Origin of the sequence: Pseudomonas multiresinivorans (genome assembly GCF_012971725.1) — a bacterium.
GTDB lineage: Bacteria > Pseudomonadota > Gammaproteobacteria > Pseudomonadales > Pseudomonadaceae > Pseudomonas > Pseudomonas multiresinivorans.
Window position 1 is genome coordinate 1,303,069 of record NZ_CP048833.1, and the last position, 113,185, is coordinate 1,416,253.

The following is a 113,185-nucleotide window of genomic DNA, read 5'->3' on the forward strand; positions in this document are numbered from 1 at the left end:
GATCACCGAGCGCGCCATGCGCGGCGAGCTGGATTTCCGCGCCAGCTTCAAGGAGCGCCTGGCGCTGCTGCAGGGGCTGTCCGAAGACGTGCTGGAAGAGATCGGCGCTTCGCTGCGCCTGACCGAAGGTGCCGAAACCCTGTTCGCCGAGCTCAAGCGCCTGGGCTACAAGACGGCGATCCTCTCCGGCGGCTTCAGCTATTTTGCCAAGCAGCTGCAGGCCAAGCTTGGCATCGACTATGTGTTCGCCAACGAACTGCAGATCGTCGACGGCAAGCTGACCGGCGTGGCCATCGAGCCCATCGTCGATGCCCAGCGCAAGGCCGACCTGCTGCGCGAGCTGGCGGCGAAGGAAGGTCTGCAGCTGGAGCAGACGATTGCCGTGGGCGACGGCGCCAACGACCTGCCGATGCTCGGCCTGGCCGGCCTGGGCGTGGCCTTCCGCGCCAAGCCGCTGGTCAAGCAGTCAGCCAAGCAGGCGATCTCCACCCTGGGGCTGGATGGCATCCTCTACCTGCTCGGCTTCCGCGACCGCGAGGGTGTGGACGGTCTCTGATCCGCAGCAGAATGAAAAAGCCGCCCCGAAGGGCGGCTTTTTTGTTTTCGCATGTTCTGGATTGATTTGCGTAAAGCTAATCCGATCGCGGACAGAGTCCGCTCCTACGCCCAAGCCGGGGGTAGGAGCGGACTCTGTCCGCGATGGATTACCCCTGATGCCGGAGAACCGCCGTGACTTCCGCCTACTCGTCCGAGGCGAAGTCGTAGTCCATCGCCTGGCTCGGGCCCTGCAGGTAGCGGCCCTGGATGTAGTTGGCGCCGGCCTGCCACAGGGTGGCCAGCGCGGTGGCGCTTTCCACCATGGGCACGATGGTCAGTTTGGCCTGGGCGTGCAGGCTGGCCATCAGGGTCTTGAGGTTTTCCTGGTTCTCCGCCGTGTTCAGGTCCTGCACGTAGGAGCCGTCGACCTTCACGAAGTCGACGTTCATGTGCTTGAGCGTGTTGAACGGGTTGAGCGCGCAACCGAACTGGCACAGGGCGATCTGGCAATGCAGTTCCGCCAGTCCCTGGCTGAGCATCTTGGCCTGGCGCAGATAGGCGATGGCGTCCGGCTCGTTGATCTGAACGATCAGCGCATCGGCCGGCAGGCGCGAGGCCTTCAGCGCCACGCTCAGCCACGGCAGCAGTTCCGGGTCCTGCAGGCTGGGGCCGGAGAGGTGCACGAAGAGCTTGGTCTCGTGACCCTTGGCGCGGTGCTCGGAAAGCAGCTTGATGGAGTTGAGCAGCACCCAGCGGTCGATCTTCTCGGCCAGGCCGCTGGCCTTGGCGGCGTTGAGGAAATCTGCCGGCGGTACTTCCTCGCCCTGCGGGTTGAGCAGGCGCAGCAGTACTTCGTAGTGCTCGTGGGTGTCGCCACGCAGGCTGATGATCGGCTGGAACAGCAGGCGGAAGCTGTTCTGCTCCAGCGCCTGGCGGATGATCGCGACGATGTCGCCACGGTAGGCGGCAGCGGCGAGTTCATCGGCCGGGTTGTAGATCTTCAGGCCGTTGCCGTCCTTCTGTGCGACGTCGTCGGCGCCGCGGTGGGCGCGCTCGATGACTTCCTGGGCGCGGGTGGTCTTCTCGTCCAGCCCGGCGGTGCCGATGGACAGGGTGACCTGTGCAGTGCGGCCATGGATGTCGAACAGGTGGCCTTCGACCTTCTTCAGCAGCGCGTTGAAGCGCGGCGCCGATTGCTCCGGGGTTTCGCCCTGCAGCAGCACGGCGAACACGTCGTCGCCCAGGCGGGCCAGTTGTGCCTGTTCCGGGAACTGGCCACGCAGCAGGTTGCCCAGGTCCGCCAGCAGCAGGTCGATGCTGGCGACGCCGAGGTCGAGCTGCAGGGCCTGGGCGCGATCGAGCAGCATGTAGGCGAAGGTCGCCGGCTGGCCGGCGGTCACCGCGCGTTCCACGGCGCTGTCCATCAGGTCGAGGAAGTGCGCGCGGTTGAACAGGCCGGTGACCAGGTCCTGGCTGCTGACTTCGCGCAGTTTTTCCTCGAGTTGGGCGTTGTCCGACTCGGCGCGGATCACCACCTGGATGCACGGTTCGCCGTCATAGGTGGCCGGCGAGAAGGTCATGCGCGCGGCGAAGGCCTGGCCATCGCTGCGGATGCCGCTGCAGGCGAGGTCGACGTTGTCCTCGGTGGTCTGATAACCCTTGAGGAAGTCCTTGAAGTTGGCCTGGTCGCAACCGGCGATCAGGTCGATCATCGGCATGCCTTCCAGCTCTTCGGCATCCTCGTAGCCGAACAGGCCGACGTAGGCCCGGTTGGCGTAGATGTGCATGCCGTCGTGGACGTAGGTGATGGCGTCCACCGAGCTGTCCAGCAGCAGTTGGCAACGCTTCTCCGCTTCACGCAGCGCGACTTCGGCGGCGCGGCGGGCACGACGTTCCTCGAGGTTGGCCAGCTCGCGGTTGGCCACCAGGATCAGCCGCTCGTCCTCGCCTTGCGGCAGGGCGTCCTGCGCGCCGAGGGCCAGGGCCTCGGTGACGGCGTCGGAGTCGTTGCCGCTGACCAGTTGGATGAAGGGAATGTCCTTGGCCTGGCGACGGATGGCGCCCAGCGCTTCGCTCGGGTCCAGTGCCTCGGCTTCGGGGGCGGCGATCAGCAGGTCCCAGCCCTGGGGCAGGATGTCCGTCAGATCTTCGCTGGAGGTGATGCGGTGGACGCGGGTCGCACGACCGGCGTTGCGGAACAGGCTGACCAGGCGCTCGGCTTCGTTCTGCGAGTCTTCCAGGATCAGCAGGCGGATGGTTTTCTTTTCATTGGCCATGAGGAAGGCTGCTTATACCGCGCTGGACGGCAGCAAATTGGCGACGAATGGGAATTCTCCGGAATCTACAGAGACTTCCATAGTGAGTCAAAGTCTTCCTCCCCGCCAGCACCACGAGCATTCGGCGCTGTGATGGGTTTATCGCTCGGCGTGCCGGCCGCATCCTGGGCCTGGTATTCGAACTGGGTGAAGCTGGCGGTGGCGGTGACCTTGCGGGTCAGCGTGGCGCGGCGCTCGTCGCCCTGCAGGTTGAGCTGCACGCGATTGCCTTCCTGGAACGGTAGACGCGGGGTGATAACGGTGGCCGGGCGGGAGATGGCGGCGATTTCCGGCAGCAGCAGCGCCCGCAGGTACTGGCTGCCCTGCTCGGTCTTGCGCAGCAGTTGCAGGCCGCAGGGCTGGGCGAGTGGGGCGATCAGCTCGATGCCCATCTGCGTGCCGCCGCCGCGGACCTGGCGGATCCAGCGCACCACGGCGACGCTCCAGCTGTGTTCCGGAGTGTCCTGGATGCCGAGCAACTCGCCGGCCTGCAACTGGCTGGGGATTTCCTTCGGCCAGGTCAGGCAGTAGCCGCCGGGGCTGTGGTTGACGATGTTCAGGGTGAAGATCGGGTAGTCGTCGCGCGGGATGTCCCCCGCCGCCCCCGGGGTGGTGTCGTCCGCGGCGCGCGGCGCGCTGTATTCGATTTCCTCCAGGGCCATGCCGGGTTGCCAGTCGTTGACCTTCTGCGCATCGAAGGCGCCGGACCAGGCGTCCTTCAGCTCGGCCTTGAAGGTCGGTACCTGCTCCTGCACCTGGATCTTCAGAACGTCGTTGAAGCTTCTGCGGCCGGCAAGGAAGTAGTGCAGGGCGCTCATGCCGATGCACAGGGTCAGCTGCCCCTGGCCAGGGGTGCGGTGGAAGGTGCGTTCGGCGATGTCGCCCCAGGCCGCGGCGAGGTGCTGCAGCAGGTCGACGCTGACCCCTTCGGGGACCTTCAGACGTGCCTGGGCGCGGTTCTCCGGCGGCAGCAGCAGGTATTCGCGGATCAGGTCCACCAGCGGCTGCGGGTCGATGCCGAGGGAGCCGGCGAGGTCGTTCTCCTTGAACAGGGTGCGGTAGCGCGGCGGACCATCCACCTGCGGCACCACCACGAACAGGGTGGAGGGCGCATCGGCGGCCTGCACTTTTACCTGCGCGGCCCAGCCCTCGAGGGCCTCGGCGACACGGGCGATATTGTTCTGGCGCATCTGGTTGCAACGCGCGGAGCCGAGCATCAGCGCCGTCACGTAGGCGTGCTCGATGGACAGCCCCTGGGACTGGCGGGCCAGCGCATCGCGCACGGGAGTGTGCTGCAGGCCGTGCTGGCGAGCGAGCTGGTAGAGCTGGTGGAGTTCCAGCCAGAGGTTTTCCGGCACCGGGCAATACAGCTGGGAGGCGCGTACCAGCGGGCCACAGAGGCTGCGGATGGCGCGCTGGGTGGCGGCAGTCATCACCTGGGCGCGCTCGCGGGTGAAGCGCGAGGCTTCGCGCACGACGATCAGCTTGTAGCCGATGGCCAGGTGGTTCTGCAGCGCCTGGCAGAGGTTGGCGACCTTGCGCGGGCGCTCGTCCAGGACGATGGATTGGTTGAGGAAGTGCCGCTCCAGGTTATGGCAGACGAAGTGGACTTCCGGGCGGAACAGTTCCAGCAATTGCAGGCGCGTCTCGACCGGCAGCTTGAGCTGATTGAGTTCGATCAGCCCCTGGTAGAGCTGACGAGCCGTCTCCCCGAGGTTCGCCTTGGGCAGGTGATCCAGCCAGTTTTTCAGCTCGCGCGCGTTGGCGTTGCAGAAGCTCAGGCTCTCGTGCGTTGGTGTGGGGACACGTAGAAACTGCTGGGGACTGTTGTCCATGGTGAGAGTCGATTCTCCACAATCCGGCTCGTTGTACGAACCAGTTGTTCATAACTGTCGGCTTTTTCCGAACTCTAGCAGCATCCGTCGCCCGCCGCAGCCCATCGCCCGGATGGTGCGCGGACAGGTCACGGCCGAGGGCTTTTCCCCTTGATCTGACGTTGCAGGGCGTCCTTCGCCGAGTCCTGCGCGGTGCTGCGCACCCAGCCGTCGCCCTGGGCCGTCACCGGGTGGGCGGCCCAGTCGAGCAGGTCCTGGCGGCGGCAGACGCCGGTATTGCCCTTGCCGGCGCCGGCGACCACCTTGTAGACCAACTGCTCCTGGCGGCCGCGCTTGTCCGGATGGTCGTCGATCACCTGGCGCACGGCCCAGGCGTCGCCGATCAGGGCATTGCTGTAGCTGGCCCCCAGCAGGATATCGTCGGGCGTCAGGCGCTGCGCGTGGGCGTGTTCCTGGGCCAGTTGGAGGATCTTCAGCAGGTCGTCGAACTGTACGTCGATGTACGAATCCATCTTGCGCAGCGCGTGGTAGAGGTCCTCGGGCGCCGGGCCTGCAGGCAGCTTCGGCGTGGCCGGCAGGCGTGCCAGCGGTGCGGGATAGCGGCGCCAGGCGAACAGGCCGTTGAAGGCCACCGCGACGGCCAGGATCAGCACTACGTTGAGCAGCACCGGGCTGAGCACGTAGTGGAAGCCCAGGGCCGTGATGGCCGGGCCGCCGGATACCGCCGCCAGCGCCGTAGCGCCGCCTGGAGGATGGATGCAGCGGGCGTAGTGCATGACCAGGATCGCCGCGCCCACTGCGAGCGCAGGGGTGAAGGCCTGGCCGGGGAAGAGTTTCTGGCAGATCACCCCAACGCAGGCCGAGAGGACCTGGCCGCCGAGAACTGCCCAGGGCTGCGACAGCACGCCATGGGGCACGGCGAACAGCAGCACGGCACTGGCGCCCATGGAGGCGACGACCCAGATGGCCGCTTCGCTGGGCAGGACCCAGTGGGTGACGGCGTAGATGGCGGCGATGCCGCACAGCGCTCCGATTGCGGAGAGCCACTTTTCAAGATGGCTGGTGGCGTTGGCACGCCAACCCATCAGGTGCAGAAAGCGTTTCATGGCAGGGAACTGGCACGATGAGGCGAAAAGCAGTGGCGGACGGCTCGTTGGCCGCCCGCCTTATGGACAGCGGGCCTTAGCCCTGGCGGGCGCCACCCAGGCGCTCGCCCATGCGCACGGCGCTGGTGGCGGCGAGGTTTTCCGCCCAACTGACCTGCTCGGGCCCGAACAGCACGATGGCGGTCGAACCCAGCTTGAAGCGGCCCAGTTCGGCGCCTTTCTCCAGGTGGATCGGCGCACGGGAAGCTTCGTCGTAGGAGAACGATTTCAGCTCGCGCTTCGGCGGCGTGACCAGGCCGGCCCAGACGGTCTCGATGGAGGCGACGATCATCGCCCCGACCAGAACCACGGCCATCGGCCCGCGCTCGGTGTCGAAGATGCACACCACGCGCTCGTTGCGGGCGAACAGCTCCGGCACCTGCTCGGCAGTCAGCTGGTTCACCGAGAACAGCCGGCCCGGCACGTAGACCATCTCGCGCAGGGTGCCGGCCAGCGGCATGTGCACGCGGTGGTAGTCCTTGGGCGACAGGTAGACGGTGGCGAACTCGCCGCCCATGAAGGGCGCGGCGCGCTCGGCGTCGCCGCCCAGCAGTTCCATCAGGCTGTAGCTGTGGCCCTTGGCCTGGAACACACGGCCGTGCTCGATCGGGCCGAGCTGGCTGATGGCGCCGTCGGCGGGGCAGAGCACCGCGCCGTCGGTTTCATCCAGCGGCCGCGCGCCGTCTTTCAGGGCGCGGGTGAAGAAGGCGTTGAAGTGCTCGTAGGCGCGCAGGTCCTCGACCTGGGCTTCGCGCATGTCCACCTGGTAGCGACGGGCGAACCAGGGAATCAGGCGGTCCTTGAACCAGGGCGCGCGGCATTCGGCGGCGCAGCCGATCAGGCGCGACAGCAGGTGATGCGGCAGGAGGTACTGGCTGAGGATGAACAGACGATCTTTGAACGACATTCCTTAAACCTCTACGGGGGTGTCGGGATGGTTGCCCCATTCCGACCAGGAACCGGCATAGCCCTTGACCCGCGGATAGCCGAGGGCCTTGGCCACCAGGTAGGTGAAGCCGGAGCGGTGGTGAGTCTGGCAGTGGGTGATCACTTCCTTGTCCTTGGTGATGCCCAGGTCCTCGAGGATCTGCGGCATATCGGTACGGATGCGCAGGGCGCGGGCCGGGTCCATGCCGGCGGTCCATTCGAAATTGACGGCGCCGGGCACGTGACCGGCCTTGGCGGCGAGGACCTTCTGGCCGCTGTACTCGCTGGGGTTGCGGGCGTCCCAGACGGCCAGGTCGGCGGCGCCCAGACGGCTCTGCAGGTACTCGCGGGTGGCGGTGGGTTCGTCGTGCAGGGTCAGCGGCAGCGGGCCGCCAGCAGGCGCGGGGACGTCCTGGCTCAGCGGCAGGTCGTCGGCGAGCCAGGCGTGCAGGCCGCCGTCGACGTAGTGGTAGTTGCCGTGGCCGATCACATCCAGCAGCCAGATGAAGCGACCGGCCCAGCCGCCCCCTTCGTCGTCATAGACCACATAGATGGCATCGGGGTTGTGGCCCAGTTCGCCGAACAGCGCCTCCAGGTCGGCCTTGGCCGGCAGCAGGCCCGGTGCCGGGCCGCCCAGCTGGGTGCGCGCAGGGGCGACGAAGCGGGCGCCGGGGATGTGGCCCTGGGCGTAGCGCGCGGCGCTGGTCAGGTCGACCAGGATCAGTTCCGGAGCATCGAGGCGGCTGGCGAGGTCAGCCGGTTCGATCACCAGGGGCAGGGCGGAGAAGGCGGACATGGCGGAGACTCCCGGCGGAAAAGGTGGGGGAGGCAACGTGAGCGCGTGCCCTGGGCTACCCCGTGAGGGCGGTTAGTTTAAAGGGCAGAAGGCGGGGAGCAAACCTTTCCCGGATCACGAGCCCCGCGCCATCTGCTTCACCGCGTGCTCGATGCACTGCACGGTGCGGCCGAAGGCCTGGGCGTGAAGGTCCGCGAGCGGTTGCCCGAGGCGGTCGCAGACCACCAGCATGACCACCCGCACGCCGTTGCCCAGCGAGCGCAGCAGCAGATGCTCGCTGGGGAGCAGCGCCTTCAGCGAGCCGGGAATCAGCGCCGAGAACTCGGCCATGTTGGTCGGGCTCAGGCGCAGTTGTCCGGGTTGTTGCAGGAGTTTGCGCAGCACCGGGCTGGCGGCGACTTCCAGCTTGAAGTCGCCGATCTCGCCGTCCAGGCCGAAGTGCCGGCGCGCCTGCAGCCAACTGCCGCCCTTGTCGGCCAGCAGGATCATTCCGCGTTGCAGCCCGCAGGCCTGCAAGGCAGCCGTGGCGCAGTCGAGCAGTTGTACGGCGTTGCCGAACGGGCTGGGCGTCTGCATCAGGCGGGTGCAGTGCTGGCGCCATTCGGCGAGGGTATCCGGCGCCTTGGCCGGCTCCTCGGCCTTCGGCCCGTTGAGCCAGCGGCGCGCATCCCAGGGCCAGAGCAACGCCTGCGCCGGGTGCCAGAGCAGCGGGCGGGCGTGGCGGCGGGCGCTCTGCGCGGCAAGGCCGTGGACGGTCTGCTGCAATTCTTCCAGCGGCATCTGCAGATAGAGGCTGGTCAGGCGCTGCCAGCGCAGCATGTGCACGCCGCCCCAGGACTGGTGCGCGGCCATGGCGATGCTGTTGGCCAGGAGGATGGTGTTGGCCGGGCGGGTCAGCCAGCGTTGCAGTTCCGGATCGGCGTCCAGGCGCTGCTGCTGGCCCAGCGGCTCGTGTTCGGTGTGGGCGACGTGCAGGGCGCGCACCAGCAGGCGCTTGTCGTCGCTGAGCAGGGCGTAGCCCTGGCCGACCCAGTCCGGCAGCCGCCAGTTGTCGGCCAGTGCGCGACACAAGGGCAACAGGGGAGTGCCGAGCAGCTCCTCTTCGACTTCGCTGCTGCAGCGGCCCAGGCCGTAGACCTGGCGCTGCCAGTTCTCCATCAGCTCCGGCTTCGCGGTGGCCAGTGCCCACAGCGGCGCGAGGGTGAACAGGCTGCCCCAGTGGATTTCCTGCCAGAGCCGCGCCAGGCGGTTGGCGAACAGGCCGCTGGCCTGCTGCATGGCATGGCGGCTGATCAGCAGCAATTGGCTCAGGGCGCGCGGCATCTGCGCCTCGGGCATCGCGGGCAGGCTGTCGAGCAATTGGGTGACGCGAGACAGGCCCAGGCGATTGAGGGCAACCTCCAGGCTTTCCGCCGGATTGTCCCGGGCGCTCTGCGCGCGGTTGGCTTCGCGCAGGATGGCAAAGGCCAGGGTCGGCGCGTCCTGCAGCAGTTCGGCGATATCGCGGATCGAGCGGCGGCTGTCGTTCAGCGCCCGGCGAATGTCATCGCGCTGTTCCAGCGGAACGGGCAAAGGCAGATCTTCCAGCTGGGTTAGCCAGGCCTTGAGACGCTCTGGATGAAGCATTTGCTTTGACATGCGTGAGGCGCCGAACTGGTTTTTAGTGTTTTCGGCCTATAGTCTTGCCCGAAATCTCCGATAACAACAGGGAGGCGGGAATCATGCCTCCTTTCTGTTCACAGTTTCAGTCCGGTCCCCATGGCAAAAATCATCGGCATCATCGTCATTCTGGGTAGCGTGCTCGGCGGCTACATGCTCTCCGGCGGCAAGATCGCGGCCATCATCCAGCCGTTCGAGGTGCTGATCATCGGTGGCGCCGCGCTGGGCGCCTTCCTCCAGGCCAACCCTGGCAGCACCTTCATGACCGTGCTGAAGAAGGCGCCGAAGATGTTCGGCAACCGCTTCACCCATACCTTCTACCTGGAGGTACTGGGCATGCTCTACGAGGTGCTCAACAAGAGCCGCCGCGAAGGCATGATGGCCATCGAAGCCGACGTCGAGGACCCGGCCGCCAGCCCGATCTTCAGCAAGTACCCGGCGGTGCTCAAGGACGAACGCATGACCGCGTACGTCTGCGATTACCTGCGCATCATGTCCTCGGGCAACATGGCGCCCCACGAGCTGGAAGGCCTGTTCGACATGGAACTGGGCAGCCTCAAGGAAGACCTCGAGCACCCCGCCCATGCAGTGACCCGCGTCGCCGACGCCCTGCCGGGCTTCGGTATCGTCGCCGCGGTGCTGGGGATCGTGATCACCATGGCCCTGCTCGGCCAGGGCAGCCAGGCCGAAATCGGCCACCACGTCGCCGCGGCGCTGGTGGGTACCTTCCTCGGTATTCTCGCCGCCTACGGTTTCGTCGGCCCGCTGGCCAACGCCCTGGAACACGACGCCAAGGAAGAGTTGAACCTGTACGAGTCGATCAAGGCTTGCCTGGTGGCATCGGCCTCCGGCATGCCGCCGTCGCTGGCCGTGGAGTTCGGCCGCAAGGTGCTGCTGCCGGCGCACCGTCCGAGCTTCAGCGAGCTGGAGCAGGCCGTTCGCGGTCGCTGATGGGTCGCCTGACGCATGGATAACAATCAGCCGATCATCGTCAAACGCGTCAAGCGCTATGCCGCCGGCCACCATGGCGGTGGCTGGAAGATTGCCTTCGCCGACTTCGCCACCGCCATGATGGCGTTCTTCCTCGTGCTCTGGCTGCTGTCTTCGGCCACGCCGGAGCAGAAGAAGGCCATCTCCGGCTACTTCCAGGACCCCATCGGCTTCACCGAGAGCGCCAGCCCCTACGTCATCGACCTGGGCGGCACGCCGACGCCGGCGCCGGACAAGACGCTGAACCCGCAGATCCAGGCCCAGCCGGACGCCGACGAGACGCGCATCAACCCGGACGAGAACGCCAAGATCAACGAGCAGCAGGCCGAGGATGTCGCCGAGAAGGTCGAGAAGGAGCGCCTGGAGTTGCTGCTGCAGGAACTGCAGAACAAGGTCGACGAGAATCCGACCCTGAAGCGCTTCAAGGACCAGATTCTCTTCGAGATCACCCAGGACGGCCTGCGCATCCAGATCGTCGATTCGGACAACCGGCCGATGTTCGACCTGGGCAGTGCGCGTTTGCAGCCGTACTTCGAGGACATCCTGCTGGCGCTGGCCGAGACCATCAAGCAGGTGCCGAACAAGATCAGCATCAGCGGCCACACCGACGCCAAGCCCTACGCCGGCAATGGCGACTTCGGCAACTGGGAGCTCTCGGCCAACCGCGCCAACGCAGCGCGCCGCGCGCTGGAGGCCGGTGGCTACCCGGAAGACCAGATCGCCCGCGTGGTCGGTTACGCGTCTTCTGCACTGTTCGACCGCGACCAGCCGCTCAACCCGGTGAACCGTCGCATCGACATCATCGTCCTGACCAAGAAGGCCCAGCGCGCCATCGAGGGGCAGGACGGCGGCAGCGACAAGCCTGCCGATGGCGCAGCCCCGGCTGCCCCCGGTGCCGCCACACCGGCAGTGCCCAATGGCGCCCCGGCCACACCAGCGAGCGGGCAGGGCGACCCTGTACCACCGGACCAGCTCAAGCAGAAGCTCAATCTGTTCGACGACGGCGGCACGCTGAAGCTCGATGAGCTGAACAAGCAGCAGTGAGAAACGAAAAAGGCCAGCGGATCAGCTGGCCTTTTTCATTGCTCCGTGCGTACAGGGTTCTTGTAGGAGCGAGCTTGCTCGCGAACCAACGCCGCTGCGGAAGCTGTTCGCGAGCAAGCTCGCTCCTACTGGCTCGTGCAACATCGGTGCGGCGGATAACGCTTGAGGCGTTATCCGCCAATCAATATTCGTCTTCCGGCAGGCTCGCGAGGATGTGCCGGTAGCTGGCCATCCGTTGCGGCGAAATACGCCCGTCTTCCAGCGCCTTGAGCAGCGCGCAGCCCGGCTCACGGTCGTGCTTGCAGTCACGGAAGCGGCAATGGCCAAGCAGGTCGTGGAACTCGATGAAGCCGGCTTCGACATCGTCACGGCTGACATGGCCCAGGCCGAATTCGCGGATGCCGGGAGAGTCGATCAGGTCACCGCCGGCGGGGAAGTGGAACAGCCGCGCGGTGGTGGTGGTGTGGGTGCCCTTGCCGGTGACTTCCGAGAGATCGCCGACGCGAGTGTCGACGCCGGGCAGCAGCGCGTTGACCAGCGACGACTTGCCCACGCCCGACTGGCCGACGAACACGCTGACATGCTCGTTCAGCGCCGCGCGCAGGGCGTCCAGTGCCAGGCCGTTGGCGGCCGAGACTTCCAGCAGCGGGTAGCCCAGTTCGCGGTAGGTGCCCAGCAGCGAATCGAGGAAGGGGGCGTTCTCGTCGTCGATCAGGTCGGCCTTGTTCAGCAGCAGCAGCGGCTTGATGCCGGCGTGCTCGGCGGCCACCAGGTAGCGGTCGATCAGGTTGGCGTGGGGTTCCGGGCGTGGCGCGAAGACGATCACGATGCGGTCGACGTTGGCCGCCACCGGCTTCAGCACGCCGCGCATGTCGGGGCGGCGCAGCTCGGACGTTCGCGGCAATTGCGCGACGATCACCCCGATTCCCTGGTTGCCGGGACGCCAGACCACCTGGTCGCCGGTCACCAGCGGGGGCAGGTTGGCGCGCAGGTGGCAGCGGAATACCTGGCCGGCGGCGTCGCCGTCCTGGGCCTCGACTTCCACCTGCACCCCGAAGTGGGCAATCACCTGGCCGGTCTGCTCCGGGCCGAGGTCGCCGCCTTCCAGTTCTTCCAGGGCACGCGACTCGCGCTTCGCCGCGCGCGAAGCGCGTTCTTCCTGGACTTTTTCGATCCGCCAGCTCTGCCGGCGGGTGAGATGACGCTTGGCCATAGGGTATCCACAGGGAAAATCGCGCCGCAGTTTAGCATGCGCAGGCCCGCTTCCCGCTAAACTAGAGGGCTGAGCTGAGGAGCCCCATCATGCAGAACCCGCAGAACCTGATCTGGATCGACCTGGAAATGACCGGGCTGGACCCGGACAAGGACGTCATCATCGAGATGGCGACCATCGTCACCGACAGCGACCTGAACATCCTCGAGGAAGGCCCGGTGGTCGCCGTGCACCAGAGCGAAGAGCTGCTCGCCGGCATGGACGAGTGGAACACCCGCCAGCACGGTCAGTCCGGCCTGACCCAGCGCGTGCGTGAAAGCACCATCTCGGCGGCCGAAGCCGAGGCGATGACCATCGCCTTCCTGGAAAAGTGGGTGCCCAAGCGCAGCTCGCCGATCTGCGGCAACAGCATCTGCCAGGATCGCCGCTTCCTCTACCGCCACATGCCGAAGCTGGAAGGCTACTTCCACTACCGCAACCTGGACGTCTCCACCCTCAAGGAACTGGCCGCGCGCTGGGCCCCGTCGGTGCGCGACGGCTTCAAGAAGGGCAACACCCACCTGGCCCTGGACGACATCCGCGAGTCGATCGCCGAGCTGCGCTACTACCGCGAGCACTTCATCAAAGTCTGAGCCGCTGGCTCTTTGTAGGAGCGAGCTTGCTCGCGAACCCAGCCCCGCGACAAAAGGTGTTCGCGAGCAAGAGCTAGGCGTCCCCCTCGCTCCTACAGGAAAGCTTCAGGCGCCGTGCCGGCCCAGCGCCCACTCCACATGCTCGCGCACCAGTTCCGACGGGAACTCCCTCCGCGCGCGCAGCGCCTCGATCACCGGGATGGTCGATGGCGCGTTGCCCAGGCCCACGGCCAGGTTGCGCAGCCAGCGTTCGTAACCGGCGCGCCTAAGCGGCGAGCCCTCGGTACGGCTGAGAAATTCTTCCTCCGTCCACAGGAACAGCTCCGCCAGCGCGGCGTTGTCCAGGCTGTGGCGCGGCTGGAAGTCGCCCTGGTCGGTGGCGCGGGCGAAGCGGTTCCACGGACAGACCATCTGGCAGTCGTCGCAGCCGAACACGCGGTTGCCGATGAGCGGGCGCAGGTCCACGGGAATCGGGCCTTTCAGCTCGATGGTCAGGTAGGAGATGCAGCGCCGCGCATCCAGTACATAGGGCGCGACGAAGGCTGCGGTGGGGCAGATGTCCATGCAGGCCGTGCAGCGCCCGCAGTGCTCCGTGCCGTGCGGCTCGTCCACCGGCAGCGGCAGGTCGGTGAACAGCTCGCCGAGGAAAAAGTAGCTGCCGGCCTTGCGGTTGAGCACCAGGGTGTTCTTGCCGATCCAGCCCAGCCCGGATTGCTCGGCGATGGCCTTCTCCAGCACCGGCGCGCTGTCGACGAAGGCGCGGAAGCCGAACGGCCCGACCTGTTGCTGGATGCGCTCGGCCAGTTGCTGCAGGCGCTTGCGGATCAGCTTGTGGTAGTCGCGGCCCAGGGCGTAGCGCGAGACATAGGCCTTCTCCGGATCGGCCAGCACCTGCGCCATACGGGTGTCGCCGGGCAGATAGTCCATGCGTAGCGAAACCACCCGCAGTGTGCCGGGCACCAGTTCGTCCGGCCGCCAGCGCTTGCTGCCGTGGGCGCCCATGTAGTCCATCTCGCCGTGATAGCCCGCTTCCAGCCAGCGCTGCAGGTGTTCACCGTGGACCTCCAGGTCCAGCCCGCTGATGCCGACCTGCTGGAAGCCGAGTTCGCGCCCCCAATCCTTGATGGAGCGGGCGAGGTCGGCGTAATCGAGCGTTGAATCGTGCATGGAAGGCGGGAAACCGAAGTCCGGGTGCGTATAATTCTGCCAGACCTTGCCGGCGTCGGCCCGTCCGTACGCCAAGGCGACACATTCTGCCGCCCGGAACAGCGATGACTGCCCACGACGATCTGCCCCTGAATCTCTACAGCGCCCAGCAGGTGCGCGACCTCGACGCGCGCCTGATCGCCGCCGGCACGCCCGGCTTCGAGCTGATGCGCCGCGCCGCCCACGCTGCCTGGCGCGCGCTGCGCCGCCAATGGCCGGATGCCGGCGAGATCACCGTGCTGGCCGGCCACGGAAACAACGCTGGCGACGGCTACCTGATCGCAGCCCTGGCCCTGCGCGCCGGTTGGCGCGTGCGCGTGCTGGCGGTGGGAGATGCCTCCCGTCTCTCTGGCGATGCCGCCTCGGCCCATGGCGAGGCGCGCGCGGTCGGCGTGGATATCGAAGCCTGGAGCGACCGCGCCGAGTTGCGTGGCGTGCTGGTGGATGCGTTGCTGGGTACCGGCCTTGGCGGCGAGGTGCGCGAACCTTATGCCTCGGCCATCGCGGCGATCAACGCCAGCAGCCTGCCGGTCCTGGCCGTGGACATCCCTTCCGGCCTCAGCACGGATACCGGGCAAGTGTTGGGCTGTGCGGTAGACGCCGACCTGACCGTGACATTCATTGGCCTCAAGCTCGGCCTGTTCACCGCCCAGGGGCCCGACCAGTGCGGCGAACTGGTTTTCGACGGGCTCGATGCCGATCCTGCGCTGCTTCCCGAAAGTAGCCTGGCGCGCCGGCTCGCTCCGGCTTCCCTGTCTCTTCTCGCCACGCGCCCGAAGGCCGCGCACAAAGGCCTGTTCGGCCATGTGCTGGTGGTTGGCGGCGATACCGGCATGGGCGGCGCCGTGCTGCTGGCAGCAGAGAGTGCGCTGCGCTGTGGCGCCGGGCTGGTTTCCCTGGCGACCCGCGTGGCTCACGTGCCCGCTGCGCTGGCTCGTCGCCCCGAACTGATGGCGCGCGGCGTCTCGTCTTCCGCAGAGTTGCTGCGCCTCGCCGAGCGCGCCGATGTGCTGGTGATCGGCCCCGGTGTCGGCCGTGATGCCTGGGGGCGCTTACTGGTCAGCGCCGCAGCGAGCCTGGAGCGCCGACAGGTGTGGGACGCCGATGCGCTCAACCTCTTGGCCGAAGGACGGGTGGCTCGCCCGTCCGGCGACTGGGTGATCACTCCCCATCCCGCCGAAGCGGCGCGCCTGCTGGGTATCTCCACCGCGGAGGTTCAGGCTGACCGCCCCAGGGCTGCTCTTGCACTGGCGCAGCGCTATCAGGCTGTGGTCGTGCTCAAGGGTGTCGGCAGCCTGATCGCGTCCCCGGATGGCCGGCTCGCGCTGTGCGATCACGGTCATCCAGCCATGGCGGGTGCCGGGCTGGGTGACGTGCTTTCCGGCATCCTCGGTGGGCTGCTGGCGCAGGGGCTGCCTGCATTCGATGCCGCTTGCCTGGCGGTCTGGCTGCACGCGCGCGCCGGCGAGTCGCTCGGCGCGCAAGGTCGCGGCCTGGCTGCCGCCGATCTGATTCCTGCCGTTCGTCAGTTGCTCGAGGAGTTGTGCCCATGCCTGAACTGAATCTGTTCGCCGACGGCGAAGAGGCCATGGTCGACCTTGGTCGGCGGATTGCCGAAGCGACCGGTGGGCACGGGGTCATCTACCTGCACGGCGACCTGGGGGCAGGCAAGACCACGCTGTCGCGCGGCATTCTGCGGGGATTGGGCCATGGCGGATCGGTAAAAAGTCCGACCTTTACCCTGGTCGAACCCTACGAAATCGGCGATCTGCGCGCTTTCCACTTCGACCTCTACCGCCTCGCCGATCCGGAGGAACTGGAGTTCCTCGGCATCCGCGACTACTTCGAGGGCGACGCTTTGTGCCTGATCGAGTGGGCGGAGCGTGGCAAAGGCATTTTGCCAAAGGCCGACATGGACATTACCATTGATCCGCATGCGGGCGGACGCATGCTGCGCTTCGACCCGCACGGAACACGGGGCGAAGCCTGGTGTGCCGCCCTGGCCACGGGAGCATAGAAAAAAGATGGGTTGGGGGTTGCGCCTTCGGGCGTTGTTTATCGGGGTGTCCGTTCTGCTGGCATTCGTTGCCGGCGAGGTTTCTGCCGCCACGCAAATCAAGAGCGTGCGCATCTGGCGCGCGCCGGACAACACACGCCTGGTGTTCGATCTGTCCGGCCCCGTGCAGCACAGTCTGTTCACCCTGAGTGCGCCCAACCGCATCGTCGTCGACATCAACGGCGCACAGATGTCCGCCGCCCTCGACAAGCTCAAGCTGAACAACACGCCGATCACCGCGATGCGCTCTGCCCAGCGCTCGCCCACCGACCTGCGCCTGGTGCTGGACCTGAAAAATCAGGTCACGCCCAAGAGCTTCGTGCTGCCGCCGAACCAGCAGTACGGCAACCGCTTGGTCGTCGACCTCTATGACCAGGGCGCCGATATCGCCCCGGACGTGCCCGCGACGCCGACGCCCAGCGTGCCCGCCACGCCGGTCAGCCCCGCCCAGTCGGTGGCCAAGATTCCCGCGCCCAGCAGCGGCGGCAAGCGCGACGTGGTGATCGCCATCGACGCCGGTCACGGCGGTGAAGATCCTGGTGCCCTCGGCCCGAATGGTCTGCACGAGAAGAACATCACCCTGTCGATCGCCCGCGAACTGCAGCGGCAGATCAACCAGATGAAAGGCTTCCGCGCGGAACTGACGCGCACCGGCGACTACTTCATCCCGCTGCGCAACCGCACCGTGATCGCCCGCAAGAAGGGCGCGGACCTGTTTGTTTCGATCCACGCCGACGCCGCGCCCAGCCGCAGCGCCTTCGGTGCCTCGGTGTTCGCCCTGTCCGACCGCGGCGCCACCTCCGAGACCGCGCGCTGGCTGGCCGACACGGAAAACCGCTCCGACCTCATCGGCGGTGACGGTGGCGTGAACCTCGACGACAAGGACAAGATGCTCGCTGGCGTGCTGCTCGACCTGTCGATGACCGCCACCATGTCTTCCAGCCTGGACGTCGGCCACAAGGTGCTGACCAGCGTCGGCCGCGTCACCCCGCTGCACAAGCGCCGCGTGGAACAGGCCGGCTTCATGGTGCTGAAGTCCCCGGACATTCCGTCGATCCTGGTGGAAACCGGGTTCATCTCCAACCCGAACGAATCGGCCAAGCTGGCCAGCGGCTCGCACCAGCAGGCCCTGGCGCGCTCCATCGCTGCCGGTGTGCGTCAGTACTTCGTGCAGACCCCGCCGCCGGGCACCTATATCGCTTCGTTGCGCGACGGTGGCCAGTTGGCTTCCGGTCCGCGTGAGTACGTCGTGCGCAGCGGCGACAGCCTGGCGATGGTTGCCAGCCGCTTCGATGTCAGCACGTCCTCGATCCGCAGCGCCAACTCGCTCAAGAGCGACGAGCTGAAGATTGGCCAGGTGCTGAAGATTCCGGGCACCTCTCTGGCGTCGCAGCAATGAGTGACGTTCGCCGAATCCAGCTGCTGACTCCGCGGCTGGCGAACCAGATCGCTGCCGGCGAAGTGGTCGAACGACCGGCCTCGGTCATCAAGGAACTGTTGGAAAACTGCCTGGACGCCGGTGCCAAGCGCATCGACGTCGAAGTCGAGCAGGGCGGCGTCAAGCTGCTGCGTGTGCGCGACGATGGCAGCGGCATTCCCGCCGACGACCTGCCGCTGGCACTGGCGCGCCACGCCACCAGCAAGATCCGCGAGCTGGAAGACCTGGAGCGGGTAATGAGCCTGGGCTTCCGCGGCGAAGCGCTGGCCTCGATCAGCTCTGTCTCGCGCCTGACTCTGACGTCCCGCACCGCCGATGCCGAGCAGGCCTGGCAGGTGGAGGTCGAAGGCCGCGACATGGAGTCTACCGTGAAGCCGGCGGCCCACCCGGTGGGCACCAGCATCGAAGTGCGCGACCTGTTCTTCAACACCCCGGCGCGACGCAAGTTCCTGCGCGCCGAGAAGACTGAATTCGATCACCTGCAGGAAGTCATCAAGCGTCTGGCGCTGGCGCGATTCGACGTGGCATTCCACCTGCGCCACAACGGCAAGACCATCCTCTCGCTGCATGAAGCGAAGGACGAAGCCTCCCGCGCCCGCCGCGTCGGCGCCGTGTGCAGCGCTGGTTTCCTTGAGCAGGCCCTGCCCATCGAAGTGGAGCGCAACGGCCTGCACCTATGGGGCTGGGTCGGTCTGCCGACCTTCTCGCGCAGCCAGCCGGACCTGCAGTACTTCTACGTGAACGGCCGCATGGTGCGCGACAAGCTGGTCGCCCACGCTGTGCGCCAGGCCTATCGCGATGTGCTGTACAACGGCCGGCATCCGACCTTCGTGCTGTTCTTCGAGGTCGATCCCGCGGTGGTGGACGTCAACGTCCACCCGACCAAGCACGAAGTGCGCTTCCGCGACAGCCGCATGGTCCATGACTTCCTCTACGGCACCCTGCACAGGGCGCTGGCGGAAGTGCGCCCGGACGACCAGTTGGCTCCGCCAGGCGCCACCACCCTGACTGCGCCACGTCCCACGGGTGCGGAAGCCGGCGAGTTCGGCCCGCAAGGCGAGATGCGCCTGTCCGAGACAGTGCTGGAGGCTCCGGCCGCCGCGCGTGCCTGGCAGCCGAGCCCGTCTTCCGGCGGATCCGGTGGCGGTGGCTACAGCTACCAGCCGACGCGCCCGGAAATGCCGCCGATCCAGGAGGCCCAGGGCGCCTACAAGGCTTACTTTGCGCCGCTGCCTGACCAGGTGCCGCAAGCGCTGCCGGAAAGCAGCCAGGATGTGCCGCCGCTGGGCTATGCCCTGGCACAGCTCAAGGGCATCTATATCCTCTCGGAGAATGCCCACGGCCTGGTGCTGGTGGATATGCACGCCGCCCACGAACGCATCATGTACGAGCGCCTGAAGACCGCCATGGCCAGTGAAGGCCTGCGTGGTCAGCCGCTGCTGGTGCCGGAGTCCATCGCCGTCAGCGAACGCGAGGCGGACTGCGCCGAAGAGCATGGCAGCTGGTTCTCCAAACTGGGCTTCGAATTGCAGCGGCTCGGCCCGGAAACCCTGGCGATCCGCCAGATTCCCGCGCTGCTCAAGCAGGCCGAGGCGACGCAGTTGGTGCGCGACGTACTTGCCGACCTGCTGGAGTACGGCACCAGCGACCGTATCCAGGCACACCTCAACGAGCTGCTTGGCACCATGGCCTGCCACGGCGCCGTGCGCGCCAATCGCCGCCTGACGCTGCCGGAGATGAACGGCCTGCTGCGCGACATGGAAGTGACCGAGCGCAGCGGCCAGTGCAACCACGGTCGGCCGACCTGGACACAACTGGGGCTCGACGAGCTGGATAAGCTGTTCCTGCGCGGACGTTGATTTCCGTAAGGTTGCGTTCAGGAAAGTGCAGTAAACTGCGCGCCAATCGATTCAGCAGTGCGCAATAACGAGCTCCCGATGTCCTTGCCTCCCGCCATTTTCCTCATGGGCCCCACCGCTGCCGGCAAGACCGACCTGGCGCTGGAACTGGCGCGTCTGCTGCCGGTGGAGCTGGTCAGCGTGGATTCTGCGCTGATCTACCGTGGCATGGACATTGGCACCGCCAAGCCTTCTCGTGACGTGTTGGCCGAGTTCCCGCATCGCCTGATCGACATCCGTGACCCCAGCGAGGCCTATTCGGCTGCGGAGTTCCGCACTGACGCCCTGGCAGCGATGGCCGAAATCACCGCGGCCGGAAAGATCCCGCTGCTGGTCGGCGGCACCATGTTGTATTTCAAGGCGTTGCTGGAAGGCCTGGCCGATATGCCCAGTGCCGACCCCGTCGTCCGTGCCGAGCTGGAAGCCTGGGCCGCCGCCGAAGGCTGGGGCGCCCTGCACGCGGAGCTTGCTCGCGTCGACCCGGAGTCGGCCGCGCGCATCCACCCCAACGACCCCCAGCGACTCGTCCGTGCCCTCGAAGTCTTTCGCGTCAGCGGTATGTCAATGACTGCACACCGCCTGCGCCAGGCGAGTGAAAATGCGGGTCTTGGCGCGCAAGGCGGTGGACAATTACCGTATACTGTGGCTCACCTGGCGATCGCGCCTCTGCAGCGCCAGGTGTTGCACGAGCGTATCGCGCAACGTTTTGACCAGATGCTGGAACAGGGCTTCATCGCCGAGGTCGAACGCCTTCGCGCAAGGAGTGACTTGCACGTGGGGCTACCGTCCATAAGAGCGGTGGGTTACCGACAGGTATGGGATTACCTCGAGGGCAAACTGTCCTACGCTGAGATGGTGGAGCGCGGCGTCATCGCCACGCGGCAGCTGGCCAAGCGCCAGTTCACCTGGCTCCGCAGCTGGAGCGATCTACACTGGTTGGACAGTCAGGCAAGCGACAATTTGCCGCGTGCCTTGAAATGCTTTGAGGCGGTCTCCATATAGGTTCGAGACCTTAATTCCGGCCGTCTATCCTTGGGGTTCAGGACGGCGTTAAGCCAAATTCGACTACTACTAAATCAGTTATTTACCCTTACAAGGAGTGCGGCATATGTCAAAAGGGCATTCGCTACAAGACCCTTACCTCAATACCCTGCGCAAAGAACGCGTTCCGGTTTCCATCTACCTGGTCAACGGCATCAAGCTGCAGGGTCAGATCGAATCCTTCGACCAGTTCGTCATCCTGCTGAAGAACACTGTCAGCCAGATGGTCTACAAACACGCCATTTCCACCGTGGTCCCCAGTCGCCCTGTGCGCCTGCCCACAGCGGACCAACCGGCCGAGCCGGGCAACGTTTGACGGGAGTCCGCCTTGTTCTTTGAGCGCCCGGGTGGTGGGGAACGGGCCATTCTGGTCCATCTGGAAGGTCAGGACCCCGAGGCGCGTGAAGACCCGCAGGAATTTCAGGAGCTGGCCCGTTCGGCAGGCGCGGAATCGGTTGCTTTCGTCAGCATTTCGCGCCATCAGCCCTCAGCCAAGTACCTGATCGGCAGCGGCAAGGTCGAAGAGTTGCACGACCTCGTCCACGCCGAGAAGGTCGAGCTGATCATCTTCAATCACACCCTTACGCCGAGCCAGGAGCGCAACCTCGAGCGAGCGCTCGAATGTCGCGTGCTCGACCGTACGGGGCTGATCCTCGACATCTTCGCCCAGCGCGCTCGTACCCACGAGGGCAAGCTGCAGGTGGAGCTCGCCCAGCTCGAGCACATGAGCACTCGCCTGGTCCGTGGCTGGACTCACCTTGAGCGCCAGAAGGGCGGTATCGGTCTGCGTGGTCCGGGTGAAACCCAGCTGGAAACCGACCGTCGCCTGCTGCGTGGACGGATCCGCCAGATCAAGTCTCGTCTCGAAAAGGTCCGCAGCCAGCGCGAGCAGGCTCGTCGTGGCCGTCGCCGCGCGGAGATTCCGGCGGTGTCCCTGGTGGGCTACACCAACGCCGGCAAATCCACACTGTTCAACGCGTTGACCACTTCCGAGGTCTATGCCGCCGACCAGTTGTTCGCCACGCTCGATCCGACCCTGCGCCGTCTGGAGCTCAATGACGTCGGGCCGATCGTGCTCGCCGACACCGTGGGCTTCATTCGTCACCTGCCGCACAAGCTGGTAGAGGCGTTTCGAGCTACCTTGGAAGAGTCCAGCAACTCCGATCTGCTGCTGCATGTGATCGACTCCCACGAGCCGGATCGCGATGCGCAGATCGAACAGGTGCTGGCGGTGCTGAAAGAGATCGGTGCGAACGAGTTGCCGATGCTCGAGGTGTACAACAAGATTGACCTGCTGCCGGACTTGCAGCCGATGATCCAGCGCGACGAGCTGGGCAAGCCGGTCCGTGTCTGGCTGTCTGCTCGGGAATCGCGCGGGCTGGAGTTGCTGGAGCAGGCGGTCGCCGAGTTGCTGGGGGAGGACATGTTCGTTGGAACGCTCTGCCTGCCACAGCGCCTGGGACGACTCCGGGCTCAGTTCTTCGAGCTGGGTGCTGTACAGTCGGAGAATCACGACGAACAAGGACGCGCCGTTTTGCAGGTTCGCCTGCCGCGTGTCGAGTTGAACCGCATGGTGAGCCGCGAAGGCTGGCAGCCGTCGGAGTTCATTGCGCAACACACTTTGCAATAAAGCCCGGCACACTGCTTTTGGCAGCGCAAGGGGCATTCGGTAGCATAGGTGGGCGCGCCGTAGGCGCGTTTTCGCGTTATCAGATGGAGAGCGCTATGGCTTGGAATGAGCCGGGTGACAACTCGAACAAGAACGACCAGGACCCCTGGGGTGGACGCCGTGGTGGTGGTCGCCAGGGTCCTCCTGATCTGGATGAGGCCTTCCGCAAGCTGCAAGACAGCCTGAACGGAATTTTTGGCAAACCCAAGCGCGGCAGTGGTTCGGGCGGTGGCGGCGGTGGTCGGGGCGGTAGCCTCGGTCTGTTCGGTATCGGCCTGGCAATCCTCGCCGTGCTGTGGCTGTACAACGCCATTTACGTGGTGGACGAACAGGAGCAGGCGGTGATCCTGCGCTTCGGTGAATACCACGAGACCGTGGGCCCCGGCCTGAACATCTACTTCCCACCGATCGACAAGAAGTTCCAGGAGAACGTCACCCGCGAGCGTGCCTACAGCAAGCAGGGTCAGATGCTCACCGAGGACGAGAACATCGTCGAGGTTCCGCTGACCGTGCAGTACAAGGTCAGCAACCTGAAGGACTTCGTGCTCAACGTCGACCAGCCGGAAGTGAGCCTGCAGCACGCCACCGAAAGTGCTCTGCGCCATGTGGCCGGCTCCACCACCATGGACAAGATCCTCACCGAGGGCCGTGAACAGATGGCCACCGAGGTGCGTGATCGCCTGCAGCGTTTCCTCGATACCTACAAGACCGGTATCACGGTGACTCAGGTGAACATCCAGAGCGCCGCCGCGCCTCGTGAAGTACAGGAAGCGTTCGACGACGTGATCCGTGCCCGCGAGGACGAGCAGCGTGAGAAGAACCAGGCCGAAGCCTACGCCAACGGCGTGGTGCCCGAAGCCCGTGGCCAGGCCCAGCGCATCATCGAGGAAGCCAACGGTTACCGCGATGAAGTGGTGTCCCGCGCCCAGGGTGAGGCAGACCGCTTCACCAAGTTGGCCGGCGAATACCACAAGGCGCCGGACGTCACCCGTCAGCGTCTGTATCTGGACACCATGCAGGACGTCCTGAGCCAGAGCAGCAAGGTGCTGGTCACCGGGAAGCAAGGGCAGAACAACCTGATCTACCTGCCGCTGGACAAGATGATGGACGGCCGTGGTTCGGCAGCTCCGAGCGCCGCGCCCAGCGCGAGCAGCAGCACGCCGGATATCGGTTCGCGGGTCGCCAGCGACCTGCAGCAGCGTGACACGCGCACCCGGGAGAGCCGCTGATGAGTAACAAGTCCCTGATTGCCCTCATCGCGGGTGTGGTGGTTGCTGTTGCCGTCTGGAGCAGCGTCTACGTGGTGCAACAGACCGAGCGCGCCGTCATGCTGCGCTTCGGTCGCGTGGTCGAGCCGGACGTGAAGCCCGGCCTGCACTTCAAGATTCCGTACGTCAACACGGTGCGCAAGTTCGACGGCCGCCTGCTGACCCTGGACTCGCCGACCCAGCGCTTCCTGACGCTGGAGAAGAAAGCGGTGATGGTCGACGCCTACGCCAAGTGGCGCGTCTCCGATGCCGAGCGCTTCTACACCGCGACTTCCGGCATGAAGCAGATCGCCGACGAGCGTCTGTCCCGCCGTCTGGAAGCCGGCCTGCGTGACCAGTTCGGCAAGCGCACCCTGCACGAAGTAGTGTCGGGTGAGCGTGATGCGCTGATGGGCGATATCACCGCTTCGCTGAACCGCATGGCACAGAAGGAGCTGGGTATCGAAGTGGTCGACGTTCGCGTCAAGGCCATCGACCTGCCCAAGGAAGTGAACCGTAGCGTGTTCGAGCGCATGAGCACCGAGCGTGAGCGGGAAGCCCGCGAGCACCGCGCCAAGGGTCGCGAACTGGCTGAAGGTATCCGCGCAGATGCCGACCGTCAGCGTCGTGTGCTGCTGGCCGAGGCCTATCGCGAATCGGAAGAAACCCGTGGTGACGGTGATGCCAAGGCGTCGGCGATCTACGCCAAGGCCTACTCTGCCGATCCGGAGTTCTATGCCTTCACTCGCAGCCTCAAGGCTTACCGCGAGAGCTTTGCCGACAAGAAGGACGTGCTGGTGCTCGATCCGAGCAACGAGTTCTTCCGCTATCTGGAAAAAGCTAAACCGTAAGTCAAAGTCTCCGGCGGGCGGCAGCGCCCGTCGGAGAAATCGTGTTATCATGGGGCAGCCGGGAAATCCCGGCTTTTTTGCGTCCGCGAGAATGATGTACGAGAGCCATGTGGCAGGAATGGGGCAAGGCGTTCTGTCTGTTGCTGGTGCTGGAAGGCATCCTTCCATTCCTGACTCCGCGTGGTTGGCGCGACGCCGTGAGCGGGCTCGGTCGCATTGGCGACCGCAGTCTGAGACTCATCGGGCTGGGCAGCATGCTGCTCGGCACCGTCCTTCTTTACTGCATTCATTGAAGTGCCGCCCGGCCTAAAAAAGGAGAGAGGCGACATGGCAACGGTAGACCGCTGGCTGCTGCCAGATGGAATCGAAGAAGTGCTGCCGCCGGAGGCGGCTCGCGTTGAAGCAGCCCGCCGTCAGGTGCTGGATCTGTTCCAGCGCTGGGGTTACGAGTTCGTCGTCACTCCGCATATCGAATACCTGGAATCCCTGCTGACCGGTGCCGGCCAGGATCTGGATCTGCGTACCTTCAAGGTTACCGATCCGGCGTCCGGCCGTCTGATGGGCTTCCGTGCGGATATCACGCCGCAAGTGGCACGCATGGACGCCCACAGCCTGCGTCGCGAAGGCCCGAACCGCCTGTGCTACGCCGGTAGCGTGCTGCATGCCCGCCCGCGGGCGCTGGCCACTTCGCGCAGCCCGATCCAGCTGGGTGCCGAGCTCTACGGCAATACCGGTTCGTCTGGCGACGTCGAAGTCATCAGCCTGCTGCTCGACATGCTGGAAATGGCCCAGGTGCCGGACGTGCACATGGATCTCGGTCATGTCGGTATCTACCGTGGCCTGGCCCAGGCTGCCGGCCTGTCCGGGGAAGTCGAGCAACTGCTGTTCGACGCCCTGCAGCGCAAGGCGGTGGACGAGGTCGCGGCGCTGACCGAAGGCCTTCCGACCGAGCTTGCCGGCATGCTCCGTGCGTTGGCGGAGCTGTGCGGTAGCCGTGAGGTGCTGGAGCAGGCACGTGAAGTGCTCGCTGGCGCTCCGGCCAACGTCCAGGCGGCGCTGGCTGATATCACGGCCATCGCTGACTCGCTGGCCGCGCGCTTCCCGCAACTGCCGCTGTACTTCGATCTCGGCGAGTTGCGTGGTTATCACTATCACACGGGCGTGGTATTTGCCGCGTTCGTGCCTGGGGTTGGCGAGTCCATCGCCCAGGGCGGCCGTTACGACGACATCGGTGCCGATTTCGGCCGTGCCCGTCCGGCGACCGGTTTTTCTACTGACCTCAAGACCCTGGTCACTCTCGGCCGCGCCCAGCTCGACGAGCCGCGCACCGGAGTCTGGGCGCCGGCCGATGGAGCTGGCTTGTGGCAGGCGGTGCAGCAGCTGCGCCGTCAGGGCGTGCGTGTGGTTCAGGCGCTGCCCGGGCAGGATGCGGCTTCGGCTACCGAAGCGGGCTGCGACCGGCAACTGTTGGTTCGCGATGGCAATTGGCAGGTGGCCGCGCTCTGAGGCGCGTCACTCGAGTTTCTGCCGGCCGCGGCCGGCACCGAACATCCACGATGGGGATAAGAGTTATGGGTAAGAATGTCGTAGTCCTGGGCACCCAGTGGGGTGATGAGGGCAAAGGCAAGATCGTCGACCTGCTGACCGACCAGGCTGCTGCCGTGGTGCGTTACCAGGGCGGCCACAACGCCGGTCATACCCTGGTGGTCGCTGGCGAGAAGACCGTACTGCACCTGATCCCGTCGGGCATCCTGCGCGAAGGCGTGCAGTGCCTGATCGGCAACGGCGTGGTGCTGGCGCCCGATGCGCTGATGCGCGAGATCGCCAAGCTGGAAGAGAAGGGCGTACCGGTGCGCGAGCGCCTGCGCATCAGCCCGTCCTGCCCGCTGATCCTGTCCTTCCACGTGGCCCTGGACCAGGCCCGTGAGAAGGCCCGTGGCGATGCGAAGATCGGCACCACCGGTCGCGGCATCGGCCCGGCCTACGAAGACAAGGTGGCCCGTCGCGGCCTGCGCGTGGGCGACCTGTTCCATCGCGAGCGTTTCGCCGCCAAGCTGGGCGAGCTGCTGGACTACCACAACTTCGTCCTGCAGAACTATTACAAGGAGCCGGCCGTCGACTTCCAGAAGACCCTGGACGAGTGCATGGCCTACGCCGAAGAGCTGCGTCCGCTGATGGCTGACGTGACCTCGACTCTGCACGACCTGCGTCGCGCCAACGAGAACATCATGTTCGAGGGCGCCCAGGGTTCGCTGCTGGATATCGACCACGGTACCTACCCGTTCGTCACCAGCTCCAACACCACCGCTGGCGGCACCGCCACCGGTTCGGGCTTCGGCCCGCTGTTCCTGGATTACATCCTGGGCATCACCAAGGCCTACACCACCCGGGTGGGTTCCGGCCCGTTCCCGACCGAACTGTTCGATGACGTCGGTGCACGTCTGGCCAAGGTTGGTCACGAGTTCGGCGCCACCACCGGCCGTGCCCGCCGTTGCGGCTGGTTCGATGCCGTTATCCTGCGTCGCGCCATCGAGATCAACAGCCTGTCGGGCCTGTGCCTGACCAAGCTGGACGTCCTCGACGGCCTGGAAACCGTGCGCATCTGCACCGGCTACCAGAACGCCGACGGCGAACTGCTGACCGACGCCCCGACTGATGCCGACAGCTACATCGGCCTGCAGCCGATCTACGAAGACCTGCCGGGCTGGAGCGAATCCACCGTGGGTGTTCAGACCCTGGAAGGCCTGCCGGCCAATGCGCGTGCTTACATCAAGCGCATCGAGGAGCTGGTCGGTGCGCCCATCGACATCATCTCCACCGGCCCGGATCGCGCCGAGACCATCGTCCTGCGCCATCCGTTCGCCTGATCCACGCGTTGTACTGCAACGGGCCGCATAAGCGGCCCGTTGTCGTTTCTGGGGATCCATTTTGTGTGACGGCACGCGCTTTGCTGGTGAAACGGATCGGCGCCTTTCGCGCCAGACATCCGTTACATCCGGAGGAAGCCCGCCGTGTCCGCCGTCCTGTCGCTCCTGCGCAGCCGCTTGCTGCGCCCCGCTTTCATCGCCCTGGGCGTCGCTCTGCTGGTGCAGTTGGCGATTGCTCTCTGGCTTACCCGCAGCACCGTTGACGGTCTGGTCAGCGACCTGGGAACGCACCTGGGTAACGAATCGCAACGCCTGGCTGGAGAGCTGGAGCGGGCCGCTCGGGAAATGACTTCCGGGCTGAACGATCTTTCCGTGCGCACTCGCGAGCGGTTGGGCTCGGCGCTCTCCGCACGACTGGAAGAAGAGCAGGGCGAATTGCGCCAGAGCCTGGAGCAGAGCCTGCGCCAGTCCGCCACCGAATTGGCGCAGCTGTTGGCCGCCGTAGCGCCCAAGGCCATGTGGGACAACGACGTTCCGCTGCTCTCCGACTACGCCCGGCGCGCCCAGGCCAATCCCAATGTGCTCTTCGTGGTCTACGACGATCCGCAAGGCCAGCACCTCACCCGCTACCTCAATCGCGAGGATGCGCGGGTCAAGGCGCTGCTGGAAAAGGGCAAGGGTGAGCGAGCGCTGGACAAGGTGCTGGAGGCAGCCAGTCATGATGATTCGGTGTTCCTGGTCGAGGCGCCTATCAGTCCGAATGGCGTGGAGATCGGCAAGGTTCGCCTCGGCGTTTCCACTGATGCCATCGAGAAACAGATCAGTGCGCTGGATCAGCGCTTCTCTGCCCTGGTCGCCAGTGGCGACCAGTTGGTGGGCGACAGCCTGGCCGGCGCCGCGGCCGACAGCACCAAGGCGTTGACGGCGCGCCTGCAGTCGGCGAAACAAGCGGCGGACGGCATGAGCCAGGGCGCGAAGATTTCCATTGAAGAGGCAGCCGGCACCCTGCGCTGGCGCATCGGCATGGGCATGGTGCTGGTTGGTCTTGGGGTGTTGCTGTGTCTGGCGATCGTGCTCGGCCATCGCGTGGTGAATCGTATACGCCTGCTGATCGATGCGTTGAATGACCTGGCGGCGGGAGAGGGCGACCTGACCCGCCGGGTGCGCCTGGATAGTCGTGATGAGCTGGGCGAGATGGCGACAGCGGTGAATCGCTTCGTCGACAAGCTTCAGCCCATCGTGCGAGAGGCCGGGCAGGTTGCTCAGCAGACCGGCAGTGAAATTGCCGCGCTGGCCACTCGCAGTGCCAGCGCCGAAGCGGCGACGGACCGACAGCGCAATGAAGTGGCCGGCAGCCTGGAGGCGCTCTCCGGAATGGCGGCAGAGGCGGAAATAGAAAGTCGCTCCATGGAGGCGGCCTTGGCGCGGGTCGGAGAAATCCGCAAGGCGGCGCAGGACAATGCGGCCATTGCTCGCAAGGTCGGTGGCCTGATCGAAACCCTGGAGTCCCGCGTGCAGAGCGGCGCCGGTGTGATCGAGCGGCTGGCGCGGCAGAGCGAGCAGATCGAAGTGGTGCTCTCGGTGATCCACGGCATCGCTGAACAGACCAACCTGCTGGCACTGAACGCCGCCATCGAAGCGGCCCGAGCGGGTGAAAGTGGGCGCGGTTTCGCCGTGGTGGCGGACGAGGTGCGAGCGCTGGCGAGCAAGACGCAGCAGTCCACGGGCGATATCCAGTCGCATATCGGTGCGTTGCAGCAGGGGGCGCGAGAGGCAGTCTCCGCCATCGGGCAGGCTCGTGAGCAGGCCGTTCAGGGGCTGGCCGCGTTGCAGGATAGCGAGCGGTTGCAGCGTGAAGTGCAGAGTGCGGTGGAGGAAGTGCACGGGGCCATCGAGGCGGCGACCCATTCGGCGCAGCAGCAGGCGGCCGGCGCTGCGGCGGTGCGTGGGAGGGTCGAGGTGATCCATGCCGAGGCGAGTCGCGCAGCGGAGGCGGTGAGTGCGACGGCCAGCAGTGGGCGCGTGCTCGATGGCTTGGCCGGTCAGCTGCGCGCCAGTCTGGGGCAGTTCAAGGCTTGAGGGTGTTTTTGTAGGAGCGGACTCCGTCCGCGATAGGTTCGCATCGCGCCGGAGGCCATCGCGGACGGAGTCCGCTCCTACGCCGGGTTTGGGTTCCGGGTAGCAGACAGCCGAAAACGAAAAAGCCGAGCAGTGCTCGGCTTTTTCGTTTGAAGATGGTGCCCAGGAGAAGACTCGAACTTCCACGGTGTTGCCACCGCTAGGACCTGAACCTAGTGCGTCTACCAATTCCGCCACCTGGGCATGCTTTTCAGCATGGGTGCGATGATCGCTCATCGTCTTGCGGTGATGCAACCCTTGGTTGCATCTGGCGGTCTATCGTTCGGTTTCAGGGTTCCGAACCCGCCTGATAAAGCCTGTCAGTGACTGACCTTATCCTTGAATAAGTGGTGCCCAGGAGAAGACTCGAACTTCCACGGTGTTGCCACCGCTAGGACCTGAACCTAGTGCGTCTACCAATTCCGCCACCTGGGCACTGGAGTCGATGATTACTCATCGTTTCCGTGTTACAACGTCTGTCTGACGCTGTGGGCGCGAACTATACGGAGAGCGTTTTCGCTTGTAAACCCCTGATGCGATAAAAAATTTATTCTTGCCCGAAGCTGACCGACGAGCGGATTTCGCGCTTCAATAAGCACATGGCGATCCATACCCCTATATATAAGGTGACCGCACTTTAATGGCCGATTGGCAAAACCTCGATCCCGAGGCCGCCCGCGAGGCGGAAAAATACGACAACCCCATCCCTAGCCGTGAACTCATCCTGGCGCACCTCGCCGAGCGCGGCGCTCCCGCGACGCGGGCCCAGTTGCTGGATGAACTTGGCCTCTCCGGCGAAGAGCCGGAAGAAGCACTGCGCCGCCGACTGCGCGCCATGGAGCGCGACGGCCAGCTCATCTATACCCGCCGTGGTGCCTACGCGCCGGTGGACAAGCTCGACCTGATCCTCGGCCGCATCGCCGGCCACCGCGACGGCTTCGGCTTCCTCATCCCAGATGACGGTAGCGACGACCTGTTCCTCAGCCCGACGCAGATGCGCCTGGTGTTCGACGGTGACCGCGCCCTGGCGCGCGTGTCCGGCTTCGACCGCCGCGGCCGCCGTGAAGGCGCCGTGGTGGAGGTGGTCGAACGCGCCCACGAGACCATCGTCGGCCGCTATTTCGATGAAAGCGGCATCGGCACGGTGGTGGCCGACAATCCGAAGATCCAGCAGGAAGTGCTGATCCCGCCGGGCAAGGCCGGCAAGGCCAAGCACAACCAATTCGTCCAGGTGCGCATCGACGTCTGGCCGAGCGTGCACCGCCAGGCCCAGGGCGAAGTGGTGGAAGTGCTCGGCGACTACATGGCGCCGGGCATGGAAATCGAAGTCGCGCTGCGCAGCTACGACATTCCCCACACCTGGCCCGAGGCAGTGGAGAAGGAAGCCGCCAAACTCAAGCCCGAAGTGCTGGAGAAGGATAAGGAGAAGCGCGTCGACCTGCGCGCCCTGCCTTTCGTCACCATCGACGGCGAGGATGCCCGTGACTTCGACGACGCGGTCTACGCCGAGAAGCGCAAGGGTGGGGGCTGGAAGCTGTTCGTTGCCATCGCCGACGTCTCTCATTATGTGAAGGTCGGTTCGGCCCTGGATGAAGAAGCGGCCAAGCGCGGAAACTCGGTCTACTTCCCCGAGCGCGTGATTCCGATGCTGCCGGAGATTCTCTCCAACGGCCTGTGCTCCCTGAATCCGCTGGTCGATCGCCTAGCCATGGTCTGCGAGATGAACCTCTCCAAGGCCGGCAAGCTGACCGACTATCAATTCTATGAGGCGGTCATCCATTCCCATGCGCGCCTGACTTACACCAAGGTCAGTCAGTACCTGGAAACCCCCGACAGCCCCGAAGGCCAGCGCCTGAAGGAACAGCTGCCGGCGGTGGTGCCGCACCTGAATACTCTTTATGACCTGTACAAGGTCCTGGTCGGCGCGCGCCACGTGCGCGGGGCGATCGATTTCGAGACCCAGGAAACCCGCATCGTCTTCGGCGCGGATCGGAAGATCTCGGAGATCCGCCCGACCCAGCGCAACGATGCGCACAAGCTGATCGAGGAGTGCATGCTGGCGGCCAACGTGGCTACCGCCAAATTCCTCGAAAAGCATGGTATTCCCGCGCTGTATCGCGTCCACGACGGTCCGCCGCAGGAGAAGTTGAACAACCTGCGCCAGTTCCTCGGCGAACTGGGTCTGACCCTTTACCGCGGCAAGGGCGATCCGACTCCGGCGGACTACCAGAAGCTGCTGGAGTCCATCCAGGGCCGCCCGGACCTGCAACTGATCCAGACCGTGATGCTGCGCTCCCTGAGCCAGGCGGTGTACAGCCCCGAGAATGCCGGCCACTTCGGCCTGAACTACGAGGCCTACACCCACTTCACCTCGCCGATCCGTCGCTACCCGGACCTGCTGACCCACCGCGCGATCCGCGGCCTGATCCGCTCCAAGGCGGCATCGGAGCACGTGCAGCGCGTCGGTGCCGCCAGCATGCCGAAGGCACGCATCTACCCGTACGACGAAGCGCGCCTGGCTCAGCTGGGCGAGCAGTGCTCGATGACCGAGCGCCGCGCCGACGAGGCGACCCGTGATGTCACCAACTGGCTGAAGTGCGAGTTCATGCGCGAGCGCGTGGGCGAGACCTTCCCTGGCGTGATCACCGCAGTGACCGGTTTCGGCATCTTCGTCGAGTTGAGCGACATCTATGTCGAAGGCCTGGTCCACGTCACCGCGCTGCCGGGCGACTACTACCACTTCGATGCCGTGCATCACCGCCTCGCGGGCGAACGCACCGGCCGCAGCTTCCGCCTGGGTGACACCGTGGAAGTCGTCGTGGCGCGCGTCGACCTGGATGAGCGCAAGATCGATTTCGAGCTTTCCGACAATGTGCTCAGCGCGCCGATTGGCCGCAAGAAGCGTGGCGAGAAGGCCGAGCCGGTTGCCAAGGGCAAAGTGGCCAAGGGCAAGGCGCCCAAGGGCGCAGCTGCCAAGGAGAAGCCGGCCAAGGCCCGCGGCCAGGTGGCCGATGATCCGTTCTTCGCTCCCGACGTGGCCGTGGTTCCGTCGCACCAGCCGCGCAAGCGCAAGGTCGGCGTGGTCCAGGCGCTGCCGTCGGTGGCGCCGGAGATGCTCGCCAAGGCCGAGGAGATGCTTGGCAATACCGATGTGCGCAAGAGTCGCGAAGTGAAGAAAGCGCTGCTCGAAGAGGCCAAGGTCGGCGGTAACAAGCCGGCGACCGGCAAGGGCAAGTCCGCGTCCGCCGCTGGCAAGCCGCGCAATCCTTCGAAGCAGAAGGCCCGGTCCGGCAAGTCAACCAAGCACCGCAAGGGGGCGTCGCAGCCTAAGGCGGGTGCATCGACTGGCGCTCCGGCAGGCAAAGGTAAGGCGAAGAAATGAGTCAGTGGGAAAAGGTCTACGGGGTCCATGCCGTAGAAGCGTTGCTGCGCCATCACCCGAAGCGGGTCAAGCAACTGTGGTTGGCCGAAGGTCGGCATGATCCGCGCGTCCAGGCGCTGGTCGAGCTGGCCGGTCAGGTGCGCGTGCCGGTGGGCACGCGCGACCGCAAGGAGCTGGACGAGTGGGCCGAGGGCGTGCACCAGGGCGTGGTCGCCGAGGTCAGCCCGAGCCAGGTGTGGGGCGAGAACATGCTGGAGGAGCTGCTGGAGCGCTCCACCGGTCCCGCGCTGCTGCTGGCGCTGGACGGCGTGACCGATCCGCACAACCTCGGCGCCTGCCTGCGCACCGCCGATGCGGCGGGCGCGCTGGCGGTGATAGTGCCGAAGGACAAGTCCGCCACCCTCAACGCCACTGTGCGTAAAGTCGCCTGCGGCGCCGCCGAGGTGATCCCGCTGGTCGCCGTGACCAATCTCGCGCGCACCCTGGAGAAGCTTCAGCAGCGCGGGCTGTGGATCGTCGGCACTGCTGGCGAAGCGACCCAGATGCTCTACGAACTCGATCTCACCGGGCCGACCGTGCTGGTGATGGGCGCCGAGGGCAAAGGCATGCGCCGCCTGACCCGCGAGCACTGCGATTACCTGGCCAAGCTGCCGATGCAGGGCAGCGTGAGCAGCCTGAACGTCTCGGTGGCTACCGGTGTGTGCCTGTTCGAGATCGTCCGCCAGCGCCAGATCAAGGCTGGCGCCTAGTCTCTTCTGTAGGAGCGAGCTTGCTCGCGAACCGGGCAGGCACGGAGCCAGCTCCGTTCGCGAGCAAGCTCGCTCCTACGAAAAGCCGATTGTACAAATAATCGTCAATTTCCTTGCGCCACCTTTCCCCCTTCTCTAGAATGTCGGCCCTTGCCGTCCTGGCAGGCGCTCGCGCGCCTTCTCTGGTGGCAAGGAAAAAATCATTCACTCCTTGTCTGACCGCTTTGTCGGCAGGCTGCAATCCGTAAGGAGCATTTATGCGTCATTACGAAATCGTGTTCCTGGTTCACCCGGACCAGAGCGAACAAGTCGGTGGCATGGTCGAGCGTTACACCAAGGCCATCGAAGAAGACGGCGGCAAAGTCCACCGTCTGGAAGACTGGGGCCGTCGTCAGCTGGCTTACGCCATCAACAACGTGCACAAGGCGCACTACGTTCTGATGAACGTCGAGTGCACCGCCAAGGCCCTGGCCGAGCTGGAAGACAACTTCCGCTACAACGACGCCGTGATCCGTAACATGGTCATCCGTCGCGACGAAGCCGTTACCGGCCAGTCCGAAATGCTGAAGGCCGAAGAGAGCCGCAACGAGCGCCGCGAGCGCCGTGAGCGTCCCGAATCGAACGAGGGCGAGTCCGCTGACGGCGAAGATAGCCGCGACAGCGCTGACGAGTAATCCCGGACCAGTATTGAGGAGCCACACACATGGCACGTTTCTTCCGTCGTCGTAAGTTCTGCCGTTTCACCGCTGAAGGCGTGAAAGAGATCGATTACAAAGATCTGAACACCCTGAAAGCCTACGTTTCCGAAACCGGCAAGATCGTTCCGAGCCGTATCACCGGCACCAAAGCCAAGTACCAGCGTCAGCTGGCGACCGCTATCAAGCGCGCCCGTTACCTGGCCCTGCTTCCCTACACCGACAGCCACGGCCGTTGATCGGGTGGTCGACAGGAATTGATGGATAGATCGCATGCGCGCATTGGCTGAATTTGTCATGCGAGGCCGCATGCAGGCGACCCTGGTGGTCGTCGCAGCCGCGGTACTGCAGCCTTTGTTCTGGCTCGGTGCCGCAGCGGGCAGTCTGGTGCTGTTGCGCCGTGGCGCCGGCGATGCCTTTGGCATCCTGGTGTGGGCGCTGCTTCCGGCACTGGCCTGGTGGTACCTGGGTGACCCCAGCGTGAGTCTGGTTCTGGTGGGTAGTGCCGTGCTGGCGCAGGTTCTGCGCAGCAAGGTGTCCTGGAACCAGGTGATGCTGGCGAGCGTTGTGCTCGGTGCGGTGTTCGTGCTGCTGCTCAGCACGGTGTCGGCCGGGTTGGTCGAGGGTCTTGCCGATGCATTCGGCAAGGCACTGCCGCAGGTTCTGGCCGAAGCCAAGCTTTCGCCGGAACAGATGGCCGCCCTGCAGGCGGAGATGGTTCCGACCATCACCGGCCTGATGGCAGCCTCGCTGCAGACGATCAGCCTGTTGTGCCTGATGCTGGCGCGTTATTGGCAAGCAGTACTGTTCAACCCGGAAGGGTTTGGCCGCGAGTTCCGCGCACTGCGCCTGTCGCCGGGCACGGCTGTAGCGCTGCTGGTCGGCGTTGTGGCACTGCCCTTCGCAGGGCCCGCGGCCACCATGGTGGCGCCGCTGTGCATGATCCCGTTGCTGTTTGCCGGGATCGCACTGGGGCACGGCCTGGCCGCGCTGAAGAAGCTTCCGGGCTTCTGGCTGGCACCGCTGTACCTGCTGGTATTCGTACTGGGCAATGTGATCTGTCTTGTCGCCGTAGTCGACAGTCTGTTTGATTTTCGCGGTCGCCTGGCCAAACGCCAGAAAGCTGCGAACGGTGAAGGTTAAAAGTTAAGAGGTAAGACTCAAATGGAAGTCATCCTGCTGGAAAAGATCGCCAAACTGGGCAACCTGGGCGACAAGCTGAACGTAAAGGGCGGTTACGCTCGTAACTACCTGCTGCCGCAGGGCAAAGCCACCGCTGCCACCGCTGCCAACGTCGCTGCTTTCGAAGAGCGCCGCGCAGAGCTGGAAAAAGCCGCTGCTGAGAAAAAAGCCGCTGCTGAAGCTCGTGCTGCCCAGCTGGCCGAACTGATCGTGACCATCGGCGCCCACGCTGGCGACGAAGGCAAACTGTTCGGTTCGATCGGCACCCGCGACATCGCCGACGCCGTTTCGGCTGCCGGCTACCCGCTGGAAAAGAGCGAAGTTCGCCTGCCCGACGGCGCCCTGCGCGCTGTAGGCGAATACAACATCGAAGTGCAACTGCACATGGATGTTGATGCAACCCTGCACGTGGTTGTAGTCGCCGAGTAAGCGATCCGTCGCTAGGACGCTTCCCACGGCTTGCCTGTGTGAAGCTGTCCGCTAACAATGGGCACGGTTCCGATCTTCGGTCCGTGCCCTTTGTTTTTTCCGCCGTTTCATTCAACACGAAGAGCCCATGAACGACATCACCGTCCCCGAGCAATACGACCTGCAGACCGCTTCCCTCAAGGTGCCGCCGCACTCGATCGAAGCCGAACAGGCGGTGCTGGGTGGCCTGATGCTCGACAACAACGCCTGGGAGCGCGTCTCCGACGCCGTGTCCGACGGCGACTTCTACCGCCATGACCATCGCCTGATCTTCCGCGCCGTCTACAAGCTCGCCGAAGCCAACCAGCCGATCGACGTGGTGACGCTCTCCGAGCAGCTCGAACGCGAAGGGCAACTGCCCCAGGTGGGCGGCCTTGCCTACCTCGCCGAGTTGGCGAAGAACACGCCCTCAGTGGCGAACATCAAGGCCTACGCGGGCATCATCCGCGAGCGCGCCACCTTGCGGCAGCTGATCGGTATCAGCAGTGATATCGCCGACAGCGCTTTCAACCCCGAGGGGCGCAGCGCCAATGAAGTGCTCGACGAAGCCGAGCGCAAGATCTTCGAGATCGCCGAAGCGCGACCCAAGACCGGCGGCCCGGTGGGCATCGGCGACATTCTGGTCAAGACCATCGACCGTATCGACCACCTGTTCAACACCGCGGATGCGCTGACCGGCATTACCACCGGCTTCACTGACCTCGACGAGAAGACCAGCGGCCTGCAGCCGTCCGACCTGATCATCGTGGCCGGCCGACCGTCCATGGGCAAGACCACCTTCGCCATGAACCTGGTGGAGAACGCCCTGATGCGCAGCGACAAGGCGATCCTGGTGTATTCCCTGGAGATGCCCTCCGACTCCATCGTGATGCGTATGCTCGCCTCGCTCGGGCGCATCGACCAGACCAAGGTGCGTACCGGCAAGCTGGACGACGAGGATTGGCCGCGACTGACCTCGGCGGTGAACCTGCTCAGCGACCGCAAGCTGTTCATCGACGACACCGCCGGTATCTCGCCCTCGGAAATGCGCGCGCGGACCCGTCGCCTGGCGCGCGAGCACGGCGAGATTGGCATGATCATGGTGGACTACCTGCAGCTCATGCAGATTCCCGGTTCTGCCGGCGACAACCGGACCAACGAGATTTCCGAGATTTCCCGCTCGCTCAAGGCGCTGGCGAAGGAATTCAACTGCCCGGTGGTGGCGCTTTCCCAGCTCAACCGCTCGCTGGAACAGCGCCCCAACAAGCGCCCGGTGAACTCCGACTTGCGCGAATCCGGAGCGATCGAGCAGGACGCCGACGTGATCATGTTCGTCTATCGCGACGAGGTGTATCACCCGGAGACCGAGTTCAAGGGCGTCGCCGAGATCATCCTCGGCAAGCAGCGTAACGGCCCTATCGGCACGGTGCGCGTGGCCTTCCTCGGTCGCTACAGCCGTTTCGAGAACCTCGCGCCCGGCATGTACAACTTCGAAGACGAGTAACGATGCCGCATTCCGCGTGGCCGACGGGCGCCTTAAGATAGGCGCCCGTTTTCATTTCAGAGGCCGCCATGCGCCCGCTCGTCGCCCACGTCGATCTTGCCGCCATTCGCCACAACTACGCCGTTGCCAAGCGCTGCGCGCCTGGGCGCGAGGCTTTCGCAGTGGTCAAGGCGAACGCCTACGGCCATGGGGCGCGGGAAGTGGTGAGCTGCCTGCACGACGAGGCTGATGGCTTCGCGGTGGCTTGCCTGGAGGAGGCCGCCGAGGTACGCGCCCTGCATGCCGGCGCCCGCATCCTGCTGCTGGAAGGCTGCTTCGAGCCGGCGGAATACCTGATCGCTGCCCAACTGCGCCTGGACGTGGCGGTGCAGGGCGTCGAGCAGGCCCAGGCGCTGCTCGCCGCGCAACTGCCCAGCGCGCTGAATGTGTGGATGAAGCTGGATACCGGCATGCACCGCCTGGGCTTTTCGCCCGAGGCGCTACGCGACTGGCATTCGCGCCTGCGCCAGGCTCCGCAGGTGGCGGAGCTGAACCTGATGAGCCATTTCGCCAACGCCGACTTGCGCGGCGACGAGCTGACCGAGGATCAGGTGGCCTGTTTCCTCAGTGTGCTGGATCTGGATTTCGACCTGCGCTCGCTGGCCAACTCTGCCGCCGTGCTGACCATTCCCGCCGCACACATGGACTGGGTTCGCCCCGGCATCATGCTCTATGGCGCCACGCCCTTCGCCGACATCGGCGCCGCTGAGCTGGGCCTGCGCCCGGCCATGAGCCTGGAGGCGCGACTGATCGCCGTGCGCGAGGTAGCGGTGGGTGAGAGCGTTGGCTACGGCGCGACCTGGGTGGCCGAGCGGCCGTCGCGTATAGGCACGGTGAGTTGCGGTTACGCCGATGGATACCCGCGCCACGCGCCGAGCGGCACACCGGTACTGGTGGATGGCCAGCGTGCATCGCTGGCCGGGCGGGTGTCCATGGATATGCTTGCCGTGGACCTGACCGACCTGCCCGGCACCGCAGTGGGTGATCGCGTCGAGCTGTGGGGCGCCAGCCTGCCGGTGGACGAGGTGGCCGCCCATGCCGGGACCATCGGCTATGAGCTGCTGACCAAGGTCACCGCCCGCGTGCCGCGTCGTTACCGCAGCTGATCAGGCGCGGTCTTCGCTTTCCAGCCATTCGTTTTCCTGCCAGAGCTCGCTGGTCTCGCCGGCGGCCTCGCTGGCCATGGCGTAGGCCGCCCGGCCATTGCCCTTCACTTCGTAGAGCGCCTGGTCGGCGGCCTTGTAGAGCTTGCTGAACTGCATCGCGTGGCTGGGGTAGATGGCCACGCCGATGCTCGGTGTGACGCGCAGTTCCAGGCTGTCGAACTTCACCGGCCGCGACAGCTCATTGAGGATGCGGCAGGCGATCTCCTTGGCGTGCCCCTCGGCATCGGGGCCGGAAATCAGTGCTGCGAATTCGTCCCCGCCCAGGCGCGCCACACAATCGCTGCCGCGCACGCACTGGCGCAGGCGGTTACCGACGTTCTGCAGCATGAAGTCGCCCGCATCGTGCCCGTGGCTGTCGTTGATGGGCTTGAAGTGGTCGAGGTCGATCAGCATCAGCGCCAGGGTCTCGCCGTTCTGCTGGGCATGGGCCAGGGCGTGCTCGGCATGTTCCACCAGGTAGCGCCGGTTCGGCAGGCCGGTCAGCGGGTCGTAGTGCGCTGCGTGTTGCAGCTGCACTTCGCGGTCGCGCAGCAACTGGTTGCTCTGGGTGAGTTCGGCGGTGCGCTCGGCTACGGCTGTCGCCAGGTCTTGCTGGGCGCTCTGCATGAGGGTCAGGCGTGCGCTCTTCTCCCGGTCAGCCTGCTCCAGTGCCTGGGCGCGCTCGCGTTTGAGGCCCTGGATTCGCGAGGTGAGGGCGAAGGAGAACAGCACCGACTCCATCGCTACGGCGATGGGGAAGATGTACGAGGTCAATGGCGAGGGTTGCACCACGCCGGTGGCGCGCAGCACCGAGATACTCACGCTGGTCAGTACCAGGCCGAAGCCGAGCAGGTAGAGGAAGGCCGGGAACGACCCCTGGCGCCAGCGCACCAAGGCACCGCCCAGTGCCGCCGGCACGCCGATCAGGGTAATCGCCACCAGCATCCAGCCGGCCACGCCGCGCAGCTGCAGCGCGCCGAGGACGATAGTCAGCACGTACAGCGCGCAGTTCAGGTTCAGCAGCCAGTGCGACCAGCGCACGTAGCGGCGGGTCTGCAGCAGGGTGATGGTGAATCGGTGTACGCAAAGGCCCCAGAGCGAGGGCAGGGTGATGCGGTCGAGCCACCAGGGCACCGGGTGATCGGGCCAGAAGTACTCGAAGCCGTGGCCGCTCATGCCCAGGCTGAACAGCAGCGCGCTGGCGGTCGTCAGCACGTACCAAAAGTACGCCGGGTCGCGCAGGGTCAGCAGGATGAACAGGTTGTACAGCAGCAGGGCGGCGATCAGACCGTAGATGAAACCCAGGAACAGGCTGGTATTGGCGCGATGGTCCTGCAGATCATCCAGCGACCAGATGCGCAGCGGAAACGAATTGCCGGCCGGGTCGTAGACGCGGGCATAGATGCGCACCGGGCCGGTGCCTTCGGGCAGGTGGAAGAGTGGTCGGCGGTAGTCGCGGTCACGGCCCTGGGCGAATGGCACGGCCTCGCCGGACAGCGTCTCCCGGTAGATGCCCCGTTCGTCGGGTATGTAGAGGCGCAGGTCCTTCAGGTTGACGGCATCGACTTCCAGCCACCAGCCGCCCAGCGGCGAGGTACGGCGGTCCAGGTCCAGGCGCAGCCACCAGCCGTCAGGACTCTGGCCGACGCTGGTGCGGCCGTTGGCCGGAACGAAGTCGCGGCTGGCCTGCACGGCCGCCAGCGACAGAGGGCCGTCGCGCTCCTGCAGCAATTCGAGGTGATCATTGAGCCAGGCGCCGCTGGCCTTGTCGTCGAGTTCGAAGGCTAGCGCCGTGTGGCAGAGCAGCAGGGTAAGCAACAGCACGATGGCACGACGCACGACAGGCACTCCCTGGCCTGGGCGGGTTGGCCAGGCGTACTGCGGATAGTGGCTGAAGTATAGCCAGATGATGGCATTGGCAATCTACCGTCGGAAGGTTAAATCCCCCGTAAATCTGAGTTCGCTGGTCGGATTTGTACACTTTTTGTGCTATATTCCGCGCCCGCGTTTTTCTGCGATCCCTACTAGAGATGCCCCGGTGCCCGTGATGCAAGCCGCCAAGCCGCTGTTCGACTATCCCAAGTTCTGGGCCGAGTGTTTCGGTCCGGCGCCGTTCCTGCCCATGAGCAAGGAAGAGATGGATCAGCTGGGTTGGGATTCCTGCGACATCATCATCGTCACCGGGGACGCCTACGTCGACCATCCGTCGTTCGGCATGGCCATTATCGGCCGCCTGCTGGAAGCCCAGGGCTTCCGCGTGGGCATCATCGCCCAGCCGGACTGGCGTTCGAAGGACGACTTCATGAAGCTCGGCCAGCCGAACCTGTTCTTCGGCGTGGCGGCGGGCAACATGGACTCGATGATCAACCGCTACACCGCGGACAAGAAGATCCGCAGCGATGACGCCTACACCCCGGGCGGCCTGGCCGGTCGTCGCCCGGATCGCGCCAGCCTGGTCTACAGCCAGCGCTGCAAGGAAGCCTTCAGCGAGACCCCGGTCATCCTCGGCGGCATCGAGGCTTCGCTGCGCCGCATTGCGCACTACGACTACTGGCAGGACAAGGTGCGCCGCTCCATCCTGATGGACGCTACCGCCGATATCCTGCTGTACGGCAACGCCGAGCGCGCCGTGGTGGAGATCGCCCAGCGCATGGCTGCCGGCGAGAAGGTCGAGCAGATCACCGACGTGCGCGGTACCGCCTTCGTGCGCCGCGACACCCCCGAAGGCTGGTTCGAGGTGGACTCCACCCGCATCGACCGTCCGGGCAAGGTCGACAAGATCATCAACCCCTACGTGAACACCCAGGACACCGCCGCCTGCGCCATCGAGCAGGAGAAAGGCGAGCAGGAAGACCCGAACGAAGCCAAGGTCGTGCAACTGCTGGCGCACCCGCGCCTGGAGCGCGAGCGCACGGTGATCCGTCTGCCGTCCTTCGAGAAAGTCCGTAGTGACGCGGTGCTCTATGCCCACGCCAACCGCGTGCTGCACCTCGAAACCAACCCGGGCAACGCCCGCGCACTGGTGCAGAAGCATGGCGAAGTGGACGTGTGGTTCAACCCGCCGCCCATCCCGATGAGCACCGAGGAGATGGACTACGTGTTCGGCATGCCCTATGCGCGCGTGCCGCACCCGCTGTATGGCAAGGAGAAGATCCCGGCCTACGAGATGATCCGATTCTCGGTGAACATCATGCGTGGCTGCTTCGGTGGCTGCACCTTCTGCTCGATCACCGAGCACGAAGGGCGGATCATCCAGAACCGCTCCCACGAGTCGATCCTTGCTGAGATCGAGGCAATGCGGAAGGTGCCGGGCTTCACCGGTGTGGTATCCGACCTCGGCGGGCCGACCGCCAACATGTACCGCATCGCCTGCAAGGACCCGGAAATCGAGCGTCACTGCCGCAAGCCGTCCTGCGTGTGGCCGGGCATCTGCGAGAACCTCAACACCGACCACTCCTCGCTCATCGAGCTGTACCGCAAGGCTCGTGCCCTGCCGGGCGTGAAGAAGATCCTGATCGCCTCCGGCCTGCGCTACGACCTGGCGGTGCAGTCGCCCGAGTACGTCAAGGAACTGGTGACGCACCACGTCGGCGGCTACCTGAAGATCGCCCCGGAGCACACCGAGGAAGGCCCGCTGTCGAAGATGATGAAGCCAGGCATCGGCACCTACGACGCCTTCAAGCGCATGTTCGAGAAGTTCTCCAAGGAGGCGGGCAAGGAGCAGTACCTGATCCCGTACTTCATCGCGGCGCATCCGGGCACCACCGACGAGGACATGATGAACCTCGCCCTGTGGCTCAAGCGCAACGGCTTCCGCGCGGACCAGGTGCAGGCGTTCTATCCCTCGCCCATGGCCAGCGCGACCGCCATGTACCACTCGGGCAAGAACCCGCTGCGCAAGGTGACCTACAAGAGCGACGGCGTGACCATCGTCAAGAGCGACCAGCAGCGCCGCCTGCACAAGGCCTTCCTGCGCTACCACGACCCGAAGGGCTGGCCGATGCTGCGCGAGGCGCTGGAGCGCATGGGCCGCGCCGATCTGATCGGCAACGGCAAGCACCACCTGATCCCGACCTACCAGCCGCAGACCGACGAATACCAGAGCGCGCGCCGCAAGAACTCGACCCCGGCCGGCAGCAAGAAGACCGGCAAGCCGCTGCTGACCCAGCACACCGGCCTGCCGCCGCGCGCCAGCAACGGCTCCAAGCCGTGGAACAAGGCCGAGGAAGGCAAGGCCACCGGCTACGCCAAGGGCAAGAAGCGCACCACCAAGCGCCAGCCCAATATTCCGCGCTGACCCCTGGTTTGCTGCAATCGAGAAAAGGCGTGCCCGCTAAGCGGTCACGCCTTTTCCTTTGAAGAACGCCACGTAAGCCTTGTCCACCTTCAGGATATGGTGGATCAGCCAGGACTTGAGCAGTTCCAGGGCCTCGACCGAGACGACCTCGCCATCCTCGTGGCGATACAGCAGGTCGATGATCTGCCGATTGAAACGATCGTGCTCGGCCCGGTGCGCTTCCTCCTCGGGATAGCCCAGGCGCTGGAACAGCACTTCCTCGACGATGAAGTGGTTCATCGTGTACTCCACCAGTTGCTCCAGCAGCTCGCCGATGGGCTGGCCCTCGTCCTCCGGGCCGTTCAGGCTGTCGTACAGCGCATTGGTGAGGTCGACCAGCCAGCGGTGCTGTTCATCGATCCGCTCGATTCCGATCACGAACTCGTCGTTCCAGGGCATGAAGCTCATCCGTGCACTCCTTGGGTTGGAAGCGCAGATCATCCCGATACGCCACTGCTAAACCCTGACGTCAATCAATCAAAGTGCGATGCGTCTGAAGGGCTGGCGTGGCGCGGGATGTAGGAGTATTCTCGGGTTTATTTGGTACGATAGTTCCATATCATAAAAACAAGACCGGAGCCCGCCATGCGTCTCGCCACTCTTTCCCTTCTCGCTCTCTCCGTTGCCCTGGCCGCCTGCGGCGAAGGCGACAAGCCCACCGCTGCCGTCAGCGCCGACTTCCAGAAAGACCTGCAGGCGCGCCTGATCAAGGCCAAGGCCGGCGATGTCATCGACATTCCCGCCGGCACCTACCACCTGGACCGCAGCCTGAGCCTGAAGGTGGACGGCGTGACCATTCGCGGCGCCGGGATGGACAAGACCATCCTCAGCTTCAAGAACCAGAAGGCCGGTGCCGAGGGCCTGTTCGTCGATGCCTCGGACTTCACCATCGAGAGCCTGGCCATCGAGGACACCAAGGGCGACGGCCTGAAGGTCATCGGTGGCAAGAACATCGTCATCCGCAACATCCGCACCGAATGGACCAACGGCCCGGCTACCGAGAACGGCGGCTACGGCATCTACCCGGTACAGACCGAAAACACGTTGCTCGAAGGCAACGTCGCGATCGGCGCCTCCGACTCGGGTATCTATGTCGGCCAGTCGCGCAACGTGGTCGTGCGCAACAACCGCGCCGAGCGCAACGTCGCCGGTATCGAGATCGAGAACACCATCGGCGCCGACGTCTACAACAACGTCGCCACCGACAATACCGGTGGCATCCTCGTCTTCAACATGCCCAACCTGCCGCAGCCGGGACGCGGCACCCGCGTCTTCGACAACGATGTGCAGGGCAACAACCACGAGAACTTCGGCCACAAGGGCACCCCGGTGGCGAGCGTGCCGGCGGGCTCGGGCGTGGTGGTGAACTCCAACGATGACGTGGAGATCTTCGACAACAAGATTGGCAACCACAAGACCGCCAACGTCATCGTCAGCAGCTACTTCAGCACCGGTTATTCGGGCAAGGCGACCCAGCCCAACTTCGACCCGTACCCCGAAGGCATCTTCATCCACGGCAACACCTTCGGCCCGGGCGGCGACAGCCCTGACCACCTGGAACTCAAGGCCCTGAAGATCGCCAAGTTCGGTCTCAACGGGCGCCTGCCGGACATCCTCTGGGACGGCTACTTCAACGACAAGAAACTGGTCGACGGCAAGCTTCCGGAAGCCCTGGCCATCTGCATCGACAACGGCAATGCCGGCATCGTCAACGTCGACGGTCCCAACGGCTACAAGAACATCAGCACCGACATGAGCAGCCACCAGTGCAAGCTCAAGCCGCTGCCGAAGATCGAACAGGCCGGCCTCGGCGAGAAGGGCAACAAGGCATGATGAAACCCGCTTCGTTCCTGTTGTCGCTCGCCCTGGCCGCTGCCCTTGCTGGTGCACTGGCCGGGTGCGGGCAGGAGAGCAAGCCGCGTTATCAACCCGAAGGCGACGACTACCCGGAAAAGCTCAGCGGCTGGGGCATGCTGCACCTGGCGGACGGCCACCTGACGCCGGCCGCCGAGGTGTTGCCGTATGACCTCAACACCCCGCTGTTCACCGATTACGCGCACAAGCTGCGCACCGTTTGGATGCCCGAAGGCCAGTCGGCGCAGTACGCCGAGGACCGCTTCGACTACCCCGTCGGCACCGTGCTGACCAAGACCTTCTATTACCCCAGGGACGCCCAGGGCAACCTGCTGCAGAACAGCCAGGACGACCGCGACCCCATGGCCGGGCTGGACATGGGCAAGGTCCACCTGGTGGAAACCCGTGTGCTGGTGCGGCAGAAGGACGGCTGGGCGGCGCTGCCCTACGTGTGGAATGCCGACCAGAGCGAGGCGACCCTGGAGCTCGCCGGCGACAGCCCGGCGCTGGAATTGACCGCTGAGGATGGCAAGAAGACCGCCTTCACCTACATGGTGCCGGACGCCAATCAGTGCTCCGAATGCCACGCCGAACAGAAGGGCGGCGGCATCGCCCCGCTGGGGCCCAAGGCGCGGCACCTGAACAAGGACTTCGCCTACGCCGAGGGCAGCGAAAACCAGCTGCAGCACTGGCAGGCACGCGGCTTCCTCAAGGGCCTGCCGGCGTTGGCGCAGGTGCCGCAGAACGCCTTGTGGGGCCATCCGCGTCCCGGTGAGGACCTGGAGAAACAGGCGCGCAGCTACCTCGACGCCAACTGCTCGCACTGCCACAACCCCAAGGGCGCGGCGCGTACCTCGGGTTTGCACCTTGACCCGCACACGCCGGTCTCCATCGCCTATGGCCTCTGCAAGCCACCGGTGGCGGCAGGCGGCGGCACGGGCGGGCGGCTGGAGGACATCCATCCCGGCAGCCCGGACAAATCCGTACTCAGCTACCGGGTCGGCAGCGACAAGCCGGGCGACATGATGCCCGAGCTGGGCCGCACCCTGGTGCATCGCGAGGGGCTGGAACTGCTCAATCGCTGGATCGCCTCGCTACCCGGCGACTGCTAGCTCCATGACGCCCGGAGCCCGCCGTGGCTCTGGGCTGCGCACTGCAACGAGCAAACCGCTGGGGCCGTGCTAGCGTTCATCTGGTCCCTTTCTCTCGCAGGTGCGCTTCCATGGACGATACGAACATCATCAACGTGGGTACGGAGAAGATCAACGCACTGTGGGCGACGGTTTCGCAGTACGCGCTCGCGTTCGGTGTGAAAATTCTCGTAGCCATTCTTTTCTGGGTGCTCGGTCGCTGGCTGATCAGCTTCGCCGTCAATCTGGTGGAAAAGGCACTGGCCAGGCAGAGCGTCGATCCGACGGTGCTGCGCTACGTCGGCTCCTTCATCACCGTCACCCTGAACATCCTTCTGGTCGTCGGCATCCTCGGCTATTTCGGCGTGCAGACCACCAGCCTCGCGGCGCTGATCGCCGCCATCGGCCTGGCTATCGGCATGGCCTGGTCGGGGCTGCTGGCGAACCTGGCGGCCGGCGGCTTCATCATCGTGTTGCGCCCATTCAAGGTGGGCGACTTCATCTGCGCCGGCGGCGTCACCGGCACCGTGAAGGAGATCGGCCTGTTCGCCACCGCGATCAACACCCCGGACAACGTGATGACCCTGGTGGGCAACAACAAGATCTTCAGCGACAACATCCAGAACTTCACCCACAACCCGTACCGTCGCGTGGAGCTCAAGGCGCAGCTCTCTGGCGCCGCCGACTGGCAGGCCGCGGCGGCCGTGCTCAAGCAGCGCATCGCGGCCGTCCCCAACGTACTGAGCGATCCGCCGGTGGACGTGGAAATTCTCGAGTTCAACCTCGTCGGCCCTGTGCTGGCAGTACGTCCGTACTGCCACAACGACGCCTACTGGCAGGTCTACTTCGACACCAACCGCACCATCAAGGAAGCCTTGGGCACTGACTTCCCGGCACCGATGCCGGCGCAGACGGTGATCGTGCAGCAGTCGGCCAACGGTTGATCGCTTCGGGATCGGAAAAGGCCACCGCAGGGTGGCCTTTTCTTTGGGTTCGCCGTGATGAGCGGTCGTGCCTCCGGGACCGGTGGTTTCCGCCGTCGAAAGCCTTCCCGCGCCTGCGCCTGATCGCCTATTCGCGCGGAAATTTCCCGGCGATTTCGGCGCGTAGTCTGGCTGACCCGGCCCTGAAACACCTCGCACTCTAGAGACCGGAGCGCCGTCCCACGACGCCGCACAATCCGCTCAGCAGCGAGGCGAAACCATGCAAAGTCGCTTGCCGGCCAGGGGCTTCACCCTGGTCGAACTGCTCGTTTCAGTGGTGATCCTGTCCATCGGCCTGCTGGGGCTGGCGGGCCTGCAGAATGTCGGAGTGGCCGCCAGCTACAGCGCGCTGCAGCGCTCGCAGGCTTCCTGGCTGGCCAGCGAGATGAGCGACCTCCTGCGGGCGAACCTGCCGGCGGCCCGCGCAGGCGCCTATAACCTTGCCTTCGCCGAGCCGACCGGCGATTGCCCGGCAGTCTCCGGCAGCAGTCGTGCGCAACTCGATCTCAGCCAGTGGCGCAATACGGTCTGCACGGCGCTGGGCGGATCAGGCGGCGGCTCGATTCGGGTGTCCCGCAGCGGCGATCTGTACCGCGTGGAGATCGCTATCCGCTGGGACGACAGCCGTGCTCGAGGGCGATGGCCCGGCGCTGACGAGCATTGGGAAACCTTTATCTATCGCACCTCACTCTGACATGGACGCCACTTTCCAGCGCGGCCTGTCGTTAGTGGAGTTGCTGATCGCCATGGCACTCAGTCTGCTGCTCATGGCGGGGGTGATCGAAGTGCTGTTGAGCAGCAAACAGACCTACCACGCCAGCCTGGCCCTGGCTGAGCTTCAGGAAAGCGGCCGTTTCGCCTTCGACATCCTCGCACAGGACCTGCGCACTGCCGGGTTCGTCAGTGCTTGTCCGTCCGGCGTGGTGAATGCCAGCGGGGCTGGCGCTGCGCAGTTCGCCCTGGAAAGGGCGGGCATCGAAGGCTACGGCAGCGGCATGACGGCGCCGGCCTGGGTGCCCTCCGGGAAATTGGCGAATACGGATGCGTTGTTGCTGCGCTATGTCGGCGAGCCCGCTCTTGCGGTGCGCTCGGTCATTGGCAATCAGGTCACCCTGGCATCCGCTGGTGCCTTGGCCGGGGCGTATTACCTGCTCTCTGATCTGCAGTCCTGCCTGCTGATGCGAAACGCCGGCAGCGCGAGCACCCTGGTCGCGAACCGCGCGCTGGGTCACTTCCTGGCCTCGGCCACCCACGCCTATCCCTATCGCTACGCCATCTACTGGATCGGCAAGGGGGAAGGGGGCTCGCCAGGCCTCTTCGTCACCTACAACAGCGAGAGCAGCGACAAGCAACAGACCGACGAACTGGTCTCCGGCGTGGCTGGGCTAAGCCTGCGCTATGGCGTTACCGGCGAGGGCGGCGACGCAGTCGCGATCTACAAGGCCGCGAGGGAGATGGCCGCTACCGACTGGAGCAGGGTGCGCACGGTGCGGGTCAGCCTGCTGTTGCAGAGCCTGACCCGCAACGTTGACGAGGCGCCGACTTCGCTGGTGTTCGACGGACGAACGCTGAGCGCCAACGCGGAGCGTCGTCTGCGTTTGGTGATGAGCAGCACCACTGTGCTGCGCAATTCGGTGAGGGCCGAATGAAGCGTTGGCGCGTCGAGCGCGGCGCAGTGCTGCTGGTCACCCTGGTGATGCTGTTGCTGCTGACGCTCATCGGTCTGGCCGGCATGCGCCTGGCAAGCCTGGAGGAGCGCATGGCTGGGAATCTGCGTGATCGTCAAATGGCATTCCAGGAAGCCGAGTCCGCGCTGCGTGCGGGCGAGCTGGCCGCACGCGACCTCTTCAGGCGCGTTCATCTCGACGCCGCTGCCTACGACGTTGCCGCGGAGATTTCGACGCGAGAAGCAGGCGCCCCCGATCTCGCTCGCCAACCGAATTACCAATTGAAGTTCCTGCGGCTGCTGAACAACGAAGGCTTGGAAGTGGGCATGGGTACGGCTGCGTATGGCGTGGCAGTGGAGGTGAGCGCAGCGGGCTACGGTGCGCGCCGCCAGCCTTCGGGCGAACCGGTCTCCCGTGCGCGGTTGCGCAGCATCTACTTCATTCGCTGACGGACGACAGGGAGATGGTGGTGGCACGAGGATGGAAATACGCGTTGCTGGCGCTCATGGCAGGGTTGCACGGGCTGGCAAGCGCCACGCCGATCAGTCAGGTGCCATTACAGGTTGGTGGCGGCGCTCCGGGCAATCTCATGCTGCTGCCTTCGACGGCCCATTCCTCCGTTGCGGCGGCTGCCCACCCGGGGGATACCTACATTCCCGAGCGGACGTACGTCGGCTATTTCGATGCCGCGAAGTGTTATGGCCAGGAGCCCCCACAGCAGTACTTCCAGCCCCTGCGGATGGCGCAGGAACATCGCTGCCCAGGCGCCTGGAGCGGTAACTTCCTCAACTGGGCAACGGCTCAGCGCCTCGATGTCGTGCGCTCCGCGCTGACCGGCGGAGACCGTTACATCGATACCGCCGGCGCGACAGTGCTGCAGAAGGCGCGCAATACGGAAGCCGACGGCAGCTTCCCGGACCGCCATTTACCCACGACGCTCGCGGGCGGAGCCACGCCGTTTTCCGGGCTGTCCTTGTCGTTCCGCATCGCCGGGCAGGATCGCAGCCTCCTGTTCAGCCGCAGCCCGGCGTTTCCCGGCGAGCCGCGGGATTACCTCTCCGGGACCGTTGTGCAGACTGGAGAAACCTATCGCCTGCCCGTCCGGGTGCAGGTCCGTGTGGCTGGCCTGCTCGAGCGGAACTGCCAGCGCTATGGCGATCAGTTCAAGCCCGAAGGGCTGTTGCAGCAATACGCCAGCCGGCTGCAGGTCAGCGTGCTTGGCCGGTCTGATGGCGACGGGACGAGCAATGTCGTGCTGCGTGCCCGACACAAGTTCATCGGCCCGAAACTGGACGACGGCGCGAATAATCCTCAAGCGGAATGGTCGGCACGCAGCGGCGTGTTTCTCGCCAACCCGGATCAGGATGCGTCCGGCCGCAGCGGCGTAATCGACTACCTCAACTGCTTCGACGAGGCGGAGTTGCGCCGCGGGGATGACCTGGGCGAGTCGTTGTTTGCGGCGACCCGCTACCTGAGAAACCAGGGCGGCCTTGCGGCATCGGCCGATGCTGGCGATGGCCGCGTCTTCCCAGTCGTCGCGCCCTGGGGCGACCCGATCAGTCATGCCTGCCAGCGCAACAGCGTTCTCGGGCTGGGTGACGCGGGGGAAGCGCGAATTGGCGAGAGCCTGCCTCGCCTCGCGGCAAAGGACCCGGCCGTGGACCTGGCCCAGGCCAGTCGCCGCGTGGCTGCCATCGAGGGGGCAGGTGCCGACGACGCGTCCCTGGGCTTCGCCGGCCTGGCCTACGACGCGCATACCCGCGATCTCCGCCCGGACCTCCCGGGGCGGCAGACACTTTCCACCTATTGGCTGCCCAGCGAGCTGGCGGAACAGGGCAGTGCCCTCTGGCTGGCGGCGAAATATGGCGGATTCTCGGTGCCTAAGGGCTATCGCGATGAGCGGGATGCGCCGCTGCCGGTGGCCTGGTGGCACGATGCGACGATCTCCCGTGCCGTGCGCCCGGACAACCTGCTGGATGCCACGGAGCCGGCGCGCTGGCGTGATGAGCTGCAGCGGGCGTTCGCGCGCACTGCCGAGAGCGGCGCTGGGGCATTCAGCCAGTTCATTGCGGGCGGACGTTCCGGCGAGGTTTTCAGCACGACACTGGACCCGGCGAAGTGGAGCGGTGACCTGCTGCTTTGGCAGGGGAGTTCGGCGAAGCCAGTCTGGTCGGCGGCGCAACGATTGGATGAGCTTAATCAGGCGCAACTGGGCGGGAGAAACATCTTCACTGTCCGCACACCCGACGGTTCGGGTATCGCGCGGCAGGGAGTCGCCTTCGCCTGGTCTGCGCTGGATGATCGACAGCGTGAGGCGCTGGCTGCCGGCAGCAATGACGGTGAGCGCCTGCTCGACTACCTGCGTGGTTCCAGGCTGGAGGAGCGCGACTCAGCGGCGAGCTCCCGCCCTTACCGGCAGCGCGGCAGTCGGCTGGGCGACATCGTCCATTCGCGCCCGGCTTACTCCTGGCATGACCCACAGCCGTATGCCGCGCTACCCCAGCCGCTGGCCAACGGGCAGACCCTGGGCAGCGCCTACCGCGACTTCCTCGACAGCGCGACCTATCGGCAGCGTGCGCCTCTGGTGGTGGTCGGCGCCAATGACGGCATGCTGCATGGTTTCGATGCAGGCGATGGGCGTGAGCTGTTTGCCTACGTGCCGGCTGCGGTCTTCGCCCGTCTGCACGAACTGGCCGCTCCGGGCTACGTGCACCGCTACTTCGTCGATGGCTCGCCGAGCATTGGAAATGCCTGGGGCGAAGGGCGCTGGCGCACCTTGCTGGTAGGCACGCCGGGAGCGGGCGGCAACAGCGTCTTCGCCCTGGACATCAGCGATCCGCAGCGTATGCAGCCAGGCAACGTGCTGTGGGAGTTCAGCCACTCGGAGCTCGGCTACAGCTTGGGCCGCCCGGCCTTGCTGGCGTTGGCGTCGGGAAGGTTCGTGGTGGCGTTGTCCTCCGGCGCCCGTGATCCGCAGGGCAAGGATGGCGAACTGTGGCTGCTCGATGCAGCGGACGGTCGTCCGCTCAAGCGCATCAGGCTGCCCGGCGCCGGAGACCTCGGGCCGGTGACGGCGATCAGCAGCACGGGCGATGTCACGGCTGACCGCCTGTACCTCGGGGACAGTCGTGGCAATCTCTGGCGCGTGGATCTCGCAGGCGATGACGGCCAGGATTCGGCCATTCCCGCTTCTCTGGCCGGAGGGGCGCTGTTCAAGGCCGTCGATGCGAAGGGTGCGGCTCAGGTGATTTCTGCGCCCGTTGTTGTGGCGCGAGATGGCAATGGTGCGGTGCGAGTGATTTTCGGCACCGGGCGGTATTACCGCGTGGGCGACAACCTGCCCGCCGAGTCTGAGAAGATCGAAAGCCTGTATGGCGTTCTCGACGACGGTACCGCGACGGTCGGGCGTACCCGGCTATCGGCGCAAAGCCTCGACGCGCAGTCGCTGGCGCTGTCCGCCCATTCGCCGGGCGACGGTAGTCGGGGCTGGTATCTGGACCTGCCCGCCGACGGCACCCGTGTCCTCGAACGGGCACAGCTGCGTGCGGATCGCTTCGTGCTGTTCAACCTCATGACACCAGGGGACGACCCTTGTGACGATCCGCTGCGCTACGGCTCCGTCGCGCTGGATATTGCCACTGGCGGCGATCCCGGTACGGCACAGTCAGTGGTGTCTGCGGCAGGCAATGTGGTGGTCGGGCAGACCGGCGGCCTACTGGTACGGCCTGGGGAGGGGGGAAACGGTGTGCAGCTCACGACGCTGGATGAAGACGGGCGCCCTCGCACGCGTGAGCTCGACTGGCCGGGCGAGAGCGGGCGCAAGGCCTGGCAGGAGCTGCGCTGAGATGAATTCTGCCGTGCATCGCAATGGTTTCACGCTGCTGGAAATGCTCACGACGGTGGCGCTGATCGGCATCCTGCTGGCCATCGCGGTACCGATCTACCAGGACCATATCCGCCGGGTTCACCGGGTGGACGCACAGAAATCCCTGGTGGAGTTGGCGCAGTACCTGGAGCGCTATTACACCAGCCAGGGCAGCTACGTGGGCGCGAGCCTGCCGTATCAGCATTCACCACGAAACGGGCCGGTGCGCTATCGCCTGGGCTTCGCCGACGAGCCGGAGTCCGCGAGTTTCACGCTGAAGGCCGAACCTCAGGGCAGCATGGCGGGCGATGATTGCGGAACACTGACGCTGGCCAGCAGCGGGCTCCGTGGCGCGGCCGCGGAGCGCTGCTGGTAGCGAGGTGTCAGGTCGGCGTGCGATCCACCCACTTGGGCGCGGCCAGGGGCTTCCACGCGGCCAGGGCATCGATCAGTTCAGCGGGCGAGGCGGCGCGCTGCAGCATGTCGCGGTGCGGCTGGCGTACGAAGCGTTCCTGTACCAGGTGGTCGAGGAAGGTCAGCAGCGGGTCGAAGAAGCCATTCACCTCCAGCAGGCCCAGGGGCTTGGCATGGTAGCCGAGCTGGCCCCAGGTCCAGACTTCGAACAGCTCTTCCAGGGTGCCCAGCCCGCCGGGCAGGGCAATGAAAGCGTCGCTCAGCTCGGCCATGCGGGCCTTGCGCGCGTGCATGCCGTCGACCACTTCCAGGCGCGTCAGGCCGCTGTGGCCGACTTCGGCGTCCTTCAGGCTCTGCGGGATGATGCCGATGACTTCGCCGCCGGCGACCAGCGCGGCATTGGCGACCATGCCCATCAGGCCCACGGCGCCGCCGCCATAGACCAGCTGGATGCCGTTCTCGGCGAGGTGGCGGCCGAGGGCTTCGGCGGCTTCCTGATAGATCGGGGTGGCGCCGGGGCTGGCGCCGCAGAATACGCAGATGGAACGCAAGGTCATGGAGCTTCCTCGATTGGCTGCCTCGTTTTGCAGACCGTCAGGGTAGCGGCAGCCTCGAGTGCGACCAAGCCCGAATTTTCCTAGTCCATTTCGGCTCGTCGGCCACCCCCGCCGCACGCGCCGAGTGCGTAGCAGGCGAGCAGGCTTTGCAGCAGCTGGCTTTGTAACATCGGAAGACGGTGCATGGCGCGAACTCCTGTTGGGCCGGGGGATGGGGTCTATGCTAGGCGGGGTGCGCTGTTCTGCCTCGTTGATCCTGCTGATCGACCTGATAGACAGTTTGAAGCTTGGCTCGTGGCCGATGGCCATTGATGCAGATCAGGGGAACCCCGATCGCCTTCGGGCAGTCTTCCCCTTCAGGATTCTCCGCCCAACCTGCCTAGGAGGCATGTCATGTTCCGTAAACTCGCCGCTGTATCCCTGCTTGGCCTGTTCAGTGCCCCGCTGCTGGCCGCCGAATGCTCCGTGGACATCCAGGGCAACGACCAGATGCAGTTCAGCACCAACGCCATCAGCGTCGACAAGAGCTGCAAGACCTTCACCGTGAACCTGTCCCACCCGGGCAGCCTGCCGAAGAACGTCATGGGCCATAACTGGGTACTGACCACCGCCGCCGACATGCAGGGCGTGGTGACCGATGGTATGGCCGCCGGTCTGGACAAGAACTATGTGAAAGACGGCGACACCCGTGTCATCGCTCACACCAAGATCATCGGCTCCGGCGAGAAGGATTCGGTGAGCTTCGATGTTTCCAAGCTGAAAGAAGGCGAGCAGTACACCTTCTTCTGCTCCTTCCCGGGCCACTCGGCCATGATGAAGGGCACTCTGACCCTGAAGTGATCCGGCGTTGCTCGACTGCCTGAGATCGAAAAAGCCCGACCCATGGTCGGGCTTTTTATTTCACGAAACCGCGTTAGGGTGTCTGTGGTTGGAATCCTGATGGGGGACCCATGTACCACGGTGAACGCTTCAACGCCTGGACCCACCTGATCGGCGCCTTGCTGGCGCTGGTGGGCGGCATCTGGCTGCTGGTCGCCACCAGCCTGCTGGGCGAGCCGCTGCGCATCGTCAGCGTGGCAATCTATGGCACGACACTGCTCCTGCTCTACAGCATCTCCACGCTGTACCACAGCGTGCGTGGGCGGGCGAAGGTGATCCTGCGCAAGCTCGACCACCTGTCGATCTATCTGCTGATCGCGGGGAGCTACACGCCCTTCTGCCTGGTGACCCTCAAGGGGCCCTGGGGCTGGACGCTGTTCGGCATCGTCTGGTCGATGGCGGTGATCGGCATGCTGCAGGAGATCAAGCCGCGCTCCGAGGCGCGGGTACTGTCGATCATCATCTACGCGGTGATGGGCTGGATCGTGCTGATCGCCATCGGCCCGCTCTACCGCGCGCTGGGCGGTGCGGGCTTTGCCTGGCTGGTGGGCGGCGGAGCCTTCTACACCATCGGCATCATCTTCTTCGCCTATGACAGCCGCTTCCGCCACTGGCACGGCATCTGGCACCTGTTCGTGATCGCCGGCAGCCTGCTGCACTTCATCGCCATCTGGCGCTACGTCATTCCCCAGCATTGAGCCGGTCGGCGCGGGACTGCTCCCGCGCCGGTGGTTGCAGACTGCTTACGGAGCGGTGGGCAGTGCGCGCTTGTGGCGGGTCTTCTCGAAGGTGCGGACGATGATGTCGAAGGCTTCCTGGCCGACCTCCTGGCCGTGCAGGAATGCGTCGATTTCCTGGTAGGTCACGCCGTGGGAATGCTCGTCCGGCTTGCCGGGGGCGAGGTCTTCGAGGTCCGCAGTCGGCACCTTCTCCACCAGATGCTCCGGCGCGCCGAGGCTGCGGGCGATGCTGCGCACCTGGTTCTTCACCAGGCCGGTGAGCGGAGCGAGGTCGCAGGCGCCGTCGCCGAACTTGGTGAAGAAGCCCATCACCGCCTCGGCGGCGTGGTCGGTGCCGACCACCAGGCCGGCGCGGGCGTTGGCGATGGTGTACTGGGCGACCATGCGAATGCGCGCCTTGGTGTTGCCCAGGGCGAAGTCGCGGGTGGCTGGCGCCAGGCCTTCCAGCGCCTGGGTTTCGGCAGCCAGCGCCTGGACCGACGGGCCGATGTTCACGGTGTGGCGCTCGTCCGGGGCGATGCAGTCCACCGAGTCCTGGGCGTCCTGCTCGTCGCCCTGCACGTTGTACGGCAGGCGCACGGCGAGGAAGCGGTAGTCCTGGTTGCCGGTCTCGGCGCGCAGGCCTTCCACGGCGCGCTGGCAGAGCATGCCGGCGGTGAGCGAGTCGACGCCGCCGCTGATGCCCAGCACCAGGGTCTTCATCCCCGAACCCTTCAGGCAGTCCTGGATGAAGCGAATGCGGCGCTGGATCTCGGCCTGCAGCTCGGCGTCGGACTGGAAGGGCGGCTGCACATTGAGTTCTTTGGCGATGGCGGCCTGTCTGTCTTTCATCTGATGGGCTCCTGGTCGGATGCGAAAAGGGTTACACCGGCACCTTGAACACATGGCGCAGGTAGGCGACGAAATTTTCGTCGCGGCATTGGGTCTTGCCCGGGGTATCGGAAATCTTCGCCACGGGGTGGCCGTTGCAGGCCGTCATCTTGATCACGATGTTCATCGGTTCCACGCCGGGGATGTCGCAGGTCAGGTTGGTACCGATGCCGAAACTGACGTTGATCTTGCCACGCAATGCACGGAAGAGCTGCAACGCCTTGGGCATGTCGAGGCCGTCGGAGAACACCAGGGTTTTGGTCATCGGGTCGATTCCCTGGCGGCGGTAGTGGGTGATGGCCTTCTCGGCCCAGACCAGCGGGTCGCCCGAATCGTGGCGCAGGCCATCGAAGAGCTTGGCGAAGTACAGGTCGAAGTCGCTGAGGAAGGCGTCCATGGTAATGCAGTCGGTGAGCGCGATGCCCAACTGGCCGCGGTACTCGCGCACCCAGCAGTCCAGCGCGGCGATCTGGCTGTCGATCAGCCGCGGGCCGAGTTGCTGGTGCGCCATCAGCCATTCGTGGGCCATGGTGCCGATGGGCTTCACGTCGAACTCGCGGGCCAGGTGCACGTTGCTGGTGCCGACGAAGCGGCCGGGGAAGTCGCGCTTGAGGATGTGCACGACTTCTTCCTGGGTGCGGTAGGAGAAGCGCCGGCGGGTGCCGAAGTCGGCTACCTGGAATTCTGTCAGTTCGTCCGCGCTGGCGTTGCCGGCGAGCCAGTCGAGCTTGCGGTACAACTGCTCGCCGACCTGCTCCAGCACCACTTCACGGTAGCGATAGCGGTTGCGCACCTCGCTGACGATGGCCAGCAGCGGTACCTCGAAGAGGATCACATGCAGCCACGGCCCGCGCAGGCGGATGGCCAGCTGGCCATCCTCGATGCTGGTGTGCACGTAGCGCAGGTTGAAGCGGAACAGGCTGAGGAAGCGGATGAAGTCCGGCTTGATGAACGGGATGCGTTCGAGAAAGGCCAGTTGGTCCGGCGTAGCCTCCAGTTCGGCCAGGCGCTCGATCTGGTAGCGGATTTCCGCCAGGTACGGGCGCAGGTCCTCGGCATTGCGGCAGCGGAATTCCCACTCCACTTCGGCGTTGGGATAGTTGTGCAGCACCGCCTGCATCATCGTCAGCTTGTAGAAGTCGGTGTCCAGCAGGTTCTGCACGATGCTCTCGGCAAATACGCTCTCGGCCATGATCAGTTCTCCCTGATGCCCGCGAGGGCGCTATCCAATTCGTTCTCGTCCGCGCAGAGGATCACTCCGGCTTCGCGCATCTCGGCGCAGGCGGCCTTGGCGGTTTCCTCCGCGATGGCCCGGCAGGCCGGCAGGTACAGCAGCACCTCGAAGCCGGCGCGGCGCAGCTGCAGCGCGGTGGTCTTCACGCAGTAGTCCAGCGCCAGGCCGCCCACCAGTACGTGGCTGACCGCGTTCTGCCGCAGGTATTCGATGGCCCCGGTGCTGCGCCGTTCCGCCAGGTCGTGGTAGCACGCACCGTAGGGGTGCAGGTCCGGCTCCACGCCCTTCCAGATGAAGAAGTCGTAGTCCATCGGCTGCGGCAGTTCGTCCAGCAGTTCGAAACCCGGCGTGCCCGGCACGCAGTGGCTGACCCAGGTGAGGTCAGCATTGGGTAGGGACAGCGGTTGCAGCATCTGTGCCGGCTCGCTCACCACCCAGGGGGCTTGCGCGGTGTGGGCGTCCTTGCTGCCCAGGCGCAGGCTGGCGCGTTCGGCCATGAGGTTGAGGGCGCCGCCGATGGCATCGCCGCCGGGCACCGGCAGTTCGTTGGGGCAGAGCGGGGTGAAGCCCTTCTGGGCATCTACGTCGAAGCTGGCGATCAGGTTCATGGAAGCCTCCGCTTGACCGTTGGTGGCCTGTCGTGAGTACATAATTCACGACGTGAAATAAGTCGTCAAGTAAAAAGAACGGAAATGGTTGGCAGTGGAAGATGCTTTCTATGCGTGGTGAAATAAGTCGCAGTGTTTCTCCCGACGAGAACCTATTCGAGGAGCTTCGATGAGTACCGCTGAAGTGCTGGCCACCGTGGATATCGTGGCGCTGCGCCTGAATCCCGAGCGCGGGCTGGAACTGCTGCTGATCCGTCGCGCCCATGGGCCGTTCGAGGGGCAATGGGCATTGCCCGGCGTGCTGATCAACGGCCGCTGCGCGGATCGCGGCCTGGACGATGCGGCTCTGCGCGCGTTGCGCGAGAAGGCGCGGGTGCAGCCGGCCTACATGGAACAGGTGGCCACGGTCGGCAACGCAGTGCGCGACCCGCGCGGCTGGTCGCTGAGCGTGTTCTACCTCGTGCTGGTGGCGCCGGAGACCGAACTGGCCGCCGACGATCTCGACTTCATGCCGCTCGACGCCGTGCGCGGCGAGCGCTTGGCCTTGCCCTTCGACCATGCCCATCTGGTCCAGCAGGCCTGTGAGCGGCTGGCCAGCAAGTCGGTGTACAGCGCATTGCCGCTGCACCTGTTGCCGGAGCGCTTCACCGTGGCGGAGGCGCTGAAGGCCTTTGAGCTATCCATCGGCGAGGAGATCCAGCATTCCAGCCTGCGCGGGCGCCTGGAGCGGATGAAGACGGCGGGCTGGGTGGAGGATACCGGCGAGCGCCACCAGCCACCGATGGGGCGGCCGCAGCATGTGCTGCGTTTCACGCCGCAGGGGGATGGGGCGTTTGTGTTTGATCGGAGTTTGTTGGTCTGACGCTCCGGCGCTCGGGCATTCCCCCTCACCCCAGCCCTCTCCCGGAGGGAGAGAGAGCCGTCTGTGCCAGTGAGAGCAGTTGTGTACACCTGCACCGATCAGTCCCCTCTCCCTCTGGGAGGGGGTTAGGGTGAGGGGCTCTTGGCGCCGCGCTGAACTCACCCCTCCATCCGCTCCCCAATCCACTCCACGAACGCCCTGACTTTGGGCACCGCCGCAGCATGCTCGGGATACGCCAGGTAGTAGCCGCTGCGGCTTGCCAGCCCGTGCTCCCAGGCGATCACCAGCTTGCCCTCGCTCAGCTCCTCCTCCACCAGGAAGCGCGGCAGCAGCGCCACGCCGCAGCCGGCCTGGGCGGCGCGGATGCACATGTAGAAAGTGTCGAAGCGCGGCCCGTGGTAGCTGTGTTCGCTGTGTTTTCCCAGGCTTAGGAACCACTCGTGCCAGGCTTCCTGGCGCGTGGCGTTCTGCAGCAGGACCAGGTCTGCCAGCTGGGTCGGGTCGCTCAGCGATTGCGCTGGCAAGATCGCCGGAGAGCACACCGGCACCATCTCCTCGCCGAACAGCGCCACGCACTCCGCGCCGGGCAGGGTGCCGGCGCCGAAGAAGAAGGCGATGTCGCAGCGCGATTGCAGCAGGTCGCCGGGCTCCAGCTCCTGGCGCAGGTCGAGGTGGATGTTGGGGTGGCGATGACGCCAGCCGTTCAGCCGCGGAATCAGCCAGCGCGCGCCGAAGGTCGGCGGCGTCGCCACGCGCAGTACTTCGGTTTCGCCGCCGTAGGACAGCAGGTAGTGGGTGGACATCTCTACCTGGGTGAGGATCTTGCGCACTTCCACCAGGTACAGGTCGCCCGCCGGGGTCAGCTGCAGGCGGCGACGCACGCGGCGGAACAGCAGGTGCTGGAGCATTTCCTCCAACTGCGCCACCTGCTTGCTGACCGCGCTCTGGGTCAGGTTCAGCTCCTCGGAGGCGCGGGTGAAACTCAGGTGCCGCGCCACCGCTTCGAAGCATTGCAGGGCGGTCATGGACGGCAGGTGGCGTTTGCTCAGCATGGCGGGCAGTTCATGAATTTACGGAATGATGTGCATAGGAAACGTCGTTTGTTGTGCCCAGGCAAGCCGTTTATTACTGCTGGCATTCCAACTGGTTCTGAACCCATTCAGGAGTCCGCATGATTTCCGCACTGCTCGAATCCCTCGGCGTCGACGCCCGCCTGGTCACCGGTGGCGATCAGCTCATCCACACTCCCATCGACGGCAGCCGCCTGGGCGCGGTGCGCCTGGAAAGCGCCGCCGAGGTGGAGCAGAAGATCGGCCGCGCCGCCCATGCCTTCGACGCCTGGCGCAAGGTGCCGGCGCCGCGCCGCGGCGAGCTGGTGCGGCTGTTCGGCGAGGAGCTGCGGGCGAGCAAGGCGGCGTTGGGCGAGCTGGTGTCCTGGGAGGCGGGCAAGATCACCCAGGAAGGCCTGGGCGAAGTGCAGGAAATGATCGACATCTGCGACTTCGCCGTCGGCCTGTCGCGCCAGCTCTACGGCCTGACCATCGCCTCCGAGCGCCCGGGCCACCACATGCGCGAAACCTGGCATCCGCTGGGCGTGGTCGGGGTGATCAGCGCCTTCAACTTCCCGGTCGCCGTGTGGTCGTGGAACACCGCGCTGGCGCTGGTGTGCGGCAACTCGGTGGTGTGGAAGCCGTCGGAGAAAACCCCGCTCACCGCGCTGGCCTGCCAGGCGCTGTTCGAGCGCGCGCTGAAGAAATTCGGCGATGCGCCGGAGCACCTCAGCCAGGTGGTGATTGGTAATCGCAGCGCTGGCGAAGCGCTGGTGGATGACGTGCGCGTCGCCCTGGTCAGCGCCACCGGCAGCACCCGCATGGGCAGCGAAGTCGGCCCGCGCGTGGCGGCCCGCTTCGGTCGCAGCATTCTCGAACTGGGCGGCAACAACGCGATGATCCTGGCGCCCAGTGCTGACCTCGACATGGCCGTGCGCGCCGTGCTGTTCAGCGCCGTCGGCACCGCCGGGCAGCGCTGCACCACGCTGCGTCGGCTGATTGCCCACGAGTCGGTGAAGGACGAGTTCGTCAGCCGTCTGAAGACGGCGTATTCCAAGGTGCGCATCGGCCATCCGCTGGAAGGCAACCTGATCGGCCCGCTGATCGATGAACGCAGCTTCCTGGCCATGCAGGGCGCGCTGGAGCAGGCGCGTGGCGAGGGCGGCGTGGTGTTCGGCGGCGAGCGCCAACTGGCTGATAAATTCCCCAACGCCTATTACGTGTCGCCGGCCATCGTCGAGATGCCCGAGCAGAGCGACGTGGTGCGCAGCGAGACCTTTGCGCCGATCCTCTACGTGGTGCCCTACAAGGACTTCAACGACGCGGTGGCGCTGAACAATGGCGTACCGCAGGGGCTGTCGTCCTGCATCTTCACCACCGACCTGCGCGAGGCGGAAGCCTTCATCTCGGCGGTGGGCAGCGACTGCGGCATCGCCAACGTCAACATCGGCCCCAGCGGTGCAGAAATCGGTGGCGCCTTCGGTGGCGAGAAGGAAACCGGCGGCGGCCGTGAGTCCGGCTCCGACGCCTGGAAGGGCTATATGCGTCGGCAGACCAACACCGTGAACTACTCGCGGGAACTGCCACTGGCGCAGGGCATAGTCTTCGACTGATGGCACCGGGGCCATGGGCCCCTGTAGGAGCGAGCTTGCTCGCGAACGGAGTCCGGCTGGACTTCGGCGTCATGCGGTTCGCGAGCAAGCTCGCTCCTACACAAAGGCCTCGGCTCGCGATGTGGGCTTGCTGTACAGCACCGTAGGGCGAATAACCTGGCACAGGTTATCCGCCAGCCATCTGCGGCGGATAACGCTGGCGCGTTATGCGCCCTACGACGGCCCAACCGCCGTACAGAGTCATTCACAAGGTTCGCGTAGAAGGATCGCTGGATGTCGCTTCGCCAAGAATGTCTGTGGGAATACCTGACCCCCGATCGCCCGGAAGCTCCGGAGCTGCGCGGGGATCGCAAGGTCGACGTGTGTGTCATCGGCGCGGGCTTCACCGGCCTGTCCGCCGCGCTGCATCTGCTGGAGCGGGGCCAGACGGTTTGTGTGCTGGAAGCCCACACCACCGGGCACGGTGGCTCGGGGCGCAACGTCGGGCTGGTCAACGCCGGCCTGTGGATTCCCCCGGACGAGATCGAGGCGGGCATGGGCGCGGAGGTCGGCCAGCGGGTCAACCGCATGCTCGGCAACGCGCCTTCGCTGGTGTTCTCCCTGATCGACAAGTACGGCATCGACTGCCAGGCGCGCCGCGAAGGCACCCTGCACATGGCGCACAACGCCCGCGGCCTGGCTGACCTGCGCAGCCGCTGCGAGCAATGGGGCCGCCGTGGCGCCCCAGTGGAACTGCTCACTGGCGCCGACTGCGAGCAAGCCTGCGGCACCGACAAGATCGCCGGCGCGCTGCTCGACCGCCGCGCTGGCACGCTCAATCCCATGGCTTACGTCAGCGGCCTCGCCCGCGCGGTGGTGGGCCTGGGCGGTGAGCTGTACCACCATTCCCCGGTGGTCGGCCTGGTGCGCGTAGGCAACGCGTGGAACGTGATCACTGCCGGTGGCGTGGTCACCGCCGAGCAGGTGGTGATCGCCTCCAGCGCCTATACCGAAGGCGAATGGACCGAGCTGCGTCGCACCTTCTTCCCCGGTTACTACTACCAGGTCGCCTCGCGTCCGCTGGAGGGTGCCGAAGCTGCGCGCATCCTGCCGGGCGGGCAGGGCTCCTGGGATACCCGACAGGTGCTCAGCAGCATCCGCCGCGACGCCGACGGCCGCCTGCTGCTCGGCAGTCTCGGCAAGGGCACCGGCAAGCCGGCGTGGTTCCTGAAAAGCTGGGCGGATCGCATCCAGCAGCACTACTTCCCCAGGCTGGGCAAGGTGGACTGGGAATTCACCTGGACCGGTTGCATCGACTTCACCCCCGACCACCTCATGCGCCTGTTCGAGCCAGCGCCGGGGCTGGTCGCCATGAGCGGCTACAACGGCCGCGGCGTCACCACCGGCACGGTGGTGGGCAAGGCCTTCGCCGACTTTCTGCTGGACGGGGACGCCAGCGCCCTGCCGATGCCGCTGCGGCCGATGGAGGAAATCTCTGCCGTGGGCCTGCGCAGCTGTCTGTACGAAGCCGGCTTCTCCCTCTACCACGCCGGGCAGTGCCTGCGGGTGGTGATCTGAGCCTGCCGCGAAGGCGGCGCAAGCCGCCTCCGGGGTAGCCCGCCAACGCTCGCTGCACTTTGGTCTAGCCTCTTATGGTGCGTTACCCCGGCGGGTCTGCACCGCGGATGTGCAGTTCGGTGACAGCGATGGTTACGGTTGGGGTTGCGCCTGTGGTGGCTGGAAAAAGACCGCCCACGGGAAGGTGGGTTGCGCCCTTTTGACTGATTGGTTGCACCTTCTGCTTTCAATGGGTTGCACGTGTCTAGCGCTTGATGTCTGCCAGCTCGAGCTGTTTTCGCTGTAGGACTTGGTTAATAACAAAAACGAATGGCACGCCGCTTGCTGTTGATTGATCGCTAAGTCGCTGAATCGCTGAACGAGAAATCGCCAACAAGAAATACAACGCGCCATTACAAAAACCCTCAGGAGCAAAACTCCATGTCGCAGAAGATTTACAGAAAAGGTTTTCTGGCTCTGGCGGTCACCACCGCGCTGGGCATGTCTTCCGTAGTACAGGCCGATGTCGTTATCGGGGTCGCAGGACCGCACACCGGGGCCAACGCCTCGTTCGGGGAACAGTACTGGCGTGGGGCTAGCCAGGCCGCGGAAGACATCAACGCCGCCGGCGGTATCAATGGCGAGAAGATCAAGCTGGTGAAGGCGGACGACGCCTGCGAACCGAAACAGGCCGTGGCCGTCGCCAACCGCCTGGTGGACCAGGACAAGGCGGTCGCCGTGGTCGGCCACTTCTGCTCCTCCTCCACCATCCCCGCCTCGGAGGTCTACGACGAGGCCGGCATCATCGCCATCACTCCCGGTTCCACCAACCCGCAGGTCACCGAGCGCGGCCTTTCCGGCATGTTCCGCATGTGCGGCCGTGACGACCAGCAGGGCATTGTCGCCGGCGACTACATCGTCGACGTGCTGAAGGCGAAGAAAGTCGCGGTGATCCACGACAAGGACACCTATGGCCAGGGCCTGGCGGACGCGACCCGCGCGCAGCTGAACAAGCGCGGCGTGAAGGAAGTGCTGTACGAAGGCCTTACCCGTGGCGAGAAGGACTTCAACGCCCTGGTCACCAAGATCCGCGCCTCGGGCGCAGAAGTCGTCTACTTCGGCGGCCTGCACCCGGAAGCCGGCCCGCTGGTCCGCCAGATGCGCGAGCAGGGTCTGACCGCCAAGTTCATGTCCGATGACGGCATCGTCACCGACGAACTGGTCACCACCGCCGGCGGCCCGCAGTACGTCAAGGGCGTCCTGATGACCTTCGGCGCCGACCCGCGCCTGATCCCGGACGGCAAGGCCGTGGTGGAGAAATTCCGCGCCAATGGCTTCGAGCCGGAAGGCTACACCCTCTACGCCTACTCCTCGGTTCAGGCCCTGGCCGCTGCCTTCAACGGCGCGGGCAAGACCGACCCGGCGAAGGCCAGCGCCTGGCTGAAGGCCAATCCGGTACAGACCGTGATGGGCAAGAAGGAGTGGGACAAGAAAGGCGACCTGAAAGTCTCCGACTACGTGGTCTACGAGTGGGACGACAAGGGCAAGTACCACCAGCTCGACGCGTTCAAGAAGTAACCGCCTGACCCGGCCGGCGCCGCTACCCGCGGCGCCGGCTTCCCCGCAGGTCGGCGGTACGCGCGCAGCTGGTCACGAGCCGGTGATTGCGCGAGCCGTCAGCCTTTCCTGCCCTGCTTGCGCGAGTACCCAATCGTGGACGGTATCTTCCTTCAGCAAATGATCAACGGGCTGACCCTTGGGTCGGTCTACGGTCTGATCGCCATCGGCTACACGATGGTCTACGGCATCATCGGCATGATCAACTTCGCCCATGGCGAGGTGTACATGATCTCCGCCTATCTCTCGGCAGTGGGCCTGGCCCTGCTGGCCTTCTTCGGCCTGCAGTCGTTCCCGCTGCTGATCCTCGGCACCCTGGTCTTCACCATCTTCGTTACCGGCGTGTACGGCTGGGTGATCGAGCGCATCGCCTACAAGCCGCTGCGCAACTCCACGCGCCTGGCGCCGCTGATCTCCGCCATCGGCATGTCGCTGATCCTGCAGAACTACGTGCAGCTGGCCCAGGGCCCGCGCCAGCAAGGTGTGCCGACCCTGCTCGACGGCGCCTTCAAGTTCCACATCGGCGAAGGCTTTGTGCAGCTGACCTACACCAAGGTGTTCATCCTCATCGCCGCCTTCGTCGGCATGGGCGTGCTGACCTACGTGATTCAGTACACCAAGCTCGGGCGCATGTGCCGCGCCACCCAGCAGGACCGCAAGATGGCCTCGATCCTGGGGATCAACACCGACCGGGTGATCTCCTACGTGTTCGTCATCGGCGCCGCCATGGCCGCGCTGGCTGGCGTGCTGATCACCATGAACTACGGCACCTTCGACTTCTACGCCGGCTTCATCATCGGCATCAAGGCGTTCACCGCCGCGGTGCTCGGCGGCATCGGCTCGCTGCCCGGCGCCATGCTCGGCGGGCTGATCCTGGGCGTGGCCGAGGCGCAGTTCTCCGGCATGGTGAATACCGACTTCAAGGACGTGTTCGCCTTCGGCCTGCTGGTGACCATCCTGATCTTCCGACCGCAAGGGCTCCTGGGTCGTCCCCAGGTATCGAAGGTGTAAGCATGACGTCCGTTACCCAGACTTCAGCCGCGCCTAAACCTGCGCGCATCGATATCAGGAAGAGCCTCATCGACACCGTGCTGGCCGGCCTGATCGCCCTGATCGTGTTCGGCCCCATCGTCGGCATCGTGCTCGATGGCTACAGCTTCAAGGTCGAACCGCTCCGCCTGGCCTGGATGATCGGCGCGGTGATGCTCGGCCGCCTGCTGCTCAGCCTGTTTCTGCAGACGCCCGCCGGCCTGCGCATCATGGACCGCTTCGAGAGCTCCGACTCCGGCATCAGCGTACTGCCGCCGGGCTACAAGACGCGCCTGCGCTGGATAGTCCCGCTGGTGATCCTGGCCGCGGTGATCTTCCCGTTCTTCGCCAGCAAGTACCTGCTCACCGTGATCATCCTCGGGCTGATCTACGTGCTGCTCGGCCTTGGCCTGAACATCGTGGTTGGCCTCGCCGGCCTGCTCGATCTCGGCTACGTGGCCTTCTACGCCATCGGCGCCTATGGCCTCGCGCTGGGCTACCAGTACCTCGGCCTGGGCTTCTGGACGGTACTGCCACTGGCGGCCATCGTCGCCGCGCTGGCGGGGGCGCTACTGGGCTTCCCGGTGCTGCGAATGCACGGTGACTACCTCGCCATCGTGACCCTGGGCTTCGGTGAGATCATCCGCCTGATCCTCAACAACTGGCTGTCCTTCACCGGCGGCCCGAACGGCATGCCGGTGCCGGCGCCGACCTTCTTCGGTCTCGAATTCGGCCGCCGGGCGAAGGAGGGCGGCACGCCGATCCACGAGTTCCTCGGCATCGATTACAACCAGAACTTCAAGTTCCTGTTCATCTACATCGTGTTGTTCCTGGTCGTCATGCTGGTGCTCTACATCAAGCACCGGCTGACCCGCATGCCGGTCGGGCGCGCCTGGGAAGCGCTGCGCGAGGACGAGATCGCCTGCCGCGCCATGGGCCTGAACCACGTGCTGGTGAAACTCTCGGCCTTCATGCTCGGTGCCTCCACCGCGGGCCTGGCCGGGGTGTTCTTCGCCAGCTACCAGGGCTTCGTCAACCCGTCGTCGTTCACCTTCTTCGAGTCGGCGCTGATCCTCGCCATCGTGGTGCTGGGCGGCATGGGTTCGACGGTGGGCGTGGTGATCGCCGCGTTCGTCCTCACCGTGGCGCCGGAACTGCTGCGCAGCTTCGCCGACTACCGCGTGCTGCTGTTCGGCATCCTCATGGTGCTGATGATGATCTGGCGTCCGCGCGGGCTGATCCGTATCAGTCGTAGCGGCTTTGCCGTACGCAAGGGGGTGGCGCCATGAGCGGCGACAAGATCCTCAGCGTCGAGCACCTGATGATGCACTTCGGCGGCATCAAGGCGCTCAACGACGTCAACCTCGACGTGGAACGCGGCTCCATCACCGCGTTGATCGGACCCAACGGCGCCGGCAAGACCACCGTGTTCAACTGCCTCACCGGTTTCTACAAGGCCACCGGCGGCAACATCCTGCTCAACACCCAGGGCGGCACCACCGACGTCATCAAGGTGCTCGGTCAGCCGTTCCAGGGCGGCGACTTCGTCAACCCGGCGCAGTTCGGCAACCGCCTGTACTACAAGATGTTCGGCGGCACTCACCTGGTGAACCGCGCCGGCCTGGCGCGCACCTTCCAGAACATCCGTCTGTTCCGCGAGATGTCGGTGGTGGAGAACCTGCTGGTGGCCCAGCACATGTTCGTCAACCGCAACCTCATCGCCGGCGTGCTCAATACCCCCGGCTACCGCCGCGCGGAAAGCGAAGCGCTGGACCACGCCTTCTACTGGCTGGAAGTGGTGGACCTGGTGGACTGCGCCAACCGCCTGGCCGGCGAGATGTCCTATGGGCAGCAGCGCCGCCTGGAGATCGCCCGCGCCATGTGCACCCGGCCCGAGCTGATCTGCCTCGATGAGCCGGCTGCCGGCCTCAACCCGGCCGAGACCCAGGCGCTGGCGCGGATCGTCCGCTATCTGCGCGACCACCACGGCATCACCGTGCTACTGATCGAGCACGACATGGGCATGGTGATGAACATCTCCGACCACATCATCGTGCTCGACCACGGCGTGGTCATTGCCCGCGGCGGCCCGGAGGAGATTCGCCACAACGACAAGGTCATTGCCGCCTATCTCGGCGCAGACGAAGAGGAGCTGGCATGACGGCGCCGATGTTGGAATTCCGTGAGGTCGATGTGTTCTACGGGCCGATTCAGGCGCTGAAGAAAGTCTCGCTGACCGTCAACGAGGGGGAGACCGTGGCGCTGATCGGCGCCAACGGCGCGGGCAAGTCCACGCTGCTGATGTCGATCTTCGGCCAGCCGCGCGCGGCGGGCGGCGCGATCCTCTACAAGGGTCAGGACATCCGCCACAAGTCCGCGCACTACGTGGCCTCCAACGGCATCGCGCAGTCGCCGGAAGGGCGCCGGGTGTTCCCCGACATGACCGTGGAGGAGAACCTGCTGATGGGCACCATCCCCATCGGCGTGGACCACGCCCAGGAGGACATGCAGCGCATGTTCGACCTCTTCCCGCGCCTGAAGGAGCGACGCAACCAGCGCGCCATGACCATGTCCGGCGGCGAGCAGCAGATGCTCGCCATCGCCCGTGCGCTGATGAGCCGGCCCAAGCTGCTGCTGCTCGACGAGCCTTCGCTGGGGCTTGCGCCCATCGTGGTCAAGCAGATCTTCCAGACCCTGCGCGAGCTGGCGCAGAGCGGGATGACGCTGTTCCTCGTGGAGCAGAACGCCAACCACGCGCTGAAGCTGTCCGACCGCGGCTACGTGATGGTCAACGGCGAGATCCGCCTGAGCGGCACGGGTGCGGAATTGTTGGGCAATCAGGAGGTTCGCAACGCGTATCTGGGCGGGCACTGATGCTCCGCTGAGCATGGGCCGGATTCCCTCCTGTCCGACATGGGCACTGCCGGTCGCCTTCCTCCCTCTCCCTAACCCTCTCCCTGAAGGGAGAGGGGACCGTTCGGTGCAGGTTGAAACCTTGATGTCAGCCGGCACAGACAGCTCCCTCTCCCCTCAGGGAGAGGGCGGGGGAGAGGGGCTTTCAATCTGCAGTACGAGGTCCCCATGCACGACCTTAAATTCCTCACCAACGCCGACGTCGCCCAGCGGCTGGGTTATCCCCAGCTGATCGAAGCCCTGCGCATCGGTCTCGCCCATGAGTGCGAAGCCCCGGTGCGCGGCTGCCATGAACTGCCCGAAAACGCCTCCCTGCTGACCATGCCGGTGTGGCGTCCCGGCCAGGAAATCGGTGTGAAACTGGTCACCGTGTTTCCCGGCAATGGCGCGAAGAACCTGCCGGCGGTCGCCGCGCTGTTCTGTCTCTTCGACGGCACCAGCGGCCGTCCGCTGGCGATGCTCGAAGCCTCGGAAATGACTGCCCGACGCACCGCCTGCACCTCCGCGCTGGCTGCCGATTACCTGGTGCGCCGCGATGCGCGGCGGCTGCTGGTGGTCGGCAGTGGCACGCTGGCGCCGCACATGGTCCGCGCTCACTGCTCGGTGCGCGAGTACGAGGACATCGCCCTTTGGGGCCGCCACGAAGACAAGGTGCAGGCCCTGGTGAAGCACTTGCAGGACGAAGGCTATCCTGCCCATGCCTGCCCCGATTTGCGTGGTGGAGTCGCGGCGGCGGATTGCATCAGCTGCGTCACCACGTCTCGCGAGCCCATCGTACTCGGCGATTGGTTGCGCTCGGGCTGCCACCTCGATCTGGTCGGCGCGTTCCTGCCGAGCATGCGCGAGACCGACAGCGAAGCCGTGCGCCGCGCGCGCATCGTGGTCGACACCCGCGAAGGCGCACTGGAGGAGGCGGGCGACTTGCTGATCCCGATGGGCGAGGGCGTCATCGAGAAGAGCGCCATTGCTACCCAACTGAGCGACCTGTTGCAGGGGAGCGGTGTGCGCAGGGACGATAGCGAAATCACCCTGTTCAAGTCCGTCGGTTATGCACTGGAAGACCTGATCGCGGCGCGCCTGCTGGTGCAGTGAAGTTGTCCCGAAAATCTGTGGGCCGGGCTGTGGATAACATCTGGGAGAACGCTGCCAGGCCCCGTGGCCACAGGCGCCGTCGCGGGCGGTCGAATTCTGTTCGATTACCCCGCAACCCCTGTATGGATGGACAGGTACGGCTTCGCGGAAAAGTTCCGGGAAACTGACAATTGTCCCCGTCAGCCGTTGAAAGACCTGTGGATAACCTTGGGAAGAACTTCTCCAGCGCAACGGCGGCGCGGCCTGCGCTGGTACGCTCGAAAATCGTCCAGCGAAAAGGACGCTTTCAGTTTGCCCACAGAATCCGTGGAGCAGCCTGTGGAAAAGGTGAGCGCAACTTGCGGCAGGCCCGTGACCACGGGGCTTTCAGGCAGCTGTGCGGGTTTTATCCAGCGCGGCTGTAACGCAAGGCGGGCAGTCCGGGCTGTTATGCTCGACCGACCGACAAGAACGCGCGCGGCACGAATGTCCGGCATGCACCGGTGACGGCGGCGCCAGCAAAAGAGGATTTCAGTGATGACCACTCCCACCCTGTTCATTACCGGCGCAACTTCCGGCTTCGGCGAAGCCTGTGCGCGACGTTTCGCCCGTGACGGCTGGTCGCTGGTGATCACCGGCCGCCGTGAGGATCGCCTGAATGCTCTGGCCCAGGAGCTTTCCACCGAGACCGACGTGCTGCCGCTGGTACTCGACGTGCGCGACCGCGCGGCGATGACCGCTGCCGTGGACAGCCTGCCGGAGAAGTTCGCCAAGCTGCGTGGCCTGATCAACAACGCCGGCCTCGCACTGGGCACCGACCCGGCGCAGGAATGCGAGCTGGATGACTGGGACACCATGGTCGACACCAATATCAAGGGCCTGATGTACGCCACCCGCCTGCTGCTGCCGCGCCTGATCGCCCATGGCCCGGGCGCGAGCATCCTCAACCTCGGCTCGGTGGCCGGCCACTGGCCCTATCCGGGCGGCCATGTGTACGGCGCCACCAAGGCCTTCGTCGAGCAGTTCTCGCTGAACCTGCGCTGCGACCTGCAGGGCACTGGCGTGCGCGTCACCAATCTCGAGCCGGGCATGTGCGAGAGCGAGTTCTCCCTGGTGCGCTTCGGCGGCGACCAGGCCAAGTACGACAAGACCTACGCCGGCGCCGAGCCGATCCAGTCCGCGGACATCGCCGAGACCATCCACTGGATCCTCAACCAGCCGCCGCACATCAACATCAATACCCTGGAGATCATGCCGGTGAGCCAGGCGTGGGCGGGGTTCTCGGTGCATCGCAAGGGGTGAGGCAGCGCCGGATTCTGGCAGCTTTGCCGCCGCACTTCTTGTGCGAAGTTTCCCTCTCCCGCTTGAGGAGCGTGGTGCGCAGCGTGGTTCTGGGGGAGGGCTTCAGATCTTGTAGGAGCGGACTTCGTCCGCGATAGGTTCCCGGCGCGCTGGGGGGCATCGCGGACGAAGTCCGCTCCTACGCTCCCACCGATGTACCGATGTACCGATGTACCGACTTTTTTGTAGGAGCGAGCTTGCTCGCGAACGGCCTCGCAGCGGGGTTGGTTCGCGAGCAAGCTCGCTCCTACGAAAGGCAGGTCAGCCGGCGAGCAGCCATGCACCCGCGCCTGCCGAAGCCAGCCCGGCGGCACGCACCAGCGGTGCCGCCGCTTGTGGCAACAGACGAACAATCCCGTAACCGGCTGCATGCAGCGCAGCGGTTGCCGCGACGAAGCCGGCGGCATACAGCCACGGGCTGCTCAGTTCCGGCAGTTCCAGTCCATGGGCCACACCGTGGGCGAGGGCGAACAACGCGGTTGCGCCCATCGCCAGGAACAGCGGCGGGCGCGCGGCCAGCGCAACGCACAGGCCCAGCGCGAGCACGGAAGCGGCAATGCCGGTTTCCATGAACGGCATCTGCATTCCCTCGAAACCGAGCAATCCGCCGATCAGCATGGTGCCGACGAAGGTGCAGGGCAGCGCCAGTCGCGCCGCGCCCTTCTGCTGCGCGGCCCAGAGGCCGACGGCGAGCATCGCCAGCAGGTGGTCGAGGCCGGTGATGGGGTGCGCGATGCCGGCGATCAGGCCGTGGTCGCCGTGGCCCGGATGGGCGAAAGCCACCGCCGGGGTGAGGAACAGCGCCAGGCTGTAGAGGGCTTTGCGCAATTGCATGGATAACTCCCTGGTTCTTGTCGTGGGGCGACCGTTCTTCCGCGGCCGCGAAAAGGGCATCAGGCCGCGGTCAGCAGTCCCTGGCGTTCGATGAAGGTGATGATCTCGGCCAGGCCCTGGCCGGTCTTCTGGTTGCTGAAGACGAAGGGTTTGTCGCCGCGCATGCGCGAGGCGTCCTGGTCCATGACTTCCAGCGAGGCGCCCACCAGCGGGGCGAGGTCGATCTTGTTGATCACCAGCAGGTCGGACTTGCAGATACCCGGCCCGCCCTTGCGCGGAATCTTGTCGCCGGCGGAGACGTCGATCACGTAGAGGGTCAGGTCCGACAGCTCGGGGCTGAAGGTGGCGGAGAGGTTGTCACCGCCGGATTCCACCAGGATCAGGTCGAGGCCGGGGAAGCGCCGGTTGAGCTGGTCCACCGCCTCAAGGTTGATCGAGGCGTCCTCGCGGATCGCCGTGTGCGGGCAGCCACCGGTTTCCACACCGATGATCCGCTCCGGCTCCAGCGCCTCGTTGCGCACCAGGAATTGCGCATCTTCCTGGGTGTAGATGTCGTTGGTGACCACGGCGATGTTGTAGCGCTGGCGCAGGGCGCGGCACAGCGCCAGGGTCAGGGCAGTCTTGCCGGAGCCCACCGGGCCGCCGATGCCGACGCGAAGAGGTTGAGAGTTCATGGCAGTTCTCCTAGGAGCGGAACAGACGGCTGTATTGGGTTTCGTGATTCATGCAGGCCAGCGCGAGACCGAAGGGCGCGCCGCCGTGGGGTTCGTTGGCGAGGGCGGCCTGGCAGGCGCTGTCGAGGTCGGGGAGCAGTTGCGAGGTGAGCTTCTGCGCGGCGAGCTGGCCCAGCGGCAGGGTCTTCATCAGCACCGCCAGCTGGTTCTCCAGCCAGCTCCAAAGCCAGGCGCCGAGGGCCTGTTCCGGGGATAAACCCCAGGCGCGGGCGGCCAGTGCCCAGGCGGCGGCGAAGGAGGGTTCGGGTTGCGCGGCGAGCCATTGGCGCGCGGGCTCGTCCAACTCGGGCAGGGCTTCGAGCAGTTGGCCGAGGGAGAAGCCCATCTGGCGGTTTTCCAGGCCCAGCTCGCGGGTCTCGCGGCTGGCGCGGTGGCGCTCGGCGGCTTCGCGCAGGGCAGCCCAGTCTTCGGCCTGCGCCGCGCGCAGCAAGTCGGCCAGCAGCGGGCCCTCGAACCGGGCGAGGTTCAGCTGCAGCTGGTCGGTGAGCCAGGTCCGCGCGCCTTCGGCGTCCTTCACCAAACCGTGGTCGATAGCGCTTTCCAGCCCCTGGGAATAGCTGTAGCCGCCGATGGGTAGCTGCGGACTGGCCAGGCGCAGCAGCGACCAGAGGCTGGAAGAGTCAGTCATGAACGACGACCTGTCCGCGCGCACCGATCTGCCCTCTTTCCTTGAGGGAGAGGGCTGGGGTGCGGGAAAAAGCCCAACGCCGAAACATCACAACCGAACCCCGAACTGATGCAGCTTCGGCGCGTAGTTGAACTGCTCTTCGCCATGGTGCGAGTGATGATGGCCGCCACCATAGGCTCCGTGCTCGGGCTGGAACGGCGCTTCGATGGCTTCCACCGTGGCGCCGAGCTGGTCGAGCATGGCCTTGAGCACGTAGTCGTCGAGCAGGCGCAGCCAGCCTTCACCGACCTGCAGGGCGACGTGGCGATTGCCCAGGTGATAGGCCGCGCGGTTCAGCTCTCGGGCATTGGCGCAGGTAACGTGGAGCAGCTTTTCCGGCGCTGCGCTGACGCGCACCACCCGGCCATCGTTGGCCTGCAGGAATTCGCCCTCCGCCAGCGGCGGCTGTCCTCGTTCGAGGAACAGGCCGACGTCTTCACCGGTGGTGCTGAAGCAGCGCAGGCGGCTCTTGCTGCGCGCCTCGTAGTTCAGGCGCAGCTCGGCGTCCCAGTGTTCGCGGGGTTCGGTTCGTTGGTGGATGACCAGCATGGCAGCGTCCGGCAGTAGCAATGGCGGTGCTACAGCAAGGGGCTTGCCAGTGCAGCCCTCAGGCAGCGCTGGCGCGGGCTGGAGCGCTTGTCCGGGCGATCAGGAATGGTGCGAGCGCTCGACGATGGTGCGCACGAAAACGGTGCGCACCAAGGCGGGGCGCTCGTTCCACTGTAGGGGGCCCCATGGATGCGATCTTGGGCATGGGTCGCTGCAATACTGAGACTCACTCGCTCGGTTCAACCCTCACCCTAACCCTCTCCCAGAGGGAGAGGGGACCGTTCGGTGAAGGATGACACCACAGCGTCAGCCGGCAAGCTCTGCCCCCTCTCCCCTTGGGAGAGGGTTGGGGTGAGGGAAGGCGAAGGTAGAAAGCCCCAGGGAAAAAAGAGGCGATGCCACTCAGGGCCGCGAGCCGATCCCGGTCCAGTGCTTGGCGCCGATCATGATGAAGCGCAGCTGCTGGGTGATCTTGGCCTGGGGCGAGAGGTGCGTTGGCAGGCTTTCGGCCGGCGGGTCGATCAGCTCGGGCAGGGTGGCGAATACCGTCTTCACCACCAGGTCGGCGATCACGTCGATGTCCTGGGTTCCCAGGTGCGGCAGCTTGTTGAGCAATGCCAGGTCGGCGGCGAGGTCGTCGGTGATGCGCTGGCGCAGGGCGCCGACTGCCTGGCGGATCGGGTGCGAGCCACCGTACTGCTCGCGGGCGAGGAAGAGGAACTGGGTGCGGTTGGCGGTGACGGCATCGAGGAAGATGCGCACCGAGGCCTCGATCACCCCGCCCAGCTCGAACTCGTTGCGGCGCACCACGCGCAGGGTCTCGCGGAAGGTCTCGTCGACATCGGCGACCAGGGCGAGGCCGAGCTGGTCCATGTCGGTGAAGTGCCGGTAGAACCCTGCCGGGACGATCCCGGCTGTCTTCGCCACCTCCCGCAGGCTCAAGCTGCCGAAACCGAGGCCGCTGTCCATCAGGCTGCGCGCGGCATCCATCAGGGCCAGGCGGGTCTGTTGTTTCTGTTCGGCGCGGGGAGTGGCCATACGGCAGTGCTATCCAGGGCGAGGGCGCAGGCACTCTAACAAATGCCGGTCATGGCGGGGCAAGTTCCGAGCGGAATAGTGAACAAATGTTGACTGAAAAGTCTTTCGCGTGAGATTTTAAGTGAACACCTGTTTACTGTTCGGTATCCATCCATGCCCCTGCTTCCCTTCGCCAGCCTGCGTCTGGTCTCGCCGCTACTGTCACCGCTGCGTGCCCTGGTACGTGGCCAGTGGCTGCGCGAGTCGGACGTCGATGCTGTGCTGCGCGCCTGCAACCGCGGCTGGTCGTTGCAGCGAGTGTTCGCGCGGGTCGAGGCGCGGCAATGGGTGGCCGATGACATGCTCGAACTGCGCCTGCGCCCCAATGCGCACTGGCGCGGCGCGCGCCCGGGCCAGCACCTGCAGCTGTTCGTCGAGCGCGATGGTGTGCGCCACAGCCGCAGCTACAGCCTGACCCGTATCGCCGAGGACGGTTGCCTGGAGTTCGCTGTGAAGCTGCAGCCGGGCGGGCGGATTTCTTCCTTCCTGCTGCAACGACTGTGCGTCGGTGACGTGCTGGAGCTGGGCCAGCCAGATGGCGACCTGAGCTGGCCGGCCGATGACCGGGGCGTGCTGCTACTGGCTGCGGGCAGTGGCCTGACGCCCTTGCTCGGTTTGCTCCGCGAGGCGCTGGAGCGTGGTTACGGCGGCCCGGTGACGTTGCTGCATTACGTCCGTGAGCGCGGTCAGAAGGCTTTCGTCGTCGGGTTGGAAGCACTGGCGCGGCAATACCCGAATCTCGAATTGCGCTGGGCGCTGAGCGGTGATGCCGCGCTGGACGGCGAGTTGTCCGGACGTTTCCAGCGCGATCACGTGGCCGATCTGGATGGCCGCCACGTGCTCGCCTGCGGCCCCGGCGGTTTTGTCGAAACCGTGCGCCAGGCCCTGGGCACGAGCAGCCGCAGCCTGCAGGTGGAAAGCTTCAGCCCGCCGGCGTGGGACGATCGCGAGCCGGCAAAAGCCGTGAGCGTGCGCTTCGCCCGCAGCGCGCTCCAGGTAGCGGGCGATAGCCGCCGCAGCCTGCTGGAGCAGGCCGAGTCCCATGGTCTGCGCCCGGTGCATGGCTGCCGTCAGGGCGTGTGCACCCGTTGCACCTGCACGTTGGTCAGCGGTTGCGTGCGTGACCTGCGTAGCGGTGAGCTGTTCAGCGAGCCGGGCCAGCCCATCCGTATCTGCGTCAGCGCGCCCCAGGGCGACCTGACGGTCGATCTCTGAATCAGGACAGCCAACGATGCGCGAAGATCGCGACCTCACTGCCGCCGAGCTGGCGGCCTTCGGTGCCGAGCTGGACGCCCTGCGCCAGCGCACCCTGCACGACCTGGGCGCGAAAGACGCCCGTTACATCCGGCGTATCCGCGCGGCGGTGCGCCTGTGTTGCTGGTGCGGCCGCGTGCTGCTGATGGCCGGCTGGTTCCCGCCGACCTGGCTGCTGGGCACCTTGCTGCTCGGGCTGGGCAAGATCCTGGAGAACATGGAGCTGGGCCATAACGTCATGCATGGCCAGTACGACTGGATGAACGATCCGGAATTCTCCGGCCAGCACTACGAGTGGGACATCGTCGGCCCCGCGGACTTCTGGCGGCACACGCACAACCATGTGCACCACACCTATACCAACGTGCTGGGCATGGACGACGACGTTGGTTACGGCGTGGTACGGCTGTTCCCGGAGCAGAGGTGGAAACCCTTCTACCGCTGGCAGCCGCTGTGGGTGACTCTCCAGGCGCTGCTGTTCCAGTACGCCGTGGCGGTTCAGCACCTGCGCCTGGACAAGTACGTGAAGGGACGGATGAGCAAGGAAGAACTGCGCCCGCTACTGCGCCAGTTCAACGCCAAGGTCGGGCGCCAGTGGGTCAAGGACTACCTGGTGTTCCCGCTGCTCGGCCTGTTCACCGGCGCCTTCGGCGCGGTGCTGCTGGGCAACGTCATCGCCAACCTGATGCGCAACCTGTGGACCTTCACCGTGATCTTCTGCGGCCACTTCACCGAGAAGGCTGCGGTGTTCCCACCCGAGGTGCTGCAGGACGAGACGCGCGGCCATTGGTATCTGCGCCAGCTGCGCGGGTCGAGCAACCTGGAAGGCGGGCCGATCTTCCACATCATGACCGGCAACCTCAGCCACCAGATCGAGCACCACCTCTACCCGGACCTGCCGGCGCGGCGTTATGCGGCACTGTCGCGGGAAGTCCGGGAAATCGCTTCGCGCTACGGCCAGACCTACAACAGCGGCCGCCTGTCGGCGCAGTTCGCCACGGTGCTCAAGCGCATCTGGATCCATCGCCGACCCACGGTGCCGGCCGGCGCCTGATCCGGATCAGGCGCGACGGGAAAGCGGCGAGGCGACTTCTTCACGCAGGGCGCGCAACTCGGCGGCGTCCTGGTTGAGGTGGTGGATGGACTTGAGCAGCTTCTGCCGGAGCAGGTCATCCTGGACCTGTTCGACTGCCCGCATGACTTCCAGCGCCGTGGCTTCGTTGTTCGCGGCGACGGCGTCGAGAGTCTTTCGCAGGCTGCGAGTTGCATGGTTCACGTTGGTGTTCTCCTGAAAACTGCACGCACCCTACGACCTGAGTATTTCTAATAAATTTCAACAAGTTGCTTTCCGATCGGCGGTCATGATGTCGCACCGGTGGCGCATCGATTCAGGAAAGCATGCACAGCGCCAGCAGTGGCGCCAGGTTGAACAGCAGGACGCCGATCTTGTAGAGCGCCATGCCGCCGTAATGAATGGCATCGAATTTTTCCACCGGCAGCTCGAACCAGCGTGTGTGCAGGCGGTAGACGAAGTCGTGGGCCAGGCTGAAGGCGAAGAACCAGATCAGCAGGATGGCGTAGTTGATCAGGGTGCAGTAGAGCAGGAAGGGTTTCAGTTCCTGGAGCGGCATGATGATTCTCCGGCCACATACTGCATTGGAGTGGCCGCCGGGCGCAGGGGTTCACCGGTTTGCCGGCGGGCGCGCGTCCGATAGCCGGCGCGCTGGCCGACGGCCATAATGCGCACCTGCCGCAAACCATGTGATCTTTGCCGCACGACCGCTGTCCGATGTGCGGACGGCTAACCTTGCCGTTACACCCACATCCCTCATTTGCCTGCCGGACTCGCCATGTTCAGCCCGCTCGTCACGTTCCCTGCGCTCTATACCGCCACGCTGCTGATGCTCGCCGGCTCCGGCCTGTTCACCACCTACATGGGCCTGCGCCTGACCCAGGAGGGCGTCAGCGACCTGTGGGTCGGCGGCCTGATGGCGGCCTACTATTTCGGCCTGGTCTGCGGCGGCAAGTTCGGCCACAAGCTGATTGCCGGCTTCGGCCACATTCGTTCGTACGTGGCCTGTGCGGGCATGGCGACGGTGATCGTGCTGATCCACGCGCTGGTCTCGCAGCTGGAGGTGTGGATCGTCCTGCGCTTCGTGATGGGCGCGGTAATGATGAACCAGTACATGGTGATCGAGAGCTGGCTCAACGAGCAGGCCGAGGGGCACCAGCGTGGCAAGGTGTTCGCCGGCTACATGGTGGCGGTGGATGCCGGCCTCGTCGTCGGCCAGGGCCTGCTGGCGCTGAGCCCGGTACTGGATTACAAGCCGCTGCTGCTGGTCGCCATCTGCTTCTCCTCGTGCCTGATCCCGCTGGCACTGACCCGCCGCGTCCACCCGGCCAAGCTGGTGGCGGCGCCGCTGGAGATCGGTTTCTTCTGGAAGCGCGTGCCGCAATCGCTGGGCACCATCTTCGTCGCGGGCCTGATGGTCGGCGCGTTCTACGGCCTGGCGCCGGTGTATGCGGCGCGCAACGGTCTGGACACCTCGCAGGCGAGCCTGTTCGTCGGCATGTGTATCGTCGCCGGCTTCTGCGCGCAGTGGCCTTTGGGCTGGTTGTCCGACCGGATGAACCGCAGCTGGCTGATCCGCGCCAATGCCTTGCTGCTGTGCCTGGCTGCGGTGCCGATGTGGGGGTTGATCGAGCTGCCGTACACGCTGCTGCTGGCCAACGGTTTCGTCACCGGCATGCTGCTGTTCACGCTCTACCCGCTGGCAGTGGCCTTGGGCAACGACCACGTCGAGCAGTCGCGCCGCGTGGCTCTCTCGGCGATGCTGCTGACCACCTACGGCGTGGGCGCCTGTATCGGCCCGCTGTTCGCCGGCGCGATGATGCGCCACTTCGGCCCGGGCATGTTCTACATGCTGGTGTCAGCCTATGCGCTGATCCTGATCTTCTGGGTGCAGCCCAAGCGCGTCACCGGCGTGCACCGTGTCGATGAGGCGCCGCTGCATCACGTGGCCATGCCCGACACCGTCAGCCCGATGGCTGCAGCGCTGGACCCGCGCGTCGACGAGGTACCGGAAGAGCTGGTGGTGGAAGCGCCGGCCAGCATCGGCCGCTCCGACGGCGAGCCGGACGGCGCCGATCTGAAGAGCTGATAGGCCGCCGGATCGAGATCCTGGAAATGAGAAAGCCCGGCAGATGCCGGGCTTTTCTTTCGCCTGTTCGGCGTATTTCGCATCAATCAGGAAACACGCTTCAGGTGGGCATCGAACACGGTGTCACCACCCGACTCGGCGACCATGTTGCTGTGCAGCTTGTCGATGGTGTGCTCGGAGCCGTTCTCGGCAACGCGGGCATCGTCCATTTGCTTGTGCAGGCGATCGATGGTGCGCTCGGAACCGTTGTCGGCAATGCGGGCGTCGTCCATTTGTTTGTGCAGGCGATCGATGGTGCGCTCGGAGCCATTATCGGCAACACGGGCTTCGGCGCTCTGCTGCTGGAGTTGGTGGGTGCTGCGCGGGCCGTTGTTGAGGATGGCCGGGGCGGCGAAGACTGCGCTGGCGGTCATCAGGGAAGTGAGTGCAAGGCTGAGGGCGATCTTGGTTTTCATGTTGGGTGGCTCCGAAAGGGGGCGGTTTGTTTTGGCTACAGGGTTATTTTCCCTTCGGATAAATCGATTTAAAAACGATGATGGGTGATACAGAGCATCAGTGATGTCGATTATTTAGCCGGCTAATTTCAACTATCGCCGCCAATGATGGAACGACGAAAACCGCTCTAGGGCGGCGTGTTCAGGCTCTTAAAGGGAGGTTTCAGGCAAGACGCCGTTACAAATCACGGGTGGCCTGATATCGATGGCGCGCTCTTGCGGCTCTGGAGCGATAAGAAAGCCCGGCGGGGCCGGGCTTTTCTCTCACCTTGCGGTGTACTGCCTGGAGACTTATGCCTTCAGGTGGGCGTTGAAGACGGTGTCGCCACCCGACTCGGCAACCATGTTGCTGTGCAGTTGGTCGACGGTGTGCTCGGAGCCATTCTCGGCCACGTTCATCTCGCCGTGCAGACGGTCGATGGTTTTGCTCGAACCGTTTTCAGCGACGCCCAGTTGCTTGTGCAGGCGGTCGACGGTCTGGCTGGAGCCGTTCTCGGCGACGTTCATCTGCTGGTGCAGGCGGTCAACCGACTTGCTCGAGCCATTTTCGGCAACGCTCATCTCGCTGTGCAGGCGGTCGATGGTTTTGCTCGAACCGTTTTCAGCGACGCCCAGTTGCTTGTGCAGGCGGTCGACGGTCTGGCTGGAGCCGTTTTCGGCGACGTTCATCTGCTGGTGCAGGCGGTCAACCGACTTGCTCGAACCGTTTTCGGCAACGCTCATCTCGCTGTGCAGACGGTCGATGGTTTTGCTCGAGCCGTTTTCAGCGACGCCCAGTTGCTTGTGCAGGCGGTCGACGGTCTGGCTGGAGCCGTTCTCGGCGACGTTCATTTTCTGGATCAGACGATCGACCGACTGGCTCGAGCCGTTTTCGGCGATACGGGCCTTGGCGGCGTCCAGTTGTTTCTGTTGTTGATCCAGGGTGCGCTCTGCGCCGTCCTGGACCAGAACCTGAGTCTGGCTGGCATTGATGACCGGGGATTCCTGCTGGGAGCCGGCGAAAGCGGCATTGGCAGCAAGTACGGAGAGGGCAAAGCCAAGTACGAGGGTGCGTTTCATGATGCGGCTCCAGAAAGAGTGGGGAGTTCGTTGGACACGGACTCAGTATCTGTTCTGGATTATCGATTGGAAAACGATGCTGGAAGATAGTCGCTATCGATGCCGATGATTGTTAGATAAGTTGTTTAAAATCATATAGTTGATTTTGAAAATTGACTTCTATCAATGCCTTCGATTGGCGGTATCGGTGGGATTGTTAGTATCTATTTAATCGATATATTCGGGGCGAGATCTGCTGGCGAGGCTCTGGAACGGGGCTTTACGCTCAGCGGGAGGGCCGCGCCCACGATACCCGGCCGGAGCCGGGTATCGATGACGGCGGTGGGGATGGGTTATTTCAGGTCCTGGAGCAGGTCCGCCATGTCGTCGGCGTGTTCTTCTTCCTGGGCGAGGATCTCCTCGAACAGGCGGCGTGTGGTGGGGTCGTCATCGCCCAGGTAGACCACGATCTCGCGGTAGCTATCGATGGCGATGCGCTCGGCGACCAGGTTCTCGGTGATCATCTCGCGCAGATTCTTGCCGGCCACATACTCGGCGTGGGAGCGCTCGGTCAGGCCGGCCGGGTTGAAGTCCGGTTCGCCGCCCAGTTGCATGATGCGCTCAGCCAGCAGGTCGGCATGTTGCAGTTCCTGGGTGGCGTGCTCGAGGAATTCCGCCGCGGCGACGCTCGCCTTCAGGCCCGTGGCCATGAAGTAGTGGCGCTTGTAGCGCAGGTAGCAGACCAGCTCGGTGGCCAGCGACTCGTTGAGCAGACGCAGCACGGTCTTGCGATCGGCATGGTAGCCCTCGGTCACCGCGCCGTCCTCGATGTTCTGGCGCGCCCGCTGGCGCAGGGTCTGGACGTCGGTCAGTTGTGCCTGGTTCATCAGTCATCTCCTTGTGGCAAACCGGCGCTGCGGTGGCGCACGGCTCAGATCGGTTCACAAGGGTGTGAGTCGCCGGTGGCGGCGAAAGTTTAAGTTTTCTCGCCGTGGCGTCTGCATCGGACCTTCTGCCTGAAAATCGGCGGATACAACGCCCCGCTATGCTGGTCCAAGTGAGCAGGCCAAGGGAGAATGCCGGCCCGGCATGCTCAGGCGGCCGATGATTACCGGCAGCGGCGTGGGGACGTCGCTGCTTCCACCGACGCGGCCAGCAGGGAGTTCAGGTATGACGCGCGGGAAACGAATCTGCCTCTGGAGCTTCACAGGTTTCATCGCGGTGATCGCCGCGCTGGTGGTGTTCATCGCCACCTTCGACTGGAACCGGGTGAAGCCGACCATCAATGAGAAGGTCTCGGCCGAGCTGGGGCGCCCCTTCGCCATCAATGGCGACCTGCAGGTGTTCTGGCGCACGGAACCTGCGGAGGGCGGCTGGCGCGCCTACGTGCCGTGGCCGCACTTCAGCGCGCAGGACATTACCCTGGGCAATCCGGACTGGGCGGCGGGCAAGACGCGCGCGCCGAACTTCGCGAGTCTCGAAAAAGTCGAGCTCCGCCTTGCCCCGCTGCCGCTGCTGTGGCAGACGGTGCGCATCCCGCAGATCGTCCTCACCCGGCCCAGCGCCGACCTGCTGCGTCTGGCTGACGGCCGCGCCACCTGGACCTTCGAGCTGCCCAAGAAGGAAGAAGATCCCAACGCCATGCCCGAGCAATCCTCGTGGAAGCTGGATATCGGCGAGATCGGTTTCGACAAGGGCAGCGTCACCCTCGACGACCAGAGCCTGAAGACTCGCCTCGAGCTGCTGGTGGATCCGCTCGGCAAGCCGGTGCCCTTCGGCCAGTTGGCGGGCAAGGCGCTGGCCGGTGGCGACAAGGCGGCCACCCAGGACTACGTGTTCGGCTGGAAGCTCAAGGGCCAGTACAAGGGCCTGCCGCTCGCGGGCGCGGGCAAGGTCGGTGGCGTGCTGGCGTTGCAGGATGCGGCCAAGCCGTTTCCGGTTCAGGCCGACGTATCCGCCGGGAGCACCCGCGCGAGCATCGTCGGCACCCTGACCGATCCGTTGAACCTTGGCGCGCTGGATTTGCGCCTGCAACTGGCCGGCACCAGCATGGCCAACCTCTTCCCGCTCACCGGTGTGACCCTGCCCGATACACCGGCCTACGAGACCGACGGCCGCCTGAAGGCCGAGCTGCACGACTCGGCCGGCGCGCAGTTCCACTATGAGAACTTCAACGGCAAGGTCGGCGACAGCGACCTGCATGGTGACCTCGTGTTCGTCAATCGCCAGCCGCGGCCGAAGCTGTCCGGCAAGCTGCGCTCGGACCAGTTGCGCATGGCCGACCTCGGCCCGCTGATCGGCGCCGACTCGAACCAGGAAAAGCAGGCGCGCGGCCAGAGCACCCGCCAGCCGGCCGACAAGGTATTGCCGGTGGAAGAGTTCCGCACCGACCGCTGGCGCGCCATGGACGCCGACGTGGAGTTCACCGGCAAGCGCATCGTGCACAGTGACAAGCTGCCGATCAGTGACCTCTATACCCACCTGGTGCTCAACGATGGCCTGCTGACCCTGGAGCCGCTGCGCTTCGGCGTGGCCGGCGGCACGCTGGATTCGCACATCCGCCTGGATGGCGGCAAGACGCCGCTGCAGAGCAAGGTCCAGTTGCAGGCGCGCAGCTTCAAGCTCAAGGAGCTGTTCCCCAGCTTCGCGCCGATGCAGTCGAGCTTCGGTGAGCTCAACGGCGATGCGACGATCGCCGGCACTGGCAATTCGGTGGCGACCATCCTGGCCGGCGCCAACGGCGAGATGAAGCTGCTGATCAATGACGGCCGCATCAGCCGCAGCCTGATGGAGATCGCCGGGCTCAACGTGGGCAACTACGTGGTGAACAAGCTGTTCGGCGATGACGAGGTGAAGATCAACTGCGCCGCCGCCGACGTGGGCATTGCCAATGGCCTGGCCAAGCCGCGGGTGTTCGCCTTCGATACCGAGAACGCCATCATCACGGTGGATGGCACGGCCAACTTCGCCACCGAGCAACTCGACCTGGACATCACGCCGCAGAGCAAGGGCGTGCGCATTTTCTCTCTGCGATCGCCGCTCTATGTGCAGGGCACCTTCAAGAATCCGAAAGCGGGCGTGCACGTGCTGCCGCTGGCGGCGCGTGGCGCAGGGATGGTCGCCCTCGGTGTCGCGGTGGCCCCGGCGGCGGCGCTGCTGGCGCTGATCGCCCCGAGCAAGCAGGACGACAACCAGTGCGCGGCGCTGCTGCAGCAGATGAGGCAGCCGGCGAAGGCGCAGGGGCCGGCGAAGCGTCAATAGAGGCTGGTTGGGGCGACGGCTGTCTTCTGGAACGCTGTGCCTTGGATTCCCTCTCCCTAACCCTCTCCCTGAAGGGAGAGGGGACTGGTCTTATGCCGGCTGACCCCCTGGCATCAGCCGGCACGGAAAGCTCCCTCTCCCTTCAGGGAGAGGGCGGGGGAGAGGGCAGGCCATGGTGCGAGGCTTCATGTGGCTGCGGGGCGGCTTAATAAATCGGCACGTACAGGTCGGTTTCCGACGCCGGATCTTCCGGCCCCAGGAAGCGCTCAGTGTAGCGCTCCAGATCCACGCCCTTCTTCGGCTCCAGGCCGTGACGGGCCAGCAGGCTGGAGTAGATGGCCTGGAAGCTGTCGGCGATGGCGGTGACCGGGCCGATGTGGGTGAACACCGCGTACTTCTGCGCGGGCACCTCGTAGCTGGTCATGCCCTCGGGTACGTTCGCACCGGGCTCCACCGGCAGCCCGGCGATGTAGTGGAACTCGCCGCCCGGCAACTGGGTGCAGACGCCATAGGCGGCCTTGTCCTGCGCGTTGGCGCTGACTTCCTTTTCGCGTGGCAGGAAGCGCTGCCACAGCTGGCCAATGCTGTCGCCCGGTGCGCTGCCACGGTAATCCATGCCCACCACGTCGAAGGCGGGCAGTTCGATGATGCGGTATTTCATGGTCGGCTCCTCAGGTGGCTGCTGGGATGATAGACGGCCACCGCGTGGCGGGAATATCCCCGCCTGCAGGACTGTGGCGATGTGCCGAATGAAAAAGCCCCCGCCGGCCGGCGAGGGCATGTCGTCACGCCCGGGCGGGCGTCACGGCTGGGCGTCGCGCTCGTGTCGGTCGAGCTCGGAGCAGGTCATGAAGCCCGATCCATCGACTCGGCCACTGCCGTCGAAGCTCACGTAGAAGGGCTGTTGCTGCCCATCCTTGCTGAGGATGTAGCTGTTGCAGCTGCCCGGTTTCATCAGGCGCTTCTGCGTCGACGATGGTGTGCCGCCGATCTTCAGGACTTCTTCCTGGCTCATCCCCTTCTCGACATTGCGCACCAGCGGCTGGTCGCGGAAGGTGACGTAGTTGACCGGGTTCTGCACCTTGGTGGAAGCGCAGCCCGCCACCGAAGCCAGTACCAAGAGCGCCAGCAGTGATCGCTTGTACATGGTGTTCTCCTTGGTTGAGCAACTCACTCGCACAACTTGGAGCCTAGGCCAGGATCGGGCGTTCAAGAAATCTGCAGGGCAGGCTTTTATTCGGCGTCTTTCAGGGCTTCGTCCAGGCGCTGCTGGTTCTGCACGTTGGCGGCATCGATCTGCTGCTTGAGCTGCTCGATCTGCTGCTGGGCCTGTTGCGCCTGCTGGGCTTGCAGCTTGGCGGTGGCGGCCGTGGTCGCGGCGGTTTCGCCGAGGCCGCAGGCCGAAAGGGCGGCACAAAGCATCAGGAGGCTGCTCAGGTGGAAGAGGCGCATGACGGGCTCCGGCGCGGGGGAGGAATGACCGCCACACTAGCGCATGGCGGTCCCGGCGTCAGTGCGCGACCGCTCAGCCGTAGCGCTTCATCGCTTCGATGGCCAGGCCGTTGCCGATCCCGCCGAAGCGGTCGCCGTCGACGTGTCGGGCGTTGGGCAACATGGCCGCCACGCTCTGGCGCAACGCCGGTACGCCGGAGGAACCGCCGGTGAAGAACACCGTGTCCACGCGCGCCGGGTCCACGTCGGCCGAATTGAGCAGGTTGGTGATGCTGCCGCGCACGCGCTCCAGCAGCGGGGCGATGGCGCCTTCGAACAGGTCACGGCTCAGCTCGGCGACCAGCCCCGGCTCGATACGCATCAGGTCGATGTCGCGGCGCTCGGTGTCGGACAGCTCGATCTTGCTGGCTTCCACCTGCATCGCCAGCCAGTGGCCGGCGCGCTGCTCGATGAGCTTGAACAGGCGGTCGATGCCGGTGGCGTCGACGATGTCGTAGCGCATGTTCTGCAGCGCCAGCTGGGACTTCTGCGCGTACACCGCGTTGATGGTGTGCCAGGTAGCCAGGTTGAGGTGGTAGCTGGTCGGCATGAAGGCGTCGCTCTTCATCTTGCTGCCGTAGCCGAACAGCGGCATCACGCCCTGGATGCTCAGCTGCTTGTCGAAGTCGGTGCCGCCGATGTGCACGCCGCCGGTAGCGAGGATATCGCCCTGGCGGTCGGCTACTTCGCGGCGCTCGGGCGACAGGCGCACCAGCGAGAAGTCCGAGGTACCGCCGCCGATGTCGACGATCAGCACCAGCTCCTCACGCTGGATGCTGCGCTCGTAGTCGAAGGCCGCGGCGAGGGGTTCGTACTGGAAGGAGACGTCCTTGAAGCCGAGCTTCTGCGCCACGGCCACCAGGGTGTCCTGGGCTTCCTGGTCGGCCTTGGGATCGTCGTCGACAAAGAACACCGGGCGGCCCAGCACGACGGACTCGAACTCGCGCCCGGCAACCGCTTCGGCGCGCTTCTTCAGCTCGCCGATGAACAGCCCCAGCAGGTCCTTGAACGGCATGGCGCTGCCCAGCACGGTGGTCTCGCTTTTCAGCAGCGAGGAACCCAGCAGGCTTTTCAGCGAGCGCATCAGGCGGCCTTCGTAGCCTTCCAGATATTCGTGCAGGGCCAGGCGGCCGTAGACCGGGCGGCGTTCCTCGACGTTGAAGAAGATCACCGAGGGCAGGGTGATCTTGTCGTCTTCCAGGGCGATCAGCGGTTCGGTGTCCGGGCGCCACCAGCCGACGGTAGAGTTGGAGGTGCCGAAGTCGATGCCCAGGGCGCGGGCCGCAGTGGTCGGGAACATGGTGCGCGAGTGTCCGGAGAAAAAACGGCCGCGCAGTTTACGCGAGCGCGGAGGGAAAACCAGGGTATCCGTCGGAAGGCTATGGTGGCAAAGAGGGCTTGGGGAGTAGCTTGTAGTTTTGCTACATTGTGTTCCTGTAGTTTTCCTACAAGAGTTTTCGACTATCTGATTTCCGTTCTCCCACCCCGTATTAGCAGTTGGATCCCACCATGCACAGAGCCTCCTTCCACGAATTGCGCAAGGATTTCCGCGCCTTACTGAATTCTTCAGCCTGCTATCACACCGCATCGGTGTTCGATCCCATGTCGGCGCGCATCGCCGCGGATCTGGGTTTCGAGGTGGGCATCCTGGGCGGTTCTGTAGCTTCACTACAAGTTCTGGCGGCGCCTGACTTCGCGCTGATCACCCTGAGCGAATTCACCGAGCAGGCCACCCGCATCGGTCGCGTTGCCCGTCTGCCGGTGATCGCCGATGCCGACCACGGCTACGGCAACGCACTGAATACCATGCGCACCATCGTCGAACTGGAACGTGCCGGCGTGGCCGCGCTGACCATCGAGGACACCCTGCTGCCCGCGCAGTTCGGCCGCAAGTCCACTGATCTGATTCCGGTCGAGGAAGGCGTCGGCAAGATCCGCGCCGCGCTGGAAGCGCGCATCGATCCGGAAATGGCGATCATCGCCCGCACCAACGCCGAGGTGCTGGAAGTGGACGACGTGATCCGCCGCACCCTGGCCTACCAGGCCGCCGGCGCCGACGGCATCTGCATGGTCGGTATCCGCGACTTCGACCACCTGGAAGCCATCTCCCGCCATCTGTCCGTGCCGCTGATGCTGGTGTCCTACGGCAACCCCGAGCTGCGTGACGACGCGCGCCTGGCCGAGCTGGGCGTGCGCATCGTGGTCGACGGCCACGCCGCCTACTTCGCCGCGATCAAGGCCACTTACGACTGCCTGCGCGAGCAGCGCGGCGTGCATGCCTCCGACCTGACCGCTTCGGAACTGGCGAAGAAGTACACGCTGCCCGAGGAGTACCAGATCTGGGCGCGCGAATACATGGAAGTCAAAGAGTAGGACCGCCTATCCCGCGTCGCTCAGCTGCGCGGCAGATGCGCCAGCAGGTATTCGACCTGAGCGTTGAAGGGATAGAGCAGAGTGCCTTCGGGTTTCTCCGCCTTGCGCAGGTAGCTCCAGCGCGAGAGCAGGGAGTCCCGGCTGGCACCGGCGGGTAGTGCCGCCAGGCGTTCGCCGATCCGTTCCTGCAACTCTCCGATGCGCTTGGCATCGTCTCCGGTTTCCTTTCCCAGCAAGCGTTCGTTGGCTCGCCGCGCCTCCAGCAGCGCCAACTCGCGCAATTCATTTTCCAGCCCCGGTGTCAGCGTCTCCCGCGCCAGTATGAAACTGTCGAACAGAGCGGCGACTTCCCGCGTCTGCGCCACGGCGTGCTGCAGGTCCACGCCTTTCTGCACGTAAGCCGCGCGCACCTGCTCCAGCGTCTGCCGATAGAGCTGCCAGAGGTCCTGCAGGCTCGCTGCGTTCTTCTGCTGGGAGAGCTGCTGCTCGAAGCTTGTGCCGAGATTGTCCAGGCGGGTCAGGAAGCGCTCGTCGCCCGTGGCGCTGTACAGCAGCAGGTAGCGCTCCATGTCGCGCAGGCTGGCATCGGTGGTATCGGCATTGGCGGCGCGTGGCAGCAGGCCGGTGAGCAACAGGCTGGCGATCAGGGCGGAGGCGTAGCGCATGGCGGATTCCCGGGCAGACGGAAGGACCGGCCATTTTCGGCAGCCGCTGAGGTGCGGAACATCAGACGCTTCTGGATTTCCACTCACGACGCACTCGTCGCTTCGCGCGCCATCGCCCTTGCAATCACCGGCTGTGCCCTGCATATCTGCAGGACACGCGAACGATCCACGGGAGGTCGCCATGGCCAGTGGCTGGGCAAACGACGGAGCGGTTCAGGAGCAGATCGACAGCACCATCGAGGACGCCATTGCACGGGCGCGCAGCCAGTTGCCCAAAGGCGAGAGCCTGACCCATTGCGAGGAGTGCGATGCGCTGATTCCCGAGGCGCGGCGCAAGGCCATTCCCGGCGTGCGCCTGTGCGTCAACTGCCAGGCCGATCATGACAAGGAGCAGTCCGCCCACAGCGGCTACAACCGTCGCGGCAGCAAGGACAGTCAGCTGCGCTGAGCTTTTTTCGTCCAATGCAGAACGGCGCCCCGAGGCGCCGTTCTGCATTGTAGGAATTTCCTGTATCAGGGCGCTGGCTTGAGCGGCACCAGCACGCTGAAGGTGATGATGCCGTCGGCCTGTTCCACTTCGATGCGGCCGCCATGGGCGCTGACGATGGCCTGGGAAATGTACAGGCCGATGCCCAGCCCGCTCTTGTTGCGGCCATGGCCGCCGGCATCCTGCTTGAACGGCTCGAAGAGGTTGCCCAGACGCGCCTCGTCCAGCGCTTCGGCTTCGTTGAGGATGCTCAGCCGCGCCAGCTCGCCCTGGCGGCGCAGCTCCACCAGCACCGGGCGGCCGGGGCGGCCGTGGTGGCGGGCGTTGCTCAGCAGGTTGGCGATCACCTGCAGGTAGCGGTCCGGGTCGACCTGGGCCTGCACGTCATCCTCGATGGCGGTCTCGATGGACAGGCCCGGATAGGCCACGTCGGTTTCCTGGACGATATCGCGCACCAGCTGCGAGAGCTCGGCGGCTACCGGCTTCACCGTCATTCCCGCGCCGCTTTGCAGGCGGCTCATCTCGAGAATCTGGCTGATCAGGCGCTCCATGCGGCTGCTGGAGTAGGTGATGTGCTGGCGCAGTTCGGCATTGCGCACGTCGCTGGAGGAGAGCATCGCGGCCGCCATGGAGATGGACTGCAGCGGGTTGCGCAGGTCGTGGCCGAGCACGGCGATCAGTCGCTGGCGCATGCGGTCGATCTCGCCGGCGCGGTTCAGGCACAACTCCACCAGTTCGGTGCGCAGCTTGTCGGCGATGCTCAGGTCGATGCCGGTCCAGGGCATCGAGCGCCCGCGCACCACTTCCTCCCAGGCTTCGAACGAGCCGCGCGGGGTTAGGCGCGTGCCGGAAGGGCCGGTCTTGACGATCTTCTCCGGCTTGCCACCCCAGCGGATGCGGTGCACCTGCTCCAGGCGCAGCCAGACGATCCAGCCCGACTCCTGGCGATGGAAACGAATCGCCATGACGCCGCAGTAGCGCGGGTCGTGCAGGCCTTCGGGCAGTTCCAGGCGGCGGTCGCTGTGGAACAGGTCCAGCTCGTCGTCCTGTTGCAGCTGGGCGACGATGGAAACAGCCAGGTCCTCGAAGTCGCCGCCGATGCTGCTGGCGCGCCCGCCGAGCATCACCACCGCGCCATCACAGGGCAGCAGGTCGGCGACGCTGGCATCGGGGCGGGCCAGGGCGCTGAGCAGGTCGTCGGAGTCGCGGGTGCGGCGCAGCAGCGCCTGCTGGCGCTCGGAAGCCTGGCGCAGTAATTCGCTGATGCGGCTCTGTTCCAGGCGCTCGACCATGGCGCTGCAGACTTGGGAGAACACCTGGAAGGACATGCGGATCGGGTAGGGCACCACCTTCGGGCTCATGTGGTGGCAGGAGAACAGCCCCCACAGGCGCCCGCCGACCACGATGGAAATGCTCATCGACGCGCGCACGCCCATGTTGGTGAGGTACTCGCAGTGGATCGGCGAGACGCTGCGCAGGGTGCTGAAGCTCAGGTCGAACGGCTTGCCGCTGCCGGGGTTCAGCGTGGGGTGCACGGCGACCGGCTGGTAGGCGGCATCGCCGATCAGCCGCACCGGATTCTGCAGGTACAGGCGCCGCGCCTGGGCGGGAATGTCCGATGCCGGGTAGCGCTGGCCGAGGTAGCTCTCCAGATCATCGCGGCGGGACTCGGCGACGACTTCGCCGGAGTCGTCTTCGTTGAAGCGGTAGGCCATGACGCGGTCGTAGCCGGTCATCCGCCGCACCTCCTCGGTGACGCTGATCAGCAGGCTCTCGACGTCGTTGCGCAGCTGCAGCTGGCTGACCAGGCGCTGGGCGTTGAGGGCGAAGGTGGTGAAGGAGGCGGTGCCGGCCGCGCGCCGCTCGAACTCCAGGTAACGCACGCCGTCATGGCTGTGGCCGATCACATCGAAGAAGCGCCGGTTGATCCGCGCTTCCACGCTGTTGACCCAGGGACCTGGCTCGGCCAGCCCTTCCGCGAGCATCGCCAGCACGCCATGCCCGACGCAGGCTTCGGCCAGCGGCTCGCCCAGCGGCGGGGCGATGCCCAGCAGGGTGCCGAGGTTGTCGCTGAAGCCGAGTACGCGACCCTGCTCGTCGAGTGCGATCAGCGCGCCGTGGGGCTGGATCGCGCCGGGCACATGGATGGGTTCGTCCTCGCAGTTGGCGAGGGTGACAGGCTGATCGCTCATGCCTGGCCCGTCCGGTCGCGTGTGGCGTCGATCACCCAGTCGCGGAACGAGGTGAAGGCCTGCACGGCGGCCTGTTGTGCAAGGGCGATGTCTTCGGCGGTGCTGACGTGTTCGGCCAGCAGGCGCTGGAAGCTGCCCCAGCGCTCGCCCGTGTGCTCGCCGTAGCCTTGCAGCCAGCGCAGTGGCAGGGGGTCGAGGGAGGTCTTGAGGCGCTTGTAGAGCACGCGTCCGCCGAGGGTTGCGCCTTCGGCGACGTAGGCGATGCCGAAGGCTTCGGCCAGGCAGTTCGGCTTGGGTACGCAGGGGCAGTCGGCCACGGGCTCTTCGCCGTGGGCGCCGGCCAGCAGGTCGTCTTCCAGCCACCGGCTCTTGCCGCGGCGCAGGGCTGCATCGTCGTCGTCCGGCCAGAGCGGCCAGAGTGCCTGCTCCAGCGGGCGCATCCAGCCGAGCACGCGGGCGGCATGATCGAGGTAGTCGGCGCGGGCAAGCGCGGCAGTCAGCGGCGAGCGACTGTCGAGGTCGGCATGCAGGGCATGGGTGGCTGCGCGCAACGCGGCCAGAGCGGGCGAAATACCCGTGCGGTCGTTGGTCTGCGGAGTCATCGCCGTCATCGCTGGTCTACCTGATTCTTCGAGCAGCAGAGCATAGCAGCCCAGCTGTACGACAGGGCCGGCGGATGAAAGCTGATCGAAATGTCAGGTGTTTCCAGGAGGGGGCGAGGTGCAAGAAAAGGCCGCCGCACTCTCGTGCGACGGCCCTCGTTCAGCAGGGGATCAGAAGTTGACCTTCAGCCCCAGCGTCACCGCCTGGTCGCGGTAACCGTTGTCGCCGAACTGCTTGCCCACTTCACCCCAGACGTTGACCCGGCTGTTCACCTTGCTGGTGGCGCCGAGCTTCACTTCGAAGATGTCGCTGGCGCCGTCCATCTCGAACTTGCTGCTGCCCATCTTCGCGCCGAAGTCCTTGGAGTTGTGGATCCAGTTGGTCTCTACGTATGGCTCCACGCCGTAGGTGTTGGCGAAACCGCCAGCCTCGTTGCTGCGCACGGCAGCGCGGGCGCCCAGGCGGGTCATGATGTTGCCGTCGCCCTGGCCGGTGACCCTGGTGCCATTGGCCTCGCGGTGGCTGTCAGCCTTGACGCCCATGTACACCACCTGCGCCTGGGGCTGCACGTAGTAGCTGGCGCTCTCGGTCTTCGCCACTTCGAAGGTCTTGCCGGCCTCGATGGAAGCGGTGATGCCCTTGAGGTCGTAGCTCTCCTTGGCCAACTGGTCGCCTTTCACGTCGGCATCGAATTCGTTGTAGAGAATCCAGCTGTCGACGTACGCACCGTTCTCATCGTCCTTGTTCTCGTACCAGGTGCCATAGACGCCCAGGCTGTAGCCGTCGATCTCGCCGCGCGAGCGGTAGCCGGTGACGCGGGACTTGGTCGTCGAGTTGCCGTTGGCGTAGCCGGCCATCACACCCAGTACCCAGTCGCCGTTGTCGGTTTCCTTGCGGTACAGGTCGCTGCCGATCTGCAGCACGTAGCGATTGGCTTCGGTCTTGAGCTGGCCGGTGCTGTCTTCCCAGCGGGTAGAGCCATCGACGTTGCGCATCCAGAGCATGGAAGTGACTTCCTTGCCGGTATCCGGATCGACGTAGGTCAGGTTGCCGGTGCGGTCATGCAGGCGGTGCAGGAACATTGTATTGGCCGCCGCGATGTTGGCGGTGTAGCTGCCGCCTTCGGGCTGGCGCACGCGGTCCTTGTCGCTGGGCTTCGGAGCTGGGTCCACGGGGCCTGGTTGCTCCGGCGCGGGATCGACCGGATCGGGGTTTTCCGGGGTCGGGTCGACCGGGCCCGGCGGGTCGACTGGCGGCGGATCAACTGGCGGCGGATCAACCGGTGGAGGATCAACCGGCGGCGGGTCAACGGGTGGCGGATCCTCCGGATCGGGATCGTTCGGCTTGTACGAGGTCAGGTACCAGTCGCTGTCCGCACCGGTGGAGCCGACGAAGCTGCCGCCGCGGCGCAACACGTATTCATAGCCGCCAGCGGTGACGCGGTCGGATTTGAACTCGCCCGCGGAGGTGCCGCCGACGGTGATCATCTCGATCCCCTGTTCGGTTTCGTCGCCCAGCCCGGTGGTGTTGTTGACGGTGACGCGGGTCTCGCCCGAGGTACTGCCGGTGATGGCCAGCTTGTCGGTCTCCGAGGTGTCGTCGCCCAGGTAGGTGTTCATCACCAGATGGCCACCGCCGTTGAAATCGCCATCCACGGTCAGGGTCTTGTAGGTGTACGCGCCGTGTTCGTCGTGGCGGTCATAGACCAGTTGTGCGCCGTTGGTGAGCGTCAGGTTGGTGAGGTTGGAATTGCCGGTCATGAACCACTGGCTGGCGGCTCCGTCCATGGCCAGGTCGATCACGCCATCGGTGGCGGTGCTGGTGGTGCCGTTGAGGTAGGAGCCGGCGGCCATTTTCAGATCGAGCTTGCCGAGATTCTCGGCGTACAGGGCAGCTCCCTTGCGGTTGGCGAGATCGTCTGCCGCGCTGCTGTCGATCAGGTAGATCGCGGCGTTCTCCGAGACGATGCTGGAGTCGGCGCCGTTGGCGGCCATGGCGCGGGTGCCGTCGATTACGGTGACCTTGGTGTCGCCATACAGATGCACCTTGCCGCCGCGCATGCCATTGAAGTCTTCCAGGGTCTGCGCATAGATGCCGTAGGCAGTGTTCTTGCCGGTGGTGATATCGGTGCTGCCCAGGTGGATTTCGCCACCGCGGTTGGCGAATACGGCGTGGGCCGCCGAGCCGGACGTGCTGATGGTGCTGCCGTCGTCGATGCGAACTTCGGCATCGCCTTTGTAGGTCAGGTAGTCGGTATTACGGTTGCCGGCGTAGATCGCGTAGCCGTTGCCATCGCTGGCGTTGCTGCCGCTGCCGCTGGTGCTGATCACCGCACCCTTGCCCACGACGATCCGGTTCACCCCGCCATTCTTGGACGTGTTGGCACGTACACCCATGCCGGAAGTGGTGATGCTTGCGTTGTCACCGATGGTGACCGTGGAGTTGACGGCGTTCTCCGTGACGTTGATGCCGTCGGCGGAGAGCCCCGTGGTGACGATGGTCAGCTTGTCGATGGAGATGATGTTGCTGCCGATGTTGGCCTGGATGGCGTCGGCCTTGTAGCCGCTGAGCGTGCCGGATGTCGATCCGGTCAGGATCACCGCTTCCTTGACGTCGTAGCGGCCGTTGTTGCCATAGATGCCAAAGCCGGCCAGAGGTGCAGTACCGCCACGCGAGTTGCCGGTATCGATCTCGAGCTTTTCGGTGCCGGCGGGCAGGCCCCAATAGACGGACTCGTTGCAGGTGTACGTCTTGCCATCGCCGCTGGTTGTGCAGGTGGCGCTGGCCGTGCCGATCTGCCCAGCCAGGGCGATGGCGAGGGCGACATGGGTCGCCAGCAGGGTTTTCTTGAAGCGCATTGCAGTCCTCCTTGCGCCCGCTCACTCGGTGAGCGAATGCGTATTCCGGCGCTAGGAGCCGCTCACTGGCTGAAGAGCGGAAGCTTGGGCTTCCAAGAGCGGATCCTTCCTGCACCGGGAGATGGCGCCTGATCGCATCAGGCAAGGGGAGGGCAGCACTCCGGACTTCAGAGCCCTGCCCGTCCAGCTGCGGAGGGGCGCGCTGGATCAGTGGGCTCATTGTTCAGCCGGTGTTCAGTCAGCCGAATAAGACGAGTCTTAATCGGGGTAATGCGGCGGGAGGGATCGGGAAAAGCTTGATATATGGCAATGGACATTCGCGTACCGGGCATTGCGCTCGGTACGCGGGCGTGCCGCGTCGAGGGACTCCATCAGAACAGCCGCTCTTCAGAAGAGAAAGTACCGCTGCGCCATCGGCAGCACATCGGCCGGTTCGCACCACAGCAATTGCCCGTCCGCGCGCACCTGGTAGTTCTGCGCGTCCACCTCGATATGCGGCAGGTAAGCGTTGTGGATCAGGTCGGTCTTCTGCACGCTGCGGCAGCCCCTCACCACACCGATGGCTTTGCGCAGGCCCAGTTCGTGGTGCACGCCCAAATCGAAAGCGGCCTGGCTGATGAAGGTCAAACAGGTGGCGTGGCGGCTGCCGGCGTAGCTGGCAAACATCGGCCGGTAGTGCACCGGCTGCGGCGTCGGGATCGAAGCGTTGGCGTCGCCCATCAGGCTCGCGGCGATGGCGCCGCCCTTGAGGATCAGGCTTGGCTTCACGCCGAAGAAGGCCGGGCGCCAGAGCACCAGGTCGGCCAGCTTGCCCACTTCGATGGAGCCCACTTCATGGGCCACGCCGTGGGTGATTGCCGGGTTGATGGTGTACTTGGCGATGTAGCGCTTGGCGCGGAAGTTGTCGTTGCGCGCACCGTCGCCCTCCAGCGCGCCGCGCTGCTTCTTCATCTTGTCGGCGGTCTGCCAGGTGCGTGTGATCACTTCGCCGACGCGGCCCATGGCCTGGCTGTCGGAGCTGATCATGCTGAAGGCGCCGAGGTCGTGGAGGATGTCCTCGGCGGCAATGGTCTCGCGGCGAATGCGTGACTCGGCGAAGGCCACGTCCTCGGCGATGCTCGGGTCCAGGTGGTGGCAGACCATGAGCATGTCCAGGTGTTCGTCGATGGTGTTGCGGGTGAACGGCCGGGTCGGGTTGGTCGAGCTGGGCAGCACGTTGGCGAAGCCACAGGCCTTGATGATGTCCGGCGCGTGGCCGCCGCCGGCGCCTTCGGTGTGGTAGGTGTGGATGGTGCGGCCCTTGAACGCGGCCAGGGTGGTTTCGACGAAGCCGGACTCGTTGAGCGTGTCGGTGTGGATCGCCACCTGCACGTCGAGGCGGTCGGCCACGGAGAGGCAGTTGTCGATCGCCGCCGGGGTGGTGCCCCAGTCCTCGTGCAGCTTCAGGCCGATGGCGCCAGCGCGCACCTGCTCCTCCAGCGGCAGCGGCAGGCTGGCGTTGCCCTTGCCGGTGAAGCCAATGTTCATCGGGAAGGCATCGGCGGCCTGGAGCATGCGCGCCATGTGCCATGGGCCGGAGGTGCAGGTGGTGGCGTTGGTGCCGGTGGCCGGCCCGGTGCCGCCGCCGATCATGGTGGTCACGCCGCTCATCAACGCCTCTTCGATCTGCTGCGGGCAGATGAAGTGGATGTGCGTGTCGATGCCACCGGCGGTGAGGATCATGCCTTCGCCGGCGATCACTTCGGTGCTGGCGCCCAGGGCGATGGTGACGCCGGGCTGGATGTCCGGGTTGCCGGCCTTGCCGATGGCAGCGATGCGCCCGTGCTTCAAACCTACGTCGGCCTTGACGATACCCCAGTGGTCGATGATCAGCGCGTTGGTGATCACCGTGTCGACCACTTCGGCAGCGCAGCGCTGACCCTGGCCCATGCCGTCGCGGATGACTTTGCCGCCGCCGAATTTCACTTCCTCGCCGTAGATGGTGAAGTCCTGCTCCACTTCGATCCACAGGTTGGTATCGGCCAGGCGCACGCGGTCGCCGACGGTGGGGCCGAACATGTCGGCGTAGGCTTGTCTGCTGATCTTCATCGGGGCTCCTTGGCGGCTGGCGTCATTCAGTTTTTTCCTGGGTTTTGTGCAGAGGCTCAACCCTCTCCCCCGCCCTCTCCCTGAAGGGAGAGGGAGCTGTCCGTGCCGGCTGACGCTATGGATTCATCCTGCACCGTTCGGTCCCCTCTCCCTTCGGAGCGGGGCGCGTAGCCAGGGTTAGGGAGAGGGCGCTTTTCCTGGCACGGACTCACAACGCCCCCATCACCCGTCCTGCAAATCCATAAACCTTCCGCTCGCCCGCCAGCTCCACCAACTCCACCTCACGACTCTGCCCCGGCTCGAAGCGCACCGCAGTGCCGGCCGGGATGTTCAGGCGCATGCCACGGGCCGCGTCGCGGTCGAACAGCAGCGCGTCGTTGGTCTCGAAGAAGTGGTAGTGCGAGCCGACCTGGATCGGCCGGTCGCCGCTGTTGGCCACCGTCAGGCCCAGCGTGCGGCGGCCGGCGTTGAGTTCGATCTCGCCGGGCTGGATGTCGTATTCGCCTGGGGTCATGGAGCGCTCCGTGGGTCGAGGATCAGTTGCATGAAGGTCAGGTCCAGCCAGCGGCCGAACTTCTGGCCCACCTGCGGCATCTGCCCGCTGGTGACGAAGCCCAGGCGTTCGTGCAGGCGGATCGACGCCGCGTTGCCGCTCTCGATGGCCGCGACCATCACATGCAGTCCCTGGGCGCGGGCGCGCTCGATCAGCGCCTGCATCAGGATCGGGCCGAGGCCCTTGCCGCGCTGGTCGGCGCGCACGTAGACCGAATGCTCGACGGTTTCGCGAAAGCCCTCGAAGGCGCGCCACGGGCCGTAGCTGGCGTAGCCCACCACTTCACCTGCGTCCTCGGCCACCAGCACCGGGAAGCCCTGCTGCGCACGCAGTTCCAGCCATTGGCGGCGGTTTTCCAGGTCGATGGCGATCTCGTTCCAGATCGCGGTGGTATTGAGTACGGCGTCGTTGTAGATGTCGCGCAGACTGCCGAGGTCGGCTTGGCTGGCGTCGCGGATGAGCATGGCGGTTCCTCTGTACGGTGGGCGAATGCAGCGCAGTGCTTCATCCGCCATTGTCGCCGCACCCTGGGTCATGGGGGCGGGCGATCAGGCAATGGGTTGGTGCACGGTGACCAGTTTGGTCCCGTCGGGGAAGGTCGCTTCCACCTGGATCTCCGGGATCATTTCCGGCACACCCTCCATCACCTGTTCGCGGGTGAGCAGCGTGGTGCCGTAGTGCATCAGGTCGGCGACCGTCCGGCCATCCCGCGCGCCTTCGAGCAGCGCGGCGGAGATCAGCGCGATGGCTTCCGGGTAATTGAGTTTCACCCCGCGGGCGAGGCGGCGCTCGGCGACCAGGCCGGCGGTGAAGATCAGCAGCTTGTCCTTCTCGCGAGGGGTCAAATCCATCTCAGGTGCTCCAGATTCGGGGAGGAACGGCCTTGCGGCCGAGCAGCGCGGGCCGCAGCCGGCGCCAGAGTTCGATGAGCCAGGCGCGGGCGTGCAGCGCCTCGTGGGCGAGGCAGCGGGCGACCACCAGGCCGGGCAGTTGCGTGAGATTGCCGCGTCCCTGGCAGGGGATGGCGCGGCAGGCTTCGATGAGCGTCGCGTCGATCTGCCCGCTGGCGATCAGCGTGGCCAGTACCGGATGGCCGGCCAGGCCGATGGGCGAGTCGAGCAGGCGATCGCCGCCGTTCACGCGCTGGCGTTCGTGCCACAGGCGTTGGCCGTCGCGGCGGATGTCCAGCGCGGCGGCGAAATGGCCGTTGTCGAAGCGTTCGCCACTGGCCGGGCGGCCGAGGGCGACCATGTCCCAGTAGAACAGCCGGGCGTCGTTTTCGAGATCGATGCAGGTAGTCAGCTCCGCCTGGGCGCCGGAGTAGACGATGGTTTCCAGCGGCAGCCATTCCAGCGTGGCGCCTGCCGCCACACGGATATCCAGGTGCTGGCGTGCCGGGCACGCGGCGCGGTACCACTTGGCCGCGCCGGGGCTGGTGAGCTGTGCCCAACTGTGCGCGCCAGCGTGGATATCGAGGTTCAGCGTGTCGCCGCCAGCGATGCCGCCGGGCGGGTGTACCACGATGTGCTGGCAGACCTGCGGCCCTTCCGCGTACAGGTGCTTCTGCACCCGCAACGGGCCGAGATGCCTTCGTGTGACTGGGCGCGTGCAGTCGTCGACGCGGGCATAAGCCAGCTCGAGCTCCGCGTGCCAGGCAGGGTGGAAGAGGGTGGCCGGTGCGTTCATGGGCAGCTTCGAAACGAAGGATGCACACGACAGAGCAAGCACCGTGCCGGGATGCGCCAGGATAGTGCGTGGCCACTGCCTGGCTTTGTGCAGCTCAGGTATGGCGCGGAATTGGCGTTGACGGAGGCGATTGTCCGGTCGGTCAGGTATGGGCGCGGTTGCGGTGCGTTATCGCTAGGCGTGCGCGCAAATGGTGCGTAGGAGCGGATTCATCCGCGATTGATTCACCCCCGCGCGGAGCCGAGCCGATCGCGGATGAATCCGCTCCTACAAGAGCCTTGGCTCAGCCCAGCTGCTTGCGCATGTACACCCGGCGGAAACCGTTCTCGACCTTGCGCGCGTATTCCTGGTAGCCATTCTTCGCGTACAACTCGATGTTCTCGGTCATCCGCTCGTTGGTATAGAGGTACAACGACGCGTAACCCAATTGCGCGGCGGTTTCCTCGGCATGGATCAGCAGGGTGCGGCCGATGCCCTGGCCGGCGCACTCGGGCAGCACGGCAATGTTGTCGAGCAGGAAGCCTTCGTCGGTCTCGCGCATCACCAGCAGGCCGACGGGGACGTCGTCCTGTTCGGCGATGAGCACGCGGTCCTCGGCGATGATCGCGTGGTAGTCATCCAGCATCGGCCCCGGCTTGCGGCCGAGGGTGGGAATCCACTGTGCATAGGCGGCTGCCACGCAGACTGCGGCGAATCCGGCGTCGTCATTGACGGCGGGACGCAGGACGAGGGGCATGTCGAACTCCAGAAAAAACGAATACGGGGCCTGGCAGCTTGCCACTGGCCGCCGTCATGCGCCAGTGACAGGTCGTCTCGGCGTCGGGCGTGGTTCGCGAGGCCGAATTCGTTCCCTACGGATAACGGCATTCCCCACATCCCTGTGGGTCACAAGCTCGCTCCTACAAAGAGCATGCAGGCCCGACCTGTAGGAGCGAGCTTGCTCGCGAACCGGCGCAGAATGCCGTCGCCTCAGATGGTCACCAGCCCTCGCACACCCTCGGCTTCCATGTCCACACCGCGCCCCTGCTGGACGATTTCCCCGCGCGACATCACCAGGTACTGGTCGGCCAGCTCCGCGGCGAAGTCGTAGAACTGCTCCACCAGCAGGATGGCCATGTCGCCGCGCTGGGCGAGCTTGCGGATCACCGCGCCGATCTCCTTGATCACCGAGGGCTGGATGCCTTCGGTGGGTTCGTCGAGGATCAGCAGGCGCGGCTTGCTGGCCAGCGCGCGGCCGATGGCCAGCTGTTGCTGCTGGCCGCCGGAGAGGTCGCCGCCGCGGCGCTGCTTCATTTCCTTGAGCACCGGGAACAGCTCGTAGATGTGCTCGGGCACCGCCTTGGCCTGGCTGGCGCCGAAGCGCGACAAGCCCATCAGCAGGTTTTCCTCCACCGTCAGCCGGGGGAAGATTTCCCGCCCCTGCGGCACGTAGGCGATGCCGGCGTGTACGCGCTGGTGCGGCTTGAACCCGGTGATCGGCTTGCCTTCCCAACTGACCTTGCCTTCCTTGGCCGGCACCAGGCCCATCAGGCAGCGCAGCAGGGTCGTCTTGCCGACGCCGTTGCGCCCGAGCAGGCAGGTGACCTCGCCGATCTTCGCATCGAACGACAGGCCACGGAGGATGTGGCTGCCGCCGTAGTACTGGTGGAGCTTGTCGACTTGCAGCATGTGCTTGTTCCTTGATGTGTCGTGTACGGCTGCCGTGCATCGAGAGCTGTTGGGTATCGCTGCGCTCCACGCCAACCTACGCCGTACTTCCCGGCGAAATGCATCCGTAGGATGGGTGGAGCGCAGCGATACCCATGCTGTGCCGTGAGCCGTCAGCGCCCCAGATAAACCTCGATTACCTGTTCATTGGCCTGCACTTCTTCCAGCGAACCCTCGGCCAGCACATGCCCCTGGTGCAGCACGCTGACGTGGTCGGCGATGCTGCCGACGAAGCCCATGTCGTGCTCCACCACCATCAGCGAATGCTTGCCGGCGAGGGACTTGAGCAGCTCGGCGGTGAATTCGGTCTCGGCATCGGTCATGCCCGCCACCGGCTCGTCCAGCAGCAGGAGTTGCGGCTCCTGCACCAGCAGCATGCCGATCTCCAGGAACTGCTTCTGCCCGTGGGAGAGCAGCCCGGCTGGACGGTTGCGCGACTCGCGCAGGCGGATGGTGGTGAGGACTTCCTCAATGCGGTCCTTCTGCTCGCCGGACAGCTTCGCCTTCAGGCTGGCCCACACCGATTTGTCAGTCTTCTGCGCGAGCTCCAGGTTCTCGAACACCGAAAGCGCCTCGAACACCGTGGGTTTCTGGAACTTGCGGCCGATGCCGGCCTGGGCGATTTCCACCTCGCTCATGCGGGTCAGGTCGAGGGTTTCGCCGAAGTAGGCCTTGCCGTTGTCCGGGCGGGTCTTGCCGGTGATCACGTCCATCAGCGTGGTCTTGCCCGCGCCGTTGGGGCCGATGATGCAGCGCAACTCGCCGACGCCGATGTACAGCGTCAGGTCGCGCAGGGCACGGAAGCCGTCGAAGCTGACGTTGATGTCTTCCAGGGTGAGGATGGTGCCGTGGCGCACGTCCAGCTGGCCGCTGGCGCTCGAACCGAGGCCGATGGCATCGCGGCTGGCGCCGGGGTCACGGTTGGGATCGTAGGCTGGTTCCAGCATCAGGTGGGGGACCGCTCTCATTGCTCTTTCTCCCGCTTGATCAGGCCGAGGATGCCGCGCGGCAGGTACAGGGTGACGAGGATGAACAGCGCGCCGAGGAAGAACAGCCAGTACTCGGGGAAGGCCACGGTGAACCAGCTCTTCGCGCCGTTCACCACGCCGGCGCCGAGCAGCGGGCCGATCAGCGTGCCGCGGCCGCCGAGGGCGACCCATACGGCGGCCTCGATGGAGTTGGTCGGCGACATCTCGCTGGGGTTGATGATGCCCACCAGCGGTACGAACAACGCGCCGGCCAGGCCGCAAATCACGGCACTCAGGGTCCAGACGAACAGCTTGTAGCCGCGTGGGTCGTAGCCGCAGAACATCAGGCGGTTCTCCGCGTCGCGCAGGGCGGTGAGCACCCGGCCGAACTTGCTGCGTGCCAGGGCGAAACCGACCGCGAGGCTGGCCGCCAGCAGCACGACGATGGCGATGAACAGCGCCACCCGCGTGCCCGGCGCGGTGATCGGAAAGCCGAGGATGCTGCGGAAGTTGGTGAAGCCGTTGTTGCCGCCGAAGCCGGTCTCGTTGCGGAAGAACAGCAACATGCCGGCGAAGGTCAGCGCCTGGGTCATGATCGAGAAGTACACGCCCTTGATCCGCGAACGGAAGGCGAAGAAGCCGAACACCAGGGCCAGCAGTCCTGGCGCCAGCACCACCAGGCACAGGGCCCAGAGGAAGTGCTGGGTGCCGGCCCAGTACCAGGGCAGTTCCGTCCAGGAGAGGAAGGTCATGAAAGCGGGCAACTGGTCGCCGGCCGCCTCGCGCATCAGGTACATGCCCATGGCGTAGCCGCCCAGCGCGAAGAACAACCCGTGCCCGAGGGACAGCAGGCCGGCGTAGCCCCAGACCAGGTCCAGCGCCAGCGCGACGATGGCGTAGCAGAGGATCTTGCCGGTGAGCGTCAGCCCGTAGGCGGACAGGTGTAGCGCGTTGCTTTCCGGCAGCAGGTGCAGCAGCGGCAGGATCAGCAGCGCGACGAGCGCGGCGCCGACGATGCCGGCGGTGAGTTTCGGGCCGGCCTTCTGCGCGGCCGTCACGGTGAGTGGCTGGTTCATGGGTGCATCCCTCCACGGTGGGCGGGCGTACCTTGTAGGAGCGAGCTTGCTCGCGAACGCTTTCGCTGCGGGGGCTGTTCGCGAGCAAGGGCTAAGGCGCCCCCCTCGGTCCTACGAAGAACATTCAGTTCGAACATGGATGTTTTCATCAATCGATGACCCTCCCTTTCAGAGCGAAGAGCCCCTGCGGACGTTTCTGGATGAACAGGATGATCAGCGCGAGGATCAGGATCTTGCCCAGCACCGCGCCGATCTGCGGTTCGAGGATCTTGTTCGCCACGCCCAGGCCGAAGGCGGCGAACACGCTGCCGGCGAGCTGGCCAACACCGCCGAGCACCACCACCAGGAAGGAGTCGATGATGTAGCTCTGGCCCAGGTCCGGGCCGACGTTGCCGACCTGCGACAGCGCCACACCGCCCAGCCCGGCGATGCCCGAACCGAGGCCGAAGGCGAGCATGTCCACGCGGCCGGTGGGCACGCCGCAGCAGGCGGCCATGTTGCGGTTCTGGGTGACGGCGCGCACGTTCAGACCAAGCCGTGTGCGGTTGAGCAGCAGCCAGGTGAGCGCGAGCACGAACAGCGCGAAGCCGATGATGACGATGCGGTTCCACGGCAGCACGAGGTTGGGCAGCACCTGGATGCCACCGGACAACCACGCCGGGTTGGCGACCTCGACGTTCTGCGCGCCGAACAGCACGCGTACCAGCTGGATCAGCACCAAGCTGATGCCCCAGGTGGCAAGCAGGGTCTCCAGCGGGCGGCCGTAGAGATGGCGGATCACCGTGCGCTCCAGTGCCATGCCGATGCACGCGGTGACCACGAAGGCCACCGGCAAGGCCAGCAGCGGGTACAGCTCCAGCACGCCGGGCGCGTAACGCTGGCAGAGCAACTGCACCACGTAGGTGGAGTAGGCGCCGAGCATCAGCATCTCGCCGTGGGCCATGTTGATCACGCCGAGCAGCCCGTAGGTGATCGCCAGGCCCAGGGCCGCGAGCAGCAGGATCGAGCCCAGCGACAGACCGCTGAAGGCCTGGCCGAACAGGTCACCCATCAGCAGCCGGCGCTTCACCTGGCCGAGGCTGGTGGCGGCGGCGGTGCGAACGGACTCGTCAGGCTCGACGGCCGGGTCGAGGAGATTCTCCAGGCGGGTGCGTGCCTGCGGATCGCCGGATTCGCCGAGCAGGCGTACGGCGGAGAGGCGCAATGCGGGAGCCGGGTCGGCCAGCTGCAGGTTGGCCAGGGCCAGTTGCAGCGCGGCCTTGACGCCGTCATCGGACTCTTCGTTGAGGCGGTATTCGAGGAGTGTGCGTTGCGCGGGGCGGGCGCTTTTCTGCAGTTGCCGCGCGGCTTCCAGGCGCACCTCGGCGTTGTCGGCGACCAACTGGTGGCTGGCCATGGCGGTGTTCACCAGGCCGCGCAGGCGGTTGTTCAGGCGCAGCTTGTCGGGCTCACCGACCGGTCCCGCGCCACCCTCGGCGGCGTGGTACTGCTGGTCGTCGCCCAGGAGGAAGGCGCGGTTCTGCGCGTCGAGGGCCAGGCGGCCGGACTGGATGGCCTCCAGCAGGGGCAGGCGATCGGCGTCGGGTGCGGCGGCCCATTGTTCGAGCAGTTTCGCGCGGGCGTCGTTGTCGGCGCTGGCGAAGTCCTGTGCGGGGCCGGCGAAGGCCAGCTGTGGCAGCAGCGCGGCCAGTGCAATGGCGATGTGACGGAAAAGGTGAAGCAAGGCAGTGGGCATTGGCGTATTCCCTGGGCAGCCGTGTGGGCGTTTTGCCCTCTCCCTGTCCCTCTCCCTGAAGGGAGAGGGGACGTTCCGCCGGCCTCGGGAGTGGCCGGCCGCGCCGTGCTATCGGCTACGCGCCGAACGGCTCCCTCTCCCTTCAGGGAGAGGGTTGGGGAGAGTGACTTTGCGGACTGGCACTCAGTTACTACGCACCGCGTAATCCGGCTTCTTGTCGTTGCCCGGAATGAACGGGCTCCACGGCTGGGCGCGGATCGGCTCGGGGGTCTTCCAGACCACGTTGAACTGACCGTTGTCCTCGATCTCGCCGATCATCACCGGCTTGTGCAGATGGTGGTTGGTCTTGTCCATGGTCAGGGTGAAGCCCGACGGCGCCTTGAAGGTCTGCCCACCCATGGCCTCGCGCACCTTGTCGACGTCGGTGCTGCCGGCCTTCTGCACGGCCTGCGCCCACATGTGGATGCCGACGTAGGTGGCCTCCATCGGGTCGTTGGTTACGGCAGTGCTGTAGTTGGGCAGGTTCTTGGCCTTGGCGTAGGCCTTCCAGTCGGCGACGAACTTGGTGTTCTCCGGGTTCTTCACCGACTCGAAGTAGTTCCACGCGGCGAGGTTGCCCACCAGCGGTTTGGTGTCGATGCCGCGCAGTTCTTCCTCGCCCACGGAGAAGGCCACCACCGGCACTTCGGTGGCTTCCAGGCCCTGGTTGGCCAGCTCCTTGTAGAAGGGCACGTTGGAGTCGCCGTTGACGGTGGAGATCACCGCGGTCTTGCCGCCGGCGGAGAACTTCTTGATGTCGGCGACGATGGTCTGGTAGTCGCTGTGGCCGAACGGCGTGTAGACCTCCTGGATGTCCTTGTCGGCCACGCCCTTGCTGTGCAGGAAGGCGCGCAGGATCTTGTTGGTGGTGCGCGGGTAGACGTAGTCGGTGCCCAGCAGGAAGAAGCGCTTGGCGGCGCCGCCGTCCTCGCTCATCAGGTATTCCACCGCCGGAATGGCCTGCTGGTTCGGTGCCGCGCCGGTGTAGAAGACGTTGGGCGACATTTCCTCGCCCTCGTACTGCACCGGGTAGAACAGCAGGCCGTTGAGTTCCTCGAACACCGGCAGCACGGACTTGCGCGACACGCTGGTCCAGCAGCCAAACACCACAGCGACCTTGTCCTGGGTCAGCAGCTGGCGCGCCTTCTCGGCGAACAGCGGCCAGTTGGAGGCCGGGTCGACCACCACCGCTTCGAGCTTCTTGCCGTTCACTCCGCCCTTGGCGTTGATCTCGTCGATGGTCATCAGCGCCATGTCCTTGAGCGAGGTCTCGGAGATCGCCATGGTGCCGGACAGCGAGTGCAGGATGCCGACCTTGATGGTCTCGGCAGCCTGGGTGCTGAACGGGAACAGACCGGTGAGCAGCAGGGCACTCACGGCCAGCGTACTTTGCAACAGCGGACGACGTTTCATCGCGGCAGCCTCCTTGGCTATCCAGGGGCGGGGAGTTGCCGGTGCGGCAGCTTCCCCGGAAATGGGGCGATCCTTGAGCGGGATCGAAGCTGCCATCGCAGCATCCGTGCCAAACAGGCAAAAGCCTTGGCGCAGATGGGGTGCGCGCGATTTTCTGTCGTATTGGTGAGGTTTTTCAGTGCGCAGCTTTGGTGCGCCAAACGCCAAATGGTGCGCGGCGCTCCCCAAAGGGGCGCGTCATTGCGGGATGAAGTAGCCGCGCACGCCGGTCATGATGATCTGCGCGGCGAGGGCGCAGACGAACAGCCCCATCAGGCGGCTGACGATCATCAGGCCCTGCTCGCCGAGGACCTTCTCGATCTTGTCGGAGAGGTAGAGCGTCACACCCACGGTCAGGCAGGCCAGGAAGATCGCCGCCAGGGCCAGCAGCTTGTGCTCCCAGTCCTGGTTCACGCCCATCACCAGCAGCGCACCGATGGTGCCGGGGCCGACGGTGATGGGGATGGTCAGCGGGACGATGGTGACGTCCTGTTGCACATTGTCCGCCTGCACTGCCGAGCGCCCTTGCGCCATGCCCAGGGCGGAGATGAACAGCACCGAGCCCGCGCCGATGCGGAAGGCGTCGGCGGTGATGCCGAAGAGCGTGAAGATGTAGCGGCCGAACAGATACAGCAACACGCTGGCGATCAGCGCCGCCAGGGCCACGCGCCAGGCCATGCGCTTGCGGTCGCGCGGGGCGAAGCCGCGGTTCAGGCTGATGAAGCAGGAGAGCACGAAGAAGGGGCTGTAGAGCACCAGCATCTTCAGGTACACGCTGAACATCGCTTGCATGGGAACGACTCGTCCGGATTGAGAGGGCGCGGCTGGGCAAAGCATAGCGGGTGGGGCGGCGGGTGGCATTGCGGCGGGGCAAGTCACGCACGCGACGCCTGAATCGTGGGTAGGAGCGGACTCTGTCCGCGATCGATTCCGCATCGCGCCGGGGGCCAATCGCGGACGGAGTCCGCTCCTACGCTCAGATTTGATCCGTGCTTGCAGGAGCGAGGGGGACGCCATCGTCATTGCTCGCGAACGGACTTGCCGGCGGCATCAGAGTTGAGCGGGTTCGCGAGCAAGCTCGCTCCTACAAGGCTATCTGGCAACCCGGCACGGTGTTTGATTCATGGGTAGGAGCGGACTTTGTCCGCGATCGTTTTCGCATCGCACCGGGGGCCAATCGCGGACGGAGTCCGCTCCTACGCCAAGGGATAAACCGTGCGAAATACCGGAGTCAGGAGGGAAGGGCGTCGCTCTGCTGCTGGCGCAGGCGGCGATCACGCTCGCCGACCCAGTAGGCCACCAGCTCGCGCAGTTGCGACAGCTCCACCGGCTTGGCCATGTGCCCGTCCATGCCCACCAGTCGCGCGCGCTCCTTGTGCTCGCTGAGGATGTGCGCGGTGAGCGCCACCACCGGGGTGTGCGGGCGGTGCTCGCTGGCTTCCCAGGCGCGCAGGCGCTCGGTGGCGGAGAAGCCGTCGAGTACCGGCATCTCGCAGTCCATCAGCACCAGGTCGTACTGGGTGGACTTCATCGCGGCCAGGGCTTCCTCGCCATTGCTGGCGGTATCCGGTTGCAGGTTGAGCTTGCTCAGCATGCCGCGGATGACCTTGGTGGAAATGCTGTTGTCCTCGGCGACGAGGATGCGGAAGTCGCTCGGCGGCACGTTGGACACCGGCTCGCTGGCCGCCCCGAGGTAGTTGCTCACGCCGCTCGGCCCGCGCTGGGACAGCTCTTCGGCCAAGGTCGCCTTGAGCGTATAGCCGGCCACCGGCTTGGCCAGGATGCGTTTGATCCCGGCGTTGCGCGCGATGATCTTGCTCGGTGCGTTGCTGATGCCGGTGAGCATGATCAGCAGGATGTCGTGGTTGAGGTTCGGGTCTTCCTGGATCTTGGTGGCCAGTTGCATGCCGGTCATACCGGGCATGTCCTGGTCCAGCAGGACCACGTCGAAGTACTCGCGCAGGTGCGCTTTGGTGCGCAACTGAGCCAGCGCCTCCTTGCCCGAAGATACCGCGCTGACATTCATGCCCCAGGCGCTGCACTGCTGCACCACCACTTTGCGGCAGGTCTGGTTGTCGTCCACCACCAGCAGGCGTGCGCCCTGCAGTGGGCCATCGAGGTCGGCGCCGGCCTGGTCGATCTGCTGCGGGTCCAGTGGCAGGCTGAGCCACAACAGGTTGCCCGCGCCTTCGGCGCTGTTGCCGCTCTCGATGCCGCTCTCTATTCCAAAATCGCCCGACATCAGACGGATCAACTGGCGCGCGATGATCAGGCCGAGGCGGCTGCTGATGCGGGTGGCGGAGAGGAAGTCGCGGCTGTGCAGTTCGGCAGTGAGCAGGGCCTGGCGGTCGGCGCTGTCCAGTGGGCGGCCGCTGTCCTGCACGGCAATGCGCAGGCGCGGGCGCTCCGCTGGGCCGTCGAGGGCGACGACGAGGAGGATCTCGCCCTCGTCGGTCTGCTTGAAGGCATTGTCCAGCAGGCTCAGCACGGCCTGGCGCAGGCGCGTCGGGTCGCCACTGATGATGCGTGGCACTTGCGGCTGGGTGAAGCTGATCAGCTCGACCTTCTGCTGTTCGGCCTTGGCGCGGAAGATCGCCAGGCAGTCCTCGATCAGCGCGCCGAGGTCGAACTGCACCTCGTCCAGTTCGATCTGCCCGGACTCCAGCTTGGAGATGTCGAGGATCTCGTTGATCAGCGAGAGCAACTCGTTGCCCGCACTGTGGATGGTCTGCACGTAGTCGCGCTGCTTGGCCGAGAGCGGGGTGCCGAGCAGCAGCTCGGTCATGCCCAGCACGCCGTTCATGGGGGTGCGGATCTCGTGGCTGATCTTGGCCAGGAAGTCGCCCTTGGCCTTGAGTTCGGCGACGTTGGCGGCACGCACGCGGCTGGCGGCGAAGTGGTCGTTCTGGATTTTCCGCTGGCGTTCGGCCAGGGCCAGGCTGAGCAGGAAGCCGACCACCGCCGAAAGCCCCAGCAGGCCGCTGCCGAGCCAGTCGGTACGGGTCGCCACGTAGCCCAGCAGCGACGGCAGGCACAGGCACCAGATCACGACGAAGAGGCTCATGCCGATAGCGAACAGGCGCGCCGGCCGGTAGGCGTGGATCCAGTAGTAGACCGCAACGCCGAGCATGCCCAGGGTCACCAGGGTGATCAGCCCGTACACCAGGCTGCTGACGGACAGGGAGAACAGCAGGTTGAGCGCGACGCCCAGCACCACGAGCGCGGCGGTGCCGCCCAGCAGCAGGCGCCTGAGCGGCAGGCGCGGGCTGAGGCCTGAGAAGAAGCTGGCGGTATAGCCCAGCGCGCAGAACAGCGTCACCACCAGGCAGGCCAGGGCAGCCATCGGTTGCAGCGACTGGCTGTTGCCGTACCAGGGGCTGAGCAGGCCGAACAGATTGAGGCAGGCCAGCAGCAGGCTGGCGTGTACGCCGGCCAGCCACAGTCCGCTGGCAACGCGGGTGTAGGCGAAGCGCACGAGGTTGTAGGCCAGCAGCATGGCCAGGCAGCCGATCAGCACGCCGAAGTGCAGCGGGCGCTGGTCGTTGCTCGGCTGGCCGGCGGCCTCGATGCTGATGTTCGGCCGCAGCGGCATCGTCGAGGCGAGGCGCAGGTAGAGGTCCAGCGGCTCAGCGGCGGCACGCAGGGGGATTACCAAGTCACTGTTGAGCAGCGGGCGCTGCACCGGGGAGAGGTTGCCGGCGCTCTTCTGCTCGAGCACCTTCTGCCCGTCGAGGATGAACATCTCGAAGCTGTCCAGGCTCGGTGCGAACAGGCGCAGCTGCTGGGGCTCGTCGTTGGCTGGAAGACGGAAGTGCAGCCAGGTCGCGCCGGGGCCGGCGGGGGCGTGCAGGTCGCTGATGTCGAGGGGGCTGAAGAGGGTGCGGTAGCGCGGGGAGATCACGTCCTGCAGCTGCAGGCGGGCGTCACTGTCGTGGAGCTGGGACCAGCCGGGATCCTGGCTTGCCGCGTAGGTCGGAAGACAGACCAGAGCGGCCAGCAGCAAGCTGACGAGGAGTCCTGTGGCAGTCCAGAGCCGACGCACGGCGAAGTCCCTTCGGTAGTGAGTGGGCGGATTATAGCCAAGTGTGCTGAAGGCCGTAATCCACCCGTGCACGCGGGGACCGGTGCAGCGGAGGCGTCCGACGAGGGACGCCTCCGGCCGTCGGATCAGCCTTCGCCGCGCTCGCGGGCGATGGCGCGATAACCGATGTCGGTGCGGTAGAAGCTGCCGTTCCAGCGAATCTTCTCGGCCAGGCGGTAAGCCTGTTGCTGCGCGGAGGAAACGGTCGGGCCAATGGCAGTGGCGCACAGCACGCGGCCGCCGGCGGTGACGATCTGGCCGTCCTTGAGCGCGGTGCCGGCGTGGAACACCTTGCCGTCGAGCTTGGCAGCTTCGTCCAGGCCATCGATGACGTCACCCTTGGCGTAGTCGCCCGGGTAGCCGCCCGCGGCGATCACCACGCCCACGGTGGGACGCGGGTCCCAGGTGGCTTCGACCTTGTCCAGCGCCTTGGCCAGTGCAGCTTCGACCAGCAGCACCAGGGAGCTTTCCAGGCGCACCATGATCGGCTGGGTTTCCGGGTCGCCGAAGCGGCAGTTGAACTCGATGACCTTCGGCTTGCCGCTCTTGTCGATCATCAGACCGGCATACAGGAAGCCGGTGTAGACGTTGCCTTCCTCGGCCATGCCGCGCACGGTCGGGTAGATCACTTCGTCCATCACGCGCTGGTGCACGTCGGCGGTCACCACCGGAGCGGGGGAGTAGGCACCCATGCCGCCGGTGTTCGGGCCGCTGTCGCCGTCGCCGACGCGCTTGTGGTCCTGGCTGGTGGCCATGGGCAGCACGTTCTGGCCGTCGACCATGACGATGAAGCTGGCTTCCTCGCCGTCGAGGAACTCTTCGATCACCACGCGCGAACCGGCGTCACCGAAGGCGTTGCCGGCGAGCATGTCGCGCACGGCTTCCTCGGCTTCGGCCAGGGTCATGGCGACGATCACGCCCTTGCCCGCGGCCAGGCCGTCGGCCTTGATCACGATGGGCGCGCCTTTCTCTTTCAGGTAGGCCAGCGCCGGCTCGACTTCGGTGAAGTTCTGGTAGTCGGCGGTGGGGATCTGGTGACGCGCGAGGAAGTCCTTGGTGAAGGCCTTGGAGCCTTCCAGCTGGGCAGCGCCGGCGGTGGGGCCGAAGATGTCCAGGCCGCGCGACCGGAACAGGTCGACCACGCCTTTGACCAGCGGTGCCTCGGGGCCGACGATGGTCAGCTGCACGTTCTTCGCGGCGAAATCAGCCAGTTCTTCCAGGGCCAGCACGTCGATGGCGACGTTCTCGCACTTGGCTTCGGTGGCGGTGCCGGCGTTGCCCGGCGCGACGAAGACCTTCTGTACGCGCGAATCCTGCGCGACCTTCCAGGCCAGCGCGTGCTCGCGACCGCCGCTGCCGATGATGAGTACGTTCATTGGAGTTCTCCTGAACAGTTCCGGCATTGCCGGATCGTTGGGTATCGCTTCGCTCCACCCAACCTACGAATTCTCTACGACCGAATCACGCTTTTAACGACCCGATCTCAAGGGGCGCGATCGGGCCTGCAGATGCAAGGCGCCCGGCCCTTCACCCAGCGGAGTTGCCTTCTGGCAATGAGCATGGGGGAAGGGCCGGGCAACGCCGCAGATGCGGGTCCGAGTGCGTCCTTACCGCTTAGTGGCGGAAGTGGCGCATGCCGGTGAAGACCATGGCAATGCCGGCTTCGTCGGCAGCGGCGATCACTTCGTTATCACGCATCGAACCACCCGGCTGGATCACCGCGGTGATACCGGCCTTGGCGGCGTTGTCGATGCCGTCGCGGAACGGGAAGAAGGCGTCGGAAGCCATGACTGCACCCTTCACTTCCAGGCCGGCGTGCTCGGCCTTGATGGCGGCGATGCGGGCGGAGTTCACGCGGCTCATCTGTCCGGCGCCGACGCCGACGGTCTGGCGCGCCTTGGCGTAGACGATGGCGTTGGACTTGACGAACTTGGCGACTTTCCAGGCGAAGATCAGGTCGTGGATTTCCTGCTCGCTCGGGGCGCGCTGGGTGACGATCTTCAGGTCATCGGCGGTGATCATGCCGATGTCGCGGCTCTGTACCAGCAGGCCACCGTTGACGCGCTTGAAGTCCCAGCCCGGCGCACGCTCGGCCGGCCACTCGCCGCATTCCAGCAGGCGCACATTGGCCTTGGCGGCGACGACGGCGCGGGCGGCTTCGGAGATTTTCGGGGCGATGATCACTTCGACGAACTGACGCTCGACGATGGCCTGGGCGGTCTCGCCGTCCAGCTCGCGGTTGAAGGCGATGATGCCGCCGAAGGCCGACTCGGTGTCGGTGGCGTAGGCCAGGTCATAGGCCTTGCGGATGCCGCCTTCGTTCTCCGGAACCACGGCCACGCCGCACGGGTTGGCGTGCTTGACGATGACGCAGGCCGGCTTCACGAAGCTCTTCACGCACTCCAGCGCGGCGTCGGTGTCGGCCACGTTGTTGAACGACAGCTCCTTGCCCTGCAGCTGGATGGCGGTGGAGACGCTGGCCTCGCCCTTCTTCGCCTCGACGTAGAACGCCGCGCTCTGGTGCGGGTTCTCGCCGTAGCGCATCTCCTGCGCCTTGATGAACTGGCTGTTGAAGGTGCGCGGGAAGGCGCCGCGGTCAGCGGTGGACAGGGTGTCGCGCGCCTGGTCGATGGTGCCCAGGTAGTTGGCGATCATGCCGTCGTAGGCGGAGGTGTGCTCGAAGGCCTTCAGGGCCAGGTCGAAGCGCTGGGCGTAGGTCAGGCCGCCGGCCTTCAGGGCTTCGACGATGCCGGCGTAGTCACCGGCATTGACCACGATGGCGACGTCCTTGTGGTTCTTCGCCGCAGAACGAACCATGGTCGGGCCGCCGATGTCGATGTTCTCGATGGCGGTCGGCAGGTCGCAGTCGGCCTTGGCCACGGTCGCTTCGAACGGGTAGAGGTTGACCGCCACCAGGTCGATCGGCTTGATGCCGTGCTGCTCCATCACCGCGCCGTCGAGGTCGCGACGGCCGAGGATGCCGCCGTGGATCTTCGGGTGCAGGGTCTTCACGCGGCCGTCCATCATCTCCGGGAAGCCGGTGTAGTCGGCCACTTCCACGGCGGCGATGCCATTGTCCTTGAGCAGCTTGTAGGTGCCGCCGGTGGAGAGGATCTCCACGCCGAGGGCTGCCAGCTCACGGGCGAAATCGACGACGCCGGTCTTGTCGGAAACGCTGATCAGCGCACGGCGGACGGGCAGGCGGGTGGTTTGGTCGGTCATAACGGCTTCCACAAAGGCTTCGGGCTTTTCGCGTGTCAGGCGTGG

99 protein-coding genes, 2 tRNA genes and 1 pseudogene (1 of these 102 cut by a window edge) are annotated in these 113,185 nt (G+C 65.5%); 52 read left to right on the top strand and 50 right to left on the bottom strand.

What is annotated here, in order from left to right:
* Positions 1-556, top strand: the 3' portion of a protein-coding gene (gene serB / locus G4G71_RS05870) for a phosphoserine phosphatase SerB (RefSeq protein WP_024764311.1). 665 nt of this gene lie to the left of the window's left edge; only the last 556 of its 1,221 coding nucleotides appear in the window; its start codon lies beyond the left edge, outside the window; the stop codon is at positions 554-556.
* A 184-nt stretch (positions 557-740) separates the two neighbouring features.
* On the opposite strand, the gene G4G71_RS05875 is transcribed toward serB, so the two are convergent.
* The 6 genes from G4G71_RS05875 to G4G71_RS05900 form a co-directional block, all read right to left on the bottom strand.
* Entirely contained in the window at positions 741-2,813 is a 2,073-nt protein-coding gene (locus tag G4G71_RS05875) for an EAL domain-containing response regulator (RefSeq protein ID WP_169936071.1), read from the bottom strand.
* A 65-nt stretch (positions 2,814-2,878) separates the two neighbouring features.
* The gene (locus tag G4G71_RS05880) at positions 2,879-4,687 is read right to left on the bottom strand and encodes a molecular chaperone (RefSeq protein ID WP_169936073.1); all 1,809 of its coding nucleotides are present in this window, start codon (positions 4,685-4,687) and stop codon (positions 2,879-2,881) included.
* Positions 4,688-4,815: 128 nt separating this feature from the next.
* A complete protein-coding gene (locus G4G71_RS05885) occupies positions 4,816-5,793 on the bottom strand; it encodes an HPP family protein (RefSeq protein ID WP_169936075.1) in 978 nt (325 codons plus the stop codon).
* A gap of 76 nt (positions 5,794-5,869) precedes the next feature.
* Positions 5,870-6,739, bottom strand: a complete 870-nt coding sequence (gene asd, locus G4G71_RS05890; RefSeq protein WP_169936077.1) for an archaetidylserine decarboxylase — start codon at positions 6,737-6,739, stop codon at positions 5,870-5,872.
* A gap of 3 nt (positions 6,740-6,742) precedes the next feature.
* Complete coding sequence (rhdA, locus tag G4G71_RS05895; RefSeq protein WP_169936079.1) at positions 6,743-7,555, bottom strand: thiosulfate sulfurtransferase; 813 nt, start codon at positions 7,553-7,555, stop codon at positions 6,743-6,745.
* Between the two features lie 114 nt (positions 7,556-7,669).
* A complete protein-coding gene (locus G4G71_RS05900) occupies positions 7,670-9,181 on the bottom strand; it encodes an HDOD domain-containing protein (RefSeq protein WP_169936081.1) in 1,512 nt (503 codons plus the stop codon).
* Positions 9,182-9,313: 132 nt separating this feature from the next.
* Here G4G71_RS05900 and motA point away from each other — a divergent pair, with 132 nt between their 5' ends.
* Together motA and motB are read left to right on the top strand one after the other, a co-directional pair.
* Positions 9,314-10,165, top strand: a complete 852-nt coding sequence (gene motA / locus G4G71_RS05905; RefSeq protein ID WP_088416173.1) for a flagellar motor stator protein MotA — start codon at positions 9,314-9,316, stop codon at positions 10,163-10,165.
* Between the two features lie 15 nt (positions 10,166-10,180).
* Positions 10,181-11,248 (top strand): flagellar motor protein MotB, encoded by a 1,068-nt coding sequence (gene motB / locus G4G71_RS05910; protein ID WP_169936083.1) that lies wholly within the window; start codon positions 10,181-10,183, stop codon positions 11,246-11,248.
* A 181-nt stretch (positions 11,249-11,429) separates the two neighbouring features.
* Here the strand turns inward: motB and rsgA are convergent, their stop codons facing one another.
* Entirely contained in the window at positions 11,430-12,461 is a 1,032-nt protein-coding gene (gene rsgA, locus G4G71_RS05915; RefSeq protein WP_169936085.1) for a small ribosomal subunit biogenesis GTPase RsgA, read from the bottom strand.
* Between the two features lie 89 nt (positions 12,462-12,550).
* Here rsgA and orn point away from each other — a divergent pair, with 89 nt between their 5' ends.
* The gene (gene orn, locus G4G71_RS05920; protein ID WP_169936087.1) at positions 12,551-13,093 is read left to right on the top strand and encodes an oligoribonuclease; all 543 of its coding nucleotides are present in this window, start codon (positions 12,551-12,553) and stop codon (positions 13,091-13,093) included.
* A gap of 105 nt (positions 13,094-13,198) precedes the next feature.
* Here the strand turns inward: orn and queG are convergent, their stop codons facing one another.
* On the bottom strand, positions 13,199-14,260 hold the full coding sequence (gene queG / locus G4G71_RS05925; protein ID WP_169936089.1) for a tRNA epoxyqueuosine(34) reductase QueG: 1,062 nt from the start codon (positions 14,258-14,260) through the stop codon (positions 13,199-13,201).
* Positions 14,261-14,364: 104 nt separating this feature from the next.
* Between queG and G4G71_RS05930 the strand changes: the two genes are divergently transcribed.
* The 13 genes from G4G71_RS05930 (at position 14,365) to G4G71_RS05990 (ending at position 29,445) form a co-directional block, all read left to right on the top strand.
* Positions 14,365-15,861 (top strand): NAD(P)H-hydrate dehydratase, encoded by a 1,497-nt coding sequence (locus G4G71_RS05930; RefSeq protein ID WP_169936091.1) that lies wholly within the window; start codon positions 14,365-14,367, stop codon positions 15,859-15,861.
* On the top strand, positions 15,849-16,316 hold the full coding sequence (gene tsaE / locus G4G71_RS05935) for a tRNA (adenosine(37)-N6)-threonylcarbamoyltransferase complex ATPase subunit type 1 TsaE (RefSeq protein WP_169936093.1): 468 nt from the start codon (positions 15,849-15,851) through the stop codon (positions 16,314-16,316). The genes G4G71_RS05930 and tsaE overlap by 13 nt, the downstream gene beginning before the upstream one ends.
* 7 nt (positions 16,317-16,323) lie before the next feature.
* Complete coding sequence (gene amiB / locus G4G71_RS05940; RefSeq protein WP_169936095.1) at positions 16,324-17,754, top strand: N-acetylmuramoyl-L-alanine amidase AmiB; 1,431 nt, start codon at positions 16,324-16,326, stop codon at positions 17,752-17,754.
* Entirely contained in the window at positions 17,751-19,652 is a 1,902-nt protein-coding gene (gene mutL / locus G4G71_RS05945) for a DNA mismatch repair endonuclease MutL (RefSeq protein WP_169936097.1), read from the top strand. The genes amiB and mutL overlap by 4 nt, the downstream gene beginning before the upstream one ends.
* Positions 19,653-19,730: 78 nt before the next feature.
* The gene (miaA, locus tag G4G71_RS05950; protein WP_169936099.1) at positions 19,731-20,693 is read left to right on the top strand and encodes a tRNA (adenosine(37)-N6)-dimethylallyltransferase MiaA; all 963 of its coding nucleotides are present in this window, start codon (positions 19,731-19,733) and stop codon (positions 20,691-20,693) included.
* A 106-nt stretch (positions 20,694-20,799) separates the two neighbouring features.
* Positions 20,800-21,048, top strand: a complete 249-nt coding sequence (hfq, locus tag G4G71_RS05955) for an RNA chaperone Hfq (protein ID WP_169936101.1) — start codon at positions 20,800-20,802, stop codon at positions 21,046-21,048.
* A 12-nt stretch (positions 21,049-21,060) separates the two neighbouring features.
* A complete protein-coding gene (gene hflX / locus G4G71_RS05960; RefSeq protein WP_169936104.1) occupies positions 21,061-22,362 on the top strand; it encodes a ribosome rescue GTPase HflX in 1,302 nt (433 codons plus the stop codon).
* Between the two features lie 95 nt (positions 22,363-22,457).
* On the top strand, positions 22,458-23,630 hold the full coding sequence (gene hflK, locus G4G71_RS05965) for an FtsH protease activity modulator HflK (RefSeq protein WP_169936106.1): 1,173 nt from the start codon (positions 22,458-22,460) through the stop codon (positions 23,628-23,630).
* Positions 23,630-24,499, top strand: a complete 870-nt coding sequence (hflC, locus tag G4G71_RS05970; RefSeq protein WP_169936108.1) for a protease modulator HflC — start codon at positions 23,630-23,632, stop codon at positions 24,497-24,499. Before hflK ends, hflC begins: the two co-directional genes overlap by 1 nt.
* 107 nt (positions 24,500-24,606) lie before the next feature.
* Complete coding sequence (locus G4G71_RS05975) at positions 24,607-24,792, top strand: DUF2065 domain-containing protein (protein WP_169936110.1); 186 nt, start codon at positions 24,607-24,609, stop codon at positions 24,790-24,792.
* Between the two features lie 34 nt (positions 24,793-24,826).
* Positions 24,827-26,005 carry an ATP phosphoribosyltransferase regulatory subunit gene (locus tag G4G71_RS05980; RefSeq protein ID WP_169936112.1) on the top strand — a complete coding sequence of 393 codons (1,179 nt, stop codon included), beginning with the start codon at positions 24,827-24,829 and terminating at the stop codon, positions 26,003-26,005.
* A 65-nt stretch (positions 26,006-26,070) separates the two neighbouring features.
* A complete protein-coding gene (locus tag G4G71_RS05985; RefSeq protein ID WP_169936114.1) occupies positions 26,071-27,366 on the top strand; it encodes an adenylosuccinate synthase in 1,296 nt (431 codons plus the stop codon).
* Between the two features lie 144 nt (positions 27,367-27,510).
* Positions 27,511-29,445, top strand: a complete 1,935-nt coding sequence (locus G4G71_RS05990; protein ID WP_169936116.1) for a methyl-accepting chemotaxis protein — start codon at positions 27,511-27,513, stop codon at positions 29,443-29,445.
* 156 nt (positions 29,446-29,601) lie between these two features.
* On the opposite strand, the gene G4G71_RS05995 is transcribed toward G4G71_RS05990, so the two are convergent.
* Together G4G71_RS05995 and G4G71_RS06000 are read right to left on the bottom strand one after the other, a co-directional pair.
* Positions 29,602-29,688: transfer RNA gene (locus tag G4G71_RS05995), tRNA-Leu, on the bottom strand.
* A gap of 144 nt (positions 29,689-29,832) precedes the next feature.
* Positions 29,833-29,919 (bottom strand) — tRNA-Leu (locus G4G71_RS06000).
* 205 nt (positions 29,920-30,124) lie between these two features.
* Here G4G71_RS06000 and rnr point away from each other — a divergent pair.
* The 8 genes from rnr to alr all read left to right on the top strand — a co-directional run bounded on the left by rnr (position 30,125) and on the right by alr (position 38,588).
* The gene (rnr, locus tag G4G71_RS06005) at positions 30,125-32,866 is read left to right on the top strand and encodes a ribonuclease R (protein ID WP_169936118.1); all 2,742 of its coding nucleotides are present in this window, start codon (positions 30,125-30,127) and stop codon (positions 32,864-32,866) included.
* Positions 32,863-33,615, top strand: coding sequence for a 23S rRNA (guanosine(2251)-2'-O)-methyltransferase RlmB (gene rlmB / locus G4G71_RS06010; RefSeq protein WP_037012087.1), 753 nt, complete (start codon positions 32,863-32,865; stop codon positions 33,613-33,615). The genes rnr and rlmB overlap by 4 nt, the downstream gene beginning before the upstream one ends.
* Before the next feature lie 257 nt (positions 33,616-33,872).
* Positions 33,873-34,289: a 30S ribosomal protein S6 gene (gene rpsF / locus G4G71_RS06015; protein ID WP_054906367.1), complete on the top strand. Its 417-nt coding sequence runs from the start codon at positions 33,873-33,875 to the stop codon at positions 34,287-34,289.
* 29 nt (positions 34,290-34,318) lie between these two features.
* Entirely contained in the window at positions 34,319-34,549 is a 231-nt protein-coding gene (gene rpsR / locus G4G71_RS06020) for a 30S ribosomal protein S18 (protein WP_003095634.1), read from the top strand.
* Positions 34,550-34,583: 34 nt separating this feature from the next.
* Positions 34,584-35,453: a hypothetical protein gene (locus G4G71_RS06025; RefSeq protein WP_169936120.1), complete on the top strand. Its 870-nt coding sequence runs from the start codon at positions 34,584-34,586 to the stop codon at positions 35,451-35,453.
* A gap of 21 nt (positions 35,454-35,474) precedes the next feature.
* Positions 35,475-35,921 (top strand): 50S ribosomal protein L9, encoded by a 447-nt coding sequence (rplI, locus tag G4G71_RS06030; RefSeq protein WP_015479134.1) that lies wholly within the window; start codon positions 35,475-35,477, stop codon positions 35,919-35,921.
* A 127-nt stretch (positions 35,922-36,048) separates the two neighbouring features.
* Entirely contained in the window at positions 36,049-37,443 is a 1,395-nt protein-coding gene (gene dnaB / locus G4G71_RS06035) for a replicative DNA helicase (protein WP_169936122.1), read from the top strand.
* A 68-nt stretch (positions 37,444-37,511) separates the two neighbouring features.
* Positions 37,512-38,588, top strand: a complete 1,077-nt coding sequence (gene alr, locus G4G71_RS06040; protein WP_169936124.1) for an alanine racemase — start codon at positions 37,512-37,514, stop codon at positions 38,586-38,588.
* Here the strand turns inward: alr and G4G71_RS06045 are convergent, their stop codons facing one another.
* Positions 38,589-40,466, bottom strand: a complete 1,878-nt coding sequence (locus G4G71_RS06045; RefSeq protein ID WP_169936126.1) for a GGDEF domain-containing protein — start codon at positions 40,464-40,466, stop codon at positions 38,589-38,591.
* A 208-nt stretch (positions 40,467-40,674) separates the two neighbouring features.
* On the opposite strand from G4G71_RS06045, the gene G4G71_RS06050 reads away from it, so the two are divergent.
* Entirely contained in the window at positions 40,675-42,924 is a 2,250-nt protein-coding gene (locus G4G71_RS06050; protein WP_169936128.1) for a YgiQ family radical SAM protein, read from the top strand.
* Positions 42,925-42,960: 36 nt separating this feature from the next.
* On the opposite strand, the gene G4G71_RS06055 is transcribed toward G4G71_RS06050, so the two are convergent.
* A complete protein-coding gene (locus G4G71_RS06055; RefSeq protein ID WP_169936130.1) occupies positions 42,961-43,371 on the bottom strand; it encodes a bacteriohemerythrin in 411 nt (136 codons plus the stop codon).
* 177 nt (positions 43,372-43,548) lie between these two features.
* On the opposite strand from G4G71_RS06055, the gene G4G71_RS06060 reads away from it, so the two are divergent.
* The 8 genes from G4G71_RS06060 to G4G71_RS06095 all read left to right on the top strand — a co-directional run bounded on the left by G4G71_RS06060 (position 43,549) and on the right by G4G71_RS06095 (position 52,838).
* Positions 43,549-44,796, top strand: a complete 1,248-nt coding sequence (locus G4G71_RS06060) for a parallel beta-helix domain-containing protein (protein ID WP_169936132.1) — start codon at positions 43,549-43,551, stop codon at positions 44,794-44,796.
* Positions 44,793-45,929 (top strand): SO2930 family diheme c-type cytochrome, encoded by a 1,137-nt coding sequence (locus G4G71_RS06065; protein WP_169936134.1) that lies wholly within the window; start codon positions 44,793-44,795, stop codon positions 45,927-45,929. Before G4G71_RS06060 ends, G4G71_RS06065 begins: the two co-directional genes overlap by 4 nt.
* Positions 45,930-46,039: 110 nt before the next feature.
* A complete protein-coding gene (locus G4G71_RS06070) occupies positions 46,040-46,891 on the top strand; it encodes a mechanosensitive ion channel family protein (protein ID WP_169936136.1) in 852 nt (283 codons plus the stop codon).
* Between the two features lie 259 nt (positions 46,892-47,150).
* Positions 47,151-47,624: a type IV pilus modification protein PilV gene (pilV, locus tag G4G71_RS06075; RefSeq protein WP_169936138.1), complete on the top strand. Its 474-nt coding sequence runs from the start codon at positions 47,151-47,153 to the stop codon at positions 47,622-47,624.
* Between the two features lies 1 nt (position 47,625).
* Complete coding sequence (locus G4G71_RS06080) at positions 47,626-48,579, top strand: PilW family protein (RefSeq protein ID WP_169936141.1); 954 nt, start codon at positions 47,626-47,628, stop codon at positions 48,577-48,579.
* Complete coding sequence (locus G4G71_RS06085; RefSeq protein ID WP_169936143.1) at positions 48,576-49,046, top strand: pilus assembly PilX family protein; 471 nt, start codon at positions 48,576-48,578, stop codon at positions 49,044-49,046. Before G4G71_RS06080 ends, G4G71_RS06085 begins: the two co-directional genes overlap by 4 nt.
* A 14-nt stretch (positions 49,047-49,060) precedes the next feature.
* Positions 49,061-52,441, top strand: a complete 3,381-nt coding sequence (locus G4G71_RS06090) for a pilus assembly protein (protein ID WP_169936144.1) — start codon at positions 49,061-49,063, stop codon at positions 52,439-52,441.
* Position 52,442: 1 nt separating this feature from the next.
* Positions 52,443-52,838 (top strand): type IV pilin protein, encoded by a 396-nt coding sequence (locus tag G4G71_RS06095; protein ID WP_169936146.1) that lies wholly within the window; start codon positions 52,443-52,445, stop codon positions 52,836-52,838.
* A 7-nt stretch (positions 52,839-52,845) separates the two neighbouring features.
* On the opposite strand, the gene G4G71_RS06100 is transcribed toward G4G71_RS06095, so the two are convergent.
* Positions 52,846-53,433, bottom strand: a complete 588-nt coding sequence (locus G4G71_RS06100; RefSeq protein ID WP_169936148.1) for an LOG family protein — start codon at positions 53,431-53,433, stop codon at positions 52,846-52,848.
* Between the two features lie 393 nt (positions 53,434-53,826).
* Here G4G71_RS06100 and azu point away from each other — a divergent pair, with 393 nt between their 5' ends.
* Together azu and trhA are read left to right on the top strand one after the other, a co-directional pair.
* Complete coding sequence (gene azu, locus G4G71_RS06105; RefSeq protein WP_169936150.1) at positions 53,827-54,273, top strand: azurin; 447 nt, start codon at positions 53,827-53,829, stop codon at positions 54,271-54,273.
* A gap of 110 nt (positions 54,274-54,383) precedes the next feature.
* Positions 54,384-55,010 (top strand): PAQR family membrane homeostasis protein TrhA, encoded by a 627-nt coding sequence (gene trhA / locus G4G71_RS06110; protein WP_169936152.1) that lies wholly within the window; start codon positions 54,384-54,386, stop codon positions 55,008-55,010.
* Between the two features lie 45 nt (positions 55,011-55,055).
* On the opposite strand, the gene nadE is transcribed toward trhA, so the two are convergent.
* The 3 genes from nadE to G4G71_RS06125 are packed head-to-tail and all read right to left on the bottom strand — an operon-like array spanning position 55,056 to position 57,764.
* The gene (gene nadE / locus G4G71_RS06115; protein WP_169936154.1) at positions 55,056-55,883 is read right to left on the bottom strand and encodes an ammonia-dependent NAD(+) synthetase; all 828 of its coding nucleotides are present in this window, start codon (positions 55,881-55,883) and stop codon (positions 55,056-55,058) included.
* A gap of 31 nt (positions 55,884-55,914) precedes the next feature.
* The gene (pncB, locus tag G4G71_RS06120) at positions 55,915-57,114 is read right to left on the bottom strand and encodes a nicotinate phosphoribosyltransferase (protein ID WP_169936156.1); all 1,200 of its coding nucleotides are present in this window, start codon (positions 57,112-57,114) and stop codon (positions 55,915-55,917) included.
* A gap of 2 nt (positions 57,115-57,116) precedes the next feature.
* Positions 57,117-57,764 carry a nicotinamidase gene (locus G4G71_RS06125; protein WP_169936158.1) on the bottom strand — a complete coding sequence of 216 codons (648 nt, stop codon included), beginning with the start codon at positions 57,762-57,764 and terminating at the stop codon, positions 57,117-57,119.
* 169 nt (positions 57,765-57,933) lie between these two features.
* On the opposite strand from G4G71_RS06125, the gene G4G71_RS06130 reads away from it, so the two are divergent.
* Entirely contained in the window at positions 57,934-58,626 is a 693-nt protein-coding gene (locus G4G71_RS06130; protein ID WP_169936160.1) for an NrtR DNA-binding winged helix domain-containing protein, read from the top strand.
* Positions 58,627-58,744: 118 nt separating this feature from the next.
* On the opposite strand, the pseudogene G4G71_RS06135 reads toward G4G71_RS06130, so the two are convergent.
* A pseudogene (locus G4G71_RS06135) lies at positions 58,745-59,678 on the bottom strand (LysR family transcriptional regulator); the annotation flags it as partial.
* A gap of 119 nt (positions 59,679-59,797) precedes the next feature.
* On the opposite strand from G4G71_RS06135, the gene amaB reads away from it, so the two are divergent.
* From amaB to G4G71_RS06180, 9 genes are all read left to right on the top strand, one after another.
* Positions 59,798-61,288 (top strand): L-piperidine-6-carboxylate dehydrogenase, encoded by a 1,491-nt coding sequence (gene amaB / locus G4G71_RS06140; RefSeq protein WP_169936164.1) that lies wholly within the window; start codon positions 59,798-59,800, stop codon positions 61,286-61,288.
* Positions 61,289-61,561: 273 nt separating this feature from the next.
* The gene (amaA, locus tag G4G71_RS06145) at positions 61,562-62,845 is read left to right on the top strand and encodes an L-pipecolate oxidase (RefSeq protein WP_169936166.1); all 1,284 of its coding nucleotides are present in this window, start codon (positions 61,562-61,564) and stop codon (positions 62,843-62,845) included.
* A 420-nt stretch (positions 62,846-63,265) separates the two neighbouring features.
* Positions 63,266-64,402, top strand: a complete 1,137-nt coding sequence (locus G4G71_RS06150) for a branched-chain amino acid ABC transporter substrate-binding protein (protein ID WP_169936168.1) — start codon at positions 63,266-63,268, stop codon at positions 64,400-64,402.
* Between the two features lie 135 nt (positions 64,403-64,537).
* Positions 64,538-65,452 (top strand): ABC transporter permease subunit, encoded by a 915-nt coding sequence (locus G4G71_RS06155; protein WP_054906392.1) that lies wholly within the window; start codon positions 64,538-64,540, stop codon positions 65,450-65,452.
* 2 nt (positions 65,453-65,454) lie between these two features.
* Complete coding sequence (livM, locus tag G4G71_RS06160; protein WP_169936170.1) at positions 65,455-66,759, top strand: high-affinity branched-chain amino acid ABC transporter permease LivM; 1,305 nt, start codon at positions 65,455-65,457, stop codon at positions 66,757-66,759.
* The gene (locus G4G71_RS06165; RefSeq protein ID WP_024765989.1) at positions 66,756-67,631 is read left to right on the top strand and encodes an ABC transporter ATP-binding protein; all 876 of its coding nucleotides are present in this window, start codon (positions 66,756-66,758) and stop codon (positions 67,629-67,631) included. Before livM ends, G4G71_RS06165 begins: the two co-directional genes overlap by 4 nt.
* Positions 67,628-68,344 (top strand): ABC transporter ATP-binding protein, encoded by a 717-nt coding sequence (locus G4G71_RS06170; protein ID WP_169936172.1) that lies wholly within the window; start codon positions 67,628-67,630, stop codon positions 68,342-68,344. The genes G4G71_RS06165 and G4G71_RS06170 overlap by 4 nt, the downstream gene beginning before the upstream one ends.
* A 207-nt stretch (positions 68,345-68,551) precedes the next feature.
* Complete coding sequence (lhpI, locus tag G4G71_RS06175; RefSeq protein WP_169936175.1) at positions 68,552-69,475, top strand: bifunctional Delta(1)-pyrroline-2-carboxylate/Delta(1)-piperideine-2-carboxylate reductase; 924 nt, start codon at positions 68,552-68,554, stop codon at positions 69,473-69,475.
* A 516-nt stretch (positions 69,476-69,991) separates the two neighbouring features.
* On the top strand, positions 69,992-70,756 hold the full coding sequence (locus tag G4G71_RS06180; RefSeq protein ID WP_169936177.1) for an SDR family oxidoreductase: 765 nt from the start codon (positions 69,992-69,994) through the stop codon (positions 70,754-70,756).
* Between the two features lie 300 nt (positions 70,757-71,056).
* Here the strand turns inward: G4G71_RS06180 and G4G71_RS06185 are convergent, their stop codons facing one another.
* The 5 genes from G4G71_RS06185 to G4G71_RS06205 form a co-directional block, all read right to left on the bottom strand.
* Positions 71,057-71,629 carry a HupE/UreJ family protein gene (locus G4G71_RS06185; protein ID WP_169936179.1) on the bottom strand — a complete coding sequence of 191 codons (573 nt, stop codon included), beginning with the start codon at positions 71,627-71,629 and terminating at the stop codon, positions 71,057-71,059.
* 59 nt (positions 71,630-71,688) lie between these two features.
* Positions 71,689-72,303, bottom strand: coding sequence for an urease accessory protein UreG (gene ureG / locus G4G71_RS06190; RefSeq protein WP_037012004.1), 615 nt, complete (start codon positions 72,301-72,303; stop codon positions 71,689-71,691).
* A 10-nt stretch (positions 72,304-72,313) separates the two neighbouring features.
* Entirely contained in the window at positions 72,314-72,991 is a 678-nt protein-coding gene (locus G4G71_RS06195) for an urease accessory protein UreF (protein ID WP_169936181.1), read from the bottom strand.
* 87 nt (positions 72,992-73,078) lie between these two features.
* Positions 73,079-73,579 carry an urease accessory protein UreE gene (gene ureE, locus G4G71_RS06200; RefSeq protein ID WP_169936182.1) on the bottom strand — a complete coding sequence of 167 codons (501 nt, stop codon included), beginning with the start codon at positions 73,577-73,579 and terminating at the stop codon, positions 73,079-73,081.
* A gap of 402 nt (positions 73,580-73,981) precedes the next feature.
* Positions 73,982-74,617 (bottom strand): TetR family transcriptional regulator, encoded by a 636-nt coding sequence (locus tag G4G71_RS06205; protein ID WP_169936184.1) that lies wholly within the window; start codon positions 74,615-74,617, stop codon positions 73,982-73,984.
* A 153-nt stretch (positions 74,618-74,770) separates the two neighbouring features.
* Between G4G71_RS06205 and G4G71_RS06210 the strand changes: the two genes are divergently transcribed.
* Positions 74,771-75,871, top strand: a complete 1,101-nt coding sequence (locus tag G4G71_RS06210) for a flavin reductase family protein (protein WP_169936186.1) — start codon at positions 74,771-74,773, stop codon at positions 75,869-75,871.
* A complete protein-coding gene (locus tag G4G71_RS06215) occupies positions 75,864-76,964 on the top strand; it encodes a fatty acid desaturase family protein (RefSeq protein ID WP_420826006.1) in 1,101 nt (366 codons plus the stop codon). Before G4G71_RS06210 ends, G4G71_RS06215 begins: the two co-directional genes overlap by 8 nt.
* Before the next feature lie 6 nt (positions 76,965-76,970).
* Here G4G71_RS06215 and G4G71_RS06220 read toward each other — a convergent pair whose 3' ends face one another.
* Positions 76,971-77,186 (bottom strand): hypothetical protein, encoded by a 216-nt coding sequence (locus G4G71_RS06220; RefSeq protein ID WP_169936192.1) that lies wholly within the window; start codon positions 77,184-77,186, stop codon positions 76,971-76,973.
* Between the two features lie 112 nt (positions 77,187-77,298).
* Positions 77,299-77,541 (bottom strand): DUF6868 family protein, encoded by a 243-nt coding sequence (locus G4G71_RS06225; RefSeq protein ID WP_169936194.1) that lies wholly within the window; start codon positions 77,539-77,541, stop codon positions 77,299-77,301.
* A gap of 219 nt (positions 77,542-77,760) precedes the next feature.
* On the opposite strand from G4G71_RS06225, the gene G4G71_RS06230 reads away from it, so the two are divergent.
* Positions 77,761-79,071, top strand: coding sequence for an MFS transporter (locus tag G4G71_RS06230; RefSeq protein ID WP_169936196.1), 1,311 nt, complete (start codon positions 77,761-77,763; stop codon positions 79,069-79,071).
* 86 nt (positions 79,072-79,157) lie between these two features.
* Here the strand turns inward: G4G71_RS06230 and G4G71_RS06235 are convergent, their stop codons facing one another.
* The 3 genes from G4G71_RS06235 to G4G71_RS06245 all read right to left on the bottom strand — a co-directional run bounded on the left by G4G71_RS06235 (position 79,158) and on the right by G4G71_RS06245 (position 81,490).
* Complete coding sequence (locus tag G4G71_RS06235) at positions 79,158-79,526, bottom strand: phage infection protein (RefSeq protein WP_169936198.1); 369 nt, start codon at positions 79,524-79,526, stop codon at positions 79,158-79,160.
* A 330-nt stretch (positions 79,527-79,856) separates the two neighbouring features.
* The gene (locus tag G4G71_RS06240; RefSeq protein WP_169936200.1) at positions 79,857-80,624 is read right to left on the bottom strand and encodes a hypothetical protein; all 768 of its coding nucleotides are present in this window, start codon (positions 80,622-80,624) and stop codon (positions 79,857-79,859) included.
* Positions 80,625-80,956: 332 nt separating this feature from the next.
* A complete protein-coding gene (locus G4G71_RS06245) occupies positions 80,957-81,490 on the bottom strand; it encodes a ferritin-like domain-containing protein (protein ID WP_169936202.1) in 534 nt (177 codons plus the stop codon).
* Between the two features lie 283 nt (positions 81,491-81,773).
* On the opposite strand from G4G71_RS06245, the gene G4G71_RS06250 reads away from it, so the two are divergent.
* The gene (locus tag G4G71_RS06250) at positions 81,774-83,864 is read left to right on the top strand and encodes an AsmA family protein (protein WP_169936204.1); all 2,091 of its coding nucleotides are present in this window, start codon (positions 81,774-81,776) and stop codon (positions 83,862-83,864) included.
* A 205-nt stretch (positions 83,865-84,069) separates the two neighbouring features.
* On the opposite strand, the gene G4G71_RS06255 is transcribed toward G4G71_RS06250, so the two are convergent.
* The 4 genes from G4G71_RS06255 to G4G71_RS06270 all read right to left on the bottom strand — a co-directional run bounded on the left by G4G71_RS06255 (position 84,070) and on the right by G4G71_RS06270 (position 86,655).
* Positions 84,070-84,525 carry a GyrI-like domain-containing protein gene (locus G4G71_RS06255; protein ID WP_169936206.1) on the bottom strand — a complete coding sequence of 152 codons (456 nt, stop codon included), beginning with the start codon at positions 84,523-84,525 and terminating at the stop codon, positions 84,070-84,072.
* Positions 84,526-84,666: 141 nt separating this feature from the next.
* Positions 84,667-85,011 carry an osmotically-inducible lipoprotein OsmE gene (osmE, locus tag G4G71_RS06260; RefSeq protein WP_169936208.1) on the bottom strand — a complete coding sequence of 115 codons (345 nt, stop codon included), beginning with the start codon at positions 85,009-85,011 and terminating at the stop codon, positions 84,667-84,669.
* An 86-nt stretch (positions 85,012-85,097) separates the two neighbouring features.
* Complete coding sequence (locus G4G71_RS06265; protein ID WP_169936210.1) at positions 85,098-85,316, bottom strand: hypothetical protein; 219 nt, start codon at positions 85,314-85,316, stop codon at positions 85,098-85,100.
* 73 nt (positions 85,317-85,389) lie between these two features.
* Positions 85,390-86,655, bottom strand: a complete 1,266-nt coding sequence (locus G4G71_RS06270; protein ID WP_169936212.1) for an Hsp70 family protein — start codon at positions 86,653-86,655, stop codon at positions 85,390-85,392.
* 209 nt (positions 86,656-86,864) lie between these two features.
* On the opposite strand from G4G71_RS06270, the gene G4G71_RS06275 reads away from it, so the two are divergent.
* The gene (locus G4G71_RS06275; RefSeq protein WP_169936214.1) at positions 86,865-87,728 is read left to right on the top strand and encodes an isocitrate lyase/PEP mutase family protein; all 864 of its coding nucleotides are present in this window, start codon (positions 86,865-86,867) and stop codon (positions 87,726-87,728) included.
* Positions 87,729-87,748: 20 nt separating this feature from the next.
* Here G4G71_RS06275 and G4G71_RS06280 read toward each other — a convergent pair whose 3' ends face one another.
* Positions 87,749-88,393, bottom strand: a complete 645-nt coding sequence (locus G4G71_RS06280) for a hypothetical protein (RefSeq protein WP_169936216.1) — start codon at positions 88,391-88,393, stop codon at positions 87,749-87,751.
* A gap of 181 nt (positions 88,394-88,574) precedes the next feature.
* Here G4G71_RS06280 and G4G71_RS06285 point away from each other — a divergent pair, with 181 nt between their 5' ends.
* Entirely contained in the window at positions 88,575-88,841 is a 267-nt protein-coding gene (locus G4G71_RS06285) for a DksA/TraR family C4-type zinc finger protein (protein WP_169936218.1), read from the top strand.
* Between the two features lie 65 nt (positions 88,842-88,906).
* Here G4G71_RS06285 and G4G71_RS06290 read toward each other — a convergent pair whose 3' ends face one another.
* The 18 genes from G4G71_RS06290 to purH all read right to left on the bottom strand — a co-directional run bounded on the left by G4G71_RS06290 (position 88,907) and on the right by purH (position 113,140).
* Complete coding sequence (locus G4G71_RS06290; protein WP_169936220.1) at positions 88,907-91,072, bottom strand: GAF domain-containing protein; 2,166 nt, start codon at positions 91,070-91,072, stop codon at positions 88,907-88,909.
* Positions 91,069-91,674: a biliverdin-producing heme oxygenase gene (locus tag G4G71_RS06295; protein ID WP_169942532.1), complete on the bottom strand. Its 606-nt coding sequence runs from the start codon at positions 91,672-91,674 to the stop codon at positions 91,069-91,071. Before G4G71_RS06295 ends, G4G71_RS06290 begins: the two co-directional genes overlap by 4 nt.
* A 171-nt stretch (positions 91,675-91,845) precedes the next feature.
* Positions 91,846-94,533 (bottom strand): autotransporter outer membrane beta-barrel domain-containing protein, encoded by a 2,688-nt coding sequence (locus G4G71_RS06300; RefSeq protein ID WP_169936222.1) that lies wholly within the window; start codon positions 94,531-94,533, stop codon positions 91,846-91,848.
* Between the two features lie 387 nt (positions 94,534-94,920).
* Entirely contained in the window at positions 94,921-96,621 is a 1,701-nt protein-coding gene (gene ureC, locus G4G71_RS06305; RefSeq protein ID WP_169936224.1) for an urease subunit alpha, read from the bottom strand.
* 208 nt (positions 96,622-96,829) lie between these two features.
* A complete protein-coding gene (locus G4G71_RS06310; RefSeq protein WP_169936226.1) occupies positions 96,830-97,135 on the bottom strand; it encodes an urease subunit beta in 306 nt (101 codons plus the stop codon).
* Positions 97,132-97,638, bottom strand: coding sequence for a GNAT family N-acetyltransferase (locus G4G71_RS06315; RefSeq protein WP_169936228.1), 507 nt, complete (start codon positions 97,636-97,638; stop codon positions 97,132-97,134). Before G4G71_RS06315 ends, G4G71_RS06310 begins: the two co-directional genes overlap by 4 nt.
* A gap of 84 nt (positions 97,639-97,722) precedes the next feature.
* Positions 97,723-98,025, bottom strand: a complete 303-nt coding sequence (locus G4G71_RS06320) for an urease subunit gamma (RefSeq protein ID WP_169936230.1) — start codon at positions 98,023-98,025, stop codon at positions 97,723-97,725.
* A 1-nt stretch (position 98,026) separates the two neighbouring features.
* Positions 98,027-98,860 (bottom strand): urease accessory protein UreD, encoded by an 834-nt coding sequence (locus G4G71_RS06325; protein ID WP_169936232.1) that lies wholly within the window; start codon positions 98,858-98,860, stop codon positions 98,027-98,029.
* 283 nt (positions 98,861-99,143) lie between these two features.
* The gene (locus G4G71_RS06330) at positions 99,144-99,596 is read right to left on the bottom strand and encodes a GNAT family N-acetyltransferase (protein WP_169936234.1); all 453 of its coding nucleotides are present in this window, start codon (positions 99,594-99,596) and stop codon (positions 99,144-99,146) included.
* A 233-nt stretch (positions 99,597-99,829) separates the two neighbouring features.
* The gene (urtE, locus tag G4G71_RS06335; RefSeq protein ID WP_169936236.1) at positions 99,830-100,528 is read right to left on the bottom strand and encodes an urea ABC transporter ATP-binding subunit UrtE; all 699 of its coding nucleotides are present in this window, start codon (positions 100,526-100,528) and stop codon (positions 99,830-99,832) included.
* A 152-nt stretch (positions 100,529-100,680) separates the two neighbouring features.
* Positions 100,681-101,535: an urea ABC transporter ATP-binding protein UrtD gene (gene urtD / locus G4G71_RS06340; RefSeq protein ID WP_169936238.1), complete on the bottom strand. Its 855-nt coding sequence runs from the start codon at positions 101,533-101,535 to the stop codon at positions 100,681-100,683.
* Positions 101,532-102,611 (bottom strand): urea ABC transporter permease subunit UrtC, encoded by a 1,080-nt coding sequence (gene urtC, locus G4G71_RS06345; RefSeq protein ID WP_169936240.1) that lies wholly within the window; start codon positions 102,609-102,611, stop codon positions 101,532-101,534. The genes urtD and urtC overlap by 4 nt, the downstream gene beginning before the upstream one ends.
* A gap of 148 nt (positions 102,612-102,759) precedes the next feature.
* Positions 102,760-104,346 carry an urea ABC transporter permease subunit UrtB gene (gene urtB, locus G4G71_RS06350; RefSeq protein ID WP_169936242.1) on the bottom strand — a complete coding sequence of 529 codons (1,587 nt, stop codon included), beginning with the start codon at positions 104,344-104,346 and terminating at the stop codon, positions 102,760-102,762.
* A 183-nt stretch (positions 104,347-104,529) separates the two neighbouring features.
* Positions 104,530-105,798 carry an urea ABC transporter substrate-binding protein gene (urtA, locus tag G4G71_RS06355; protein ID WP_054906423.1) on the bottom strand — a complete coding sequence of 423 codons (1,269 nt, stop codon included), beginning with the start codon at positions 105,796-105,798 and terminating at the stop codon, positions 104,530-104,532.
* 237 nt (positions 105,799-106,035) lie between these two features.
* Positions 106,036-106,629: a MarC family protein gene (locus tag G4G71_RS06360; RefSeq protein WP_045216386.1), complete on the bottom strand. Its 594-nt coding sequence runs from the start codon at positions 106,627-106,629 to the stop codon at positions 106,036-106,038.
* Positions 106,630-107,068: 439 nt separating this feature from the next.
* Positions 107,069-109,840, bottom strand: coding sequence for a hybrid sensor histidine kinase/response regulator (locus G4G71_RS06365; RefSeq protein ID WP_476705405.1), 2,772 nt, complete (start codon positions 109,838-109,840; stop codon positions 107,069-107,071).
* 164 nt (positions 109,841-110,004) lie between these two features.
* Positions 110,005-111,294, bottom strand: coding sequence for a phosphoribosylamine--glycine ligase (gene purD, locus G4G71_RS06370; RefSeq protein ID WP_169936246.1), 1,290 nt, complete (start codon positions 111,292-111,294; stop codon positions 110,005-110,007).
* A gap of 238 nt (positions 111,295-111,532) precedes the next feature.
* On the bottom strand, positions 111,533-113,140 hold the full coding sequence (purH, locus tag G4G71_RS06375) for a bifunctional phosphoribosylaminoimidazolecarboxamide formyltransferase/IMP cyclohydrolase (RefSeq protein ID WP_054906430.1): 1,608 nt from the start codon (positions 113,138-113,140) through the stop codon (positions 111,533-111,535).
* Between the last annotated feature and the right edge of the window lie 45 nt (positions 113,141-113,185).

What these genes read in the sequence shown, in the direction of transcription:
- G4G71_RS05875 (WP_169936071.1), bottom strand. Translation starts at nt 2,813, where the DNA reads ATGGCCAATGAAAAGAAAACCATCCGCCTGCTGATCCTGGAAGACTCG.
- G4G71_RS05880 (WP_169936073.1), bottom strand. Translation starts at nt 4,687, where the DNA reads ATGGACAACAGTCCCCAGCAGTTTCTACGTGTCCCCACACCAACGCAC.
- G4G71_RS05885 (WP_169936075.1), bottom strand. Translation starts at nt 5,793, where the DNA reads ATGAAACGCTTTCTGCACCTGATGGGTTGGCGTGCCAACGCCACCAGC.
- asd (WP_169936077.1), bottom strand. Translation starts at nt 6,739, where the DNA reads ATGTCGTTCAAAGATCGTCTGTTCATCCTCAGCCAGTACCTCCTGCCG.
- rhdA (WP_169936079.1), bottom strand. Translation starts at nt 7,555, where the DNA reads ATGTCCGCCTTCTCCGCCCTGCCCCTGGTGATCGAACCGGCTGACCTC.
- G4G71_RS05900 (WP_169936081.1), bottom strand. Translation starts at nt 9,181, where the DNA reads ATGCTTCATCCAGAGCGTCTCAAGGCCTGGCTAACCCAGCTGGAAGAT.
- motA (WP_088416173.1), top strand. Translation starts at nt 9,314, where the DNA reads ATGGCAAAAATCATCGGCATCATCGTCATTCTGGGTAGCGTGCTCGGC.
- motB (WP_169936083.1), top strand. Translation starts at nt 10,181, where the DNA reads ATGGATAACAATCAGCCGATCATCGTCAAACGCGTCAAGCGCTATGCC.
- rsgA (WP_169936085.1), bottom strand. Translation starts at nt 12,461, where the DNA reads ATGGCCAAGCGTCATCTCACCCGCCGGCAGAGCTGGCGGATCGAAAAA.
- orn (WP_169936087.1), top strand. Translation starts at nt 12,551, where the DNA reads ATGCAGAACCCGCAGAACCTGATCTGGATCGACCTGGAAATGACCGGG.
- queG (WP_169936089.1), bottom strand. Translation starts at nt 14,260, where the DNA reads ATGCACGATTCAACGCTCGATTACGCCGACCTCGCCCGCTCCATCAAG.
- G4G71_RS05930 (WP_169936091.1), top strand. Translation starts at nt 14,365, where the DNA reads ATGACTGCCCACGACGATCTGCCCCTGAATCTCTACAGCGCCCAGCAG.
- tsaE (WP_169936093.1), top strand. Translation starts at nt 15,849, where the DNA reads ATGCCTGAACTGAATCTGTTCGCCGACGGCGAAGAGGCCATGGTCGAC.
- amiB (WP_169936095.1), top strand. Translation starts at nt 16,324, where the DNA reads ATGGGTTGGGGGTTGCGCCTTCGGGCGTTGTTTATCGGGGTGTCCGTT.
- mutL (WP_169936097.1), top strand. Translation starts at nt 17,751, where the DNA reads ATGAGTGACGTTCGCCGAATCCAGCTGCTGACTCCGCGGCTGGCGAAC.
- miaA (WP_169936099.1), top strand. Translation starts at nt 19,731, where the DNA reads ATGTCCTTGCCTCCCGCCATTTTCCTCATGGGCCCCACCGCTGCCGGC.
- hfq (WP_169936101.1), top strand. Translation starts at nt 20,800, where the DNA reads ATGTCAAAAGGGCATTCGCTACAAGACCCTTACCTCAATACCCTGCGC.
- hflK (WP_169936106.1), top strand. Translation starts at nt 22,458, where the DNA reads ATGGCTTGGAATGAGCCGGGTGACAACTCGAACAAGAACGACCAGGAC.
- hflC (WP_169936108.1), top strand. Translation starts at nt 23,630, where the DNA reads ATGAGTAACAAGTCCCTGATTGCCCTCATCGCGGGTGTGGTGGTTGCT.
- G4G71_RS05975 (WP_169936110.1), top strand. Translation starts at nt 24,607, where the DNA reads ATGTGGCAGGAATGGGGCAAGGCGTTCTGTCTGTTGCTGGTGCTGGAA.
- G4G71_RS05980 (WP_169936112.1), top strand. Translation starts at nt 24,827, where the DNA reads ATGGCAACGGTAGACCGCTGGCTGCTGCCAGATGGAATCGAAGAAGTG.
- G4G71_RS05985 (WP_169936114.1), top strand. Translation starts at nt 26,071, where the DNA reads ATGGGTAAGAATGTCGTAGTCCTGGGCACCCAGTGGGGTGATGAGGGC.
- rnr (WP_169936118.1), top strand. Translation starts at nt 30,125, where the DNA reads ATGGCCGATTGGCAAAACCTCGATCCCGAGGCCGCCCGCGAGGCGGAA.
- rlmB (WP_037012087.1), top strand. Translation starts at nt 32,863, where the DNA reads ATGAGTCAGTGGGAAAAGGTCTACGGGGTCCATGCCGTAGAAGCGTTG.
- rpsF (WP_054906367.1), top strand. Translation starts at nt 33,873, where the DNA reads ATGCGTCATTACGAAATCGTGTTCCTGGTTCACCCGGACCAGAGCGAA.
- rpsR (WP_003095634.1), top strand. Translation starts at nt 34,319, where the DNA reads ATGGCACGTTTCTTCCGTCGTCGTAAGTTCTGCCGTTTCACCGCTGAA.
- G4G71_RS06025 (WP_169936120.1), top strand. Translation starts at nt 34,584, where the DNA reads ATGCGCGCATTGGCTGAATTTGTCATGCGAGGCCGCATGCAGGCGACC.
- rplI (WP_015479134.1), top strand. Translation starts at nt 35,475, where the DNA reads ATGGAAGTCATCCTGCTGGAAAAGATCGCCAAACTGGGCAACCTGGGC.
- dnaB (WP_169936122.1), top strand. Translation starts at nt 36,049, where the DNA reads ATGAACGACATCACCGTCCCCGAGCAATACGACCTGCAGACCGCTTCC.
- alr (WP_169936124.1), top strand. Translation starts at nt 37,512, where the DNA reads ATGCGCCCGCTCGTCGCCCACGTCGATCTTGCCGCCATTCGCCACAAC.
- G4G71_RS06050 (WP_169936128.1), top strand. Translation starts at nt 40,675, where the DNA reads ATGCAAGCCGCCAAGCCGCTGTTCGACTATCCCAAGTTCTGGGCCGAG.
- G4G71_RS06055 (WP_169936130.1), bottom strand. Translation starts at nt 43,371, where the DNA reads ATGAGCTTCATGCCCTGGAACGACGAGTTCGTGATCGGAATCGAGCGG.
- G4G71_RS06060 (WP_169936132.1), top strand. Translation starts at nt 43,549, where the DNA reads ATGCGTCTCGCCACTCTTTCCCTTCTCGCTCTCTCCGTTGCCCTGGCC.
- G4G71_RS06065 (WP_169936134.1), top strand. Translation starts at nt 44,793, where the DNA reads ATGATGAAACCCGCTTCGTTCCTGTTGTCGCTCGCCCTGGCCGCTGCC.
- G4G71_RS06070 (WP_169936136.1), top strand. Translation starts at nt 46,040, where the DNA reads ATGGACGATACGAACATCATCAACGTGGGTACGGAGAAGATCAACGCA.
- pilV (WP_169936138.1), top strand. Translation starts at nt 47,151, where the DNA reads ATGCAAAGTCGCTTGCCGGCCAGGGGCTTCACCCTGGTCGAACTGCTC.
- G4G71_RS06080 (WP_169936141.1), top strand. Translation starts at nt 47,626, where the DNA reads ATGGACGCCACTTTCCAGCGCGGCCTGTCGTTAGTGGAGTTGCTGATC.
- G4G71_RS06085 (WP_169936143.1), top strand. Translation starts at nt 48,576, where the DNA reads ATGAAGCGTTGGCGCGTCGAGCGCGGCGCAGTGCTGCTGGTCACCCTG.
- G4G71_RS06090 (WP_169936144.1), top strand. Translation starts at nt 49,061, where the DNA reads ATGGTGGTGGCACGAGGATGGAAATACGCGTTGCTGGCGCTCATGGCA.
- G4G71_RS06095 (WP_169936146.1), top strand. Translation starts at nt 52,443, where the DNA reads ATGAATTCTGCCGTGCATCGCAATGGTTTCACGCTGCTGGAAATGCTC.
- G4G71_RS06100 (WP_169936148.1), bottom strand. Translation starts at nt 53,433, where the DNA reads ATGACCTTGCGTTCCATCTGCGTATTCTGCGGCGCCAGCCCCGGCGCC.
- azu (WP_169936150.1), top strand. Translation starts at nt 53,827, where the DNA reads ATGTTCCGTAAACTCGCCGCTGTATCCCTGCTTGGCCTGTTCAGTGCC.
- trhA (WP_169936152.1), top strand. Translation starts at nt 54,384, where the DNA reads ATGTACCACGGTGAACGCTTCAACGCCTGGACCCACCTGATCGGCGCC.
- nadE (WP_169936154.1), bottom strand. Translation starts at nt 55,883, where the DNA reads ATGAAAGACAGACAGGCCGCCATCGCCAAAGAACTCAATGTGCAGCCG.
- pncB (WP_169936156.1), bottom strand. Translation starts at nt 57,114, where the DNA reads ATGGCCGAGAGCGTATTTGCCGAGAGCATCGTGCAGAACCTGCTGGAC.
- G4G71_RS06125 (WP_169936158.1), bottom strand. Translation starts at nt 57,764, where the DNA reads ATGAACCTGATCGCCAGCTTCGACGTAGATGCCCAGAAGGGCTTCACC.
- G4G71_RS06130 (WP_169936160.1), top strand. Translation starts at nt 57,934, where the DNA reads ATGAGTACCGCTGAAGTGCTGGCCACCGTGGATATCGTGGCGCTGCGC.
- amaB (WP_169936164.1), top strand. Translation starts at nt 59,798, where the DNA reads ATGATTTCCGCACTGCTCGAATCCCTCGGCGTCGACGCCCGCCTGGTC.
- amaA (WP_169936166.1), top strand. Translation starts at nt 61,562, where the DNA reads ATGTCGCTTCGCCAAGAATGTCTGTGGGAATACCTGACCCCCGATCGC.
- G4G71_RS06150 (WP_169936168.1), top strand. Translation starts at nt 63,266, where the DNA reads ATGTCGCAGAAGATTTACAGAAAAGGTTTTCTGGCTCTGGCGGTCACC.
- livM (WP_169936170.1), top strand. Translation starts at nt 65,455, where the DNA reads ATGACGTCCGTTACCCAGACTTCAGCCGCGCCTAAACCTGCGCGCATC.
- G4G71_RS06165 (WP_024765989.1), top strand. Translation starts at nt 66,756, where the DNA reads ATGAGCGGCGACAAGATCCTCAGCGTCGAGCACCTGATGATGCACTTC.
- G4G71_RS06170 (WP_169936172.1), top strand. Translation starts at nt 67,628, where the DNA reads ATGACGGCGCCGATGTTGGAATTCCGTGAGGTCGATGTGTTCTACGGG.
- lhpI (WP_169936175.1), top strand. Translation starts at nt 68,552, where the DNA reads ATGCACGACCTTAAATTCCTCACCAACGCCGACGTCGCCCAGCGGCTG.
- G4G71_RS06180 (WP_169936177.1), top strand. Translation starts at nt 69,992, where the DNA reads ATGACCACTCCCACCCTGTTCATTACCGGCGCAACTTCCGGCTTCGGC.
- G4G71_RS06185 (WP_169936179.1), bottom strand. Translation starts at nt 71,629, where the DNA reads ATGCAATTGCGCAAAGCCCTCTACAGCCTGGCGCTGTTCCTCACCCCG.
- ureG (WP_037012004.1), bottom strand. Translation starts at nt 72,303, where the DNA reads ATGAACTCTCAACCTCTTCGCGTCGGCATCGGCGGCCCGGTGGGCTCC.
- G4G71_RS06195 (WP_169936181.1), bottom strand. Translation starts at nt 72,991, where the DNA reads ATGACTGACTCTTCCAGCCTCTGGTCGCTGCTGCGCCTGGCCAGTCCG.
- ureE (WP_169936182.1), bottom strand. Translation starts at nt 73,579, where the DNA reads ATGCTGGTCATCCACCAACGAACCGAACCCCGCGAACACTGGGACGCC.
- G4G71_RS06205 (WP_169936184.1), bottom strand. Translation starts at nt 74,617, where the DNA reads ATGGCCACTCCCCGCGCCGAACAGAAACAACAGACCCGCCTGGCCCTG.
- G4G71_RS06210 (WP_169936186.1), top strand. Translation starts at nt 74,771, where the DNA reads ATGCCCCTGCTTCCCTTCGCCAGCCTGCGTCTGGTCTCGCCGCTACTG.
- G4G71_RS06225 (WP_169936194.1), bottom strand. Translation starts at nt 77,541, where the DNA reads ATGCCGCTCCAGGAACTGAAACCCTTCCTGCTCTACTGCACCCTGATC.
- G4G71_RS06230 (WP_169936196.1), top strand. Translation starts at nt 77,761, where the DNA reads ATGTTCAGCCCGCTCGTCACGTTCCCTGCGCTCTATACCGCCACGCTG.
- G4G71_RS06235 (WP_169936198.1), bottom strand. Translation starts at nt 79,526, where the DNA reads ATGAAAACCAAGATCGCCCTCAGCCTTGCACTCACTTCCCTGATGACC.
- G4G71_RS06240 (WP_169936200.1), bottom strand. Translation starts at nt 80,624, where the DNA reads ATGAAACGCACCCTCGTACTTGGCTTTGCCCTCTCCGTACTTGCTGCC.
- G4G71_RS06245 (WP_169936202.1), bottom strand. Translation starts at nt 81,490, where the DNA reads ATGAACCAGGCACAACTGACCGACGTCCAGACCCTGCGCCAGCGGGCG.
- G4G71_RS06250 (WP_169936204.1), top strand. Translation starts at nt 81,774, where the DNA reads ATGACGCGCGGGAAACGAATCTGCCTCTGGAGCTTCACAGGTTTCATC.
- G4G71_RS06255 (WP_169936206.1), bottom strand. Translation starts at nt 84,525, where the DNA reads ATGAAATACCGCATCATCGAACTGCCCGCCTTCGACGTGGTGGGCATG.
- osmE (WP_169936208.1), bottom strand. Translation starts at nt 85,011, where the DNA reads ATGTACAAGCGATCACTGCTGGCGCTCTTGGTACTGGCTTCGGTGGCG.
- G4G71_RS06265 (WP_169936210.1), bottom strand. Translation starts at nt 85,316, where the DNA reads ATGCGCCTCTTCCACCTGAGCAGCCTCCTGATGCTTTGTGCCGCCCTT.
- G4G71_RS06270 (WP_169936212.1), bottom strand. Translation starts at nt 86,655, where the DNA reads ATGTTCCCGACCACTGCGGCCCGCGCCCTGGGCATCGACTTCGGCACC.
- G4G71_RS06275 (WP_169936214.1), top strand. Translation starts at nt 86,865, where the DNA reads ATGCACAGAGCCTCCTTCCACGAATTGCGCAAGGATTTCCGCGCCTTA.
- G4G71_RS06280 (WP_169936216.1), bottom strand. Translation starts at nt 88,393, where the DNA reads ATGCGCTACGCCTCCGCCCTGATCGCCAGCCTGTTGCTCACCGGCCTG.
- G4G71_RS06285 (WP_169936218.1), top strand. Translation starts at nt 88,575, where the DNA reads ATGGCCAGTGGCTGGGCAAACGACGGAGCGGTTCAGGAGCAGATCGAC.
- G4G71_RS06290 (WP_169936220.1), bottom strand. Translation starts at nt 91,072, where the DNA reads ATGAGCGATCAGCCTGTCACCCTCGCCAACTGCGAGGACGAACCCATC.
- G4G71_RS06295 (WP_169942532.1), bottom strand. Translation starts at nt 91,674, where the DNA reads ATGACTCCGCAGACCAACGACCGCACGGGTATTTCGCCCGCTCTGGCC.
- G4G71_RS06300 (WP_169936222.1), bottom strand. Translation starts at nt 94,533, where the DNA reads ATGCGCTTCAAGAAAACCCTGCTGGCGACCCATGTCGCCCTCGCCATC.
- ureC (WP_169936224.1), bottom strand. Translation starts at nt 96,621, where the DNA reads ATGAAGATCAGCAGACAAGCCTACGCCGACATGTTCGGCCCCACCGTC.
- G4G71_RS06310 (WP_169936226.1), bottom strand. Translation starts at nt 97,135, where the DNA reads ATGACCCCAGGCGAATACGACATCCAGCCCGGCGAGATCGAACTCAAC.
- G4G71_RS06315 (WP_169936228.1), bottom strand. Translation starts at nt 97,638, where the DNA reads ATGCTCATCCGCGACGCCAGCCAAGCCGACCTCGGCAGTCTGCGCGAC.
- G4G71_RS06320 (WP_169936230.1), bottom strand. Translation starts at nt 98,025, where the DNA reads ATGGATTTGACCCCTCGCGAGAAGGACAAGCTGCTGATCTTCACCGCC.
- G4G71_RS06325 (WP_169936232.1), bottom strand. Translation starts at nt 98,860, where the DNA reads ATGAACGCACCGGCCACCCTCTTCCACCCTGCCTGGCACGCGGAGCTC.
- G4G71_RS06330 (WP_169936234.1), bottom strand. Translation starts at nt 99,596, where the DNA reads ATGCCCCTCGTCCTGCGTCCCGCCGTCAATGACGACGCCGGATTCGCC.
- urtE (WP_169936236.1), bottom strand. Translation starts at nt 100,528, where the DNA reads ATGCTGCAAGTCGACAAGCTCCACCAGTACTACGGCGGCAGCCACATC.
- urtD (WP_169936238.1), bottom strand. Translation starts at nt 101,535, where the DNA reads ATGAGAGCGGTCCCCCACCTGATGCTGGAACCAGCCTACGATCCCAAC.
- urtC (WP_169936240.1), bottom strand. Translation starts at nt 102,611, where the DNA reads ATGAACCAGCCACTCACCGTGACGGCCGCGCAGAAGGCCGGCCCGAAA.
- urtB (WP_169936242.1), bottom strand. Translation starts at nt 104,346, where the DNA reads ATGCCCACTGCCTTGCTTCACCTTTTCCGTCACATCGCCATTGCACTG.
- urtA (WP_054906423.1), bottom strand. Translation starts at nt 105,798, where the DNA reads ATGAAACGTCGTCCGCTGTTGCAAAGTACGCTGGCCGTGAGTGCCCTG.
- G4G71_RS06360 (WP_045216386.1), bottom strand. Translation starts at nt 106,629, where the DNA reads ATGCAAGCGATGTTCAGCGTGTACCTGAAGATGCTGGTGCTCTACAGC.
- purD (WP_169936246.1), bottom strand. Translation starts at nt 111,294, where the DNA reads ATGAACGTACTCATCATCGGCAGCGGCGGTCGCGAGCACGCGCTGGCC.
- purH (WP_054906430.1), bottom strand. Translation starts at nt 113,140, where the DNA reads ATGACCGACCAAACCACCCGCCTGCCCGTCCGCCGTGCGCTGATCAGC.